100 protein-coding genes, 1 tRNA gene and 1 pseudogene (2 of these 102 running past the window's edge) are annotated in these 112466 nt (G+C 67.5%); 59 read left to right on the top strand and 43 right to left on the bottom strand.

The annotated features are described in order from the left end of the window. The 3 genes from KDK82_RS12665 to KDK82_RS12655 form a co-directional block, all read left to right on the top strand. Nucleotides 1-700, top strand: the 3' portion of a protein-coding gene (locus KDK82_RS12665) for an alpha/beta fold hydrolase (protein WP_088165082.1). It extends 257 nt beyond the left edge of the window; only the last 700 of its 957 coding nucleotides appear in the window; the start codon falls outside the window, past its left edge; it ends in the stop codon at nt 698-700. A 46-nt stretch (nt 701-746) separates the two neighbouring features. After that, nucleotides 747-1751 (top strand): tripartite tricarboxylate transporter substrate binding protein BugE, encoded by a 1005-nt coding sequence (locus KDK82_RS12660; protein WP_013802855.1) that lies wholly within the window; start codon nt 747-749, stop codon nt 1749-1751. 163 nt (nt 1752-1914) lie between these two features. Then, nucleotides 1915-2829, top strand: coding sequence for a LysR family transcriptional regulator (locus KDK82_RS12655; protein WP_088165081.1), 915 nt, complete (start codon nt 1915-1917; stop codon nt 2827-2829). A gap of 35 nt (nt 2830-2864) precedes the next feature. On the opposite strand, the gene KDK82_RS12650 is transcribed toward KDK82_RS12655, so the two are convergent. From KDK82_RS12650 to KDK82_RS12625, 6 genes are all read right to left on the bottom strand, one after another. Beyond that, nucleotides 2865-3842 (bottom strand): tripartite tricarboxylate transporter substrate binding protein, encoded by a 978-nt coding sequence (locus KDK82_RS12650; protein WP_088165080.1) that lies wholly within the window; start codon nt 3840-3842, stop codon nt 2865-2867. 33 nt (nt 3843-3875) lie between these two features. Beyond that, entirely contained in the window at nt 3876-5381 is a 1506-nt protein-coding gene (locus KDK82_RS12645; RefSeq protein ID WP_088165079.1) for an acyl-CoA synthetase, read from the bottom strand. Then, nucleotides 5378-6283: an SDR family oxidoreductase gene (locus KDK82_RS12640; RefSeq protein WP_043822631.1), complete on the bottom strand. Its 906-nt coding sequence runs from the start codon at nt 6281-6283 to the stop codon at nt 5378-5380. Before KDK82_RS12640 ends, KDK82_RS12645 begins: the two co-directional genes overlap by 4 nt. Nucleotides 6284-6751: 468 nt before the next feature. Then, nucleotides 6752-8212, bottom strand: coding sequence for a cytochrome c (locus tag KDK82_RS12635; RefSeq protein WP_088165512.1), 1461 nt, complete (start codon nt 8210-8212; stop codon nt 6752-6754). A 5-nt stretch (nt 8213-8217) separates the two neighbouring features. Continuing rightward, nucleotides 8218-8805, bottom strand: a complete 588-nt coding sequence (locus tag KDK82_RS12630) for a (2Fe-2S)-binding protein (RefSeq protein ID WP_088165078.1) — start codon at nt 8803-8805, stop codon at nt 8218-8220. Beyond that, nucleotides 8802-11723: a xanthine dehydrogenase family protein molybdopterin-binding subunit gene (locus KDK82_RS12625; RefSeq protein WP_088165077.1), complete on the bottom strand. Its 2922-nt coding sequence runs from the start codon at nt 11721-11723 to the stop codon at nt 8802-8804. Before KDK82_RS12625 ends, KDK82_RS12630 begins: the two co-directional genes overlap by 4 nt. A gap of 432 nt (nt 11724-12155) precedes the next feature. Here KDK82_RS12625 and KDK82_RS12620 point away from each other — a divergent pair, with 432 nt between their 5' ends. From KDK82_RS12620 to KDK82_RS12600, 5 genes are all read left to right on the top strand, one after another. Beyond that, complete coding sequence (locus KDK82_RS12620; RefSeq protein WP_012205010.1) at nt 12156-13202, top strand: methionine ABC transporter ATP-binding protein; 1047 nt, start codon at nt 12156-12158, stop codon at nt 13200-13202. 3 nt (nt 13203-13205) lie between these two features. Beyond that, a complete protein-coding gene (locus KDK82_RS12615; RefSeq protein ID WP_012205011.1) occupies nt 13206-13871 on the top strand; it encodes a methionine ABC transporter permease in 666 nt (221 codons plus the stop codon). A gap of 79 nt (nt 13872-13950) precedes the next feature. Continuing rightward, nucleotides 13951-14760, top strand: coding sequence for a MetQ/NlpA family ABC transporter substrate-binding protein (locus KDK82_RS12610; RefSeq protein WP_088165076.1), 810 nt, complete (start codon nt 13951-13953; stop codon nt 14758-14760). A gap of 4 nt (nt 14761-14764) precedes the next feature. Next, nucleotides 14765-15295 carry a cupin domain-containing protein gene (locus KDK82_RS12605; protein ID WP_088165075.1) on the top strand — a complete coding sequence of 177 codons (531 nt, stop codon included), beginning with the start codon at nt 14765-14767 and terminating at the stop codon, nt 15293-15295. Continuing rightward, complete coding sequence (locus KDK82_RS12600) at nt 15292-16392, top strand: DUF6817 domain-containing protein (protein WP_088165074.1); 1101 nt, start codon at nt 15292-15294, stop codon at nt 16390-16392. The genes KDK82_RS12605 and KDK82_RS12600 overlap by 4 nt, the downstream gene beginning before the upstream one ends. 59 nt (nt 16393-16451) lie before the next feature. Here KDK82_RS12600 and KDK82_RS12595 read toward each other — a convergent pair whose 3' ends face one another. Continuing rightward, entirely contained in the window at nt 16452-17480 is a 1029-nt protein-coding gene (locus tag KDK82_RS12595) for a bile acid:sodium symporter family protein (RefSeq protein ID WP_088165073.1), read from the bottom strand. Nucleotides 17481-17598: 118 nt separating this feature from the next. Here KDK82_RS12595 and KDK82_RS12590 point away from each other — a divergent pair, with 118 nt between their 5' ends. Next, a complete protein-coding gene (locus KDK82_RS12590) occupies nt 17599-18516 on the top strand; it encodes a LysR family transcriptional regulator (protein ID WP_074923633.1) in 918 nt (305 codons plus the stop codon). Here the strand turns inward: KDK82_RS12590 and KDK82_RS12585 are convergent. The 8 genes from KDK82_RS12585 to KDK82_RS12550 form a co-directional block, all read right to left on the bottom strand. After that, nucleotides 18491-19864 (bottom strand): D-tagatose-bisphosphate aldolase, class II, non-catalytic subunit, encoded by a 1374-nt coding sequence (locus KDK82_RS12585; protein WP_088165072.1) that lies wholly within the window; start codon nt 19862-19864, stop codon nt 18491-18493. The genes KDK82_RS12590 and KDK82_RS12585 overlap by 26 nt on opposite strands. A 4-nt stretch (nt 19865-19868) precedes the next feature. Further along, nucleotides 19869-20837, bottom strand: coding sequence for a sugar kinase (locus KDK82_RS12580; RefSeq protein WP_088165071.1), 969 nt, complete (start codon nt 20835-20837; stop codon nt 19869-19871). A gap of 60 nt (nt 20838-20897) precedes the next feature. After that, the gene (locus tag KDK82_RS12575; RefSeq protein WP_088165070.1) at nt 20898-21944 is read right to left on the bottom strand and encodes an ABC transporter permease; all 1047 of its coding nucleotides are present in this window, start codon (nt 21942-21944) and stop codon (nt 20898-20900) included. Next, nucleotides 21941-23497 carry a sugar ABC transporter ATP-binding protein gene (locus tag KDK82_RS12570; protein WP_088165069.1) on the bottom strand — a complete coding sequence of 519 codons (1557 nt, stop codon included), beginning with the start codon at nt 23495-23497 and terminating at the stop codon, nt 21941-21943. Before KDK82_RS12570 ends, KDK82_RS12575 begins: the two co-directional genes overlap by 4 nt. A gap of 20 nt (nt 23498-23517) precedes the next feature. After that, entirely contained in the window at nt 23518-24444 is a 927-nt protein-coding gene (locus KDK82_RS12565) for a substrate-binding domain-containing protein (protein ID WP_088165068.1), read from the bottom strand. Between the two features lie 34 nt (nt 24445-24478). Then, nucleotides 24479-25288, bottom strand: coding sequence for a DeoR family transcriptional regulator (locus KDK82_RS12560; RefSeq protein ID WP_088165067.1), 810 nt, complete (start codon nt 25286-25288; stop codon nt 24479-24481). Nucleotides 25289-25398: 110 nt separating this feature from the next. Beyond that, nucleotides 25399-26130 (bottom strand): type 1 glutamine amidotransferase, encoded by a 732-nt coding sequence (locus KDK82_RS12555; protein WP_088165066.1) that lies wholly within the window; start codon nt 26128-26130, stop codon nt 25399-25401. A gap of 182 nt (nt 26131-26312) precedes the next feature. Then, complete coding sequence (locus KDK82_RS12550; RefSeq protein ID WP_256974498.1) at nt 26313-27770, bottom strand: hypothetical protein; 1458 nt, start codon at nt 27768-27770, stop codon at nt 26313-26315. Here KDK82_RS12550 and KDK82_RS33185 point away from each other — a divergent pair. Further along, nucleotides 27699-28091, top strand: a complete 393-nt coding sequence (locus KDK82_RS33185; RefSeq protein WP_256974500.1) for a hypothetical protein — start codon at nt 27699-27701, stop codon at nt 28089-28091. The two genes, KDK82_RS12550 and KDK82_RS33185, sit on opposite strands and share 72 nt — an antisense overlap. Nucleotides 28092-28746: 655 nt before the next feature. On the opposite strand, the gene KDK82_RS12545 is transcribed toward KDK82_RS33185, so the two are convergent. Next, nucleotides 28747-29649 carry a DMT family transporter gene (locus KDK82_RS12545; RefSeq protein WP_088165064.1) on the bottom strand — a complete coding sequence of 301 codons (903 nt, stop codon included), beginning with the start codon at nt 29647-29649 and terminating at the stop codon, nt 28747-28749. A 14-nt stretch (nt 29650-29663) separates the two neighbouring features. On the opposite strand from KDK82_RS12545, the gene KDK82_RS12540 reads away from it, so the two are divergent. Next, nucleotides 29664-30233 (top strand): helix-turn-helix domain-containing protein, encoded by a 570-nt coding sequence (locus tag KDK82_RS12540; protein ID WP_026062195.1) that lies wholly within the window; start codon nt 29664-29666, stop codon nt 30231-30233. Nucleotides 30234-30278: 45 nt separating this feature from the next. On the opposite strand, the gene KDK82_RS32775 is transcribed toward KDK82_RS12540, so the two are convergent. The 4 genes from KDK82_RS32775 to cysC form a co-directional block, all read right to left on the bottom strand. Next, nucleotides 30279-30452, bottom strand: coding sequence for a hypothetical protein (locus tag KDK82_RS32775; protein WP_179217899.1), 174 nt, complete (start codon nt 30450-30452; stop codon nt 30279-30281). A gap of 249 nt (nt 30453-30701) precedes the next feature. Then, nucleotides 30702-31862: a sulfotransferase family protein gene (locus tag KDK82_RS12530; protein ID WP_088165062.1), complete on the bottom strand. Its 1161-nt coding sequence runs from the start codon at nt 31860-31862 to the stop codon at nt 30702-30704. Then, nucleotides 31855-32490, bottom strand: a complete 636-nt coding sequence (locus tag KDK82_RS12525; RefSeq protein ID WP_034392492.1) for an aspartyl/asparaginyl beta-hydroxylase domain-containing protein — start codon at nt 32488-32490, stop codon at nt 31855-31857. The genes KDK82_RS12530 and KDK82_RS12525 overlap by 8 nt, the downstream gene beginning before the upstream one ends. Next, the gene (cysC, locus tag KDK82_RS12520; protein WP_088165061.1) at nt 32487-33173 is read right to left on the bottom strand and encodes an adenylyl-sulfate kinase; all 687 of its coding nucleotides are present in this window, start codon (nt 33171-33173) and stop codon (nt 32487-32489) included. The genes KDK82_RS12525 and cysC overlap by 4 nt, the downstream gene beginning before the upstream one ends. A 720-nt stretch (nt 33174-33893) precedes the next feature. Between cysC and KDK82_RS12515 the strand changes: the two genes are divergently transcribed. The 24 genes and pseudogenes from KDK82_RS12515 (at nt 33894) to KDK82_RS12400 (ending at nt 55163) form a co-directional block, all read left to right on the top strand. Continuing rightward, on the top strand, nt 33894-34715 hold the full coding sequence (locus tag KDK82_RS12515; protein WP_306417376.1) for a beta-ketoacyl synthase chain length factor: 822 nt from the start codon (nt 33894-33896) through the stop codon (nt 34713-34715). After that, nucleotides 34708-35478, top strand: a complete 771-nt coding sequence (locus KDK82_RS12510) for a 1-acyl-sn-glycerol-3-phosphate acyltransferase (RefSeq protein ID WP_088165511.1) — start codon at nt 34708-34710, stop codon at nt 35476-35478. The genes KDK82_RS12515 and KDK82_RS12510 overlap by 8 nt, the downstream gene beginning before the upstream one ends. Beyond that, on the top strand, nt 35471-35731 hold the full coding sequence (locus KDK82_RS12505) for a phosphopantetheine-binding protein (RefSeq protein WP_088165059.1): 261 nt from the start codon (nt 35471-35473) through the stop codon (nt 35729-35731). Before KDK82_RS12510 ends, KDK82_RS12505 begins: the two co-directional genes overlap by 8 nt. A 38-nt stretch (nt 35732-35769) precedes the next feature. Continuing rightward, nucleotides 35770-36030: an acyl carrier protein gene (locus KDK82_RS12500; RefSeq protein WP_017406831.1), complete on the top strand. Its 261-nt coding sequence runs from the start codon at nt 35770-35772 to the stop codon at nt 36028-36030. Between the two features lie 14 nt (nt 36031-36044). Further along, the gene (locus tag KDK82_RS12495; protein ID WP_088165058.1) at nt 36045-36596 is read left to right on the top strand and encodes a hypothetical protein; all 552 of its coding nucleotides are present in this window, start codon (nt 36045-36047) and stop codon (nt 36594-36596) included. A 7-nt stretch (nt 36597-36603) separates the two neighbouring features. After that, nucleotides 36604-38370: an AMP-binding protein gene (locus tag KDK82_RS12490; protein ID WP_088165057.1), complete on the top strand. Its 1767-nt coding sequence runs from the start codon at nt 36604-36606 to the stop codon at nt 38368-38370. Next, the gene (locus KDK82_RS12485; RefSeq protein ID WP_088165056.1) at nt 38367-39131 is read left to right on the top strand and encodes a glycosyltransferase family 2 protein; all 765 of its coding nucleotides are present in this window, start codon (nt 38367-38369) and stop codon (nt 39129-39131) included. Before KDK82_RS12490 ends, KDK82_RS12485 begins: the two co-directional genes overlap by 4 nt. After that, a complete protein-coding gene (locus KDK82_RS12480) occupies nt 39128-40105 on the top strand; it encodes an acyltransferase (protein WP_088165055.1) in 978 nt (325 codons plus the stop codon). Before KDK82_RS12485 ends, KDK82_RS12480 begins: the two co-directional genes overlap by 4 nt. Nucleotides 40106-40128: 23 nt before the next feature. Then, nucleotides 40129-40569: a thioesterase family protein gene (locus KDK82_RS12475; RefSeq protein ID WP_017406826.1), complete on the top strand. Its 441-nt coding sequence runs from the start codon at nt 40129-40131 to the stop codon at nt 40567-40569. Continuing rightward, nucleotides 40566-41258, top strand: coding sequence for an outer membrane lipoprotein carrier protein LolA (locus KDK82_RS12470; protein WP_256974469.1), 693 nt, complete (start codon nt 40566-40568; stop codon nt 41256-41258). The genes KDK82_RS12475 and KDK82_RS12470 overlap by 4 nt, the downstream gene beginning before the upstream one ends. Before the next feature lie 9 nt (nt 41259-41267). Beyond that, nucleotides 41268-43643, top strand: coding sequence for an MMPL family transporter (locus KDK82_RS32770; RefSeq protein WP_218827074.1), 2376 nt, complete (start codon nt 41268-41270; stop codon nt 43641-43643). A gap of 14 nt (nt 43644-43657) precedes the next feature. Then, the gene (locus KDK82_RS12460; RefSeq protein ID WP_088165053.1) at nt 43658-44908 is read left to right on the top strand and encodes an NAD(P)/FAD-dependent oxidoreductase; all 1251 of its coding nucleotides are present in this window, start codon (nt 43658-43660) and stop codon (nt 44906-44908) included. After that, nucleotides 44905-45549 carry a DUF3261 domain-containing protein gene (locus KDK82_RS12455; protein ID WP_088165052.1) on the top strand — a complete coding sequence of 215 codons (645 nt, stop codon included), beginning with the start codon at nt 44905-44907 and terminating at the stop codon, nt 45547-45549. Before KDK82_RS12460 ends, KDK82_RS12455 begins: the two co-directional genes overlap by 4 nt. Beyond that, nucleotides 45546-46757: a beta-ketoacyl-ACP synthase gene (locus KDK82_RS12450; protein WP_256974468.1), complete on the top strand. Its 1212-nt coding sequence runs from the start codon at nt 45546-45548 to the stop codon at nt 46755-46757. Before KDK82_RS12455 ends, KDK82_RS12450 begins: the two co-directional genes overlap by 4 nt. Nucleotides 46758-46769: 12 nt before the next feature. After that, nucleotides 46770-47249 (top strand): hotdog family protein, encoded by a 480-nt coding sequence (locus KDK82_RS12445; protein WP_088165051.1) that lies wholly within the window; start codon nt 46770-46772, stop codon nt 47247-47249. Then, nucleotides 47246-47989, top strand: a complete 744-nt coding sequence (locus KDK82_RS12440; protein ID WP_088165050.1) for a 3-ketoacyl-ACP reductase FabG2 — start codon at nt 47246-47248, stop codon at nt 47987-47989. Before KDK82_RS12445 ends, KDK82_RS12440 begins: the two co-directional genes overlap by 4 nt. Continuing rightward, nucleotides 47986-49245 carry a beta-ketoacyl-ACP synthase gene (locus KDK82_RS12435; RefSeq protein WP_088165049.1) on the top strand — a complete coding sequence of 420 codons (1260 nt, stop codon included), beginning with the start codon at nt 47986-47988 and terminating at the stop codon, nt 49243-49245. Before KDK82_RS12440 ends, KDK82_RS12435 begins: the two co-directional genes overlap by 4 nt. Next, nucleotides 49242-49637 carry a hypothetical protein gene (locus KDK82_RS12430; RefSeq protein ID WP_071955351.1) on the top strand — a complete coding sequence of 132 codons (396 nt, stop codon included), beginning with the start codon at nt 49242-49244 and terminating at the stop codon, nt 49635-49637. The genes KDK82_RS12435 and KDK82_RS12430 overlap by 4 nt, the downstream gene beginning before the upstream one ends. Before the next feature lie 47 nt (nt 49638-49684). Next, nucleotides 49685-50119 carry a hypothetical protein gene (locus KDK82_RS12425; protein ID WP_047327587.1) on the top strand — a complete coding sequence of 145 codons (435 nt, stop codon included), beginning with the start codon at nt 49685-49687 and terminating at the stop codon, nt 50117-50119. Nucleotide 50120: 1 nt separating this feature from the next. After that, the gene (locus KDK82_RS12420; RefSeq protein WP_088165048.1) at nt 50121-50873 is read left to right on the top strand and encodes a 4'-phosphopantetheinyl transferase superfamily protein; all 753 of its coding nucleotides are present in this window, start codon (nt 50121-50123) and stop codon (nt 50871-50873) included. 109 nt (nt 50874-50982) lie between these two features. Beyond that, entirely contained in the window at nt 50983-52224 is a 1242-nt protein-coding gene (locus KDK82_RS12415) for an MFS transporter (protein ID WP_088165047.1), read from the top strand. A 121-nt stretch (nt 52225-52345) separates the two neighbouring features. Further along, nucleotides 52346-53890 (top strand): annotated as a pseudogene (locus tag KDK82_RS12410) (IS3 family transposase). Nucleotides 53891-54078: 188 nt separating this feature from the next. Next, nucleotides 54079-54597, top strand: coding sequence for a hypothetical protein (locus KDK82_RS12405; RefSeq protein ID WP_239970977.1), 519 nt, complete (start codon nt 54079-54081; stop codon nt 54595-54597). 242 nt (nt 54598-54839) lie between these two features. Next, nucleotides 54840-55163, top strand: a complete 324-nt coding sequence (locus KDK82_RS12400) for a bacteriocin (RefSeq protein ID WP_088165046.1) — start codon at nt 54840-54842, stop codon at nt 55161-55163. Between the two features lie 132 nt (nt 55164-55295). Here the strand turns inward: KDK82_RS12400 and KDK82_RS12395 are convergent, their stop codons facing one another. Next, entirely contained in the window at nt 55296-55664 is a 369-nt protein-coding gene (locus KDK82_RS12395) for a hypothetical protein (RefSeq protein WP_088165045.1), read from the bottom strand. 442 nt (nt 55665-56106) lie between these two features. Between KDK82_RS12395 and KDK82_RS12390 the strand changes: the two genes are divergently transcribed. Continuing rightward, nucleotides 56107-57290 (top strand): IS3 family transposase gene (locus tag KDK82_RS12390; RefSeq protein ID WP_088165044.1). Its coding sequence is split into 2 segments (ribosomal slippage): nt 56107-56398 and nt 56398-57290, totalling 1185 coding nucleotides; the frame shifts between segments, so codons are not numbered across the junction. A gap of 272 nt (nt 57291-57562) precedes the next feature. Here the strand turns inward: KDK82_RS12390 and KDK82_RS12385 are convergent. The 6 genes from KDK82_RS12385 to KDK82_RS12360 all read right to left on the bottom strand — a co-directional run bounded on the left by KDK82_RS12385 (nt 57563) and on the right by KDK82_RS12360 (nt 67638). Continuing rightward, nucleotides 57563-57638: transfer RNA gene (locus KDK82_RS12385), tRNA-Thr, on the bottom strand. Between the two features lie 26 nt (nt 57639-57664). Then, nucleotides 57665-58672, bottom strand: coding sequence for a class 1 fructose-bisphosphatase (locus tag KDK82_RS12380; protein ID WP_013802818.1), 1008 nt, complete (start codon nt 58670-58672; stop codon nt 57665-57667). A 50-nt stretch (nt 58673-58722) separates the two neighbouring features. Next, a complete protein-coding gene (pepN, locus tag KDK82_RS12375) occupies nt 58723-61449 on the bottom strand; it encodes an aminopeptidase N (RefSeq protein WP_088165043.1) in 2727 nt (908 codons plus the stop codon). Between the two features lie 77 nt (nt 61450-61526). Beyond that, nucleotides 61527-62631, bottom strand: a protein-coding gene (prfB, locus tag KDK82_RS12370; RefSeq protein ID WP_013802816.1) for a peptide chain release factor 2 whose coding sequence is annotated in 2 segments (ribosomal slippage) — nt 61527-62549 and nt 62551-62631 — 1104 coding nt in all. Because the reading frame shifts where the segments join, the coding sequence is not laid out codon by codon here. A gap of 315 nt (nt 62632-62946) precedes the next feature. Further along, nucleotides 62947-64806 carry a methyl-accepting chemotaxis protein gene (locus KDK82_RS12365; RefSeq protein WP_088165042.1) on the bottom strand — a complete coding sequence of 620 codons (1860 nt, stop codon included), beginning with the start codon at nt 64804-64806 and terminating at the stop codon, nt 62947-62949. Nucleotides 64807-65049: 243 nt separating this feature from the next. Further along, a complete protein-coding gene (locus KDK82_RS12360) occupies nt 65050-67638 on the bottom strand; it encodes an EAL domain-containing protein (RefSeq protein ID WP_088165041.1) in 2589 nt (862 codons plus the stop codon). Between the two features lie 228 nt (nt 67639-67866). On the opposite strand from KDK82_RS12360, the gene KDK82_RS12355 reads away from it, so the two are divergent. From KDK82_RS12355 to KDK82_RS12300, 13 genes are all read left to right on the top strand, one after another. Beyond that, entirely contained in the window at nt 67867-68397 is a 531-nt protein-coding gene (locus tag KDK82_RS12355; RefSeq protein WP_013802813.1) for a sigma-70 family RNA polymerase sigma factor, read from the top strand. Beyond that, nucleotides 68394-69092, top strand: coding sequence for a FecR domain-containing protein (locus tag KDK82_RS12350; protein WP_306417374.1), 699 nt, complete (start codon nt 68394-68396; stop codon nt 69090-69092). The genes KDK82_RS12355 and KDK82_RS12350 overlap by 4 nt, the downstream gene beginning before the upstream one ends. Then, nucleotides 69028-69399 (top strand): hypothetical protein, encoded by a 372-nt coding sequence (locus tag KDK82_RS33390; protein ID WP_306417373.1) that lies wholly within the window; start codon nt 69028-69030, stop codon nt 69397-69399. The genes KDK82_RS12350 and KDK82_RS33390 overlap by 65 nt, the downstream gene beginning before the upstream one ends. A gap of 95 nt (nt 69400-69494) precedes the next feature. After that, entirely contained in the window at nt 69495-71990 is a 2496-nt protein-coding gene (locus tag KDK82_RS12345; RefSeq protein WP_088165508.1) for a TonB-dependent siderophore receptor, read from the top strand. Nucleotides 71991-72109: 119 nt separating this feature from the next. After that, nucleotides 72110-72616 carry a sigma-70 family RNA polymerase sigma factor gene (locus KDK82_RS12340; protein WP_088165040.1) on the top strand — a complete coding sequence of 169 codons (507 nt, stop codon included), beginning with the start codon at nt 72110-72112 and terminating at the stop codon, nt 72614-72616. Then, a complete protein-coding gene (locus tag KDK82_RS12335; RefSeq protein ID WP_088165039.1) occupies nt 72595-73599 on the top strand; it encodes a FecR domain-containing protein in 1005 nt (334 codons plus the stop codon). The genes KDK82_RS12340 and KDK82_RS12335 overlap by 22 nt, the downstream gene beginning before the upstream one ends. Nucleotides 73600-73688: 89 nt before the next feature. After that, nucleotides 73689-76151 carry a TonB-dependent receptor gene (locus KDK82_RS12330; RefSeq protein WP_088165038.1) on the top strand — a complete coding sequence of 821 codons (2463 nt, stop codon included), beginning with the start codon at nt 73689-73691 and terminating at the stop codon, nt 76149-76151. Nucleotides 76152-76277: 126 nt separating this feature from the next. Further along, a complete protein-coding gene (locus KDK82_RS12325; RefSeq protein WP_043791465.1) occupies nt 76278-76760 on the top strand; it encodes a sigma-70 family RNA polymerase sigma factor in 483 nt (160 codons plus the stop codon). Between the two features lie 5 nt (nt 76761-76765). Next, nucleotides 76766-77749 (top strand): FecR domain-containing protein, encoded by a 984-nt coding sequence (locus tag KDK82_RS12320; RefSeq protein ID WP_088165037.1) that lies wholly within the window; start codon nt 76766-76768, stop codon nt 77747-77749. 141 nt (nt 77750-77890) lie between these two features. Further along, nucleotides 77891-80425, top strand: coding sequence for a ferric-rhodotorulic acid/ferric-coprogen receptor FhuE (fhuE, locus tag KDK82_RS12315; RefSeq protein WP_088165036.1), 2535 nt, complete (start codon nt 77891-77893; stop codon nt 80423-80425). 105 nt (nt 80426-80530) lie between these two features. Beyond that, complete coding sequence (locus KDK82_RS12310; protein ID WP_047470604.1) at nt 80531-81040, top strand: sigma-70 family RNA polymerase sigma factor; 510 nt, start codon at nt 80531-80533, stop codon at nt 81038-81040. After that, nucleotides 81037-82047, top strand: coding sequence for a FecR domain-containing protein (locus KDK82_RS12305; RefSeq protein ID WP_088165035.1), 1011 nt, complete (start codon nt 81037-81039; stop codon nt 82045-82047). The genes KDK82_RS12310 and KDK82_RS12305 overlap by 4 nt, the downstream gene beginning before the upstream one ends. A 164-nt stretch (nt 82048-82211) precedes the next feature. Continuing rightward, entirely contained in the window at nt 82212-84767 is a 2556-nt protein-coding gene (locus KDK82_RS12300; RefSeq protein WP_088165034.1) for a TonB-dependent receptor, read from the top strand. Between the two features lie 56 nt (nt 84768-84823). Here the strand turns inward: KDK82_RS12300 and KDK82_RS12295 are convergent, their stop codons facing one another. Both KDK82_RS12295 and KDK82_RS12290 read right to left on the bottom strand, forming a co-directional pair. Continuing rightward, nucleotides 84824-85081, bottom strand: coding sequence for a hypothetical protein (locus tag KDK82_RS12295; protein ID WP_088165033.1), 258 nt, complete (start codon nt 85079-85081; stop codon nt 84824-84826). Nucleotides 85082-85084: 3 nt separating this feature from the next. Continuing rightward, the gene (locus KDK82_RS12290) at nt 85085-85456 is read right to left on the bottom strand and encodes a hypothetical protein (RefSeq protein ID WP_088165032.1); all 372 of its coding nucleotides are present in this window, start codon (nt 85454-85456) and stop codon (nt 85085-85087) included. A gap of 714 nt (nt 85457-86170) precedes the next feature. On the opposite strand from KDK82_RS12290, the gene KDK82_RS12285 reads away from it, so the two are divergent. Genes KDK82_RS12285 through KDK82_RS12260 form a run of 6 tightly spaced genes read left to right on the top strand, consistent with a single transcriptional unit; the run spans nt 86171 to nt 93329 of the window. Continuing rightward, nucleotides 86171-86497 carry a DUF3649 domain-containing protein gene (locus KDK82_RS12285; RefSeq protein ID WP_088165031.1) on the top strand — a complete coding sequence of 109 codons (327 nt, stop codon included), beginning with the start codon at nt 86171-86173 and terminating at the stop codon, nt 86495-86497. A gap of 1 nt (nt 86498) precedes the next feature. Further along, entirely contained in the window at nt 86499-88214 is a 1716-nt protein-coding gene (locus tag KDK82_RS12280) for a PepSY domain-containing protein (protein WP_088165030.1), read from the top strand. Beyond that, a complete protein-coding gene (locus KDK82_RS12275; protein ID WP_071955411.1) occupies nt 88211-88588 on the top strand; it encodes a DUF3325 domain-containing protein in 378 nt (125 codons plus the stop codon). Before KDK82_RS12280 ends, KDK82_RS12275 begins: the two co-directional genes overlap by 4 nt. A 49-nt stretch (nt 88589-88637) precedes the next feature. Next, the gene (locus KDK82_RS12270) at nt 88638-89879 is read left to right on the top strand and encodes an efflux RND transporter periplasmic adaptor subunit (protein WP_088165029.1); all 1242 of its coding nucleotides are present in this window, start codon (nt 88638-88640) and stop codon (nt 89877-89879) included. Beyond that, a complete protein-coding gene (locus tag KDK82_RS12265) occupies nt 89879-91873 on the top strand; it encodes an ABC transporter permease (RefSeq protein ID WP_046986457.1) in 1995 nt (664 codons plus the stop codon). The genes KDK82_RS12270 and KDK82_RS12265 overlap by 1 nt, the downstream gene beginning before the upstream one ends. Before the next feature lies 1 nt (nt 91874). Next, nucleotides 91875-93329, top strand: a complete 1455-nt coding sequence (locus KDK82_RS12260) for an efflux transporter outer membrane subunit (protein WP_088165028.1) — start codon at nt 91875-91877, stop codon at nt 93327-93329. A gap of 70 nt (nt 93330-93399) precedes the next feature. On the opposite strand, the gene KDK82_RS12255 is transcribed toward KDK82_RS12260, so the two are convergent. The 4 genes from KDK82_RS12255 to KDK82_RS12240 form a co-directional block, all read right to left on the bottom strand. Then, nucleotides 93400-94674 (bottom strand): acyl-CoA dehydrogenase family protein, encoded by a 1275-nt coding sequence (locus tag KDK82_RS12255; RefSeq protein ID WP_013802791.1) that lies wholly within the window; start codon nt 94672-94674, stop codon nt 93400-93402. Between the two features lie 78 nt (nt 94675-94752). Then, nucleotides 94753-95838, bottom strand: a complete 1086-nt coding sequence (locus tag KDK82_RS12250) for a phosphotransferase (RefSeq protein WP_013802790.1) — start codon at nt 95836-95838, stop codon at nt 94753-94755. Nucleotides 95839-95989: 151 nt separating this feature from the next. Beyond that, a complete protein-coding gene (locus tag KDK82_RS12245) occupies nt 95990-96709 on the bottom strand; it encodes a Crp/Fnr family transcriptional regulator (protein WP_012205125.1) in 720 nt (239 codons plus the stop codon). A gap of 170 nt (nt 96710-96879) precedes the next feature. Continuing rightward, entirely contained in the window at nt 96880-98418 is a 1539-nt protein-coding gene (locus KDK82_RS12240; protein ID WP_088165027.1) for a 3-hydroxyacyl-CoA dehydrogenase, read from the bottom strand. Between the two features lie 100 nt (nt 98419-98518). Between KDK82_RS12240 and KDK82_RS12235 the strand changes: the two genes are divergently transcribed. Further along, nucleotides 98519-101203, top strand: coding sequence for a FimV family protein (locus tag KDK82_RS12235; RefSeq protein ID WP_088165026.1), 2685 nt, complete (start codon nt 98519-98521; stop codon nt 101201-101203). A gap of 58 nt (nt 101204-101261) precedes the next feature. On the opposite strand, the gene thiE is transcribed toward KDK82_RS12235, so the two are convergent. The 4 genes from thiE to KDK82_RS12215 all read right to left on the bottom strand — a co-directional run bounded on the left by thiE (nt 101262) and on the right by KDK82_RS12215 (nt 104474). Then, nucleotides 101262-102185, bottom strand: coding sequence for a thiamine phosphate synthase (gene thiE, locus KDK82_RS12230; protein ID WP_047219566.1), 924 nt, complete (start codon nt 102183-102185; stop codon nt 101262-101264). Between the two features lie 11 nt (nt 102186-102196). Beyond that, nucleotides 102197-103006: a thiazole synthase gene (locus tag KDK82_RS12225; protein ID WP_013802786.1), complete on the bottom strand. Its 810-nt coding sequence runs from the start codon at nt 103004-103006 to the stop codon at nt 102197-102199. 32 nt (nt 103007-103038) lie between these two features. Then, a complete protein-coding gene (gene thiS / locus KDK82_RS12220) occupies nt 103039-103236 on the bottom strand; it encodes a sulfur carrier protein ThiS (RefSeq protein WP_012205130.1) in 198 nt (65 codons plus the stop codon). A 119-nt stretch (nt 103237-103355) separates the two neighbouring features. Beyond that, a complete protein-coding gene (locus KDK82_RS12215; protein WP_088165507.1) occupies nt 103356-104474 on the bottom strand; it encodes an FAD-dependent oxidoreductase in 1119 nt (372 codons plus the stop codon). A gap of 354 nt (nt 104475-104828) precedes the next feature. On the opposite strand from KDK82_RS12215, the gene thiD reads away from it, so the two are divergent. Beyond that, nucleotides 104829-105710, top strand: coding sequence for a bifunctional hydroxymethylpyrimidine kinase/phosphomethylpyrimidine kinase (thiD, locus tag KDK82_RS12210; protein ID WP_034392653.1), 882 nt, complete (start codon nt 104829-104831; stop codon nt 105708-105710). A 21-nt stretch (nt 105711-105731) separates the two neighbouring features. Here the strand turns inward: thiD and KDK82_RS12205 are convergent, their stop codons facing one another. After that, nucleotides 105732-106208: an SH3 domain-containing protein gene (locus KDK82_RS12205; RefSeq protein ID WP_088165025.1), complete on the bottom strand. Its 477-nt coding sequence runs from the start codon at nt 106206-106208 to the stop codon at nt 105732-105734. 201 nt (nt 106209-106409) lie between these two features. Between KDK82_RS12205 and KDK82_RS12200 the strand changes: the two genes are divergently transcribed. Then, nucleotides 106410-107174 (top strand): ankyrin repeat domain-containing protein, encoded by a 765-nt coding sequence (locus KDK82_RS12200; protein WP_034392659.1) that lies wholly within the window; start codon nt 106410-106412, stop codon nt 107172-107174. 115 nt (nt 107175-107289) lie between these two features. Continuing rightward, complete coding sequence (locus KDK82_RS12195; protein WP_088165024.1) at nt 107290-109491, top strand: TonB-dependent siderophore receptor; 2202 nt, start codon at nt 107290-107292, stop codon at nt 109489-109491. Between the two features lie 176 nt (nt 109492-109667). Here KDK82_RS12195 and KDK82_RS12190 read toward each other — a convergent pair whose 3' ends face one another. The 5 genes from KDK82_RS12190 to KDK82_RS12170 form a co-directional block, all read right to left on the bottom strand. After that, a complete protein-coding gene (locus KDK82_RS12190) occupies nt 109668-110453 on the bottom strand; it encodes a peptidylprolyl isomerase (protein ID WP_088165023.1) in 786 nt (261 codons plus the stop codon). A gap of 81 nt (nt 110454-110534) precedes the next feature. Continuing rightward, nucleotides 110535-110816, bottom strand: coding sequence for a BolA family transcriptional regulator (locus KDK82_RS12185; protein WP_034392668.1), 282 nt, complete (start codon nt 110814-110816; stop codon nt 110535-110537). Further along, nucleotides 110813-111412 carry a septation protein A gene (locus tag KDK82_RS12180; protein ID WP_013802779.1) on the bottom strand — a complete coding sequence of 200 codons (600 nt, stop codon included), beginning with the start codon at nt 111410-111412 and terminating at the stop codon, nt 110813-110815. The genes KDK82_RS12185 and KDK82_RS12180 overlap by 4 nt, the downstream gene beginning before the upstream one ends. 126 nt (nt 111413-111538) lie before the next feature. Further along, nucleotides 111539-111952, bottom strand: coding sequence for a peptide-methionine (R)-S-oxide reductase MsrB (gene msrB, locus KDK82_RS12175; protein WP_012205139.1), 414 nt, complete (start codon nt 111950-111952; stop codon nt 111539-111541). Beyond that, nucleotides 111949-112466: the end of a YdiU family protein gene (locus tag KDK82_RS12170; RefSeq protein WP_088165022.1), read on the bottom strand. The gene runs 1021 nt beyond the window's last position; the window shows 518 of its 1539 coding nt (coding positions 1022-1539); the start codon falls outside the window, past its right edge; the stop codon is at nt 111949-111951. The genes msrB and KDK82_RS12170 overlap by 4 nt, the downstream gene beginning before the upstream one ends.

Genomic DNA, 112466 nt, shown 5'->3' with positions numbered 1-112466 from the left:
GCTGGAGGCCGGCCACGACGTGGTGGTCTGCGATGCCGTGGAGCGTGGCCGCGCGGGCTGGGCGATGTTCCCCGAGATCTATGCCGAGGCGCCCGTGTTCCGCAGTGCCGAGGAGGCGTGGCAGCTGTTTCGCATAGGCCATGCGACGCCTTCAGGTGTGGACCTTGGCCTGGGCGAGCCTTTCGCGGGACAGCGTTTTCCGCATGAGCATTTCTGTGCCCTGGTGCGGCAGATGGTGCCGCGCTGGCTGGGGCATGAGGCCATGGCCATGGCGGCCTATGACGCGCTTCTGGAGCAGTTCGGCCCCTGCGTGGTGATGGGCCACAGCCAGGGCGGTGGCTTTGCCGCGCATGCGGCCAGCCGCAAGCCGCACCTGGTGCGCGCCGTGGTGGGCGTGGAGCCTACGGGCATGCCGGTGGTGCAAGAAGGGCAGCAGGGGGCGGATGCTTTCACGCCTGCCTCGGCCATCCCGCACCTGGCGGTGTGGGGCGACCATTTCGCGCACAGCCCGCAGTGGCAGAAGTACCGCGCGCAGACCGATGTGTATTGGCAGCTGCTGCGCCGCCTGGGCGGCCGCGCCGAGGTGCTGGACCTGCCGGCCGCAGGCATCACCGGCAATTCGCATTTCTGCATGCTGGACACCAATGGCGACGAGGTGCTGGGCCGGGTGCTGGCCTGGCTGGAGCGCCTGGGCCGGTGACTGGAGAGTGCTGGTCCCGAAGAATTTCAACGAGGAGAAAAATCCTATGCAACGCCGCAATTTCATGATCCGCAGCCTGTCTGCAACCACGGCGGCCCTGGCCCTGGGCGCCCTGGCGCCCGCGCAGTCGGCCCTGGCGGCCGATGCAGGCTGGCCCACGGCCGAGCCCATCCGCCTGATCGTGCCGTTTCCGCCCGGCGGCACGGCCGATGTGGTGAACCGCCTGTTCGCGCAGCAGTTGGGCAAGGTGCTGGGCGCCTCGGTGATCGTGGAGAACAAGGCCGGTGCCGGTGGCTCGCTGGGCACGCGCTTCGTGGCCGACGCCAAGCCGGACGGCTATACGCTGCTGGGCGCCACGTCCAGCACGCACGGCACGAATCCGGCCGTCTACACCAAGCTGCCCTATGACGCGGTGAAGGATTTCACGCCCATCACCCAGGTGATCACGGTGCCGGGCGTGCTCAGCGTGCATCCCTCGGTCAAGGCGGCGAATCTGAAGGAGCTGATCGCGCTGGCCAAGGCGCAGCCGGGCCATCTGTCGTATGCGTCCTCGGGCGCGGGCGGTCTGGGCCATCTGGCCATGGAGCTGTTCAAGGCCAAGGCGGGCGTGCAGATCATGCATGTGCCCTACCGTGGCGCGGGCCCGGCCTTCACCGATCTGATCGGCGGCCAGGTGTCCATGCTGTGGGAGCCGCTGCCGGCTTCGCTGCCGCACATCAAGTCCGGCAAGATCCGCCCGCTGGCCGTGGCCACGGCCCAGCGCAGCAGCGAGCTGCCCGATGTGCCGACCTTTGCCGAGTCCGGCGTGCCCGGCTACGCCGTGCAGGCCTGGAACGGCCTGCTGGCGCCCAAGGGCCTGCCCAAGGACATCCGCGACAAGCTGCACAAGGCCAGCGTGCAGGCCCTGGCCGATCCGCAACTGCGCCAGCGCCTGGCGGAGCTGGGCGGCACGGTGGTGGCCAATACGCCGGAGCAGTTCGGCGCGGTGATCCTCAAGGATGTGACGACCTGGAAGCAGGTGGCCGCTTCGTCGCAGATCAGCCTGGACTGATGCGGCGGGCACCGGGGAAAGCCCTGTGTCCCGGCGCCCACGGGTGGCGGGGCCAGGCGTGGTGACGGTGCCATAGTCCGGGGGTGGCGGTCCGGGCGCGTTGCCTGCAGCCGCGCACAAGGCCGCACACAAGGCGGGCCGCCTGACCTGCCGCTCTCAAGCCATGGACATCAACCTCATCCGCAATTTCGTAGAGATCGTGGACGCGCGCAGCCTCAGCGCTGCGGCGCGCAAGCGCGACATCACGCGCTCCAAGGTAAGCAAGGAGCTCAAGGCGCTGGAGACGGCGCTGGGCGTGACCCTGCTGCACCGCACGACGCGCAGCTTTTTGCTGACGGCGGCGGGCGAGGTGCTGTACGAGCATGGGCGCAGCATCATCCAGGAGGTGGAGGCGGCGCAGGGCGCCATCGACGCGCTGCAGCATGTGGTGACCGGCTCGGTGCGGCTGAGCATTCCCACGGGCCTGGGCGAGCTGTACCTGGCCGACATGCTGCTGGCCTTCCAGAAGCGGCACCCGCAGGTGCGCATCCGCGTGCTGTTCTCCAACCGGGTGAGCGATCCCATGAGCGCCCAGGTGGATGTGGCCGTGCGCGTGGCGCGCGACGTGCAGGAGCACCTGGTGGCGCGCGACCTGGGGCCGGTGGGCTTTGGCCTGTATGCCAGCAGCGCCTATGTCAAGGCGCGGCCGTTCCACGACCCCGCCGAGATTCCCCACGGCGTGCTGCTGACGCCGCCCGGCGACGGCAAGACCTATGCCGTCTCGGTGAAAAAGGGGCAGCAGGAGATTGCGCTCAAGTGCGAGCCCTGCATCACCAGCGAGCATTTCCCCTTCCTCAAGCAGTCCATGCTCCGTGGAAGCGGCGTGGCTACCTTGCCCAACTACATGGTGATGGACGAGCTGCGATCGGGCGCGGTGCAGCGCGTGTGCCCGGACTGGACGGTGTCCGGCCTGGGCGACAGGCTGTACATCATCACGGCCGAGGACCGGCGGCCCTCGCATGCCGTCAAGGTGATGACCGAGTTCCTCAGGGCCAGCCTGCTGCGCTTCGTGGAGCAGGCCGAGGTGTCCGGCCCTTAGGTCCTTAGGCCCTTAGTTCATCACCTTTTCGGTCTTCAGTTCTCCAGCGCAATCGCGTTGTCCGCGATCACCTTGCGCCACATCTGGCCGTCAGCGGCCAGGAAGTCGTCGAGCTGGGCCTGGGTCTGGGGCTTCCTGGCGGCCAGGGTCTGGTTGCCCAGGGCACTGGCGAACTCGGGGTTGAGCATGACCTTGTTGACGGCGGCCTGCAGGGTGTTGCGCGCGTCCGCTGGCGTGCCTGCGGGCACGGCAATGCCGAACCAGGTGGAGGCCCTGAAGCCGGGCACGCCCGATTCGGCAATGGTGGGCGTCTGCGGCAGGAACTGCGAGCGCTCCGGCCCGGTGGTGGCAATGGCCACCAGCTTGCCGGCCTTGATGTGGGGCAGGGAGGTGCCGGCCACGTCCACCATGAGCTGGGTGTCGTTGGCCATGAGGGCGGTGAGGGCCGGGGCGCTGCCGTTGAAGGGGATGTGGGTGGCGGCCACGTCCAGGCGGGACTTGATCAGCTCGGTGGTCAGCTGCAGCGGGTTGCCCAGGCCGACCGAGCTGTAGTTGAGCTTGCCCGCGTGGGCCTTGGAGTAGGCCTTGAGGTCGGCCACGTTTTTGATGCCGGTCTGGCTGTTGGTGACCAGCACCAGCGGGGCCTCGGCCAGGATGTTGGTGAGCTTCAGCTCCCGGTCGGGGTTGTAGCTCAGCTTCTTGTAGAGCAGGGGGTTGAGCACCATGCTGGCATTGCTGGCCAGCAGCAGGGTGTAGCCGTCGGCCGGCGAGCGCGCCACGGCCGAGGCGGCAATCATGGTGTTGGCGCCCGGCCGGTTCTCCACGACCACGGACTGCTTGAGCTCCGTGGACAGGTGCGTGGCCAGGGTGCGGGCCAGCACGTCGACCGAGCCGCCCGGCGCATACGGGGCGATGAGCTTGATGGGCTTGCTGGGGTAGTCGGACTGGGCGAACCCGGGGGCTGCGGCTGCGGTGGCCGCAGCGGCAAGCAGCAATGTAATGGCCTTGTTCATGCGTTGTCTCCTTCTCTTTCGGTGTTGGCGGGTTCAGATCTTGCGCTGCGTCGCGCCCCAGTGGGCGTCGCGCAGCTTTCTTTTGGCGATCTTTCCGTTGTCGTCGCGGGGCAGGCGCTGGAAGACGAAGCTGCGCGGCAGCTTGTAGGCCGCCAGCCGGCCGCGCAGCCATTCTTTCAGTTCCGCCTCGGGCAGTGTGCCTGACTGGCCGGGCTCGACCAGGGCCAGCAGCCGTTCGCCGTACTCGGCATCGGGCACGCCGATGACGGCGCAGTCTGCTATGCCGGGGTGCCTGAGCAGCTCGTTCTCTATCTCGGCCGGGTAGATGTTCACGCCGCCGGAGATCACCATGTCCGAGTCGCGGTCGCAGACGTAGAGAAAGCCTTCCTCGTCCAGGTAGCCCATGTCGCCCAGGGTGATCAGGCCGCCCTGATCCATCTTGCGGCGGGCCTCTTCGTTGCCCTTGTAGGTGAAGTCGGCATAGGCGGGCTGGCGCACGTAGATCAGGCCGACCTCGCCCGTGGGCAGGGCCTGGCCCTGCCTGTCGAGGATGCGGACTTCGGCGTCCTGCAGCGGCAGGCCCGCGCTGCCCGGGTGGGTGAGGGCGTCGGCCGAGCCGATGAAGGTGACCAGGCCCGACTCGCTGGAGGCATAGGTCTCGTTGATGATGGGCCCCATCCACTCGATCATGGCCTTCTTGACCTCGGGCGCGCAGGGCGAGCCGGTGGAGGCGATGAAGCGCAGCGAGGAGATGTCGTAGCGCTCGCGCACCTCGCGCGGCAGCCGGAGCAGGCGCACGTACATGATGGGCACCATGTAGGCCGTGTCGATGCGGTGCTCCTGCACCAGTTGCAGGAAGCGCTCGGGGTCGAAGCGCGGCTCCAGCACCACCAGCTCGCTGAGCATGAGCGCGTTCTGGAAGTACAGGCTGGGCGCGCTGTGGTAGATGGGCGCGGTCAGCAGGGTGCGCGCGCCGGGCTGCAGGCCGTAGGCGGTGGCGATCAGCGCCTGGTTCACGGCCAGGCGCCGGGGCAGTTCTTCCACGGGAAACGCCTTGCGCAGCACGCCCTTGGGGCGGCCCGTGGTGCCAGATGTATAGGCCATGTGGCCGCGCGGCGCGACCAGCGGGCCGTCGTAGGGTGCCTGGGCGGCCAGCCAGGTTTCGTAGTCCTGCTCCGGCTCGCGTGCGTGGGCGACGCGCCGGGGCAGGTCCGCATAGAGTTCGCCCTTGAGGCCGTCGAGCAGGTCCTGGCTGGTGATGAGGGCGCGGGCGCCGCTGTCGGCCAGGATGTAGTCGATCTCCGTGGCCGTGAAATGCCAGTTGATGGGGCAGTAGTAGATGCCCGCAATGCGGCAGGCATGGACCACGTCGGCGTATTCGATGCCGTTGCGAAGGAAGACGGCCAGCACGTCGCCTTCGGCCAGGCCCAGGCTGCGCAGGCCCTGGGCCAGCTGGCGGCCGCGCTGCTGCTGGGTGGCGCCGGCCAGCGTGCGCTGTTCGAAGACCAGGGTGGAATGGGGCGTGGCGGCGGTGCTCATGTGGGCGTGGCCTCCTGCTCCCCATCGTTGACGTTGGGCTGGTTGGCGGCCTTGGCCATCTGCCGGGCGCGCGCCCAGTCGGCATCGTCCCAGGCCTGGTATTCGGTGAAGTAGGCGCCGTTGGCCAGGGCGTCGCCGCCGTCCAGCGTGATGGTCTGGCCGTTGAGCCAGGTGTTGCCCGGGGCCAGGATGAAGGCGGCCATGTTGCCGATGTCCTCGCCCGTGCCCAGGCGGCGCGTGGGGTTGTCCAGGCGGCGGCGGTCGGCCGAGTCCTCGTTGCCGTCGATCCTGGGGCGCAGGCGCTGGCTGGCTCCCTGGGTGGGAATCACGCCCGGTGCAATCGCGTTGAACCGTATGCGCTTGGGACCCCATTCCACGGCCAGCGATTTGGTCATGGCGTCCAGCCCGGCCTTGGACATGGCCGAGGGCACGACGAAGGGCGAACCCGTGTCCACCCAGGTGACGACGATGGACAGCACCGAGCCCGGCAGCCCTTCGGCGATCCAGCGGCGGCCCACGGCCTGGGTGACGTAGAAGGTGCCCCGGAAGACGATGTCCGATATGGCATGGAAGCCGTTGATGCTCAGGTCCTCGGTGCGGCTGACGAAGTTGCCGGCCGCGTTGTTGACCAGGCCCGTCAGCGGGCCGTGTTCGGCCCAGATGCGGTCGATGACGGTGTGCACGGCCTCGGGCTGGCGAATGTCGAGTTCATGTGCAAAGGCCTGCGCGCCCGTGTCGTTGTTCAGCATCTCGCAGGCCTGCTGCACCACGGAGCGCCGCCGGCCGCACAGGTGCAGCTCGGCACCCAGTTCCGCCAGCTTGGCGGCCATGGCCAGGCCCAGCCCCGTGCCGCCCCCGGTGATCAGGACGCGCTGGCCCTGGAATAGATTGGCTTCGAACATGCTTGTCTCCTTTTGCTTTCACTCTAGGGAGACAGGGGCGGCTGGCAAAGGACGGTGGTGGAACGCGGTTGGTTCCGTGGTGGAAACAATGGGCTTGTGTTTTGGGGCTGTGACCGCGGCTTGTCAGCGAGTGCAGGGGGGCTCATTTCCCCCTGCCGGGTGGTTGTTTTTCGAGGCCGGGTCTCGGCCCGGCAGCCGACTGCCCTTTCTTGATTCGCCAAGAAAGGTCAGGTCAAAGAAGGCGACCCGGATGTCTGCGACCCCTTCGCTTCGCTGCGGGGCAACCTGCGTCGTGGCGGTTGCGGGGTTCGCTGCGGAACTCGCTGCGTTCACTGCGTGAACTTCGCTCAGACAACCGCAGCGAGTCAGTTGACGAAGCAGTCCTGTCCTTCGGCAGGACTGCAACCCCGCAACCGCCACGCCGCAGGCGCAGGCATACGGGTTGGGCTCCGTAGAACAGCCGGTGTTTCACGGCGCAGCCTTGTGCCCGGCCTTTCCAGCTGCGCTGCGCAGGTCTGCCACCTGGGCGGCCGTCACGTCGGCGGGCTGGCCGCCCAGGGTGGCGCGGGTGTAGTTGGCCAGGGCGGCGACTTCGCCATCGGTCAGTTCCTGCATGAAGCCGGGCATGCCGGGCAGGGGCGTGGGGCCCTGCTGGGTGGCCGGGTGCTTGGGCAGGCCGACGAGGATGGCCAGCACCAGGTTGCGGGCGTCGGCCTGGCGCACGGTGCTGTTGCCCTTGAGCGGGGGCATGGTGAGGCTGCGGCCCAGGCCCTCGCTGCCGTGGCAGCTGGCGCACAGCGCCATGTAGTGGCCCCGGCCCGCGTCCAGCGTGCCCGCGCCATTGCCGGCGCCATTGCCCGCGCTGTTGCCGGTGCCGGAATCCGGGGGCGCGGCGGCCGGCAGGGGCTGGGGCGCGGGCGGGTTGTCGCCCAGCAGGAAGGTGGACAGCGCCGTCATGTCCTCGGCCGTGAGGTACCGGGTGCTGTTGGCGATGACCTCGTGCATTTCATCGAAGGCGCTGCCGTGGGCCGAAAAGCCCGTCTGCAGGAACTGGGCCATGCCCTCGCGCGTCCAGCCGCGTGCGGCCAGGGCTTCGGCGGTGATGCCGGGGGCCGTGAACAGCGACAGCGTGCCGCCCTGCAGCCAGCGGTCTTTCTGCATCTGGCCGAACATGCCGCGCGGCGTGTGGCATTCGGCGCAGTGGCCCATGACATTGCCCAGGTACTGCCCGCGCAGCCAGGCCGGGCTCTGGCCCTGCGAGCCCACGGGCAGCGGCGCGCTGGACAGGAACAGCGTCTTCCAGCCGAACATCAGCACGCGCAGGTTGAAGGGGAAAGGCAGGGCGGGCTTGGTGTTGGGCTGGGCCACGGGCCGGATGTTCATCAGGTAGCCGTAGATCAGGTCCGAGTCTTCGCGGCTCATCAGGTGGTAGGAGGCATAGGGCATGGCCGGGTAGAGCTGGCGCCCGCCCGGCGCCGTGCCGCGGGTGACGGCGGCGTGGAATTCCTCGGCCGTCCAGCGGCCTATGCCGTGGTCGGGGTCGGGGGTGATGTTGGTGCCGTAGAGGGTGCCGAAGGGCGTGGGCAGGGGCTTGCCGCCCGCAAAGGGCTGGCCTTCCCGGGCGCCACCTATGCCACCCACCCCGTCATGGCAGGCCATGCAGTCGGCGGCGCGCGCCAGGTACAGGCCCTGGGCCAGCTGCTGGGGGCTGCGGTGCACGGCCTGCGGCTCGCGCTGCGGCACATGGGGCCGGTTGCCCCAGACGGCGGCAATGGCAAACAGCACGGCCAGCAGCAGGAGGATGAGCAGCAGCCCGCGCCAGCGGCGCCTGGGCCTGCGCGGTGGCGGGGGGCGGGCACCGCTGTAGTCGGCAGGTGGCGCGGCGGTGGCGGCGGTGGGGGCGGCTGCGCTGGGGTCGGCGGCGGACATGGCGCTCATCCTTTCAAGGTCAGCCCGGGCGTGTTCAGGACCAGGTCCTTCACGGCCGCGTAGTAGCGCACATAGCCGGTGCAACGGCACAGGTGGGGCTGCAGCGCCTCGCCCACGACCTGTTCCACATCGGCCGCGCGGATGGGCGCCTTGGCCAGGCGCTCGACCAGCACCGTGGCCGCGATGACGAAGCCCGGCGTGCAGTAGCCGCACTGGAAGCTGAAATGCTCCAGGTACTTCTGCTGCACGGGGCTGATGGCGATGACCTTGCGCGGCTGGCCCGAGGCGCCGGGCGAGGGCGGGGGGGCGGTGTCCGCGCCGGCCGGGTCGGCAATGCCTTCGATGGTGCGGACCTTGCGGCCCTGGAAGTAGTGGGCGCTGGTGATGCAGGTGCGCATCTCGCGGCTGCCCTCGGGACCGTCCACGATGATGGTGCAGGCCCGGCATTCGCCGATGCCGCAGCCCAGGCGCGAGCCGGTGAGGTTCAGGTATTCGTGCAGGAAGTCGATCATGGGCATGCCTTCGGGCACGTCCATGGGGCCGACGCTCTGGCCGTTGACGGTCAGCGACAAGGGGCGCGGGACAAGGCTCATGGTGCGAGTGCCTCCCTGATCTTTTGCGGGGTCACGGGCAGGTCGTGGAAGCGCTTGCCTATGGCGTGGTGCAGTCCGTTGACGATGGCGGCGACGATGGGAATCATCACCACCTCGGCAATGCCCTTGGGCGGATCGGTGTCCGACAGCGGTGCCAGCAGCTCGGCCGTCTGCTTCCAGACCGCCACCTCGCTGCCGCGCGGCAGGTGGTAGCGGTGGAAGTTCCAGTTGCCGTCGCCGGGGCCGCCCTCGTACAGCGGCATGGTTTCGTACAGCGCATGGCCTATGCCCATGGCGATGCCGCCTTCGAGCTGGCCGTGCACCAGCTCGGGCACGATGGGCCGCCCGCACTCCATGATGGAGTGGTGGGCCAGCAGCTCGACCGCGCCCGTGCCCGTGTCCACCGCCAGTTCGACCAGGGCCGCATTGGCGCTGTAGTAGGTGACGCCCGCGTTGTTGCGCTGCATGGGCGGATAGAACAGGTTGCGCCGCGCAATCATGCGGTAGCCGGCGGCGCTGCGCCGCGCGGTGACAGAGGCCTCGACGGGTGTGGCCGCCTGCGGCGTGTCGGTGGTGTCAGGGGCCGGCGTGACGGCGCCGGCATCGGGCGCGCTGCCCAGGCGCACGGCCAGCGCGTCCAGCGGCCGGCGCGCGCTGGTGCCCAGGATGTCGAAGTCGGCCTCGGCCCATTGCCAGCGGTTGAAGGTATGGCCCACGGCGCCCGTGACCAGCTGCATGGCATGGGCCTTCTGGGCCAGGGCCTGCAGGGACAGCGGCTGCATGCCGTTGGCCGTGAGCATGCCGTTGACCCAGCGCGCGTCCTCGCGGCGCACCACGTAGGGCGCCTTCTGGCCGCCGCCCGTGCCCTGGCTCCAAATGGCGACGGCGGCCGACCACAGGCCGTGCTCGAAGACCACGCGCGCCGTCTCGCTGGTGGCGTGGCTGTAGTAGTAGGCCGAGTTGCTGGCGCTGGCCGGCGAGGCGTAGACCGGCGTCCACAGCGGCCGGGTGGCGAAGCGGTCCTGGTCGGCCTGGGGCATGGTGTAGTTGTCGCCCTCGGCCTTGAGCGGCAGCTCCGGCCAGTCCAGGCAGGCGGTCTGCAGCTCGTCGGCGGGCTTGCCGAACCATTGCACGCACAGCTGGGCCTGCGAGGTGCCCATGCCCGTGCCGATCTCGGTGCCCGAGTGGTGCAGCAGCACGCGGCCCTGGGGCGTTATCTCGATGCGGGCGAAGGCCGCCTCGCCGCCCGTGCCGAAGTCCTTTTGCACGCAGGCAAAGCCCACGCCGTAGCGCTGGCCCGGGTGGCTGGCCTCGTAGGCGGTCTTGCGCTTGGCGCGCTCGGTCCACAGCGGATGGCGGCGGGCGCGCTCCAGCACCTCGTCGGCGCGCAGGGCACCGGCGGCAATGGCGCCCTGGGTGTTCTTGGCGCCCGAGGTCAGCACGTTGCGCAGGCGCAGCTCGATGGGGTCGATCTGCAGCAGTTCGGCGATTTCGTCCACCATCATCTCGGTGGCCGCCATGCTCTGCAGCGTGCCGTAGCCGCGTGCCGAGCCCGCGTCCAGCGCGCGGCTGGCAAGAGCCACGGCGGTGATGTCGTTCTTGGGAAAGTAGTAGATGGACTGCGCCGCCGTGCCGCCGACCATGGCGACCGAGGGCGAGAAGTTGGCCCGGCCGCCGCCATTGGCCGTCATGTTGGCCACCAGGCTCTGGAAGAGGCCGGTCTTCCTGTCGATGGCCATGGTGTAGTCGATCTCGAAGGCATGGCGCTTGAGCGAGGACTGGAACTGCTCGAACCGGTCATTGGCCAGGCGCACGGGCTTGCCGTCCGCATACAGCGCGCAGACCAGGCCGTAGTAGGGCATGGGCGCGTGGTCCTTGGAGCCGTATCCCACCGTGTAGCAGGGGTGGACGAAGAGGTTCTTGAGCGGGAACCTGCTGGCCTGCACCATCTGCGCTGCCCATTCGGCCACCTCGTGCGGCGACTGCGTGGCCAGCACCATGTGCAGGCTTTGCGTGGCCGCGTCATACCAGCAGTTGGCGTTGTCGGGTTCCAGCGCGGCTGTGTCCACCGATTGCGTGGCGTAGTGGCGCTGCAGCACCAGCCAGTCGGCGGGCGGCGTGGCCAGCTCCTGGGCGATCTGCTCGGCCGCGCGCAGGCCGCGCGCCGTGACCGCGTCGGCCTTGGAGATCTGCGGCCAGACCAGCGGCTTGCGTTCGGCGGGGAACAGCGGGGCATCGCGCAGGCTGGAGAACACGTCGTCGTCAAAGGCCGTGGCGCCGCCCTGGCGCACATAGCGGAACACGCCCCAGGGCGGACGGTCCAGCGCGCCCGTGATGCGGCCGTAGCGGATGACGCCAGCCGTGGCCTGCAGCCTTTCCTTGGCAAAGCGAAAGCGCGCGAAGTCGTGGTAGATGAGGATGGCCACGGCCTGGCCAAGGTAGGCGGGGGTCTTGCCTGCGGGCAGCAGCATGTCCTCGCCATAGAACTCGGGAAAGGCCAGGCCATCGCGCGCCAGGTCCTCGGCGGTGACCACGCGGTCGGGCGCCAGTTCGCCGTCCAGGGAAGACAGGTCCATGCCGTCGAACAGCCGGTCGGCCAGCGTGGTGCGCACGATGAAGGCATGGGATTGCTGCTGGGGCCAGTGCGGCATGTCGCGTGCGCGGATGTCGCGGGCGAAGACCTTGGCGCCCATGACCTTGGAGCGGCCATCGAGCCGCATGCGCGGCAGCTGGGTGGCCGGCTCGCGGGCCACGCTGCCCAGGACGCGGTCTTCAAAGAGGGCTGCATAGGCCTGGCTGGCCAGCGGCGCCACCCAGACGCTGACGCCTGCGATGCTGGCGGCCTGCAGAAAGCCGCGCCGCGACAAGGGAGCCGCGCCGGCCTGGCTGCCGGCGCCGGAGTGTTGTTCTGGGCGCATGGCGCTCTTCTCCTGTGGGGTTGAGCCCACTGTAGGAGGGCGCATGCCGCGCGGCCTGTCAGCAAAGGCTGCTTCTGGCGTCAGCGCGGCGGCAGCGGCGGGTGCTTGCCATCGTCAAAAGCAGGAGCGGGACAGGGCCGCCAGGCCGCGACGGCAGCGTGCCGGCCGCACTGTCAATCAGACGCCGGCGCAAGAAGGGCCTTGCCGCAGTGCTCCGTGGCGCCGCGCATAGCCCGGCAGGGCCAGGGCGTGTCCACATTCAGGCATAGTTGAGGGTTGTGCAGAAAGTAGTGAAGTCCCGGCCATAATCGGAGCTTCTTATTACTTAATTTTTTATAGTTTGCGTTTTTATACGCGCAACCTATATTTGCTCCCACTTCCCAACAATGCGCAGCGGCGTCCCCAGGCCGTCCTGCGCCGCGGCGTTTTTTCATGATCGAGATTCGGGATCTTTCCCTGACCTACAAGGGCCCCACCGGGCCCGTCCATGCCTTGCGGGGCATCAACCTGCAGATCGAGTCGGGCGAGGTGTTCGGCATCATCGGCCGCAGCGGCGCGGGCAAAAGCTCGCTGGTGCGCTGCCTGAACCTGCTCAACCGCCCGACCTCGGGCCAGGTGCTGGTGGGCGGCCGTGACCTGATGCAGCTGAGCGATGCCGAGCTGCGCACGGCGCGCCGCGACATCGGCATGGTGTTCCAGCATTTCAACCTGCTGTCCTCGCGCACGGTGTTCGACAACGCCGCCCTGCCGCTGGAGATGGCGGGCATGTCGGCCGACGACATCAAGAAGCGCGTGGACCCGCTGCTGGACCTGGTGGGGCTGAGCGCGCTGCGCGACCGCTATCCGGCGCAGATCTCGGGCGGGCAAAAGCAGCGCGTGGGCATTGCGCGCGCGCTGGCCAGCCACCCCAAGGTGCTGCTGTCGGATGAAGCCACATCGGCCCTGGACCCCGAGACCACGCGCTCCATCCTGGACCTGCTGCGCAAGGTCAACCGCGAGCTGGGCCTGACCGTGGTGCTGATCACGCACCAGATGCAGGTGATCAAGCAGATCGCCGACCGCGTGGCCGTGATCGACGGCGGCGAGATTGCCGAGCTGGGTCCCGTGATCGACGTGTTCACGCGACCGCAGCAGGCCATCACGCGCAGCCTGATCGACGAGATCGTTCCCCAGCAACTGCCCGAGTCGGTGGCCGTGCGCGTGAATGCGCTGGCCGCCCAGCTGGCGCCGGGCCAGCAAGGCCGGCTGCTGCGCCTGTCGTATGCGGGCGAGAGCGCCTACCAGCCCATCCTGTCGCACCTGATCCGCGAGCTGGGGCTGGACCTGTCCATCCTGCATGGCCAGATCGACGAGATCCAGGAGCAGACCTTCGGCTCGCTGGCTGTCTTCGCCAGCGGCGACGCGGCAAAGATCGATGCCGCCGTGGACCATCTGCGCGCCACCGGCGTGCAGGTGCAGATCGTTTCCACCAGGGATTGAGCGATGTTTGAGAATTTTTCGGAAATGATGCTGGAGCTGTTCGTCAGCTCGCTGTGGGAGACCATCATCATGGTCGGCGTCTCGGGCCTGGTGGGCGGCCTGATCGGCATTCCCCTGGGCGTGTTCCTGCGCCTGACCGACCACGGCGGCGTGCTGCAGAACGGCCCGGCCAACAAGATCGTGGGCTGGATCGTCAATGCGCTGCGCTCCACGCCCTTCATCATCCTTTTGGTGGCCATCATCCCGCTGACGCGGCTGATCACGGGCTCGTCCATCGGCACCTGGGCGGCCGTGGTGCCGCTGACCATTGCGGCAGCGCCCTTCGTGGCGCGCCTGGTGGAGACCGCGCTGCGCGAAGTGGACAACGGCCTGGTGGAAGCGGCCCAGTCCATGGGCGCCACCACGGGCCAGATCGTCTGGAAGATCCTGCTGCCCGAGGCGCTGCCCGGCATCGTGGCGGGCCTGACCATCAGCTTCGTGAGCCTGACCGGCTATTCGGCCATGGCCGGCGCCATTGGCGGCGGCGGCCTGGGCGACCTGGGCATCCGCTACGGCTACCAGCGCTTTTTGCCCGATGTGATGCTGGCCGTGGTCATCATCCTGATCTTCTTCGTGCAGGCCATCCAGAGCCTGGGCGACTGGGCGGTGCGCAGGTTGAGCCACCGCTGATCCACACACCCCGGCGGCCGGTGCGGCTGGCGTGGCCGGGGCGGCAAGCTGCCGCGAGATTGTCTGAAAGAGGGATTCCATGAAAAAGCGCGCATTGCTTCAATCGCTGGCCCTGGCCGCCGTCCTGCCCCTGGCGGGAATAGCGGCGCTGCCGGCCCATGCGGCCGACGGCTCGGTCACCATCGGCGTGACCTCGGGCCCGCATGCCCAGATCGCCGAGGTGGCCAGGAAGGTGGCCGAGAAGAACGGCCTGAAGGTGAAGCTGGTCGAGTTCGGCGACTTCATCCAGCCCAACGCTGCCCTGTCGCAGGGCGAGCTGGATGCCAACATCTACCAGCACCAGCCCTTCATGGATGCCCAGAACAAGGACCGCGGCTACAAGCTCGTGCCCGTGGCCCGTGCGGTCAACCAGCAGATGGGCGTGTACTCCAAGAAGATCAAAAGCCTGGCCGACCTCAAGAGCGGTGCGCGCGTGGGCATCCCCAACGACCCCACCAATGGCTCGCGCGCACTGATGGTGCTGGCCGCGCAAAAACTGATCGAACTGAAGACCGGCGCGGGCGCCCGTGCCTCGGTGCTGGACATCACGGCCAATCCGCAGAAGCTGCGCTTCGTCGAGCTGGAGGCCGCCCAGCTGGCGCGCTCGCTGGATGACCTGGACGCCGCCGCCGTCAACAGCAGCTACGCCGTGGCCGCAGGCCTGTCGCCGCAAAAGGATTCGCTGGCGCTGGAAGCCACGGACACGCCCTATGTGACCGTGCTGATCGCCACGCGCGCCGGCCATGAAAAGGACGCGGGCCTGCAGGCCTTCGTCAAGGCCTACCAATCGCCCGAGGTGCGCCAGTTCATCGACACGCAGTTCAAGGGCGCCTACACGGCGGCCTGGTAAGACCATGGGCGCCCTCGCATCCCACCGGGTTTCCGACACGGACTTCGTGGCCGCCATCGGCGTGCAATGGCAGCACCGCCCGCTGGCGCCCGAGCCCGGCCTGGCCGCGCTGCTGGCACAGGCCCAGCTGGACGACGGCGGCAAGGCCACCGTGGTCCAGGCCGTGGGCATGCTGGTGGTCGACGAATGCGTGGCCCATGGCTACCACAGCATGGACCTGGTCGTGCTGCACCCGGGCACGCCGGGCCTGGACGAGGCGCTGGAGCGCTTTGACAAGCCCCACACCCATGCCGATGACGAGGTGCGCTACGTCCTCGAAGGCGAAGGCCTGTTCGGCTTCTTTGATGCCCACGGCCAAGAGCGCGTGCTGCGCGTGCAGCCCGGCGACTACCTGCGCATACCGGCCGGCGTGGAGCACCGCTTCACGCTGACCGCCACGCGGCGCATCAAGGCGCTGCGCCTGTTCGCCGATACGGCGGGTTGGGTGGCGCAATATACCCAGCGGCCCGCCGCTGCCATGGAGGTGCCTGCATGAGCCTGCCTGTCCCGACACTGTTCCAGACACTTGACGAGGCGCTGTTCACGCGCGCCCAGGACCTGCTCGACGAGGAATGGCTGGCCAAGGATGCCGACCTCGCTCCTGTGCTTCCCGTGGTGCTGGCGCGCGGCGTGGGCCAGGACTGGCACAAGGCCGGCACCTTCCGCCACCACCTGGCGGGCGTGGCCCGTTCGCTGGCGCTATGGCGCCAGCCGCGCGACGTGCGCCTGCTGGGCCTGCTGCACAGCGTCTACGGCAACGCCTTCGTGGACCTGGTCAAGTTCGACGCGGGCAGCGAGCGCGGCCGCCTGCGCGAGCTGGTGGGCGAGGGCGCCGAGCACCTGGTCTACCTGTTTTGCACCATGAGCCGCACGCAGTTCATGCAGAAGATACTGGCCGGCGACCTGGCCGAAGACGGCTCCATGGCGCTGGAATCCGCCGGCCGCAGCCAGCGCCTGAGCGCCTATGAGGTGGCGGCCTTCACCATCGTGAGCATGGCCGATGCCATGGAGCAGTGGTTCAGCTGGCAGGAAGACATCTACTCGCAGTTTCCGCAGGTGCAGAACCAGCGGCAGCAGGGCGTGCACTGGGCGGCCTCGCTGTGGCCCGGTCCCATGCGGCCGGCCAGCCGCATGCTCAGCCAGATCAGCGACCTGGGCTGTGCGCTGCAGCACCCGGCGCTGCGCGCCCAGCTGCCGCTGCCTCCGGTGTTCGACCATTGCAGCCGGCAGCTGTCGCCCGGCGACGAGGCCGCTGCCGTGTCGCTGTACTGGTCGGTGATCCAGCTGGACCAGCCGCTGGTGGACCTGGATGCCGCCACGGCCGTGCTGGAAAGCGCCGTGCGCCTGAACCCCTGGGTGGGCGAGCCGCAGATGGTGCTGGCCCAGCTCTACCTGTCTGCCGGCCGCGCCGACGACGCCGCGCGCGCAGCCACCAGCGCGCTGCAGTGCTTCAGCGGCTGGGGCAATGCCTGGGACAAGCGCGTGCAGTGGGACGCCTGGATCGCCTGGACGCGCATCCTGCTGCAGTCGGCGCAGCAGGGAACCTGGCCTGAACGGCTGGACAAGCTCAACAACTTGGCCCTGAAGGGCTGAGATGCAAAAAAGCCTGGCGCGAGAGCCAGGCTTTTTTGTTATGGGAGCGCGCCCGCGCCTTATTTGGCCGGCGCGGCCGGCGCAGCGCTGGCGGGCACGGCGCCATCCTCGATCGCCTCGGGATGCATGGGCCGGCGTGCATAGCGCTGGGCCAGCACGGCGCAGACCATGAGCTGCAGCTGGTGGAAGATCATCAGCGGCAGCACGATGGCGCCCACGGCGCTGGACTCGAACAGCACCTTGGCCATGGGCACGCCGCTGACCAGGCTCTTCTTGGAGCCGCAGAACACCAGGGTGATCTCGTCCTCCTTGGAAAAGCCCAGGCGGCGCGCCGTCCACGACGTGATGACCAGCACCAGGGCCAGCAGGACGGACGACAGCAGCAGCAGGCCCAGCAGCGCAGGCAGGGGCGTCTGCTGCCACAGGCCGCTGATGACGGCGGCGCTGAAGGCCGTGTACACCATCAGCAGGATGGAGCCCTGGTCCACGAACTTCACGCGCTTGGCATGGCGCGAGATGAAGCCGCCGATCACGGGCCGCAGCAGATGGCCCAGCACAAAGGGCAGCAGCAGCTGCAGCGCGATCTTGCCGATGGCCTGCAGCGCGTCGCCCCCTTCGGCGCTCTTGTGCAGCAGCATGCTGACCAGGATGGGCGTGATCACGATGCCCATCAGCGTGGAGGCCGATGCGCTGCACACGGCAGCGGGCATGTTGCCGCGCGCCATGGCCGTAAAGGCGATGGCTGACTGCACCGTGGCCGGCAGCGTGCACAGGAAGAGCACGCCCATGTACATCTCGGGCGTGACCAGCGGCTCGAGCACGGGGCGCAGCGCCCAGCCCAGCAGGGGAAAGAGCACGAAGGTGGCCGCGAAGATGGTCAGGTGCAGGCGCCAGTGGCCTATGCCGGCAAAGATGGCCTCGCGTGAGAGCTTGGCGCCGTGCAGGAAGAACAGCAGGCTGACCATGAGCGTGGTCGCCACCTCCAGCCATTGCGAGACGGTGCCCGAGGCGGGCAGGAAGCTGGCCAGTGCCACGGTGGACAGCAGCATCAGCGTGAAATTGTCAGGGGCGAAGCGGGGGCGTGCCATGGGAAAACTCTCTCCAACTAACTATCGGTTCGTGCAGCCAGGCTGCAAGGCCCCGATTGGACGCCACGGCCATTGAAAAGAGAAATGGATTTATCTGATGGTTTTATAATTTTTCCGTATGAATATCAGCCTGCGCCAGCTGCGCGCCTTCCTGGCCGTGGCGGAAAGCCGCAACTTCAGCCGCGCTGGCGAGCTGATGGCGCTCACCCAGCCCGCCGTCAGCCGCAATGTCACCGAGCTGGAGCAGGCCCTGGGCGTGCAGCTTTTGCACCGCACCACGCGCGAGGTGGAGCTGACCGACGCCGGCCGCCTGCTGCAGGGCCATGCCACGCGCGTGCTGGACGCGCTGGATGAGTGCCTGCTCGAAGTCAGCGGCCTGGCCACCCAGCGCCTGGGCAAGGTGCGCGTGGCCAGCAGCCCCACGCTGTCGGCGCATCTGATGCCGCGCTGCATTGCGCGCTGCCGCGAGCAGGCGCCGGGCATTGAGCTGCTGCTGCTGGACCGCATCCAGAGCGACGTGCTGCAAAGCGTGCGCAGCGGCGAGGTGGACTTCGGCGTGGTCATCGACCCGCAGGGCCGCGACGACCTGTACTGCGAAACCATACTCAGTGAACCGTTCTGCCTGGTCTGCCCGGCCACGCACCGGCTGGCCCGCAAGCGTCAGGTGGCCTGGAGCGACCTGGCCGGCCAGCCGCTGGTACTGCTGGACCACGCCTCGGGCAGCCGCCGCCTGATCGACGCCGCGCTGCAGGCCCACGACGCCGAGGCCGCCGTGGTGCAGGAAGTCGGCCACACCACCACCATCTTCTGCATGCTCCAGGCGGGCCTGGGCCTGAGCGTGGTGCCGGAACTGGCCGTGCCGCAGGCATGGCGAACTCCCGCGAGTGGCGCCACCACCCCCGACGCCCTCGCCAGCCGCCCCCTGCTGCCGCGCGTGCAGCGCGACATCATGCTGGTGCGCCGCCGCCAGCGCGAGCTGTCGCCGGTGGCGCAAAGCGTGTGGGATTTGATCAGGGGGGAGGCGGGGCAGCTGTGAGGCTCGCGTTGCAGGCCGCCGCATACGGCCGTATCGCCTCGCGCACGCGGTCCAGCACCAGCGCGTGGGGCGAGGGGGCCAGCCGCCCGGCGCGCACGGCCTGGTATTGGGCCGGGAGGAACTGGCTGAGCATGTTCTCGGGCAGGGTGCAGGTGGACAGGTTGTCCAGCAGCCGGGCCACGGCGGCGTTCACCGTGGGGTCGGCCCAGTAGTAGCGGATGCGGTCGCTGTAGCTGTAGATGCGCAGCAGCCTTTGTGCGCCGGGATCGGGCTGCTCGCCGCGGTAGTAGCGCTCCCAGCTGGCGGGGCGGCCCAGCATGGCGGACTCCAGCACGGCGGGCAGGTGGGAGCGCTGGTGCGCGTCGATGAGCTGCTCCTCGATGGCTGCCAGCGCGAACAGCACCTCGCGCAGCGCAAAGGTGGCGCCGGGGCCGACCTTGAGGATGGCAAAGCCGTCCTGCACCAGCTGGCGCAGGGCCTCGGGCCGCTGGTAGTCGGTGGAGTGGGCCTCGAAGACCAGTTGCGGGTGCTGGCGCAGCAACTGCTTGAGGTCGGCCGCTTCGCCGGGCGCGTAGTCCACCACGCGCGTGTGATCGAACTCCACGCCGGGCTGGACCACCATGGCAATGATGCGCGCCCAGACAGGGTCCAGCCCCTGTTGCGCGAAGACTTCACGGTGCACCTGCAGCGTGCGCTGGGCGTCGGCGCGGGCAGTGACTTGCACATGCTCCAGCGCATGCGCGGCGCCGCCGGGCACGGGCACTTCGGTGCCGATCACGTAGACGGGGCCGGGCGCCGGGCAGGTGCTGCCGCGCTCGGCCGCCTGGCAGAGCAGGGCAGCGCGGCGGGCCACGGTTTCGTCGTCCAGCGCCTGGGGGTCGTCTGCGCAGGCCATGCTGGCGTCCAGGTGCAGCTTCACGAAGCCGGCCGCCGCATAGGCGTGTACCAGGTCCTGCGCCAGTTCCATGGCCTCGGCGGCAGGCAGGTGCGTCCACGCCGTGGGGCCCAGGTGGTCGCCGCCCAGCAGCACGCGCTCCAGCGGCAGGCCGACGCGGTGGGCGATGGCCAGCACGAAGCGGCGGAAGTCGGCGGACTGCATGCCGGTGTAGCCGCCGAACTGGTTGACCTGGTTGGCGGTGGCTTCCACCAGCAGGGGCGTGCCATCGTCCAGCGCCTGGTGCATGGCGGCCTCGATGACCAGGGGATGGGCCGAGCAGATGGAGTAGATGCCGAGTGCGCTGCCTGTTGCGCGCGCATCGCCTGCGGCTGCTGGCGTTTGCCTGGAGCGTGACTGCGCCAGGCGGGTGAAGTGGGTGAGATGGGTGAGGTGGGTGAGATGGGCGGGCATGGTTTCAGCCCTCCATCACCGCATGCCGCAGGTGCTGCGGCTGTTGTGCCAGCAATGCGTCGAGCCCGGCAAAGCCGGATGTCCCCTCCATCGGCCCCTTGCTGGAGACGGCCAGCGCGCCGGCCGCATTGGCGTAGCGCAGCGATTGCAGCGCGGTCTTGCCCAGGCGCCGGCAGGCGATGAAGGTGGCGCCGAAGCAGTCGCCCGCGCCCGTGGGGTCGGCCACGTCCACGGCAAGGGCGTCGAGGTCGATGCGCTCGTCGGCACTGAAGTAGCTGCAGCCGTCGGCGCCGCGCTTGACCACGATTTCGCGCACGCCGCGCGCGAAGATCTCGGCAATGGCGCCGGCCTCGTCGGCCGAGCGGGCCAGCTGCGTGACCTCGTGGCCGCTGGGCAGGAAGATGTCGGTGAACTCCAGGATGTAGGCCAGGGCTTCGCGCATTTCGGGGATGCGCAGCATCTCCTTGCGCACGTTCGGGTCGAAGGACACGGTGCCGCCCTGGGCCTTGACGATTTCGATGGCCTTCTTCATGGCATCGATGATGCGAAACGAGAACAGCGACGAGCCCATGACATGGAAATGCGCGCAGTCCTTGAGCACGGCCTGGTTGACCTGCTCGGGCTGCAGCTGTGCCGAGGCGCTGTTGGTGATGTTGAAGATGAAGTCGCGCTCGCCGCTGTCGCGGTAGGTGACGAAGGCGCTGCCCGTGACGGCGCCCTTGCACACGGCGATGGCGCTGGTGTCCACGCCGTCGCGGCGCAGGCGGTCGATGTTGAGCCAGCCAAAGTCGTCATCGCCCACGCAGCCGATGATGGCGGCCGGATGCCCCAGCCGGGCCACCTGGTCGATGAAGATGGCGGGTGCCCCGCTGGCATAGGGCCCGGTCAGAGGCCCCGGCGCGCGAAAGCTCTGGCCTTTTCGCTCGGCCATGATTTCGACGAGGATCTCGCCCATGGTCATGATGGATTGCATGCTCTCCCTCCCTTTGGAATCAAACCCCGTGCGCTGTTCGCTGCACCGCCGGCCCATGCGTCAGCGCCTGCGCCTGCTGTGCACATCGATGCACACGGCCACCAGAATCACGCTGCCCTTGACGATGAGCTGATAGAAGTAGGGCACGCTCATCAGGTTCATGCCGTTGTTGATGACGCCGATCATCAGCGCCCCTATCAAGGTTCCCGCAACGCTGCCGTGGCCTCCGGCCAGGCGCGTGCCGCCCAGCACGGCGGCGGCAATGGCGTCCAGCTCCCAGCCCATGGCCGCGTTGGGCTGGGCCGAGTACAGGCGCGAGGTGAGCAGCAGGCCGCCCACGGCCGCCATCAGCCCCGACAGCATGAAGATGGCGATCTTGAGGCGCCCCACCCGTATGCCCGCATAGGTGGCCGCCTCGGCATTGCCGCCTGCCAGATAGGTCTTGCGGCCAAAGACGGTACGGGCCAGCACGAAGTGGTTGGTGGCCAGCAGTGCGGCCAGGATCCAGATGGGCACGGGCATGCCCAGCCATTCGCCGTTGCCGATCCACAGAAAGGCCTCGTTGTCCACCGGCGCCGGCATGCCGCCCGAGACGATATAGGCCAGACCCCGGAAGATGCCCATGGTCGCCACCGTCACGATGAAGGACGGCAGATTCAGCAGCGCCGACAGCGAGCCGTTGAGCGCGCCCAGCAGCAGGCCGCACAACAGCACGGCGGGCAGCACCAGGGCGGGCGCCAGGCCCTGGCCCAGCATCAGGCCGGCCGCGCTGCCGGCCAGGGCGACCACCGATCCCACCGAGAGGTCGATCTCGCCCAGCAGCAGTACATAGGTCATGCCGAAGGCCACGATGGCGATGATGGACACCTGCAGCAGCACGTTGCGCAGGTTGCCGCCCGTCAGAAAGGCCGGTGACAGCAGGGAGAACAGCAGCACCAGGGCGGCAAGGCCCATGAGGGTGCCGGCGTGGCGCCGCAGCGATCGCCGGCCACCTCGCAAGCCGTCGCGCCATGTTTCCTGGCTGTCCGGGATGCTTTCGGCGGCGTCGGCGGCGTCGGAGGCCTTGGAGGAGCCAGACGCGGTGATGCTCAGTTCGGAAGGGGTCATGGCAGTCCTGCTCCGGTGGCGTGCGCCATCACGGTCTCCTGGCGCAGATGAAGGGTGTCCAGGCTCTGGACGAGGCGCTTGTTGCGCATGACCAGCAGGCGGTCGCTCATGGCCAGTGCCTCGGGCAGTTCCGACGACACCAGGATGACGGCCGTGCCGGCTGCTGCCAGCTCGCGGATCAGGGCATAGATCTCGAACTTCGCGCCCACGTCGATGCCGCGCGTGGGCTCGTCCAGCACCAGCAGCCGGGGGCGCATGGCCAGCCACTTGGCGAACACGATCTTTTGCTGGTTGCCGCCCGACAGCTGGCGCACGGGCTGGTGCAGGCCGGCAACGCGTATCTTCAGCCCCTGCACGCAGGCGCGGGCCAGCGATTGCTCGGCCGCCTCGTCGGTCAGCAGTGCGCCGCCGCGCCCGCTGTGCACCTGCACCATGCAGATGTTGTGCTGCACGGACTGGTCCAGCACCAGGCCTTGCTCCTTGCGGTTCTCGGTCACGAAGGCCATGCCCTGGCCAATGGCGTCGGCCGGCGAGCGCAGGCGCAGCGGCCGGCCGTGCATGAGGATGCTGCCCGTGCAGCGGTGCATGCCGAACAGCGCATCCATGACATCGGACCGGCCCGAGCCGACCAGCCCGAAGAAGCCCACGATCTCGCCCGCGTGGACCTCGAAGTCAATGCCTTCGAAGCGCCCGGCCAGGCCCAGGCCGCGCACCTGGAGCAGGGCGCGCGTGCTGCGGTCAGGGGTGGGGCCGCGCGGCGGATAGATGTCCTGCATCTGGCGCCCCACCATGAGCGCGATCAGCGCCCCGATGTCGGTTTCGTCCCGCGCCAGGGTGCAGATGGAGCTGCCATCGCGCATGACGGTGATCTCGTCGGAGATGCGCATGATCTCGTCCATGCGGTGCGAGACATAGATGATGGCGCGCCCTTCGGCCTTGAGGCGGGCGATGAGGGTGAAGAGAATCTGCGCCTCGCTGTCGCTGAGCGAGGAGGTGGGCTCATCCATGATGACGATGCGCGCGGGCTGGCACAGCGCCTTGGCGATCTCCACCAGCTGGCGCTGGGCCAGCGACAGTTCGGCCACCTGCGCGTTGGGGTCCAGGTCCATGCCCAGTCGGGTCAGCAGCGCGGCGGCGTCGCGGCGCAGTGCGCGGCGGTCCACGCAGCCGGCCCGCTGCGGGAGCCGCGCGGCAAACAGGTTGTCCGCCACGCTGAGGTTGGGGGCCAGGCTCAGCTCCTGGTGAACGATGGCGATGCCGTGGCGCTGCGCATCGGCGGGGCTGGCCAGCTCGGTGCCGGTGCCCTCGATCAGTAGTTGGCCGCCATCGGGCCGGTGCACGCCGGCCAGGATTTTGAGCAGGGTGGATTTGCCGGCCCCGTTCTCGCCCAGCAGCGTGTGCACCGTGCCTGCGCGCAGGCGGAAGGACACGCTTTTGAGCGCCTGCACGGCGCCGAAGGATTTGGCCAGCGCCCGGGCCTCGAGCATGGGGGGCGGCGCAACGGCGTCGAGCATGGCACGGCCTGGGTGGCTGTGTGCAGTGGGGCCTGGCATGGCGGGCTCCGCAGGTCCATTTACCTGGTGGCAGCCGTGTACACGCCGGGCAGCACGGGGTGGAATTTCTCCACCGGCTTGCCCTGCAGCAGCTGCGCGGCAATGGCCACGGCTTGCAGTCCCAGCTGGTCGGGGTACTGGCGGATCACGCCCACGAAGGCCGGCTCCCGGTCCACGGCCGCGCGCGCCTCGGCCATGCCGTCAAAGCCGACGATCTTGACCTGCTCCAGCTTTCTTGCGCCCTTGACGCTGGCCAGTGCAGCCAGGGCCGCGTCGTCGCCAAACCCGAAGATGCCCGCGAGATCGGGGTGGGCCTGCAGCATGTTCTGCGAAGCGGCCAGGGCCTCGGCCCGCGTGATGCCCGGCTGCACGGAGACGATCTTCATGCCGGGAAAGGTGGCGATGGCGGCCTTGAAGCCCTCCACGCGATCGACCACGGACTGGATGGACGGGTAGTGCAGCACGCCGATCTGGCCCTTGCCGCCCGTGGCCCGACCCATGAGCTGGCCGGCCAGCACGCCGCCGGCGCGGTTGTCGGTGGCCACGTGCGATGCGACCTCGACCCCGCTGGCCGCAATGTCCACGGTGATCACGGGAATGCGGGCGGCGGCAGCCTTGAGCACGGCGGCCTTCACGCCCCGGGAATCGACGGGAGACAGGATGATGGCATCGACCTTCTTGCTGACGAAGTCCTCCACATCGGAGATCTGCTTGCCCAGGTCCTGGTTGGCAATGCTCAGGTCCAGCTTCAGCCCCTGCCGCGCGGCTTCCTGCTGCATGGCCTGGGCCAGCTCCAGGTAGAACGGGTGCTGCTGCGTAAGCAGGGACACGCCGATGGTGCGGGCAGGGCTGGGGCCGGGGCCCGGCTGTGCAAGCGCCGGGCTGGCCGGCAGGCCGAATGTGAATGCGCCGGCCAGCATGCGCCGGAGAAACGTGTTGCGGTCCATGGCTGTCTCCCTCCCTCTGTCGTTGTGGAAAAGCTCAGGTTCTGGCGAATTCGATGCGGCCCTCGGCCTTGCGGTTGGCCTGCAGCCGGTGGTGCGCCAGCAGATCGAAGGCGCCCGGCTCCATGTCCTGGTGGGCGCACAGGCCGTCGATCTGGGCGATATCGCAGACCGGGTGCCCGCCCGTGGTGCTGTCCAGATCCAGGGCCAGCGCCACGGCCTTGGTGCTGTGCTCCACGGCTGCCGAATACAGGCGAGCCGCGCCCGGGTCGCGGCACAGCACGCGGTTGCGGTCGTCGATGCCGCAGATCTCGAACAGGCAGATGTCCAGCGGCCGGGCCCGCAGGCCCGCTTCCGCCCCGGGGCCGATGAGGCCGTGCTCGTCGCCGGCCAGCGCGCCGCCCGTGACGTGAATGGCGCAATCGAGAAACTGCCGCGCCGTCGCCACCATGGCCAGGTCGTGCAGCGTCAGCGCAATGCCCTGGCGGCTGGCCAGCAACGGCAGCACGCGGTGGGTGATGCGGCCGCTGCCCAGGAAGACCGAGGCGTCGTCCTCGATCCAGCCCAGCGCGCCCTGGGCCACCTGGGCCTGCGCCGGGCCTTGCGCGGCGGCAGGGGCGCCGGGTATCTCGGCGGCCGTCTTGAGCAGGGCCGGGTTGTAGCGCGCCTTGCCGAAGGCGCGCACCACATAGCCTTGCTGCTCAAGGTAGTGCAGGTCGTTGCGGATGGTGACGGTGGAGACGCCGAAGAGCACGCTCAGCGCCTCCACCCGCACCTCGTCGGTCTTGCGCGCCAGCTCCACGATCTGCAGCCTGCGCTTGAGTGAACTGTTGCCTTGGTCCTGCATGGATTCTTTCGATTCGAAAGTTTTTTATTTCGTATCGAAAGTTTCCCTGCGTGCAAACGCCACGTCAAGCGCTCCCCGGGTATTCACCGGGGCGTCCGCTTCGGGGAGGGCTATCGGCTGGCCACGCCCAGACTCACGACCACCGGCCGCTGCAACTGTGCCGTCCAGGCCCGGTAGGTCCGGTGGGCCAGGGCGTTCAGCACGGGAATGCGCAGGTCCAGGTGGCGCAGGATCTCGCTCTCGGTCTGCGCCGCGGGGCCGCGTGCGCGCAGCAGCTCGTCATGGCCTTCGGTGCACCAGGCAGCCACGCTGGCGGCGGTCACTTCCATGTGGCCCTGGAAGGCCCAGTGCCGGCCGTGGCGAAAGCCCTTGTTCAGGCAGTGGCTGCCGTACATGGTGCGCACGGCGCCGCGCGGGATCTCGAAGGTGTCGTAGTGCCAATGGAAGATCGTCGCCTCGCGCGGCAGGTCCATGACCTGCTGGGCGGCGGCCGTCACCCAGATGCGGCTCCAGCCAATGTTGGGGCAGGGGTTGCGCCAGACCCTGGCGCCCATGGCACGCGCCAGCATCTGCGCGCCGAAGCAATGGCCGAGCACGGGGATGTCGCTGCGCAGCGCATCGGCCAGCAGGGCCTCTTCATCCTCCATCCACGGCAGGCCCTCGTTCACGCTGTGGTTGCTGCCCAGCACCACGATGCCGCTGTAGTCGGCGGCGTGCACAGGGGCTGTGCCATCGAGGGCGGGCTGCAACAGTCGGTAGGGAATGCACTGCTGCTCCAGGTGTTCACGCAGAACGCCGGGGCCCTGGGCGGATTCGTGCTGGAGGATGGCGACAGGTCTCATGGCGGCGCGGCTTCATCGGGAAGCCATTGGTTGTGAGGCCTTGACTCTAGGGACGGCTGCCTCAAGGGCGGATTGTGTTTGCGCACAACGCCATCAAGGCCGCATCAAGGCGCCCCATGCCTTGCGCAGGTCCAACGCAAAAAGGCGCCACGGCCGTGGCGCCTTTGATGGTGGCAACTACGTCAATCGTGGTGCCGCCCGGAGCGCTGCGGACCCGGCTGCCTGCCACGGCGGCGCAGTCCCAGCGCCGCCGCGCCCAGCAGGAGCAGGGAGGCCCAGGCCCCGCCCACGGGGATGGCTGCGACGGAGTCGCTGCCTGGGACATCGTCCGCGCCAGGCGTGGTCTTGGTGGTGGTCGCAGTGCTTGAGTCGACATCGCCCGTCGCCTGGGTCTGGGTGACCGTGATGGTCACCGATCCCTTGGGCAGGCCGCTCACGTCTGTGGCAGGAGTGGTCCAGTGGCCATTGCCATCGCAGGGCACGGTCACCACCACGGCCTTGGGTGCCGTGCCGATGGTCACCGTCACGCTGCCGCCGCCGGCCGTGCAGGTGCCAGAGAGGATGTAGCCGCCCTGGTTGCCCGCGTCTATCGGGGGAGGATTCACCACCGTGACCGAGGGCGTGGTGGGCGGCGTGGTATCGACCTTGGTGACCGTGACATCGGCCGTGCCCGAATTGCCGGCGGCATTGGTCTGAGCCACATGGATGCCCACCGTGCCCGCAGGCAGTGTGCTCACATCGGTGGCGGGGGTGGTCCAATGGCCATTGCTGTCGCAGGGCGCAGTGGCCACCACTGCGTTGGGCGCCGTGCCTATGGTCACCGTGACGTTGCCTGCGCCGACTGTGCAGGTGCCAGAGAGGATGTAGGCGCCCTGGTTGCCAGCATTGATCTGGGGCGCGGTGCCCACTGTGACCACAGGCAGCGTGGTGTCTGCCTTGGTGACGGAGACATTGGCGGTCCCTGTATTGCCAGCCGCATCGGTCTGGCTGGCCTGGATGGGCACCGTGCCCGCAGGCAGCCCGCCCAGGTCGGTGGCGGCAGTGGTCCATTGGCTGTTGCTGCCGCACGCTGCGATGGCTTCCACGGAGTTGGGCGCCGTGCCGATGCGCACCCTGACATCGCCATCGCCGGCCGTGCAGGTGCCCGAGACGGTGTAGCCGTGCTCATTTCCGGCATTTATCGCGGCTGCGTTCACCACCGCGACCACGGGCGCCGTCGTGTCCGTGGCTGCGGCCGTGGTCTTGGTGGTGATGACACTTCGCGTGCCGGTGTTGCCGGCCGCATCGGTCTGGGTGGCCGTGATGTCCACCGGACCCAGAGGCAGGCTGGCCACATTGGCAGCCGGTGCCGTCCAGGCTCCGGCTGCATTGCAGGCTGTCGTCATGGTCACGAACTTCGGGGCCGTGCCGATGGTCACCTTCACATTGCCATCGCCCGCGGTGCAACTGCCTGCGACGATGTAGGCGTCCTGGTTGTCTGCATTGATCACCGGGGACGTGGTGATGTCTACCGCAGGTGGCGTGGTATCTCCTTGCGCTGCGGTGCAGTCGGCAAGCGAGGCTTGCGAATGGCCCAAGACGAGGTTGACGTCGGCGAGGGTGGGTATTTTCGCGCCAATGCGCAGGGCATTGACTTCCATTCCCCCATCCACGGGAGTTTGCTCATTGAAAACGATTTCCAGGATTCCGGTATTCAGTCCGGTATTGGGGGATGGATTCAGTGGAATTGGGACAGGGATACCGAGCACGGAGATGCTCAGGTTCTCGATGGTCGCGGCCCCGGTGGGCTGGACGGCGCCATTGACGCAGGTTGCCTGCACTTGGGACTGCAGCACATCAGCCTTGATGGCCACGACGCCAGCGATGGACAGGTTGATGTCACTGATGCCTGCGGTTGTTTCGACGCGGTTTTGCGCCAGCGAGCTCTCGGTGCTTGCCGAGAGCACACCCGCCTTCAATGAAATCAAGCTGTCGGTGGCGCCCCCGATGTCTGCAGCAAGCATTTTCCCGGAGACATTGAACGCCGGCGGCGCACTCTGCAGTCCGGTATCTACCAGCGGGATATCCAGCCCGAGGTCTACCAATGAAACGCCGGCCTTCACTTCCAGCGCATAGCCGCGACCTTCCCCTGCCGAGGCGGCCCATGCGGTGCCACCTGTCCCAAAAACGATTGTGCAGCTGACTGCCATTGCTGCCGTAAAGCCGGCCAATTTCCGTTGATTTCCCGCGCCACGCTTTTGCATGCCATCGCCCTTTCATGAGTTCCTGAATTGAATGACCATCAAGCCGATGAATGGCTTGCCTGTTTTCAAAAGCGGAATCTAAAGGGTTGATTGCGTTTTGTAATGATCTTTTTGATGAAAATCGGATTTTCAGAGTCGTCCTAGGATTATTGAGGAAATGGGATTTATCCTAGGAATAGCTTATTTGATCTCGGATGTTTCTGATTGATTATGAAAATACCGTTTTTCAAGAGCTTCTGAGAAGTGTCCTGGCCGGGCTTTCAAGGCGCCTGGCATGCCCCCGCGATTTGTCCTGCGCAGCAATTCGCCTGTGGCCTTGCCGCAGGGTTGGACAGGTGCGGCCCAGCACGCCGGGGGCCGCAGCCGGGGCGCGTTACGGCTTGGGTGTTTGCCTGCCCAGGCGCAGCTCGCTGACCAGCACGCCGCCCACGATCAGCGCGGCCCCCAGAATTGCCAGCCCCGGCAGCCGGTCGCCGGCCATGCGTCCCACGATGCCGGCCCAGACCGGCTCGCTGGCATAGATCACGGTCGCACGCGTGGGCGACAGGGACTTCTGGGCCCAGTTCATGGTCAGCTGGATCAGGATGCTGGCGCAGGCCATGGTCACCGCGGCGGACAGCCAGACCCAGGAGAAATCGGGCACGGATTCGCCCGCCACCGGCATGGCCAGCAGCGCCATGACGCCGGCCGCCAGCAACTGCACCGTGGTCACGCGCCGCGCATCGACCTTGCCCGCGAAATGCCCGATCAGCAGCACCTCGGCCGCAATGGCCAGCGTGCTCAGCATGGTTGCCATCTCGCCCACGTTCAACTCCATGCCGCCGGACTCCGGTCCCGCCACCAGCATGAGTCCCGTGAAGGCCAGGCCAATGCCTATCCAGCTCATCAATCGCGGCGGCTTGCCCATCACCAGCCATTGCACAAGAGGCACCAGCGGCACATACAGCGCCGTCAGAAACGCCGACTTGCTGCTGCTGATGGTCTGCAGCCCGAAGGTCTGCAGGCCATAGCCCAGGAAGATGCTGGCGCCGATGGCGATGCCTGCCACCAGCTCGGTGCGCGTGAGCCCGGCCATGGCCTTGCGGAACACCAGCAGCCCGATCAAACCCGCCGTGACAAAGCGCAGGCCCACAAAGAACAGCGGCCCGCTGTACTGCATGGCCAGGTGGACTACGAGAAAGGTGCCGCCCCAGACCATGGTGACGGCGATCAAGGCCAGCTCCTGCCGGCTGAGCAGCGGCGTGCGCGAACTGTGAGAAGATGACGTGTGCAACATATTGCGCAGATCATATGAGAAATATATTGCACAGCGCTGGCGAGCGCTCCGATGTCCTGGCTTTCGTCAGCGAAAACCTGCGCCGCCTTCGCCAGCGTGCAGGACTGAGCCAGGCGGCCCTGGCCGAGGCCGCAGGCCTGAGCCGGCGCATGGTCGTGCAGCTGGAAGGCGGCGACACCAACATCAGCCTGTCCAGCCTGGATCGGCTGGCCGACGCGCTGGGCGCCAGCTTCATAGAAATCGTCAGCGACCCGGCCGCGCAGCGCCTGCGCATGGACGCCATGGCCTGGCGCGGCACCCGGCCCGAAAGCCAGGCCATGCTGCTGGGCAGCGTGCCCGCCACGCGCGAGGCTCAGCTGTGGTCCTGGTCCCTTGGGCCCGGCGAACGCTACCAGGCCGAACCTGACCCGGAAGGCTGGCACGAGATGATCGTCGTGGTCGAAGGCCGCCTGCTGGTGGACCTGAGCGAGGGTCCCATGACCATCGAGGCCGGCGACTACGCCATCTACGGCAGCGCCCAGGACTACGCCTATGTGAACCTGCACGAAGGCGTGACGCGGTTCATTCGCAATGTGATTTCCTGAGGGCGCTGCAGCGGTCTGTGCCGTGCTCTGTGCAAGGCACTGTCGTCAGTGAAATGCGGTGGCCTGCGGTGCCGCTTCAGACTGAAGCTGTGCATACACAGCGCGGACTACCAAAGGATCTGTGCTGCGCAAATCAAAGGAACGGGCAAAGCTGCAGATCGACTCGCCGTTGTGGGCAGCGGCAAGCGCCTGCAGTCTGTTTTTCTCGCGGTTGTTCAACCATGCTCCGCAACTGACCAAGGCAGTGACTGTGAGAGCTGTGGCAGCCGGATGCGCCACGGAAATGGTGCCTAGGGCGCACGCCAAGATTGCAATGAAGCTCCAGAAAGCCACACGCTGCCAAATGTGGGGCACAGGGCGGGCGGGTGAGCACACCGAGGAGGTGTACATGAGGCGAGACAGACTTTTCCGGGGCTGGTACATCGTGGGCGCGGTCCATGTGCTGCTGGCGCTGATCTTTGGCGCGGCCTATTCGTTCACGGGTTGTGCGCGCCGCAGCAGCTGTGCGTGCAGCGGACCCAGGCGCGATTCGATGTCCTGGCGTTCGCTTTCGCCAAAGACGGCCACCTTGTCCCGCCCGTCAGGCTCGAAGCGCTGGTTCAGCGCCTTGGCATGCTGGCGAAGGCGTGCGGCGATGCGCTGGCGCGCTGCCTCGCCTGCATGCAGGTCGAAGCGCCGGGCTATCTGCTCCATGGCTTCGGCATCCAGCTGGCGGTAGTGCAGCACAGGAACGCCCTGGCTTTCGTGCAGATCCCGCATCCGCTCCATCATTGCCTGCAGCACGCGCACGCGGTGGTCGAGCATGGAGACAACGGGCTGGCTGCCACTGCCGGAACAGAAAACCGGACCAGCGCCAGCCAGCGACGGGTCGCCCGACATGTGCCGGCCGGCCTGTTTGTGGTGTGAGGCCAGGATCTCCACAGGATCGCGGACCAGCATCAGGCTGGGCACCTCGGGGTAGAGATCGTGCAGCAGCTCCCACTGGAAAATGTCCCAGGCATTCCACTTGACCACCAGGTTACGGCGCCCCGGCACGGCCACGGTGATGGCCGACACCAGGCCGGCAATGCCATCGCGCTTTTGCGCCCGGTCCAGTGAGCTGTCCAGCAGCAGCTCGGTGAATACAGGTGGCTCCGACAGGACCAGCGTGCCGTCCAGTTCGGAAAGGCAGCCCGAGACCAGGGTGGAGCCGCAGCGCGAGAGGTGGAAGATGAAGCCGGCAGGCGGATGGCCCCCGGGCCTGGGAAGGGATTCCGCGCACAGGCCGGCCAGCGGCGTGCGCGGCCGGATGAACTGGTTCAGCAGCCTGCGCTGCAGGCAGCGGCTGATGTACTCGTCATGAAACGGCTCGGTGGCAGGGCCGTCCGGCAGGCACCAAAGGATGCTGCGCGTGCGTGCCTCATACCTGTGTGGCAGCCAGCCACCGGCCAGCAGTGCGGCAGTTGGCACGGCAGCCGCCTGGTTCAACTGCTGCAGCGCCTGCATGAGGCGACCATCGTTCCAGGCGGGAAGACACCACAGCAGGCGCAGCTGCACCAGTAGCGACTCCATGCTCCTGGCCTGCTGGAACAGGGTGTGCTGCCGGGGGCTTGCGATCAGTTCGGCAAAGGCCGCCTGCAGCTCATGCATGGGCGTGTCCCTTGCCGATGCTGTCTGCCAGCCAGGCGTTGGCAAGGCAGTCGATGACCAGGTGGGTGCGGTCCCGGGTGCCCCGGTTCACCACTTCATGCGTGGCATCGGCATTGAAATACCAGAGCTCCCCTGCGGCCATGGGGATCGTGCGGCCTTCCACGATGAACTGCACATCGGGATGTGTGTGCACGGGTACATGCAGCCGGGCCTGGCCATGCGCCAGGCCCAGCCCACGGTCGCGATGCGGCTTGATGGATGAGCCGGCCTTCAGCTGCATCAGGCGCACAGAGCGCAGCGGGCACTGCAGTTGCTCCAGCACCTGGCGTATGGCGGGGCAGTGCTGCAGCAGGGGCAGGTCCTCCCAATCCTCCTCGGGTTCCTCGATGGAGAAGCTCTGGAGAATGGGGTGGGCCGCCACATGCTGGCGCTGGCAGCGCAGCGGCATCACACGCCATACGCCTTCGTAGCCGCCGTGGTTCACGTGGTCGCACCATGGCGAGGACAGCAGCGCATCCACCTCCTCGCGCAGCGCCTGCAGCGCAACCCTGGCATCAAGCCGCGCAAACAGGGGCGTGCCGGCACAGGCGTCTTCATGCGCGCAGGGCAGGGCGGGCCTGGCATTCATTGCAGCGCCTTGGCCAGTGGCAGGGGACAGGCCATCAGCGGAGCCATGCCCTGGGTGGGCGTGCCCGGCGCAGTCGGCTGCCCGTGCAGCAGCAACGCCTGCAGGCGCGAAACACATGCGGCCACGCTGAGCTGGTCCGTGCGCAGGGTCAGCTCCGCTGCCACAGGGGGTTCATAGGGCGAGTCGATTCCGGTGAACTGACGCAGTTCGCCGCGGCGCGCTTTTCTGTACAGGCCCTTGGGGTCCCGCCGCTCGGCAACGGACAGGGGAACATCCACGAACACCTCCAGGAAGTCACCCTTGTCGAACAAGGCCCTGGCAGTGTCGCGCTCGCTACGGAATGGGGAAATGAAGGCCGCGATCACGATCGTGCCCGCATCCACGAAAAGCCGGGCAACCTCCGAGACCCTGCGTATGTTCTCCGCCCGGTCTTCTTCGGAAAAGCCCAGATCGCGGTTCAGTCGGCTGCGGATGTTGTCTCCGTCCAGCACATAGGTACGCCGGCCGGCCGCGTGCAGATGCGCCTGCAGCGCATTGGCGATGGTCGATTTGCCGGACCCCGAAAGTCCGGTCAACCATATCGCAACCGCTTTATGACCATGGAGTATCTCCCGGTCTTGCCTTGAAACGGAAGACAGTTGGTCATGTATGTCGGGCGGCGGATTCTGGCCGGAAAACAGCATGGATTCAATACGGGAAGGAAAGGCCTAGAGTGGATGCTGAGCGCATCAGGTAGGCGGGAATATCGATGGATTGTAAGAAGTTTTCAAGAAGAGATTGCTGAGGCGGTTTTTCGTTGTGTGACCGGATTCAAGCGCTTTCATTGGTCATTTATTTTCTTCTTCAGAGGAAGAAGACGGACAAGAGATGTGTTTTTGGTGATCATCAGTAAATGCTTATATTTTTCATGATTCTTGATAATTCATTTGCAATAGTCGTTGATTATATCGATTGAACATGCTGCTGTTGGTTTTTGGTGATTGATTGATTTCTTGTTATCAATAGCATTGTGCGAATCAAGAATATAAGACAGAAAAATATGCGTCTGATGCGAATGGTTGGAAAACCTGTTCAATGCATATGCGCGACATATTGCTGAAACCAGGTACTGACTGCAGATTCCAGATGTCCGGCGCCCGGCGCTGTCCCGCATGCCTGAAGGAGGGGAGGGGGGGGGCTGCTCGGGGCTGAATTTGAAAGTGAGAGGCTGCGCGGTTCCGGCGCAGAGGGAAGGCGCCGCCTCCAGGCGAAGCACCGATCAGCCTTTGGTGGCTATCATGGCGGCGTCACTGTTGTCAATATGCATCAAGTAACAAATTTAAATAACAGATACAAGAATTTTTTTACCCTCGATAGCTACAATGCATCGTTTTTTTAAAGCCAGCGGCCAGTAGCTACTGGGCGTGACATTCAAACATAGGCATCGGGGGGAGATTTTCGTGCGCCGCGTTTTTGCGATTCGGGCGTGGTCTGCGCTTGCGCCCGGACTGCAGGAACCTGTCCAGTGGCGGCAGTGGGCAAGGCAGCCCATCTTGCCACAGGGCGAGGTCCGCCCGGATCTTGCCCATATCCCCCCAATCGCCCGCAGGCGCCTCGGCCCATTGGCCAGATGTGCCGTTGTTCCCGCCGATACCGTTGCGGCGCACGCTGCATTGGCTGACCTGCCCGTGGTCTGGGCATCGCGCTATGGCGATGCTGAAAAGTCGCTTGCCCTGCTGCAGGCGCAGGCGCTGGGAGAGGCGGTGTCTCCCACGGCATTCGGCTTGGCGGTGCATAACGGCATTGGTGCCCAGCATTCCATTTTGCGAGGCATGCGTGCCAATGCACTGTGCGTGGCATCCACCGATTGCGCGCCGGAGGCGGGCATGGTGGAAGCATTGGGTCTGCTGCACGAAGGCGCGCCGCAAGTCATGCTGGTCTGTTACGACGCGCCACTGCCTGCTCCGTATGACGGCTTCCATACAGAGCCCCAGGTGGTATTCGCCTGGGCGGTCTTGCTGCAATGGGCAGCACCCGGAGAGTCCGGGTTCCTGTTGAGCAGGCAGCCCGGGATGGACGCCGCGCAGCCGGAGCCGGCCCGCGCGCCGCATTTGCAGCATTTACCGCACGGGTTGCAGGTGTTGCAGTTTCTGTTGCACGACGGCCAGGCATCCCTGGCAGGCCCGCAGCGCCCGGCACAGCGCCGTGGTGCTGGCGGATGGCGATGGGAGCGCGCTCATGGCTGAGTGGCTCAATCGCCAGTGGCGCCTGGCGGCCACCGGCCTGTGCTTTGCCGTGTTCGGCCTGGGTGGGCTGGTGGTGCGCTGCGTTGTCTATCCGGCCTTGCTGCTGGCCATCCGCCAGCCGCAGTCGCGCCAGCTGGCGGCCCAGTCGGTGATCCATCACAGCCTGCGCTGGTTCGTGGCCCTGATGACGGGCGTCGGCGTGCTGTCCTATGAAGTGCGCGGCCGTGAACGTCTGCAGCGGCGCGGCCTGCTGATTCTTGCCAATCACCCGTCGCTGATCGACGTGGTGTTCCTGATCTCCTTCGTTCGCCATGCCGATTGCATCGTCAAGGCGGCGCTGGCGGGCAACCCTTTCACGCGCGGCCCCATCCGGGCGGCCGGCTTCATTGCCAACAGCCGTGGCGAGGGCCTGCTGCAGGACTGCCTGCGCTCTCTGGCATCCGGCAACAACCTGATCATCTTTCCCGAAGGCACGCGCACACCCCTGCATGGCCAGGTCCGGCTGCAGCGCGGCGCAGCCCATGTGGCGGTGAAGGGCTGCGTCGATATCACGCCGGTGCATATCCACTGCAGCGTGCCCATGCTGACCAAGGGCGCGCCGTGGTGGCAGGTGCCGCCGCGCAAGCCCCACTTTTTCATCGAAGTTCGTGACGACATCGGTATCGAGGCCTTTTGCCAAGGGGCGGCCAGCGACTCCGTGGCGGCCCGACATGTCACGGACCACCTGTCCACACAACTATTCAAGGAACCGTCCCGTGCCTGAGCTTGAGCAAGAAATCAAAGAACTCATCATCGAGTCCCTGGCGCTGGAGGACATCACGCCGCAGCAGATCAATGCGGGCGAGCCCCTGTTTGTCGAGGGCCTGGGGCTGGACTCCATCGATGCGCTGGAGCTGGGCCTGGCGCTGCAAAAGCGTTTCGGCGTGAGCCTGTCCGGGGACTCGGAACAGACGCGCCAGCATTTCCGCAGCGTCCAGGCGCTTGCTGCCTTCGTGGCGGCCCAGCGCACGCACTGAGTGCGGCCCTCCGCGCAGACCGCAGCAAAGACATTTTCATGAACAAAGAAACCATCTACGAACGCATCGTCGAAATCCTGACGGAAACCTTCGATATCGAGGCGGAGCGCATCACGCCCGAAGCCCGGCTCCATGACGACCTGGACATCGACAGCATTGATGCCGTGGATCTGATCGTCCAACTGAAGCCTCTGGTCGGCAGGCGGCTCAATGCCGAGGCCTTCAAGTCGGTGCGCACCATCCAGGACGTGGTGGATGCGCTGCATCAGTTGATGCAAGAAGACAGCGCCGTCGCCTGAGGAACACGCCTGCCATGCGCAAAACCGCGACAGGCCTTGTGCTGCTGGCCACGGTGCTCTATCCGCTGGCCGTCTATGCCGCGCTGGGGCGTGTGGCTGCGCACTGGATTGCCGCCGCATTGGTGGTGCTGGCGCTGGCGCGTGCCTGCAGCAGCCGCGAAGGATTTTGGTGGGTGGTCGCTGCGGGGGCGGCGGCGCTGTCTGCCGTCTCGTGGTGGCAGGGCGATGGCCTGGCGCTCAAGTTCTATCCGGTGCTGGTCAATGCCGTGCTGCTGGCCGGCTTTGGCTGGAGCCTGTGGTTTCCGCCGTCGGTGGTGGAGCGCCTGGCCCGGCTGCGGCAGCCTGATCTGCCTGCGCCAGCCGTGCGCTACACCGCCCGGGTGACGGCCGTGTGGTGCGTCTTCTTTGTCTGCAATGGCGCGGTGGCGGCCTGTACGGCCCTGTATGGCAGCGACGAGGCCTGGGCCTTGTACAACGGTTTGATCGCCTATGGGGCCATGGGGCTGCTGATGGCGGTGGAGTGGCTGGTGCGCCAGCGTGTGCGCAGGCGCCATGGACATGTGTGAGGCAAGGATGACGGCCACAAAGAGCGAACAAGGTCTGGCACTGGCATGGGTGGCATTGGCGCAGGTGGCACTGCAGCAGTCCAGGGACGCAGGGCATGTGGTGGCAAGGCCGCAGGATGCGGCGGTCACGCATGCGCAATGGGTCGATGCTGTTCGGGCGTGGTGCGCGGCCTTCCAGCGTGTGCAGGGGACGGAAGTGGCCTTGTACTGCGGCAATCCGCTGACCTTTGCCGCTGCGCTATGGGGCGCCTGGCACGCGGGCAAGACGCCGGTGCTGGCCAGTGACCTGCATGCGCACACGCTGTCGGCGCTGCTGCCCCAGGTGGCGGCCTGCGCGGGCGAGTTGCCCCAGGCCCTGGTGCCTGATGCCGCTGGCGCGGACGGCGTGGTACTGCAGCCCCTGGACATGCACAAGGCGCGCGTCGTGCTGTTCACTTCCGGCTCCACGGGGGTGCCCGAGCGCATTGAAAAGCGGCTGTCGCAGCTGGATGCCGAAGTGCAGGCCCTGCAGGCCGTGTTCGGTGTCGGCATGGCGCAGGGGCCGCACGTGCAGGTGCTCTCCACCGTGGCGCACCATCACATCTACGGCCTGCTGTTTCGCATTCTGTGGCCGCTGGCGGCTGGCCGCGCCATGGGCACGCATCTGGCGCACTATCCCGAGGATCTGGTGCAGCCACTGCAGCAGGCGCCGCGCAGCCTGCTGGTATCGAGCCCCGCCTTGCTCGGCCGCTTGCCGACGCACCTGGACTGGTCGCAGGCGATGGAGCGGCTGGGCGGCGTGTTTTCCTCCGGCGGCCCACTGGCCGAGAGCGCCGCGCAGCACACGCTGCAACTGCTGGGCCATTCGCCCACCGAAGTCTTCGGCAGCTCTGAAACGGGCGGTATCGCCTGGCGCCGCCGCGCAGAACACGGCGAATCCTGGCAGGCCCTGCCTGGCGTGGAGCTGCGCCTGTCGGACAGCGGGCTTCTTGCCGTGCGCTCGCGCCATCTGCCTGATGCGCAGCTTTGGTGGGAGACGGCCGACCGTGCCTTGCCCGGCACCGACGGCCTGGGCTTCGTGCTGCAGGGGCGTGCAGACCGCATTGTGAAGATTGCCGAAAAAAGGGTGTCTCTGACCGCCATGGAGCGTGTTCTGGAAACCCATGGTGGAGTCCGGCAGGCCAGGGCCGTGGTGCTGGAGCAGCCGCCCGGCGCCAGCGGCATCGCTGGCGGCGCGCCGCAGCGCGTGGGCATGGTGGTGGAGCTGTGCGAAGCGGGCTGGCAGGCGTTGCAGCAGCAGGGCCGCCGCGGCATGGGTCAGGCGCTGCGCTCGCTGCTGCAACCCTGCGTGGACCGCGTGGCCTTGCCACGCCACTGGCGTTATGTGGAGCGCATGCCCATGAATGCGCAGGGAAAGACTACGCATCACAGCCTGCTGACCTTGTTCAATCCCGTGATTCCCTTGCCGGCATGGCAGGAGCGCAGCGCGCAGCGCGCTACGGCGCAACTGCTGGTGCAGCCCCGGCTGCGCGTGCTGGAAGGGCATTTTCCCGAGGCATCCCTGGTGCCCGGCGTGGCGCAACTGCATTGGGTGGTGAGCCTGGCGACCCAGGCCTTCGGTCTGGAGCACGGATTTGCCGACGCGCAACTGCTCAAATTCCAGCAGCCCATCCTGCCCGGCGATACGGTACAGATGCAGCTGGAGTGGCAGCCCGAGAAAGGCTGCCTGCAGTTCGAATTGAGTTCCGCGCGGGGCGTGCATGCCAGTGGCCGCCTGCTGGAGCGCAGGCCATGAGGGCGCCGGACTTTCGTCCCACGGCCCTGATCCCCGTCTACAACCACCCCGACACGGTGGGCGTGATGGTCCGGGGCTGCCTGCACGCCGGCCTGCCGTGCCTGCTGGTGGACGACGGCTCGGAGCCGCGCTGCGCCGCCGTGCTGGATGCGCTGGCAGCGCAGCACGCAGGGCAGGTCCAGGTGCTGCGCCTGGCAAGCAACCAAGGCAAGGGTGCCGCCGTGATGGCCGGCCTGCGCGCCGCGCTGGCCCAGGGCTGCACGCATGCGCTGCAGATCGATGCCGATGGCCAGCACGCCGTCAGTGACATTCCCGCCTTCCTGGCGCTGGCTCGTGCCCACCCGGGGAGCATGGTCTGCGGGGCACCCGCCTATGACGCCAGCGTGCCCAAGGCGCGTCTTTATGGCCGGTACCTCACCCATGTGTGGGTGTGGATCAACACCTTGTCGTTGGACATTCGCGATTCCATGTGCGGCTACCGCGTGTATCCGCTGAAGACCACGGTGGCGGTGCTGGACCGCTCCCGCATGGGCCGGCGCATGGAATTCGACACCGAAGTGCTGGTGCACCTGCACTGGCGCGGCGTGGCCTTCGTGACCTTGCCCACGCCCGTGACCTATCCCGCCGATGGGCTGTCGCACTTCAGGGTCTGGAGCGACAACCTTCGGATCTCCGGCATGCACGCGCGCCTGTTCGGCGGCATGCTGCTGCGCAGCCCGCAACTGTTGGCGCGCCGACTGCGAACGCGGGGGGCGTCATGAGCGGGCCTTCCACACGCAGCCCGCACCACTGGGCGCAGATCGGTGAAAGCACCTGCGTGGGCGGCATGTGGCTGCTCTACCAGCTTCACCGCTGGCTGGGCCGCTGGCCCTTTTTGCTGTGCCTGTATCCGGTCGTCGGCTACTACTGGCTCACGCGCCCGGTGGCGCGGCGCGCTTCCCTGCAGTACCTGCAGCGCCTGCAACAGGCGCATGGCCTGTGGCCGCGCGGGCCGGGCTGGGTGCACGGCCTGCGGCACTTTGGTGTCTTTGCCCAGGTGATCCTGGACAAGCTGCTTGCCGTAACGAACAGCTACCGCACCGAGCACGTGCGTTTGGAGGGGCAACAGCCCTTGCTGGACCTGATGGCCCGCGGGCAGGGGGCCGTGCTGGTGACCGCGCACATGGGCTGCGTCGAGCTGTGCCAGACCCTGGCCCGGCAATGCCCTGGCCTGCAACTGACCATCCTGGTGCATACCCGGCATGCCGAGCGCTTCAACCGCCTGCTGCGCCGCATGGCGCCGGACAGCGGGGTGCAGTTGCTGCAGGTCTTGGACTTCAACATGGCCACCGCCATGGCACTGGCCGACCGCGTGGCACGCGGGGAGTTCATCGCCATTGCCGGTGACCGCGTTCCGGTGCATGAGAGCAAGACCACGCAGGCCCTGTTTCTGGGCCATGAGGCCGCCTTCCCCTGCGGGCCCTACATCCTGTCTGGCCTGCTCAAGTGCCCGCTGTATTTCATGGGCTGCGTGCATGAGGGGCGGGGCTATGTCGTCGAGTTCGTGCCGCTTGCCGCCCAGGTTGAACTGCCGCGTGCGCGGCGCGCGCAGGCGCTGGCCGGCTATGCCCGGCTTTACGCCCAGCAGCTTGAACGCCTGCTGTGCAAGGCGCCTTATGACTGGTTCAACTTCTTCCCGTTCTGGGAGCAGGGCATGCCTGCACCTGCACCCACGCATCCTCTCAACCATGGGTAATTTGCCCTTCACGCGGAGCCTTCATGGCCACTGACCAGGAAATCGCCTCGCGCGAGCGGCTGAGCTACGAGATCGAAGTCACGCCGGCGTTCTACGACATCGACGTGATGGAAATCGTCTACCACGGCCACTACGTGCGCTATCTCGAACTGGCTCGCAGCGCCTTGCTGGCCCACTTCGACTACGACTATCCCCGCATGCGCGACTCCGGCTACGGCTGGCCCGTAGTGGACATGCGTCTCAAATACGTGCGCCCTGCGCTGTTCGGACAAAAGCTCCGGATCAAGGCCACCATCACCGAGTGGGAAAACCGCCTGCGCATCGACTACCTGATCAGCGATGCCGCCACGGGCGAGAAAGTGAACACGGCCCACACCACCCAGGTGGCCGTGGACATGCGCACGCGCGAGATGTGCTTTGTCTGCCCTCCCGTGCTGTGGGAACGGCTGGGGGTGCAGCCATGACTGCCCGAGGGACGCGCCTGGCTGCATGGGGCATGGCCTGCACCTTGTCTCTTCCGGCTGCCTTGCAGGCCGCGCCTGTTGCCGGTGTTTCCGGCGTTGGCGACGGTTCCCAGACCGCCCAGGCCTCCCAAGTGTCACAGCAGGCTCTGTTGGCCCAGGTGCGTGAGCGCGTGCAGAGCGCGCCTGTGGTGCGTGGTCAGTTCACGCAGCTCAAGACCGTGCAGGGCTTCAGGCAGCCGCTCAAATCCTCGGGCGACTTCGTCGTGGCACGTGGCAAGGGCATCGCCTGGCAGGTGCGCCAGCCCTTTGCCTCGACGCTGATCGTCAGGCCCGACAGTCTGTTGTCGCGCGGCGCCGATGGCAGCACGGCCGTGCAGATGCGCGCGCAGGACGAGCCCGTGCTGCGCACCATCAACGCCATGCTGTTTTCCGTGGTGTCGGCTGACCTGGCGCAGCTCACCCACTACTTCGAGGTCAGCGGCCAAGTGCAGGGTGCCCGCTGGAGGCTCCACCTGGTGCCGCGCGACCCGGTGCTGGCCCAGTGGCTGCAGGCTGTGGACCTGAGCGGCCAGCAGTTTGTGCAGTCCGTGCAATTGCAGGAGGCGCGCGGCGACCGCAGCCAGATCCAGATGGCGAACCCCGTTGCCGAGCAGGCGCTGCGTGCGCAGGATGCCGCACTGTTTGACTGAGCCCGCGCCATGAGCACCTGCCCATCCCCCGCGCACGACACCGGCAGCCAGGACCGTCCCGGCCTTCTGTGGCGTGCAGCCGCATTGGCCTGGCTGCTGGCCGTGCTGGTGGTGGCCGTGCACCAATGGCATTTCTGGCATGGCCAGCGCATGGACACCGATGTGCTGGCACTGCTGCCGGTCAATGGACAGGCGCCCGAGGTGACGCGCGCCACGCAGCAGCTGGCCGACCAGTTGTCGCGCCAGGTCACCGTGCTGCTGGGTACGCCCGACTGGGCCGGCAGCCGACAGGCCGCACAGCAGTTGCGGCAAAGTCTTTCACGTCAGGCGGCCGCGCCGCTGCGCGAGCAGCCGCTGGCGCAGCAGGTCTCCATGCAGGCCGCCCTGGATTTCTACCAGCCCTGGCGCCAGTCCCTGCTCACGCCGCAGCAGCGCGACCGGCTGCAGCACACGCCGGGCGAGGTTCTGGTGCAGCAGGTCCTGCAGGACCTGTACCAGCCCGGTCTGCAGGCGCGGTTGACCGACTGGATTCGTGATCCCCTGGGCCTGTGGACTCCCTGGTGGACGGCGCGCGCTGCGCAAAGCCATGCGCGTCCGCGCGACGGCGAGCTGTGGGTTGCCGGGCAGGGGCAGCAGTGGGTGCTGCTGCAGTACGCGCTGTCGGGCTCGGCGTTTCGCCTGTCGGGCGAACCCGTGCTGCAGGACGCGCTGCAGCAGGCCCTGGCCGATGTGCGCCGGCAGTGGCCCGATGCGCAACTGCTGATGGCCGGCGTACCGCTGCATGCCGAGGCAGCGGCCACGCAGGCGCATGGAGAGATCAACACCATCGGCTGGGGCTCCCTTGCGGCTGTCCTGCTGCTGGCGTGGCTGGCATTTCGCGCCGTGCGCCCGATGGCCCTGGTGGGCCTGTCCCTGCTGATCGGCACGGCGGTGGCGCTGAGCGTGACGGCGGCCCTTTTCGGCCAGGTGCATTTGCTGACCCTGGTGTTCGGCGCCAGCCTGGTGGGTGTGGCCGAGGACTATGGCATTCACTACTTTGCTGCCCGGCAGGGCGCCCCACGGCGCACGCCGCATGCGCTGATGCGTTCCCTGCTGCCGGCACTGTGGCTGGCGCTGGGCACCAGTGTGATTGCCTACCTGGCATTGGGCGTCGCGGCTTTCCCGGGACTGCGGCAGATGGCCGTTTTCTCCGTGGTGGGACTGGCCGCCGCCATGTTGACCGTAGTCTGCTGGTTCCCCTGGCTGGACCGGGGCCACATGCCCGCCAGCCCCGCTGCACGGCGCATAGGCCTGAGCCTGATGGCCTGGCCGCGCTGGCGCGCAGCGCTGCCGGGTTCGGTGGTGCTGTGCGCCGCCATGGCGGCCTGGCTGGCGTGGGGCGGGCGCCTGAACATCCAGGACGATGTGCGCCAGCTGCAAAACGGCGCGCCTGCCCTGGTTGCCCAGCAGCGCCAGGTGGGTGACATGCTGGGCCTGCCCAGCCCGGCCCAGTTCTACCTGCTCGACGGGGCCAGCGACCAGGAGCTGCTGCAGCGCGAGGAGCTGCTCAAGCAGCGGCTTGATGTGCTGGTGCAGCATGGTCAGCTTGCCGGTTACACGGCTGTGTCCGACTGGGTGCCTTCCGCCCGGCGCCAGAGCGAGGATCTGGCCCTGGTGCGCCGTGTCGAGGACCAGGCGCTGCAAGGGATCAATGCCCAATTGGGCGAGTCTTTCAGTGCGCCTGCCGCCGCACCGGTGCAGCCCCTGACCGTGCAGGCCTGGCTGGAGCAGTCCATCTCCGCGGCGGCCGGCCCCCTGTGGCTGGGCGAGCGCGATGGCCGTTGGCGCAGCATGCTCATGCTGCGCGGCGTGGCCGGTCAGGCCGCACTGCCAGGGCTGGCGCAGGCAGCGCAGGGGCTGGAGGGCGTGGTCTGGGTGGACAAGCCCGCCGAGATCTCCGGCCTGCTTCAGCGCTACCGCCTGTCGATGACGCAACTGCTGGTGCTGGGCCACGGCCTGGTGCTGGCCGCTCTGTGGCTGCGCTTTGGCCGCAAGGCCTGGCGAGCCTGGCTGCCCACCGTGCTGGCCAGCCTGGCGGTGGCGGTGGTCCTGTCCGTCTGGGGCCAGCCCTGGCAGCTTTTCAACGTGTTGGCACTGATGCTGTTGCTGGGCGTGGGCATCGACTACGGCATCTTCCTGCAGGAGCACGAGGACGATCCCCACGCCTGGCTGGCCGTGGTGATCGGCGCGGCCAGCACCTGGCTGTCGTTCGGCCTGCTGGGCCTGTCCCAGACGCCGGCCTTGCGGGCCTTTGGCGTCACGCTGATGCTGGGCCTGCCGCTGGTGCTGGTGCTGGCGCCGCTGTTTCGCGCGCCGCCGCAGGCGCCTGCCGGCACCCCTCTCTGAAAAAGGCACCGTACATGCAACGTACCGAACAGACTGAAATCCTGATCATTGGCGCCGGTCCCTCCGGCGCCGTGGCGGCGGGCCTGCTGCGCCGACAGGGGCGCCAGGTGCTCATCCTGGAGAAGGAAGAGTTCCCGCGCTTTTCCATTGGCGAGAGCCTGCTGCCGCAAAGCATGGCCTACATCGAGCAGGCCGGCATGCTGCAGGACGTGGTGGAGGCGGGCTTCCAGCACAAGAACGGCGCGGCCTTCGCCCGGGGCGATCTGCGCACGGCCTTCGACTTCCGTGACAAGTTCTCCTGCGGATGGGGCACGACGTACCAGGTGCAGCGCGCCCATTTCGACAAGGTGCTTGCCGATGCCGCCCAGAAGGCGGGCGCCGAGATCCGCTATCGCCATACGGTGACCGGCGTGGACGTGGCAGGCGCCCAGCCGCAGGTCACGGCCCGCACGCCGCAAGGCGAGGAATATGTGGTGCAGGCCCGCCATCTGCTGGATGCCAGCGGCTTTGCGCGCATCTTGCCGCGCATGCTGGGGCTGGAGCGGCCCTCCGGTTTTCCCGTGCGCGCGGCCCTGTTCACGCATGTCGAGGATCGCATCGCCGCACAGGACATGGACCGCGACAAGATCCTGATTTCCGTGCATCCCGAGCACCGGCATGTGTGGTTCTGGACCATTCCGTTTTCCAATGGCCGCAGCTCGCAGGGCGTTGTCGCCACGCCCGAATTTCTGGAGCGCTATGCGGGCTCCGAGGTCGAGCGCCTGCGCGCCATCATTGCCGAGACGCCCAGCCTCGCGCAGGTGCTGCGAAATGCCCGGTGGGACACGCCGGGTCGTTCGCTCACGGGCTACTCGGCCAATGTGACGGCGCTGTGGGGCCCGGGCTATGCCTTGCTGGGCAATGCGGGCGAGTTTCTGGACCCGGTGTTCTCCAGCGGCGTGACCATTGCCCTGAAGTCGGCCAGTCTGGCCGCCGACTGCATCGCCCGCAGCTGGCAGGGCGAGGCGGTGGACTGGCAACAGGACTATGCCCAGCCGCTGCAGGCAGGTGTCGATACCTTTCGTGCGTTCGTGCAGGGCTGGTACGACGGCAGCTTCCAGGATGTGATCTTCCACCCGTCGCATGCGCCGGACATCCGCCGCATGATCTCGTCCATACTCGCCGGCTACGCTTGGGATGGACGCAACCCCTATGTGGCCGAGCCAGAGCGCCGCTTGAACGTGCTGAGCCAGCTTTGCCAGCCTGCGCAGGGGGTGATGGCATGAGGCGGCTGCGTCTTTTCCCGGCCTTTGCGCGCCGGCGTGCGCCAGCTTTGTTTGCGGCGTGCGCTGTCATCATCACGGCCAGCACGCTGGCAGGCTGCTCCACCGAACCTGCGGCGCGTGCACCGCAGGGCGATGCCACGCCGCCGCGGCTGGCATTGCCGCCGGCTGCGCTGGGCTGCGAGCTGGCGCTGCAGCAGCATCTGGTGGTACAGGCGCCTGGCCAACCCGCGCAGGAACTGGACGCGCTGCTGGAGGTCGATGCGCAGACGGTGCGCCTGGCGCTGGTCCACCTGGGGCAGCGCGTGGGCGTAATCGTCTGGGATGGGCAGCAACTGCAGGCCGAGCTGTCACGCTGGTGGCCGGTGCAACTGGCGCCGGCGCAGGTGCTCGGAGACATGCAACTGGCGCTGTGGCCGGTGGACGCCATTGCGCGGGACTTGCCCGCGTCCTGGATGCTGCAAGAGGTCGGAACACCCAGCGGATCGGCCAGACGCCTGTCTCACCAAGGGCAGACGCGCGTCGAGATCCGGCCTGCCGGCAGCGATGGGTTCGAGATCGTGTATGCCGCAGGCGCCTGGCAACTGCGCGTTGCCTCGCCCGGCGGCATGCGTCCCTGTGCCAATGCAGGGGAGGGCGCATGACCTTGATCACCTCGATGGCACAGGCCGTGTTTGTGCAGACCCTTTCAGCCACCAGCGCCCTGGGCGCCGATGCGGCCAGCCTGCGCGCCGCATTGTTCGCCACCCAGGCCCCCGACAGCCTGCAGTGCAGCGACCGCTACAGCCCGGGCCGGCGCCTGCCGATGGGCTGCCTGCCGCCCCACGTGGTGCTTCCCACGCTGGACTGGGCACCGCCGCCGCAGCGATCGCGCAACAACGCCCTGGCATGGCACACCGCCCAGGGTGTGCGCGGCTCGGTGGAGCAGGCCCTGTCGCGCTGGGGCCCGGCGCGTGTGGGCGTGGTGGTGGGCACCAGCACGGCCGGCGTGCAGGAGGGCGAAGCCGCCGCCGCCCATTGGCAGGCACAGGGCCGGTTCCCGCAGGACTTTGACTACGCCTTGCAGGAAATGGGTAATGTGTCGGAGTTTCTGGCTCAGCACCTGGGCATCCAGGGGCCGGCGCACACCCTCTCCACCGCCTGCTCCTCCGGGGCCAAGGCGTTGGCATCTGCCGCGCGCTGGCTGCAGGCCGGCCTGGTCGATGCCGTGCTGGCCGGCGGGGTGGATGCGCTGTGCGCCTTCACCGTGGCCGGTTTCAGCGCGCTGCAGGCCGTGTCGGACAAGCGCTGCAACCCGCTGTCTGCCCGGCGCAGCGGCATCAACCTGGGCGAGGGTGCGGCGTTCTTCCTGCTGACGCGTGAACCGGGTCCCGTGCGCCTGGCCGGTTGGGGCGAGACGCAGGATGCCCACCACATGTCGGCCCCCGACCCATCCGGCCAGGGCGCCATCCAGGCCATGGAGCAGGCGCTGCGGCGTGCGGCCATGCGGCCCGGTGACGTGGACTACATCAACCTGCACGGCACGGCCACGGTGCACAACGACGCCATGGAAAGCCTGGCCATACACAGCGTGTTCGGCGAAGCAACGCCCGTGAGCTCCACCAAGCCGCTGACCGGCCACACCCTGGCGGCGGCCGGGGCGCTGGAAGCGGCCATGGCCTGGCACCTGCTGCACGACAACCCGCAGGGCCGGCTTCCTGCGCACTGGTGGGATGGCGAGCAGGCGCCCGAACTGCCCGCCCTGGCCGTGGTCCGCCCGGGTATGGCGCTGGGGCGTGCGCCCCGGGCCGTGCTCAGCAATTCCTTTGCCTTTGGCGGCAGCAACTGCGCCCTGCTGCTGGCCGCTGCCTGAGGAGCCATCGAGATGAACGCATTTCTACCGATTGAAAACTACGTGCCCCATCGCGGCGTGATGCTGCTGCTGGACTGCCTGCTCGATGCATCCGCCGACAGCGCCCATGCGCAGGTCACCGTGCCGCGTGATGGCCTGTTTCTGCAGGACGCCGGCATGCCTGCCTGGGTGGGGCTGGAGTACATGGCCCAGACCGTGGCCGCCTGGGCTGGCTGGCAGGCGGTGCAGGCCGGGCGACCCGTCAAGCTGGGTTTTTTGCTGGGCACGCGCAAGTTCCAGGCGGCCTGCGCACATTTTTCCCCGGGCAGCGTGCTGCGCGTGAGCGTGCTCTGCGAACTGGGGGGCACCAATGGCCTGGGCATGTTCGATTGCTGCATCCAGCCCCAGGGCGAGGACAGCGTGCTCGCCCAGGCCCGCATATCCGTTTACGAACCAGACAATGGCAGCGCATTCATACAGGCGCTGGAGCAAGAAGGAGTTGGACAAGCATGAGTGCAATCGCCCAGCCAGCCACGGTGCTGGTGACAGGGTCGAGCCGGGGCATAGGCCGGGCCATCGCCCTGCGCCTGGCGCGCGATGGTTTCGACATCGTGGTCCATTGCCGCAGCGGCCGCGAGCAGGCCCTGCAGACGGTGGCCGACATTGACGCGCTGGGCCGCCAGGCCCGCGTGCTGCAGTTCGATGTGGCAGACCGCTCTGCCTGCGCTCAGGCGCTTGAGGCCGACATGGAACAGCACGGCGCCTACTACGGCGTGGTCTGCAATGCCGGCATCGCCCGGGACAACGCCTTCCCTGCCATGACGGGCGAGGAGTGGGATGCCGTGGTGCATACCAACCTGGATGCGTTCTACAACGTGCTGCACCCGGTGGTCATGCCCATGGTGCGCCGCCGCAAGCCGGGACGCATCGTGACGCTTGCCTCGGTCTCCGCCCTGATGGGCAACCGGGGGCAGGCCAACTACAGCGCGGCCAAGGCCGGGGTGATCGCTGCGACCAAGTCCCTGGCCGTGGAGCTGGCCAAGCGCGAGATCACGGTCAATTGCGTGGCGCCCGGCCTGATCGACACGGAAATGGTCAGCGAGGAAGTGCTCGAACATGCCTTGGCGCTGATTCCCATGCGCCGCATGGGCACGGTGGACGAGGTGGCAGGTGCGGTCGCCTTCCTCATGGGGGGTGAGGCCTCGTACATCACGCGCCAGGTCATCTCCGTCAATGGAGGGATGGTGGGATGAGCGCAGCAAGCAAACGGCGTGTGGTCGTCACGGGCATGGGCGCCTTGAGTCCCCTGGGCCACGACTGGTCTGCGGTGCGGGAGCGACTGCGCACCGGGCGAACGGCCATCCGGGTGATGGAGGAATGGGCTGCCTATGAGGGCCTGAGCACCCGGCTGGGCAGCACCGTGCCATCCTTCGATCTGCCGGCGCACTACAACCGCAAGACCATGCGCAGCATGGGCCGCGTTGCCCTGATGGCCACGCGCGCCAGCGAGCTGGCACTGGCCGATGCCGGCCTGCTGGGCGATGCCTTCGTCAAAAGCGGGCACATGGGCGTGTCCTATGGGTCTTCTGCGGGGACGCCCTCGGCCATCGGCGACTTCGGCCGCATGATGGCCGACAAGAGCACCGAGGGCATCAACGCCAACACCTACATCAAGATGATGTCGCACACGGCGGCAGTGAACATCGGCGTGTTCTTCGGAACCACGGGCCGCGTCATCACGACGTCCAGCGCCTGCACCTCGGGCAGCCAGGGCCTGGGCTATGCCTTCGAGGCCATTCAGAGCGGCAAGCAGCTTGCCATGCTGGCCGGCGGGGCCGAGGAGCTGGATGCCACGCAGGCGGCGGTGTTCGACACCCTGTTTGCGACCAGCGTCAAGAACGACAGCCCCGAGTGCACGCCACGTCCATTCGACGCCCGGCGCGACGGCCTGGTGCTGGGTGAAGGAGCCTGTACCTTCGTGCTCGAAGAGCTGGAGCATGCACTGGCCCGGGGCGCATGCATCCGGGCCGAGTTGATCGGCTTCGCCAGCAACTCCGATGGCACCCATGTGACGCAGCCCAACGCCGCCACCATGGCCCAGGCCATGCGCATGGCGCTCGAAGACGCGGGGATCGAGCCCTCGGAGGTCGGCTACGTCAACGCCCACGGCACGGCCACGGACCAGGGGGACATTGCCGAATCGCAGGCCACCCGCGAAGTGCTCGGCAGCCAGGTGCCCATCAGCAGCCTCAAGGGTTACATGGGCCACACGCTGGGCGCCTGCGGCGCGCTGGAAGCCTGGATGAGCATCGAGATGATGCGTGAAGGCTGGTTTGCAGCCAATGCCAATCTGCAGCAACCCGATCCGCGCTGCGCCGATCTGGACTACGTCATGGGCGAGCCGCGTGCCTTGCACACCGATATCGTCATGAGCAACAACTTTGCCTTTGGCGGCATCAACACCTCATTGATTTTTCGACGTTGGAAGCAACAGGAGCCAGTGAAATGAAACAGACGAGAACCGCCGCCATTGTCCTGGTCCTTGCCCTGGCCGCAGGCAGCGCGGTGGCGCGAAGCACGGACATCTATGAACCCCCGGCGGTCATGTGGACCGCCTCGCCCGAGACCACGACGCAGCAGTTGCACGATCGCATCGTGGTGGCGGCAAAGTCGCTGGGCTGGATGGTGGTCGGCGACGAGCCGGGCCGCCTGGAGCTGCACTACGACAAGCAAGGCAAGCACCAGGTCAACATCGCGGTGCACTACAACACAGATACCTACCGGATCAGCTATCTGCACAGCGTGAATCTGAATTACTCGGAAGGCGATGGCAAGCGGGAGATCCATCCCAACTACAACCGCTGGGTCCGGAATCTGATGAAGAAAATCAGTACCCCGTAATCCATCGCTGTCCCTGTTCCAGGCTTTTTTACAGAGAGGGAGTTTCCATGAGAAAGATGATCTTGGCAGCCATGGCGCTGGTGGCCGCAACGGCGGTACATGCCCGCAACGAAGCAGTGATGCTGCCGCTGGCCGACGTGGTGAAGCTCGGCCTGGAGCAGGGCAAGCTCGACGGCAGCGTGAGCTTTCACCTGTCCGGTGCCAGCACGCCCGCCATCTCCGAAAAGCTGGGCGATGACGTGTCCAACAAGAAAACCAACGGCGTGGGCAAGGACGATGCCACGGCCTGCAACTGGGCAGCGCTGTCTGCCCTGATCGCCTTCGAGGCCAAGGCCAAGCAAAAGGGCGCCAACGCCGTGGTGGACCTGCACAGCTTCAACAAGAAGCAATCCACCCGGGATCCAGTCAATTTCGAATGCCGGGCAGGCAATGTGATGGCCGGCGTCACCTTCAAGGGCACCTATGCCCGCGTAGGCCGGTGATTTGAGCGCGCCGGCTGCCTGCGCCTTGCTGGTGGGGGCGCAGGCGCCCTTGTGGGCAAATGCGCAGTCGCTGGCTGCGGGCTGGCTGACGGACTCGGAGCGGGAGCGCCATGCCGGCATGCGCGAGGCGCGCCAGCGCGAATTCATCGCCTGCCGCTATGCCATGCGCCTGCTGCTGGCCGGCGGGCACGATGCCGCATCGACCTGGCGGCTGGCAGCGCCCCGCAATGCTGCACCCCACGTGGAGCAAGGCGGGAAGGTTGGCATTTTTGGAGCGCAGTCCCGTTTGAGCCTCTCGCACAGCGCCGGCTGGCTGGCCTGCGCCGCCGCACAAGGCCCGGTGGGCGTGGACATTGAGCGGCGGGCAGAGCGCCGCCAGCGCGACGTGCATGGCATGGCCGAGATGGTGTGCTCCCCGCCCGAACGCGCGTGGCTGCAGGCGCAGGACGGAGCCCGCCTGCAGCACAGCCTGGTGCAGCTGTGGAGCCTGAAGGAGGCCTATTTCAAGAGCCTGGGCCAGGGCCTGGACTTTGTCCGGATGCGGCAGCTTGCGTGGGCACCGGCCTCCGCTGCGCTCGACACGGCCCGGCAGCCCCTGGCCCACGGCCGCCTGTGGCAAGGCCGGGATTGCGATGCACAGGCCGTGTGCCTGGCGCTTTGCATGCCTGGGCCCCTGCCCGAGGTGGCTATGTACGTGCAGGGCGAGGTGGCTTGGCACGCTGTTTCGGATTGGCGGCTCGTTGAGCTTGCCTGACCTCTGACGGGCAACTGCCGGTGATCTCGCTTGCCTGTGATCTCCGGGTTGATACTTAATGTCTGAACATGTATAGACAACTACAGTCAGCCCTATCAAGGAGATGCATATGGACCGAGGCAGGCTGTTCCGGGGTTGGTACATCGTGGGCGCTGTCCATGTGCTGCTGGCGCTGATTTTTGGTGCCGCCTACTCGTTCGGGGCATTTTTCTTCAGCATCCAGGCACAGTTCGGCGCCAGCAGCTTCTCCACGGCTTCCATCTTTTCATTGACGGCACTGATCTACTACGCCGTCGGCGTGTTCTCGGGCGCCTGGAGCGACAGGACCTCGGTGCGCACCGTCACCTCGGCCGGCATTGTGTTGCTGTCGCTGGGCTTTGTGGCCAGCAGCCTGCTGACATCATCGCTGGCGGCTTTCCTGGGTGCCTTCTGTGCGCTGGTCGGGCTGGGAGTTGGTCTGGTCTACGTGCCTGCTGTCTCCACCATTCAGCGCTGGTTCGTGCTGCGGCGCAGTTCAGCTTCGGGTATTGCGCTTGCCGGCACCGGACTTGGAACCCTGCTCGGGCCCGTGGTGGCCGGCGCACTCATGGAGCATTTGTCCTGGCAACTGACCATGCAGGTCTATGCCGCAGCCATCGCACTGGCCGGCCTGGCTGCCGCAGCCGCCCTGCGCAGCAGGCCCGAGGAGCTGGGCCTGCATCCCGATGGCATCCCTCCCGGCAGCGCCAAGGCTGCGGGGCAGACCTGCCAAGGTGTGGTGGGTGTCGGCCTGGGGCAAGTGGCCCGGCAGGCGCGCTTTTGGTGGTATTTCGCCGCCATCTTCTTCGGCTCCATCGGCCTGTTCCTGGCGCTGATCCACATCAATCCGCTGGCACGTCAGCAGGGGCTGCCGGCCGCGCAGGCCAATCTGCTGATCGGGCTGATCGGCGTCGGCAATGTGCTCGGGCGTCTGGTGCTGGGGCGGCTGGGCGACAGGATGGGGCCGCTGCGCTTTCTGATGCTGCTGACCGCGAGTCTGGCCCTGCTGTGCGGGCTGTGGTCCATGGCGCAAGGCTTCACGGCCCTGGCGGGATTCGCGTTGGCATTCGGTGCAGTCAATGGCGGCTGCATCGCGCTGTACCCGGCCGTGGCTGCCACCTGGTTTGGCACGCGGAGCCTGGGCGCCATTCTGGGTGCGCTCTACGTGTCGGTCGGTATTGCTGCCGTGGCAGGGGGCAGCCTGGCGGGGCTGCTGTTCGATCTTTCGGGCAGCTACACATCGTCCATCCTGCTGGCGGGCGGCAGCGCCGTACTGTCGGCCCTCGCGGTGCGGATGGCGGCGCGCGCAGGAGGCGCGAAGCCACAAGCATGACCCAACGAAAAAGCCCCAGACTCTTGCGAATCTGGGGCTTCTTGTTTGGTGCCCCCTCTATGTCAGGATAGTTGTCGCCTCAGCTTCCCTTTGCAAAGCAGGCGGCACCATAGAGCGCAAGATGAAGCAGATCCGTTACACCCCCGAGCAAAAACTCTGGGCACTCGAGCAAATGAAGCCACCGCTGAACCGCACCGTGGTTGAGCTGGCCAAAGAAACCGGCATCACTGCCGTCACCCTGCGCACCTGGCGCGATGCGGCCCGCCAGGAAGGGCAATGCGTGCCCGCTGGCCAGCCCAGGGAGCGCTGGAGCAGCACCAAGAAATTCCAGGCTGTCCTGCAGACAGCGCCGCTCAGCGAAGAGGAGATCGCGACTTACTGCCGAACCAGGGGCATCCTGCCAGAGCAGCTGCAGCAATGGCGCCAAGCCTGCGAGCAGGCCAACGGCGGCGCAGGTCCTGTACATGAACAGGGCCGTGTGATCAGCGCTGATACGCAGCAGCAGTTACGCAATCTCGAGCGGGAACTGCAGCGCAAAACCGAGGCGTTGGCGGAGGCAGCAGCATTGCTGGTTCTCAGAAAAAAAGCGGATGCGATCTGGGGCAAGGACGAGGACGTCTGATCAACACCCAAGATCGCAAACAGGCCATGGAGTTGATCGACGAAGCCATTGGCAGTGGCGCCCGGCAAGGGCCGGCATGTGCTGTGCTGGGCCTGAGTCTTCGGACTATCCAGCGCTGGCGAACCCGGCCATCGGATGGACGCCCAGGTGCCCGGCACGAACAACCCGCCAACAAGCTCAGCGAAGCCGAGCGTCAGGCTGTGCTCGATGCCGCCAACCGTGGCGACTGCGCCAGTCTCACGCCGCACCAGATCGTGCCCAAGCTGGCTGACGAGGGCCTGTACTTGGCCAGCGAATCGACGTTCTACCGCGTGCTCAAGGCCGCTGGCATGAACCGGCGACGGGGACGCAGCAAAGCGCCGGTGGCGCGGCCCTTGACCACGCACAGAGCGGACGCACCCAACCAGTTGTGGTGCTGGGACATCACCTGGATGCCCAGCACCGTCAAAGGCCGCTTCTTCTACTGGTACATGGTCAAGGATGTCTACAGCAGGAAGCTCATTGCCAATGAAGTGCACGAAGCCGAGTCCTCGCAGCATGCATCCCAACTGCTGCACAAGGCCTGCCTGCGTGAGCAAACGGCAGGTAGCCCGTTGGTGCTGCGCTCAGACAATGGCTCGGTAATGAAGGGCTCGGACCTGCTGATGGCAATGCAGACACTGGGTGTGGTGCCGTCATACAGCCGGCCTCGGGTCAGCAACGACAACGCCTACGCCGAGGCCTTGTTCCGCACGGCCAAATACTGTCCGCTGTGGCCCGAGCGCCCGTTCGACAACGTGCGGCAGGCCAGGCAATGGGTGCTGCGCTTTGCAGATTGGTACAACGAAGAGCATCGCCACAGCGCGCTGAAGTATGTAACGCCAGGCCAGCGTCACAGAAGGCAGGATCGGCGGTTGCTGCAGCAACGCATGCAGCTGTACGCGCAGGCCAGAAAAGCGCAACCCGCAGCGTTGGAGCGCGGGGCCGCGCAACTGGCATCTGCCGGATGAGGTGTACCTCAATCCGGAGCGTGCGGAACATGAGATGAGCAGGCGAGTGGCCTGACGACTGACGTGACAACTACCTTGACACACGCCGTGCCGGAGAAAGGAATCGAATAGCTGTGTTGGTATGTGCTTGTCTTGCACAAAGTCATGCAAATCAACAAGTTTTGATTGTTCCAAAAAGCGGCATGTGCAGCGGAAATACATGTTTGCACAACGTTTGCCCCCAATTTTCGCCACTTTTCCCCCATGGCGAAGCCCAAGAAAACTGCCTCCGGTACCTACCGAATACAGATCGACGTAAAGGGGGTGACCGAGGAGCAGTTGCAGCGCGTGGCCGAGCAGCTGCCTCGCAAGAGCCGAGGCCGACTCGACATGGTTGGCGCCCGCTTTGCCGAGGGCCGGTGGCAGATGGAGCGCCGCATGCAGATCCTGCGCAGCCTGCCGCAGTACAGCCGCCTGGTGGACACGCACGCCGGCTTCATGCCCTGGGTGCTGGCGCAGGGCATGAAGAATGCCCGCGCCAAGCTGACCGACGTGCTGCTGTGGTGGTGCGACCGCAAGTGCCCAGGCTGTGGCGGCGTCAAGCTGGGCAAGATGGCGATCTGCGAGACCTGCAAGGGCTTTGGCGCCCGTGAAGTGCCGCACGAAGCCGAGGGCCTGCTGATCTCCGAGCACATTGGCGAGCATGTGGACCGCGCCCGCTGCGGCACCATCGCCGCGCTGAAGCTGATGAAGGGCCTGAAGGTGGTTGCAGCCCAGGGGTGAGTCTGGCAAGACATTGAAGCGATGGGGGGAAACATCACACGTCCCTAAAGATCACTAGCCCGCTGGCAATGCCTGCGGGCTTTGTTTTTCCGGGTACAGAGCGAATGAATGTTGCGAAGGCGGGAGAGCGCCTTCCCTTACGCCGCGCCGGCTGTCTGGACCACAGGTGCGAGTGAGCAGCAGGGAGTACAACGAAGGTGAGGCGAGGTGCTTCCATCTTCCTCATCTCTGGGGAGAGCGCTATGACTTCATCGATTTCGCTTAAGTACCTGCTGGGGCGGCCCGTTGACCCGGATCTTGCTGAGCAGGCCGTTCAGGGGCATGGTGTGCCCTCGCAAGATCCTGATCCCTCGGCGCAGATTCGGATGACCAAAGAGGAGTCAGTCCGGGAATCAAAGTCAACCATGGTGGCCGGCTTCATGATGCTTGGCGCAGTGATGGGTGCGGGAGTCGGCGCCGTAGCTGCTGGCCCTGTAGGCATTTTTGTTGGCGGCGCCCTGGGAGGCTTGATAGGCGCTGGAGCCGGAGAGGCAGCGGGTATGGCGACAGTAGCGCGTGAGGCCTGAAGGCGTCCTACCTGCCATAAATTCTTCTTGATACGCTTCGTATCCCTCCCCTGCTGGATCCGTCCAGCAGTTACCTACCCAGGCTTGCCTTGGTAGGTTTTTTTTTGCAGTGACCCCGCTGACACTGCGGGGTCAGTTGCGGTCAAGCTGCGCGAGGTAGTGGCAGATATCAACCCGCGCGTCATACACCGCAGACAACCAATTTCCCGCTATCGGATGAGAGCCGGAGGTTGGCTTCAGGTGCAGAGCTGCCTCATTGACTGCAGGGGAAAAAAATGCAGCAACTGCGCAAGCTGGGTCCTTCCCGGCGCGACGCGTGGCAGCGGCATCGGCCTTGAGATCTCTTTTGAGCGCGATGTATTGGTCCCTGATCTGCTCGACCCGTGCGGTGACCGTTTTGTTGTCGCCGATTGCGCGCAACAGTAGCGTGCAACGCTCCTCGTAGCTGCGTAGCCGCAGCCGGATGGCGTTTGTATCGGCGTGGTCGAATGGCTCGGTCATCGGACCAGTCTATAGAGAACGTTAAGTGACTCATCTCAGACCGGGGGAGTACACATGTTCGCACAGTGGTTGCGCCACTTTCGGGTGGCTTCGTTGTTTCCGCCGCCATCAGACGCATGCGGCGAAGAATGCATCGCGTCATGGGATGAAGGCCTGCGTGGTGGCGCCTAACAGGAGCATCGACTTGGCTCAAGTTGATGGAGAGGAAGATGTGGCCTTGCGCCATCTTGAAGACGATGGGCGCGCGTGGTTTTGCTCAGGCAGCGTTGAGGCACGTATACCTCGACACCACGTCGTAATCCGCTGGGCCGCTGTGGCTGCGACAAGCAGAATGAAGTCATAGCAACCAGCAGACTTCAGAGATGCAAGAGATGAGATGTGACCCTGCCTCGATTTCACGTACAGCAAGAAGTTGATAACTTCAGAGGTACGGAGAATCGAAATGAAAGAAGGCAAGCTGCCCAAGCGGCAGTACACACAGGAATTCAAGGCTGAGGCCGTCAGACTCGCGGCGTCAGTCGGCGGACACGAGGCAGCACGTCGCCTGGGCGTGCCGGTGGCAACGTTGGGCAACTGGTCCAGGCGAGGTGTCGCAGCGAGCGGCGGCAGTGGCGCGGCTGTGCCGCCCACCGAGGCGCCTGCGCGCCGCCCCGTGAGTGAACTGGAGGCGGAGAACAGCCGCCTGCGCAGAGAACTGGCCGACGCGAAGCTGGATGTGGAAGTCCTTCGAAAAGCGACGGCGTACTTCGCCAGGGGGTCGCGATGAAGTACGCCTGGATCGACGAGCATCGCGACCAATACACCGTCAGTCGGCTTTGCCGCGTGCTGCAGGTGTCTCGCAGCGGCTACTGCCAATGGCGCGTGCGCCCGCCCAGTCCCAACACGCTGGCCAACCAGGCTCTGGACGCCAAGGTGGCGGCCATCCACGATGCCAGCCGTCGAAGCTATGGCCGCCCTCGGATCGTTCACAAGCTGCGCCAGCAGGGAGAGGTCGTCAGCGCCGAGCGAGTGCGAAAGAGCCTGCGGCGCCAGGGCCTGCGCCCGGTGTACAGAAAGCCGTTCGTGACGACCACCGACTCGGCGCACCGTTTGCCGGTGGCGCCGAATCTGCTGGATCGGCGCTTTGATGGTTGGCAGAGCGACCAGGCGTGGGTGGCGGACATCACGTACGTGCCCACCTGCGAGGGCTGGCTGTACCTGGCCGCCGTGCTGGACCTGGCCAGTCGGCGCATCGTCGGCTGGTCGATGTCCGAGACCATCGACGCCACGCTGGTGTGCTCCGCTTTGAAGTCGGCATGGTGGCTGCGCAAACCTGCCAAGGGGCTGCTGGTCCACACCGACCGCGGGTCGCAGTATGCCGGCGGGCGCTACCGGGCACTGGCCGCCGAGCTGGGCATCACGATGTCCATGAGCAGGAAGGCCAATGCCTGGGACAACGCGCCGATGGAGAGCTTCTTCAAGACGCTGAAGGTCGAGCGCATCCATCAGGTACGCTACGACACGCGAGCGCAGGCCAGGCTGGACATAGTCGATTGGATCGAGGGCTGGTACAACCGCCAGCGCCTGCACTCGGCCAACGGCTTCCTGCCCCCAGTGACCTGGGAGAACGCTCGTTTGGCTGCATGACTTGGTGTACGTGGAAACGAGGCAGGGTCAGTCTTGGTCGGATCTGAAATCCGAGCAAGTTGAAGGCACTTGGTGTGCTGGTGAGGGTACGGAGAGGCCTGAGGAAGAAGCGCCGCTGCGAGCGAGCCAGCTGCAAGCGCCATGGGCTGAACATGCTGGCTTGAGCTGCCGAGGCTCAGGTATGCTTTGACCGTTGCAAAACAAAAAGGGAAATTGAGTTTCCCCAATTTCCCCTCAGAATCCTTGCGGAACCCGCATGGATGCTATGTTTTTGGTGCCGGAGAAAGGAATCGAACCCTCGACCTTCTCATTACGAATGAGCTGCTCTACCAACTGAGCTACACCGGCGACAGACAAAAATTATAACGGCAAATTCATGCCTCGGAATGGTACTGCGTCACTTTTTCGACTTCGTTCTTCGAGCCGAGGATGACGCTCACACGTTCGTGCAGTTGGGTGGGCTGGATGTCGAGGATGCGTTGCTTGCCGTTGGTGGCGGCGCCGCCGGCCTGCTCTATGAGCCAGGACATGGGGTTGGCTTCGTACATCAGGCGCAGCTTGCCGGGCTTGTTGGGCTCGCGGCGGTCCCAGGGGTACATGAAGATGCCGCCGCGGGTCATGATGCGGTGCACGTCGGCCACCATGGAGGCGATCCAGCGCATGTTGAAGTCCTTGCCGCGCGGGCCTTCCACGCCGGCCAGGCATTCGTCCACGTAGCGCTTGACGGGGGTGTCCCAGTGGCGCATGTTGGACATGTTGATGGCGAATTCCTTGGTGTCTTCGGGGATGCGGATGTTTTCCTGCACCAGCACGAAGGAGCCTTGCTCGCGGTCCAGCGTGAACATGGACACGCCGTCGCCCACGGTCAGCACGAGGGTGGTCTGCGGGCCGTAGATGCAGTAGCCGGCCGCGACCTGCTGGGTGCCGGGCTGCATGAAGTCCTGCTCGGTCACGCCGGGGTGGCCTTCGGGCTTCTTGAGCACGCTGAAGATGGTGCCGATGGAGACGTTGACGTCGATGTTGGATGAGCCGTCCAGCGGGTCGAACATCAGCAGGTATTCGCCGTGCGGGTAGCGGTTGGGCACCAGGTAGATGCCTTCCATTTCCTCGGAGGCCATGGCTGCCAGGTGGCCGCCCCATTCGTTGGCCTCGATCAGCACCTCGTTGGCGATGATGTCCAGCTTCTTCTGGACTTCGCCCTGCACGTTCTCGCTGCCGGCCGTGCCCAGCACGTCGCCGATGGCGCCCTTGTTGACGGATTGGCTGATGCGCTTGCAGGCACGGGCCACGACTTCCAGCAGCAGGCGCAACTGGCCGGGGATGAGGCCGTCCACGCGTTGCTGCTCGACCAGGTAGCGGGTCAGGCTGACGTTTTTCTTCATGGGTTCAACTCCTAAAAATCCGGGAGGCGCGGCCTGGGCCGCGCCTTGGGTCAATCCGCGAGGGCGCGGGTGACGACTTCACGCACGTCGTTGCTCAGTTCAGCGCGGGCCGCCACGCGGGCGACGGCCTCGCGTGCGGCCGTGCGGTAGGGCTCGGCCAGCTTGCTCCAGCGGTCCAGGGCGCGCGCCAGGCGGGCGGCGACCTGGGGGTTGATGGCGTCCAGCTCGATGACGCGCTCGCTCCAGAACACATAGCCCGCCGCGTCGGCGCGGTGGAAGGCGCCTGGGTTGGCGCTGCAGTAGCTGAAGATCAGGCTGCGCGCGCGGTTGGGGTTCTTGATCTGGAAGTCGGGGTGCTTCATCAGCTGCTTGACGGCCGGCAGCACGTTGCCGCCACGGTCGCAGGCGCCGCCCTGCAGCGCGAACCACTTGTCCAGCACCAATGCATCGTGCTGGAACAGCTTGTGGAAGCGCGCCAGGGCCTGGGCGGCCAGCGGGTGGCCGCTTTGCACCAGTGCCGTCAGGGCGCTCATGCGGTCGGTCATGTTGCCGGCGTCCTTGAAGCGCTGCAGCGCCTTGCCGGGCCAGACGCTGTCGCCCGAGGCGCGTGCGGCCAGGCACAGCATGGACAGGGCCAGGCCTGCCAGCGCACGGCGGCCGGAGCTTACGGGGTCGGGGCGGTAGGCGCCGGTGTCGCTGTGCTCTTGCCAGGCTTGCTGCCAGTCGGCCTGCAGCTCGGTCGCCAGTTGCTGGCGCATGGCTTCACGCACGGCGTGCACGCGCTGCGGATCGACCACGGCCAGTTGCTCGGCGATGTAGCTTTCGCCGGGCAGGGTCAGCATCAGCTCCTTGAAGGCCGCATCCAGCTGCGGATGGCGCAGCACGCCGCGCATGGCCTCGACGAAAGAGGCCGGCAGCAGGGCGGCCGTGATCTGGCCGCTGGCTTCTGCCGTGATGGAGGTGTCGCCAATGGCCTGCAGCGCGATGCGCAGGCCCAGGCGCTGGCCAGCTTCCCAGCGGTTGAAGGCATCGCTGTCATGGGCCAGCAGGGTCAGCAAGGCGGCATCGCTGTCGCTGTGCTGCAGCACCACGGGGGCGCTGAAGCCGCGCAGCAGCGAGGGCACGGGCTCCTGGTCCACGTCGGTGAAGACGAAGCTGTGGCTGGGCTCGGACAGCACGAGCAGGCGGCTGTCGCCCGCTGCCGCCTGATCCTCGCCCTGCAGGCGCAGGGTCAGCGCGCGGCCGTCCTGGCCCAGCAGGCCCATCTGCACGGGGATGACGAAGGGCAGCTTCTCGGCCTGCCCCGGCGTGGGCGCGCAGCTTTGGCTCAGCGTCAGCGTGTAGGTGCGTGCGGCGGCGTCATAGCTGCCTTCGGCGCGCAGTTGGGGCGTGCCCGCCTGGCTGTACCAGCGCTTGAACTGGTCCAGGCGCTGGGCCAGCTCGCTGCCAGGGTTGGCGTCGGCCATGGCCTGGGCGAAGTCGTCGCAGGTGACGGCGTGGCCGTCATGGCGCTCGAAGTACAGCTTCATGCCCTTGGCAAAGCCTTCGCGGCCCACCAGGTTGTGCTGCATGCGCACGACCTCGGCACCCTTTTCGTAGATGGTGACGGTGTAGAAGTTGTTGATCTCGATGTAGCTGTCGGGCCGCACCGGGTGGGCCATGGGGCCCGCATCTTCGGGGAACTGGGCGGTGCGCAGCACGCGCACGTCCTCGATGCGCTTGACGGCGCGCGCCGAGGGGCTGCCCGCCATGTCCATGCTGAATTCCTGGTCGCGGAAGACGGTCAGGCCTTCCTTGAGCGACAGCTGGAACCAGTCGCGGCAGGTGACGCGGTTGCCGGTCCAGTTGTGGAAGTACTCGTGGCCGACGACGGACTCGATGTTGGCGTAGTCGGTGTCGGTGGCCGTGGACTGGCTGGCCAGAACGTACTTGGTATTGAAGACGTTCAGGCCCTTGTTCTCCATGGCGCCCATGTTGAAGTCGCTGGTGGCGACGATCATGAAGCGGTCCAGGTCCAGGGACAGGCCGAAGCGGGCCTCGTCCCAGGCCACGCTGGCCATGAGGGAGTTCATGGCGTGCTCGGTCTTCTCCAGGTCGCCGGGGCGCACGAAGACCTGCAGCAGGTGGTCGCGGCCTGCGCGGCTCTTGATCTTTTGCTCGCGCGCAACCAGATTGCCGGCCACCAGGGCGAACAGGTAGCTGGGCTTTCTGTGCGGGTCGGCCCACTTGGCGAAGTGGCGGCCGTCTTCCAGCGCGCCTTGCTCGACCAGGTTGCCGTTGGACAGCAGCACCGGGTACGCGGTCTTGTCGGCGCGCAGCGTCACGGTATACATGGCCATCACGTCGGGACGGTCCAGGAAATAGGTGATGCGGCGGAAACCCTCGGCCTCGCACTGGGTGAAGAACGTGCCCTGGCTCACATACAGGCCCATGAGCTTGGTGTTCTTGGCGGGCGCGCAGGTGGTGAAGATTTCCAGATCGACGGGGTCGCCGCCCTCGGGCAGGTTCTCCAGCACGAGCTGGTCGCCGTCCATCTTGAACGAGGTGCCGCCGCCGTTGACCAGCACGCGCGCAAGGTTCAGTTCATCGCCGTCCAGGCGCAGCGGCTGCGCCGGCACCTCGGTGTTGCGGCGCACGCGCATCTTGTTGAGCACGCGGGTCTTGGCCGGATCGAGATCGAAGGTCAGGTCCACGGTGTCGATCCACCAGGCAGGAGCCTGGTAGTCGGCGCGGTGGATGGCGGTGGCAGGGGCCTGCCCGTCACGCAGTTGCAGCATACAGATTCCTTCCTATGCCAATATCAGGGGACAGAGTTCAAGCCCCTGTGCGGCCGGTGCCGCCCAGGGGCTTGAAATCAGAGGCCTTGCTTGAGCGAGGCTTCGATGAAAGCGTCGAGGTCGCCGTCCAGCACCTTCTGGGTGGCCGAGATTTCGACGTTGGTGCGCAAATCCTTGATGCGGCTGTTGTCCAGCACGTACGAGCGGATCTGGTGGCCCCAGCCCACATCGGTCTTGGTGTCCTCCAGCTTTTGCTGCTCCACCATGCGCTTTTGCATCTCGTGCTCATATAGCTTGGAGCGCAGGCGCTGCCAAGCCACGTCGCGGTTGCTGTGCTGGCTGCGGCCGTCCTGGCATTGCACGACGATACCGGTGGGCATGTGCGTCAGGCGCACGGCCGAGTCGGTCTTGTTGATGTGCTGGCCGCCCGCGCCCGATGCGCGGTAGGTGTCGGTGCGCACGTCCGAGGGGTTGATCTCGATCTGGATCGAGTCGTCGATCTCGGGGTAGACGAACAGCGAGGCAAAGCTGGTGTGGCGGCCGCCCGAGCTGTCGAAGGGCGACTTGCGCACCAGGCGGTGCACGCCGGTTTCGGTGCGCAGCAGGCCGTAGGCGTACTCGCCTTCGATGTGGATGGTCGCGCTCTTGATACCGGCGATGTCGCCCGGCGTCTCTTCCTCGACCGTGGCCTTGAAGCCCTTGCGCTCGGCGTACTTCAGGTACTGGCGCAGCAGCATGCCGGCCCAGTCGCAGGCTTCGGTGCCACCGGCGCCGGCCTGGATGTCCACGAAACAGTTCAGCGGATCGGCTTCCTTGCCGAACATGCGGCGGAACTCCAGCTCCTCGATCAGCGGCTGCAGCTTGGCGGTCTCGCCCTCGATGGTGAGCAGGCCGGTCTCATCGCCTTCTTCCTTGCTCATCTCGAACAGCTCGGCGTTGTCGGCCAGCTCGGTGGTCAGCTTTTGCAGCGTCAGCACGACGCCGTCGAGCAGCTTCTTTTCCTTGCCCAGTTCCTGGGCCTTCTTGGGGTCGTTCCAGACGCTGGGATCTTCCAGCGAGGCATTTACCGTGCGCAGTCGTTCGTACTTTGCATCGTAGTCAAAGATACCTCCGTAGATCTGCCGCACGCTGCGACAGATCTTCGAGGGTGTTGCCGATGAGGTTGATGCGTTCTGCTTCCATGATGTGTTCCGTTCTTCTGATGAATGTGTTCTTGGCCGAATCGCCGATTTTCTCATGCTGGGGCATCGTGCCGGGACAAGCGCCCGCCGCGCGGGCCTGGAGGCGCGCTGCCGTGTGACGATGGCTTTCAAAACAAGGGCTTGCAGCGGCCGATCATGGCAGATTTGAAGGGCTTGGCCATGGCAATGCGCAGGTTGCAGCGTGGACCCTGGCGTGATCTGGCTGCAGACCTCCCGGAAAAAAGGCCCGGCCAGCAGGAGCTGGTCGGGCCTTGGCAGGCATGTCCGCCCCCGGCGGGGCGGGCGAAAACCTGGTTCAGAAGGTTTCCCAATCGTCGTCGGAAGCCGTGCTGGCCGCCTTGGCCTTGGCTTTGGCCGATGCCGTCACGGCGGGCCGGGCCGGCTGTGCTGGCTGGGCCGGGCGCGCGGCGCCTGCCGGGGCAGGGGGTGCACCGGTCGCACCGGTTGCACCGGTTGCAGAAGGCAGGGCGGCCGAAGCACGTGCGGGCACCGTGCGTTTGGGAGCGGAAGGCGCCAGATGCGGACGGGGCGCCGTCGGCGCGTGGCGGGGCGCTGCCACGGCGGCAGCGTGGTTGACGCCACGGCTGTTGCCCAGCATGCCGGTGGACGGCGAGAGCTTGAACACGCTGACCACCTCGGCCAGCGCCTTGGCCTGGGCCTGCAGTGCGCCGGTGGCCGCCGCCGATTCCTCGACCAGTGCGGCGTTCTGCTGGGTCATCTGGTCCATCTGCGTGACGGCCTGGTTGACCTGCTCGATACCGGCCGTCTGCTCATGGCTGGCGGCCGAGATCTCGCCCATGATGTCGGTCACGCGGCGCACGCTGGCCACGATCTCCTCCATGGTCTTGCCGGCCGAGTCGACCTGGGCGCTGCCTTCCTCGACCTTGCCCACCGAGTCGTCGATGAGCTGCTTGATCTCCTTGGCGGCGGCGGCCGAGCGCTGGGCCAGGGTGCGCACTTCCGAGGCGACGACGGCAAAGCCGCGTCCCTGGTCGCCGGCGCGGGCCGCTTCCACGGCAGCATTCAGCGCCAGGATATTGGTCTGGAAGGCGATGGAGTCGATGACGCCGATGATGTCCACGATCTTGCGCGAGGCATCGTTGATGGCAGACATGGTCTGCACCACCTGGGCCACGGCCGAGCCGCCGCGCACGGCGACCTGGGAGGCGGCGGCGGCCAGCTGGTTGGCCTGCTGGGCGTTGGCGCCGTTTTGCTTGACGGTGGAGGTCAGCTCCTCCATGGAGGCGGCGGTCTGCTCCAGCGAGCTGGCCTGCTCCTCGGTGCGGGCCGACAGGTCCTGGTTGCCCGATGCGATCTGGCCGCTGGCCGTGGCGATGGAGTCCGTTCCCTGGCGCACCTGGCCGACGATGCGCTGCAGGCTCTCGTTCATGTGCTGCAGGGCCTGCAGCAGCTGGCCGGTCTCGTCCTTGCCATGCACCTCGATGCGGCTGCCCAGGTCGCCGGCGGCCACGGCCTGTGCCAGGCTCACGGCCTGCTGCAGGGGGCGTGCCACGCTGCGGGCGATCAGCAGCGCCATGCCCAGGCCGAAGAGGACGGCCCCCGCCAGCAGGGCGATCACCCACCAGCGCGCGGCGGTGAAGATGTCGTCGCCTGCCTGGTTGGCATCCTCGATGCCCTGGGCGTTGATCTTGAGCAGTTCGTCCAGCTTGGCGTTGATGGCACGGCTGGTCTTGACCGAATCGCCGCGCAGCACCTCGGACGCCTCGTCGGTGCGCAGGGCGTGGGACAGGTCCACGATCTTTGCCGTGTGCTGCGCGTACTGGCCCAGGTCGTCCTTGATGCCGGCCATCAGCTCGCGCTCACGCGCGGTGTTGGCATAGCGCTCGAAGGCCTGCTGGTTCTTGAGCAGCTCGGACCTCAGCGCCGGCATGCTCTTGTCGTAGATGGCCATTTCATCCATCGAGGTGGCCAGCACATGCTGCATGGTCTGCGAGCGGTAGCGCTGCAGCTGGTAGCGCATCTCCATGATCACGCGCTCGGCGGGCATCCAGTGGTGCGCCAAGTCGGTGGCCGTGCGGTTGACACGGTCCAGCTGGACCACGGAGAACAGGCCCAGGCCGGCGGTCAGCAGCAGCAGGGCGATGAAAGAGGCCAGCAGCTTGTGGGCCAGCTTCAGATTGCGGAAAAACATCATGGTGGGGAGTGCCGTACGGCGAGAAGCGAAAGCGGGTGAGCGGCGGTGGCTGCGAATCGAGGGGATGCAGTGGCGATCGGGGGCGATCGGCGGGACCGACACTCGGCCCCGCCATGCCGCAGTTATCGGTCACTTGCCGGCGAGGCTTAGGGAAAAATAGGTCCAGTCCGAATATTTATTGCGGATTGTTACTTTTTCCGGCCAAGGTCTCCGTGCACATGGCCTGGCCCGCTCACATGCCGTTCACACGTCCGTCGCCAGCCCGGCTTGCAGGCTCGATGCCTGCAGCCACCGCTCCAGATCCGCTGCCGGCAGCGGACGCGAGAACAGATAACCCTGCGCGACCGGATAGCCCTGTTCGCGCAGGATGGTGTTCTGCGCCGCCGTCTCCACTCCCTCGGCCACCACGGTCAGGTGCAGGCTGCGGCCTATGCCCAGGATGGCGTTGCTCAGGGCCTGGGCGGCTTCGTCGTTTTCCAGGTCCGCCACGAAGCTGCGGTCCAGCTTGAGCTCGCTGACGGGCAGGCGGCGCAGGTAGCTGAGGCTGGAGTAGCCGGTGCCGAAGTCGTCCATGGACACGCGCACGCCCTGGGAATGCACGGCCTGCAGCGTGCGCATGGTGCCCGGGTTGGTGTCCAGCAGCAGGCTTTCGGTGATCTCCAGCGTGAGGTCCTGCGGCTTGAGCGCGTTGTGCTCCAGCGTGTCGGCAATCATGCGCGGCAGGTCCAGGTTGTGAAAGCTGGTGGGCGAGAGGTTGACCGACATGGCCGGCACGTCAATGCCCCGGCTGCGCCACTCGCCCAGCTGGCGGCAGGCCTCGCGCAGTGCCCAGGTGCCCAGCTCGCCGATCAGGCCGCATTCCTCGGCCAGCGGAATGAAGCGTGCGGGCGAGATCTCGCCGAATTCCGCATGGCTCCAGCGCGCCAGGGCCTCCACGCCGTAGAGGCGCCCGTCCTTCAGGTCGAGCTGGGGCTGGTAGTGCAGTCGCAGGCCGCCGCTGCGCAGGGCGTCGCGCAGCGCCGTCTCCAGCACCAGCCGTTCCTGCGCCAGGCGGTTCATCTCGGGGCTGAAGAAGCTGTAGAGCCCGCGCCCGCCCGATTTGGCCTGGTACATGGCCATGTCGGCGCGGTGCAGCAGGGTCTCCATGTCGCGCCCGTCGGCGGGAAACACGGCAATGCCGCAACTGGCCGTGCTGGCCAGGGACACGTCGTCGATCATGCAGGGCTCGCCAAGTGCCGACTGCAGCCGCTCGATCACCTCGGCCGCCTGCGCACCGCCGCAGTGTGGCAGCACGATGACGAATTCATCGCCCGACAGGCGCCCGGCAATGTCGCCCGTGCGCAGCTCCGCCTGGATGCGCTGGGCCACGCTGCACAGCAGCCGGTCGCCGGCCGGGTGGCCCAGCGAGTCGTTGACCTGCTTGAAACGGTCCAGGTCGATGAAGACCACGGCCAGCTCGTGGCCCTCGTGCGAAGCCACGGACAGCGCCTGCTCGGCCTGGGCCAGCAGCAGACTGCGGTTGGGCAGGGTGGTCAGCCCGTCGTAGAAGGCCAGCTGCCGGATGCGGCGGCGTGCCTGCTCGCGCTCCAGCGCCAGCGCGCACAGGTCGGTGCAGGCCTCCACCAGCCGCTGGTGGAAGGGATCGGGGCCGGGCCGGTCGAAATGGCGGTAGTAGAAGGCAAAGGTGCCGGCCACGCCGCCCTGCAGCCCGCAGATGGGCGTGGACCAGCAGGCCGTATACCCCAGCGGCAGGATGAGCTGCTTGAATTCGGCCCACAGCGGGTCGGTGGCGATGTCGCGCACCAGCACGGGCCGGTTGTGGAAGGCGGCCGTGCCGCAGGAGCCGATATTGGGGCCGACGGGCACGCCGTCCAGCGCCGCCGAATAGGAGGCCGGCAGGCTGGGCGCGGCCAGCGGGCGCAGGCGGTTCTGGTCATCGACTTCCAGCACCGAGACCGCAATGTCGGGCGCAATGCGCTCGACCTCGCGGCACACCAGGTCCAGCACTTCGGTCAGCGGCTGGTCGCGCGCCATGGCCTCCAGGGCGCGCCGCTGCAGCACCTCGTGCATCTTGGCCTCGGTGATGTCGGTGATCACGGTCACCGTGGTGTGGAGGCGGCCGTCGGGGCCCATGACGGGATTGGCCTGGGCGCTGACCCAATACCGCTCGCCGTCCTTGCCGACGAGGATCTCCTCGCGGTACACCGGCTTGCCTGCGTCCAGTTCGGCGCGGTAGGCGGCCGTGAATTCGGGCGAGGCATGCGGCACCAGCAGGGCGATGGGCGCACGGCCCACGACCTCTTCGCTGCTCCAGCCGAACATGCGGGTGAAGCCTGCGTTGACATAGGAGATGGTCCAGTTGCCGTCGGCGATCACCACGGCCGCGTCGGTGGCATCGGCCACCAGGGACAGGCGCCGCAAATGCTCCTGCCGTCTGCGGTCGGCCTGCACCCGGGCCGTGATGTCGGTGGCAATGCACAGCACATGGCTGAGCGCGCCCTGGGTATCCAGCACGGGGGCATAGGTGGCCTCCAGCCAGCAGGTGCTGCCGTCGCGGCGCCGGTGTTCGCCCACGCGCGAAATCGTCTCGCCCCCGCCCCAGCGCTGGCGCCACCGGCCGTAGGCGTCGGGATCGGCATGTGCCTGGGTGCACAGGTCACTGTGCAACAGGCCCTCGGCGCCCGAGGTGGAGTAGCCAAGAATGGCTTCGTAATTGGCGTTGGCGCGCATCAGCCGGCCTTCGGGCGTGAACTCCGCCAGCGCCATGGCCTTGTCCAGCGTGCTCCACAGCGCCTGCTGCCCTGCCGTGCCTGCTACCCGCGTTTCGAACATGGTTCGCTCTCCTGATGGATGCTGAGCTGATGATTGATTGTTTCTAAATGATACCGATCCGGCGCAGCAGCTGGATGTCAGCCACACCTGATCGCACTTGCTTCCACTGTTCGCCCTTGGATGGTCCGCCTGATGGCACTCTTAGGCAAGTGCTTCCGCTGGTTACAATGATTTGAGAATGATTCTTGTTTGATGGTGCATCCCGCCTTCAAGCCATCGGGTCCTACCATGCCATCCGCCCCAGCCTCCAGCGCCGCCTCCAGCCCCTTGCACCGCGAAATCTCCGCCCTCTATGCCGGCCACCATGGCTGGCTGCAGGGCTGGCTGCGCCGCCGACTTGGCAATGCCTGCGACGCGGCCGACCTGGCGCAGGACACCTTCATCCGCCTGCTCACCGCGCCTGCAGGCGACTTGCCCGCCCTGCGCGAGCCACGCGCCTACCTGGCCACGGTTGCGCGGCGCCTGCTGATCAACCACCTGCGCCGCCAGTCGCTGGAGCAGGCCTGGTTGCAGGCCCTGGCCGCGCTGCCAGCACCGCAGGCGCCGTCGCCCGAGCAGCAATTGCTCATCCTGCAGGCGCTGCAGGAGGTCGATGCCATGCTCGACGGCCTGCCGCCCAAGGTGCGCGCGGTCTTCATCCTGTCCCAGGTCGAGGGGCTGACCTATGCGGCCATTGCCGAGCAACTGGGCATGGGCCTGCGGTCGGTCAAGCGCTACATGGCCCAGGCCATGGCCGAGTGCATCCTGCTGTCGGCATGAACGCCGTGGACTCCCAGGCCGCAGCGCCGCTGTCGCGCGAAATCGCCTTGCAGGCCGCCGAATGGTTTGTGCTGCTGCACTCGGGCGAGGCCAGCGAGGCCGACCACCGCGCCTTCGAGGCCTGGCGCACCCGTGCCGATGTCCATGCGCAGGCCTGGCTGCGCGCCCTGGCCGTGAGCCAGCGCGCGGGCAGCCTGCCGCCCGCACTGGGTGCACCGGCCCTGGGCCGCAAGCAGCGCCGCCTGGGCGCCATGGGCCGCCGCGATACCGTGCGTGCGCTGGCCCTGCTGATCACGGCCGCCCCCGTGGGCTGGCTGGCCTGGCGCGCCGCGCCCTGGATGCAGTGGGCCTCCACCCATGCCACGGCCACGGGCGAGCGCCGCGAATGGATGCTGGCCGATGGCAGCCGCATCGTGCTCGATACGGGCAGTGCCGTCGATGTGTTGTTTGACGAGGCGCTGCGCCGTGTCCACCTGAGTGAGGGCGCCGTCTTCATAGAGACTGCGCCCGACCCGCAGTCCCGGCATCGGCCCTTCGTGGTCACCACAGGGCAGGGTGCGCGCCCTAGGCACGCGCTTTGTCGTGCGCAGTGTCCGGGAGCGCAGCGAGGTGGCCGTGCTGCAGGGCGCCGTGCAGATCACCACCCGTGGCGGCGCCGCGCAGCAGCTGCAGGCAGGCCAGCAACTGTGGTTTGACGCCATGGGCATAGGCCGTGCCGAGCCTGCGGACGCCGGCGCCGCCCAATGGGCGCGGGGCCTGCTGGCCGCAGACAACATGCGGTTGGCCGACTTTGTGGCCGAGCTGTCGCGCTACCGCTCCGGCTGGCTGCACTGCGATCCGTCTGTGGCGGATTTGCGCGTCACCGGCGCCTTTCAACTGGGCGATGCCGATACCGGCACGGACGCCGTGCTCGCCAACCTCGTGCACCTGCTGCCCGTGCAGGTCCACTACCGCACGCGCTACTGGGTGACGGTGGCGGCGCGCGGTACACCACCGGCTTGAAATTTCTTTCGGAATCTGGCCCCTTTCTGCGGCAGGCCGTGTCCTGTTCGATGGCAACCGATTTCATCGAACGACTTCCGAAGGAAAAACAGACCATGGCTCTCCGGCCCGGCATGCGCAGCGTGGCGCGCACTCCCTCCCCCTTGCTCTTTCCGCTGTCCCGGACAGGCCTCGCCGTGCTCATGGCCGCGGGCCTGGCGGCAGGCGCCGCCTTGCCGCGCGCTGCGCGGGCCCAGGCCGGTGCGGCGGCGGCCAGCGCGGTGCAGCGTCCGTTCCAGGTGCCGGCAGGCCCGCTGGCCGCCGCGCTCACGGCGTTTGCCGCTGACGCAGGCGTGAGCATCAGTGCACCGCCCGCCCTGGTGCAGGGCCGGCGCACCCAGGGCGTGCAGGGCCGCCTCACGGTGCGCGAGGCGCTGGACCGGCTGCTGGCCGGCACCGACCTGCAGGCGCAGGCGGCGGGGGAGGGCGGTTTTGTGCTGCGTGCGGTGCCCGAGGCCACCCAGGCATCGACCGTGCTGGGTGAGGTCAGGGTGACCGCCGCGGCCCCGGCAGAAAGCCCCTGGGGCAGCACCAGCGGGTATGTGGCGCGCCGTGCCAGCACGGCCACCAAGACCGATGCGTCGATTCTGGAGGTGGCGCAATCGGTGTCCGTCATCACGCGCGACCGCATGGACGACCAGGGCGTGCGCACGCTCAACGACGCCGTGCAGTACACGGCCGGCGTGCGCACCAATACGGGTGGGGCAAATCCTGCGGATGACAGCCTGTCGGTGCGCGGCTTCAGCCAGTTCTCGGGCAATTTCTACCTGGACGGGCTGCGCCTCATGCCGCTGGGCACGCTGGGCTTTTTCGGCATGGAGCCTTACGGGGCCGAGCGCATGGAGGTCCTCAAGGGGCCGGCCTCGGTGCTGTATGGGCAGAACTCGCCGGGCGGCATCGTGAACTTCGTGTCCAAGCGGCCTTCGGCCGATGCGGTGCGCGGCATGGAGTTGTCCGTGGGCAGCCATGCTCGCCGGCAGGCGGCCTTCGACCTCGGAGGGTCGGTGGGTGACGATGGCACGGTGAGCTACCGCCTGGTGGGGCTGGCCAGGGCGGCCGACCAGCAGATCGACTTCATGCGTGATGACCGCGTCTACCTGGCGCCCAGCCTGACCTGGGCGCCGGACGCGCGCACCAGCGTCACGCTGCGCGGCTTCTACCAGAAGAACCACGCCATGATGTCCACCAACGTGCAGTGGGATGCGCTCAACGGGCGCAACCCCAATGGCCGGCTGCCCCTGAACCGCTTCCTGGGGGAGCCGGGCTTCGACCGCGAAGAGACCGAGGTCGCATCGCTGGGCTACGACGCACGCCATCAATTCGACAACGGCTGGACGCTGCGGCAGAACTTCCGCTACCTGCACGCACGCAACCACGAGCAGTACATGTTCCGCTACGGGCCGCTGATCGACGGCTCCATCACCAACCGGGAGATCGATTCGCGCGATGGCAAGGGCGGCGTCTACACCGTGGACACCAGCCTGTCGGGCCAATTCGCGGCGGCCGGCCTGCAGCATGAGCTCATCGTGGGGCTGGACTACAACCGCAGCCGCTCCAGTTTCGACTCCTATATTGCCGACGGTCCGCAGCTGGACATCTACCGGCCCGTCTATGGCAGCTTCATCGACACCTCGCTGCTGCAGCCCGATGCGCTGCGCGATGAGCGCGCCCAGCAGGTAGGCCTCTACGTGCAGGACCGCATCCGCAAGGACCGCTGGGTGCTGGCCCTGGGCGGGCGCCACGACTGGAGCCGCCTGGAGCAGACCAGCCGCCTGGCCGACCCCGTGTCCACCAGCGTGCGCAAGCCCAAATCCTTCACCGGCCGCGTGGGCCTGACCTATCTTGCAGACAACGGCGTGGCGCCCTATGTCAGCTACAGCGAGTCGTTTGTCCCTTTGATGGGCGCTGACCGCAACGACCGGCCCTTTGATCCGGAAACCGGCAAACAGGTCGAGGTCGGCGTCAAGTATTCGCCCGACGAGCGCAGCAGCTTCACGCTGGCCGCCTTCGAGCTGCGCCGGCAGAACGTACTCACCACCGACCCCGAGAACGTCCGCTATTCCATACAGCAGGGCGAAGTGCGTTCTCGCGGCATCGAGTTCGAGGCGGCAGTCCAGCCCACGCGAGGCCTCAAGCTCCTGGCCGCGCTGACCTACAACCCCGTCAAGGTGACCCGGGCCCAGCCAGACCAGTGGGGCGGCAACGTGCAGGGCAAGTCGCCTTACGAAGTGCCCCGCAAGATGGCGTCGGCCTGGGTGGACTATGCCTTTGGGGGCGACCTGCTGGGGCTGGGGGCGGGCGTGGGGGCACGCTACATCGGCTGGAGCTGGGGCGATGCGGACAACAGCTTCCGCGTGCCGTCGTTCACCCTGGTGGATGCCTCGCTGCGCTATGACCTGGGAAAGATGCGCAGTGACTGGCGCGGGGCCAGCGTGAGCCTGACGGTGAAGAACCTGTTCGACAAGTACCACACGGCGTCGTGCTTTTCCGCCAATGCCTGCAACTACGGCGAAGCGCGCAACATGGTGGTTCGGTTCGGGTACATCTGGTAGGCCCTGCGGCATCAGGCCGGTCGAAAGCGCTCTCGCACGCTCCCTGGCATGGATACAATCGAATAAGAATGATTCTTGTTTGATTGCGGGCCCCGCCCCCAAGGGAATCGGGACCTGCCATGCCATCCGCCTCCACCCCCCAGCACCGAGAAGCCGCCTCCCTGTACACCGCCCACCATGGCTGGCTGCAGGGCTGGCTGCGCCGCAGGCTGGGCAACGGGGCGGATGCGGCGGACCTGGCGCAGGACACCTTTGTGCGCATCCTGGGCGTGCGCGACCTGGCCGGTGTGCAGGAGCCGCGTGCCTACCTGACCACGGTGGCCAAGGGCGTGCTCGTCAACTGGTACAAGCGCCAGGCGCTGGAGCGCGCCTACCTCGAAGCCCTGGCCGCGCTGCCCGAGCCCGTGGCGCCGTCGCCCGAGCAGCGCGCCCTGGTGCTGGAGAGCCTGCACGAGATAGACGCCATGCTGGACGCGCTGCCGCCCATCGTGCGGCGCACGTTTTTGCTGTCCCAGCTGGACGGCATGAAGTACGAGGACATCGCGCAGCAGCTGGAGGTCTCGCTCACCAGCGTCAAGCGCTACATGGCCCAGGCGTTTCGCCAATGCCTGGTGGCAATGGCGTGATGGAGCCGCCCCTGCAAGCGCGCGTGCTCGACGAGGCCGCCGAATGGCTGATGCGCCTGCACGACAGCGGCGCCACCGACGCCGACCGCGCCGCCTGCGAACGCTGGCGCCAGGCCGACCCACAGCATGCCCTGGCCTGGGAGCGCGCCGAGCGGCTGCTGGGCAAGTTGGGCGGCCTGCCTGCAGCGCTGGCCATGCCGGCGCTGGACCGGCCCCGAAGCCACCGCGCCCAGCGCCGCGCCGCCGTGGCCCGGTTGGCCGCGCTGCTGGCCGTGGCGCCTGCAGGCTGGCTGATATGGAGTGCGGCGGACCAGCGCGGCTGGGGCGCCGACCTGCGCACCGCCACCGGCGAGCGCCGCACCGAGCATCTGGCCGATGGCAGCCGCCTCCTGCTGGACACGGCCAGCGCGGTGGACATCCGGTTTGATGGCGCACTGCGCCTGCTCACCCTGCGCCAGGGTGCGATTTCCATAGAAACGGCGGCAGATACCGCCACACCGCACCGCCCCTTTGTCGTGGACACCGCCCATGGCCGGCTGCGCGCCCTGGGCACCCGCTTCACCGTGCGGCAGGAGGGCGACAGGGCGGACGGCGGCCCCGTGCGCCTGGCCGTGACCGAGGGAGCCGTGGAAGTGACGCTGCGTGGCGCCGCCAGCCCGGCGCTGGTCGTTCAAGCCGGTCAGCAAACGGTATTGCGAGCGGGGGAGGTGACCTCGCCCCAGCCCCTGCAGCCCGAAGCCACGGCCTGGACCCACGGCATGCTGATGGCCGACGCCATGCCGCTGGCCGCGTTCTGCGCCGAACTGTCGCGCTACCGGCCCGGCCTGCTGCAGTGCGCGCCCGAGGTGCGCGCGCTGCGCGTGTCCGGCTCCTTTCCGCTGGGCGATACGGACCGGACGCTGACCATGCTGGCCTCCACCTATCCCGTCGACGTGCAGACGCGCATGCGCGGCTACTGGATCACCGTGGTCGCCAGGAACTAGAAAAATCGAGGCAGGGTGACACTTTTTCGGATCTCGGCTGGCAACGGGGAAAGAGCTTCTTTCTTCACCGTCTCCAAGGACCGATTTCCATGCCTGCCGTACCCATGCCGCATCCCGTCTTCCATCCCTTGGCGCATGCCGCCCGACTGGCCCTGCTGGGCATGGCATTGGCCGCAGGCGCCGTGCAGGCGGCCGAACCGGCCCCCGCAGCCCAGACCTACCAGATCGCGCCTGGGCCGCTGGGCCGCACGCTGGCCGGCGTGGCCACGGCGGCGGGTATTTCGCTGTCCTTCGATCCTGCGCTGACCGAAGGGCTGACCAGCCCGGCCCTGTCCGGCCACTATGCGCCGCAGCAGGCGCTGCAGCGCCTGCTGGCCGGCAGCGGGCTGGACATGGTGGCGCGCAGCGATGGCAGCTACACGCTGCGCAGGCAGGCCGCACCGGCCGGCGCTGGTGCCGGTTCCACCACGGTCCTGAACGAAGTGCAGGTGACGGCCCGCGCCGAGCGCAGCGCCACCAGCGAAGGCACGGGCAGCTACGTGGCCCGCGCGGTCACGGTGGGCAAGGGCGAGCAGGCGATCAAGGACATCCCCCAGTCCATCAGCGTGATCACGCGCCAGCGCATGGACGACCAGAACCTCAACACCGTGGACGACGTGCTGGCCAGCACCACGGGCATCACCATGTACGACAGCCCCATGGGCGGGCGCTATGTCTACTCGCGCGGCTTCCGCGTGGATACCTACCAGTTCGATGGCGTGAACCGCGCCTTCTACTACCCGCAGGCCGACAACTTCACCAGCAACGCCGCCACGCTGGACCGCGTGGAAGTGGTGCGCGGTGCCACGGGGCTGCTGCAGGGGGCGGGCTCTCCCAGCGCGGCCATCAACATGGTGCGCAAGCGCCCCCTGGCAGAGCGCCAGCTGGAAGTCTCGGCCAGTGTTGGCTCCTGGAACAACCTGCGTACCGAGATCGATGCCACGGGCCCGCTCAACGAGGCCGGCACGCTGCGCGGGCGCGTGGTCGCCAGCCTCAACAGCCGCGACTATTTCTACGACGTGGCCAGCAGCCGTACCGGCGTGCTCTACGGCGTGCTGGAGTACGACCTCAGCTCCCAGACCCGGCTGACGGTGGGCGCCACCCACGAGCGGCTGCGCTCCACGCCGTTCTTCCAGGGCCTGCCGCGCTATGCCGACGGGGCGGACCTGCGGCTGCCGCGCTCCACCTTCCTGGGCGCGGACTGGAACCGCTGGGACAGCGAGCAGACATCGCTGTTTGCCGAGCTGCAGCACCGCTTCAACGCGGACTGGACCGTCAAGGCCACGGCGGGCTACACCCGGGAAAAGCACGACATGAAGTACGCCTTTGCCCTGGGGGCGATCCATCCCGCCACGCTGGCGGGCAACGAGATGTATGCCGGCCTGTTCGATGTCACCACCGACAACAAGACCCTGGACGTGGCGGTGGACGGCAAATTCGACGCCTTCGGCCGCCGGCATTCGCTGAGCTTTGGCGCCAACACGGGCCGCATGGTCAACGACAGCGACTATTCGCTGATCCGCATGGGCCTGCCCAACAACGTGTTCGACCCGAGCGCCGCCATCCGCGAGCCGTCCCGCGCGGAATTCCTGGCCAACCGCTATCGCGGCGATGAAAGCCGCACCCGCATGACCCAGTCCGGCGCCTACGGCGTGGCGCGGCTGGGCCTCACCGATGCGCTGACCCTGATCGGCGGCGCCCGCGTCACCCGCTTCACGGGCAGCAGCAACTACCGCAACACGGGCGAGGCCTACAACGACCCGTACAAGGAAAGCGGCGTCATCACGCCCTATGGCGGCCTGGTCTATGCGCTCAATGACCAGTGGTCGGCCTATGCCAGCTACTCCGACATCTTCCAGGCCCAGAACGCCGTGACGGCGGCCGGCGACCTGCTGGCACCCATCAAGGGGCGCAATCTGGAAGTGGGCATGAAGGGCGAATTGCTGGACGGCAGGGTGAACGCTGCCGTGGCCCTGTTCCGCATCGACCAGAAGAACCGCGCCGAAGAGGACCTGGTCAACCCCTGCTCGGCCAGCACCTACTGCTATGTCTCCGTGGGCAAGGTCCGCAGCCAGGGGCTGGATGCCGAGATCAGCGGCGAGGTGGCGCGCGGCTGGCAGCTGTTTGCCGGCTACACCTTCAGCCATTTCAAATACCTGGACAACACCTCCAATGCCGGCGTGGAGTTCGCCAGCACCTATACGCCCAAGCACATGCTGCGGGTCTGGAGCGACTACCGCCTGCCGGGCGAATGGAGCGCCTGGAACGTGGGCGGCGGCGTCAACTTCCAGACCGCCAGCTCGCGCGCGGTGGGCGCCATCACCGACGTGCAGCCAGCCTATGCCGTGTGGTCTGCCCGCCTGGGCTACCGGATCGACCGCAACTGGTCCGTGGCACTGAGCGTGGCCAACCTGTTCGACAAGACCTACTACCAGACCATAGGCGCACCGGCCTGGGGCAATGTCTACGGCGCGCCGCGCAGCGCGACGCTCACCCTGCGCGGCAAGTTCTGAAACGCGGCCAGGAACAACGGACTGCAGCAGCAGGCGGCAGAGCAGGGCCGCAAGAGGGTCGTAGTTGCCTATAATTGAGAATTATTCTCAATCTCGGGTCGCCGCGTGTCCAGCCCATCGCCTTCCTTGTCCGCCCATGTCGAATCCCTGTACCTGGCCCACCACGGCTGGCTGCAGGGCTGGCTGCGCAAGAAGGTGGGCAATGCCTTCGACGCGGCCGATCTGGCGCAGAGCACCTTCCTCAAGGTGCTGGGCGCCAAGGGCCTGGACCAGCTCCAGGAACCGCGCGCCTACCTGACCACCATTGCGCGCAACCTGCTGATCAACCAGGTGCGCCGCCGCGCCATCGAGCAGGCCTATCTCGATGCCCTGGCCGCCATGCCCGAGCCCGTGGCGCCGCCGCCCGAGGTCCGGCTCATGGTGCTGGAGACCCTGGTGGAGATAGACCGCCGCCTGGGCCGTTTGCCCGCGCTGGCCAAGCAGGCCTTCCTGCTGGCCCAGCTCGAAGGGCTCGGCCATGGCGAGATCGCGGCCGAGCTGGGGATTTCCGTCTCCACCGTCAAGCGGCATCTGGCCAAGGCGGCCATGCGCTGCTTCTTCCCGGAGTAGGCGGCATGCAGGCGTTCCCTTCCGCTTCTTCCCCCATTTCTGCCGAAGTGGCCCGCCAGGCCGTGCAATGGTGGCTGCAACTGAACTCCGGCAAGGCCCAGGCCCGGCAGCACGATGGCCTGCGGCGCTGGCGTGCGGCCAGCCCCGAGCATGAGGCCGCCTGGCAGCGCATCGAATCCATGGGCAGCCAGATGGCCGGCATCCCCATGCCGCTGGCGCGGGCCGCATTGGCCGCGCCCGGCTCGGCCGGCAGGCGCCGTGCTGTGCAGGCGCTGGCCGTGCTGCTGGTCTCGGGCGCAGGCTCCGCGGCCGTCGTGCGCTCGCAGGCCTGGCGCGGCTGGACGGCCGACCAGGTGGCTGCCGTGGGCGAGCAGCGCCGGCTGCCGCTGCCCGACGGCGGCAGCGTGGTGCTCAACACCGGCAGCGCCCTCAACCTGCGCTACGGCGCGGCCGAGCGCGTGCTGGAGCTGGTGCGTGGCGAAATCCTCGTGCAGACCGCGCCGGACAGCCTGCACCGTCCCTTCATCGTGCAGACCGCCATGGGCGCCGTTCAGGCCCTGGGCACGCGCTTCACGGTGCGCGAGCGCGAGTCCGGCGTTGAAGTGGGCGTGCTGCAAGGCGCCGTGCAACTGCGGCCCGCGCATGCCCCGCATGCCGCGCAGCGCATCGATGCGGGAGAGCAGGGCACGTTCACGGCCCAGCAGGCCGTGCACTCCGGCGCGCTGGACACGGCGGCCAGCGCCTGGGCCGAAGGCATGCTGGTGGCCTCGCGCATGCGGCTGGAGGATTTCCTGGCCGAGCTGGGCCGCTACCGGCGCGGGCGCCTGGGCTGCGACCCGGCCGTGGCCGGCCTGCACGTCTCCGGCGCCTATCCGCTGGCCGACACCGACCGCGTGCTGGCCGCGCTGACTTCCTCGCTGCCCGTGGAAATCCACTCCTTCTCGCGCTACTGGGTGATGGTGCGGCCTGCCGGGGCGGGCAAGGCATGACCGGCACGGCCGGCATGAAGGCCTTCGCACTTTCCTGAAAAAAATTTGAGCTGATTTGCCGGCGATGGCTGTCAACAGAGACAGGAGCGCACCGCAGCGTGCGCCAACGCTTCTCTACAACCATTGCAACAAGGCCTTTCCATGCGCCCTCAGACCATGCGCCAGAACTCCATGCGGCAGACTGCCGCCTCCACCGTCCGCCCATCCCAGGCGGCCCCGGCATTACGTCCGGTGGCGCTGGCGCTGCAGGTGCTGTGCGCGGGCACGCTGGCGGGGCTGGCTGCCGCGGGCGCCCTGGCTCCGGCACAGGCCTGGGCGCAGCCGGCTGCCGGTGCTTCGCAGCAACGCCAGTACGACATTGCCGCCGGCCCGCTGGAAAGCGTGCTCAACCAACTCGGCCGCGAGGCCGGCGTGCTGGTCACCTTCGGCTCGGCCGTCACCGAAGGGCTGCGCAGCGGCGGCGTGAGCGGGCGCTTCACCGTGGAGCAGGCGCTGGACCGCGCCTTGCTGGGCACGCCGCTGGCGGCCGTGCGCTCGGCCGGTGGCGGCTACACCCTGCGCGAGATGCCTGTGGTGCCTGCCACCTCCGGCGCGGCGGGTGCTGCGGGTGCGGCAGGCGCGGGGTCCTCCCAGACGCTCAGGACCGTGCTGGTCACGGCCTCGGCCCAGGCCAGCCCCACCACTGAAGGCTCGGGCTCCTACACCACGCCGGCCACGGCGGCGGCCACGGGCCTGAGCCTGTCGCTGCGCGACACGCCGCAGTCCGTCAGCGTGCTCACGCGCCAGCAGATCGAGGACCAGGGCCTGCTCTCGCTCAACGACGCCATGCGCAGCGTCACCGGCATCCATGTCGTCAGCTCGGACAGCGACCGCTCGGACTTCTACTCGCGCGGCTTCTACGTGGACAACCTGCAGTACGACGGCGTGCCCACCTCCATCGGCCTGTCGTTCTACGGTGACTCGGGCACCGATACCACCATCTATGACCGCGTCGAAGTGGTGCGCGGCGCCACGGGCCTGCTCACGGGCGCGGGCAATCCGTCGGCCTCCATCAACATGGTGCGCAAGCACGCCAACAGCAAGGTGTTCACGGGCTCGGCCTCGGCCAGCGTGGGCTCGTGGAACCACCATCGCGGCACGGTGGACCTGTCCATGCCGCTGACGCAGGACGGCCGCATCCGCGCACGCGTCGCAGGCATGGCCGAAGAGCGCGACTCCCATGTGGATCTCTACCACGCGCGCAAGCAGGTCTTCTACGGCGTGATCGATGCCGACCTCACGCCCGACACCACGCTCAGCGTGGGCGCCGACTACCAGTCCAACCGGCCCACCGGCTCGACCTGGGGCGGCCTGCCGCTGGTCTTCACGAACGGCATGCCAGCCGACTGGAGCACCTCCAAGACCACGGCCGCGAACTGGACGCGCTGGAACAGCACCAACAAAAACATCTTCGCCAACCTGCAGCACCGTTTCGGCAACGACTGGAAGCTCAAGGCCAACTTCGTGCACCGCGACAGCGCCTACGACGCCAAACTGCTGTACCTCATGCGCCAGCCCGACATCACCACCGGCCTGGGCATGGCAGCCCTGCCCAACTACTCCGAATACAGCTTCCAGCAAAACAGCGCCGACCTGCAGGTGACGGGCGGCTGGGAACTGGGCGGGCGCCGCCATGAGGCCGTGGTGGGCCTGACCAGCAGCCGTGCCCGCGAGCACAAGGCCGGCCATGCGCGCACCAGCCCCCTGCAGGACGTGGGCAACTACTACCAATGGGACGGCTCCTATGCCGAGCCCACCTGGGGGCCGCTGACCACCAGCAGCCTGGACCACACGCGCCAGGACGCGCTGTACGGCGCGCTGCGCCTGTCGCTGGCCGATCCGGTCAAGCTCATCGTGGGCGGGCGCCAGAGCAGCTGGAAGGTGCGCAGCCTCAGCGAGGTGCGCGACCACAACGTCTTCATCCCCTACGCAGGCCTGGTGCTGGACCTGAGCGAAGGCTTCTCGGCCTATGCCAGCTACACCGACATCTTCCAGCCCCAGAACTACCGCGACCGTGGCGGCAGCTACCTGGACCCCGTGGCGGGCAAGAGCTTCGAGATCGGCATCAAGGGCGAGCACCTGGACGGCAGGCTCAACAGCTCGCTGTCCGTGTTCCGCATCCAGCAGGACAATGTGGCCCAGCTGGACGAAGGCCAGGTCGTGCCCGGCACCACCGACTTCGCCTACTACGGCGCCAAGGGCGTGACCAGCAAGGGCTTCGAGGCCCAGGTCTCGGGAGAGCTGGCCACGGGCTGGAACCTGTCGGCCGGCATTGCCCACACCGTCGCGCGTGACGCCCAGGGCCTGTCCATCAACGCCTGGGCGCCCAAGACCCAGACCCAGCTGTTCACTTCCTACCGCCTGCCCGGTGGGTGGAATCAGCTCACCGTGGGCGGCGGCCTGCAATGGCAAAGCCGCACCCGCGCCAGCGTCTTCGTGGCGGGCAATGACCTGGTCTTCGAGCAGAAATCCTTCGCCACCGCCAGCCTCATGGCGCGCTATGCCTTCAGCCCCAGGCTCTCGCTGCAGCTGAACCTGAACAACCTCTTCAACAAGAAGTACTACGTCAACATCGACGGCCAGGGCCAGTTCGGCACGCCGCGCCAGGCCATGGCGGTGCTGAACTACAAGTTCTGAGTGGACAGGGCGGCGGGGGCAACAGCGCAGGCCAACCGTTAGAATGCAAATGAGAATTGATCTCATATTTCGGGCCAGCCGCCCACGCATTCCTCCTCCCGCGCCATGCCTGCCGCCGAAACCTCCCTTCACCGCGAAGTCGCCACGCTCTACACCGACCACCACGGCTGGCTGCAGGGATGGCTGCGCAAGAAGCTGGGCGATGTGCACCAGGCGGCCGATCTGGCGCACGACACCTTTGTGCGCCTGCTGGCGCGCGACGAGCCTGTGCAGGCGCGGGAGCCACGCGCCTTTCTGACCACGGTGGCGCAGCGCGTGCTGGCCAACCACTACCGGCGCCAGCAACTGGAGCGCGCGTATCTGGAGGCGCTGGCACAGGCGCCGCAGTCCTTTGCCATCTCGCCCGAGGAGCGCGCGCTGCTGCTGGAGGCGCTGGACGAGATCGACCGCATGCTCGACGGCCTGCCTGCCCCCGTGCGGCGGGCCTTTCTGATGGCCCAGCTGGACGGCATGAAGCAGGCCGACATTGCGCGCGAGCTGGGCCTGTCGCTGACCACCGTCAAGCGCTACCTGGTGCAGGCAGGCATGCACTGCTATTTCGCGGTGGATGCATGACGGCGGCAGGAGCCGGCCTGCCGCCCGAGGTAGCGCGCAGCGCCATCGAGTGGTGGCTGAAGCACCAGGAGGGCGGCCTGTCCGATGAGTTGGCCCGCGAATGGCAAGCCTGGCAGGCCTGGCGCGCGGCCGATCCGCTGCACGAGCAGGCCTGGCAGCGCATCGCCGCCGTCAACCAGCGGCTGGCTGGGCTGGTGGCGCCGCCGCAATCACCGATAGCCCGGGCTGCGCTGGCCCCGCGTGGTTCCGCTCGCCGGCGCGTGATCCGGTCCCTGGCCGTTGCGGCCTTTGGGGCAGGCATTGCCTGGCAGCTGGAGCAGCGCCTGCCCTGGCAGGGCTGGGTGGCCGATGCACGCACGGCGCGGGGCGAGCGTCGGCAGATGGCGTTGCCGGACGGCACGCAGATCGTGCTCAACGGCGCCAGCGCGCTGGACATCGAATACAGCCGGCGGCACCGCCGCCTGCGCCTGTTGCAGGGCGAGGTGCTGGTCACCACGGCCAAGGACACCGAGCAGCCCGCCCGGCCCTTTGCCGTGCAGACCACTGCGGGCGAGGCGCTGGCCCTGGGTACGCGGTTTTCCGTGCGTGCGCTCGCGGATGGTGATTTCCAGGTGGGTGTGTTCGAGGGTGCCGTGCGCCTGACGCCTCGGCTGGCCGGCCAGGGTGTGCTGGTGCTCAAGGCGGGCGAGCAGGCCACGCTGCGGGCCGATGGCATTTCTGCCGCCACCTCCGTGCACGAAGAGAGCACCGCCTGGATCCAGGGCATGCTGGTGGCGCGCGGCATGCCGCTTGCCCGGATGCTGGAGGCGCTGCAGCCGTACAGCGATGCGGCCCTGGCCTGCGAGCCCGAAGTGGCCAACCTGCGCATCTCAGGCACCTATCCGCTGGCCGATGTGCCGCGCGTGCTGGCCGTGATCGGTGCGCTGCCGGGACTGGAGCTGCGCTCCATGACGCGCTGGTGGGGCCGGCGCGAGGTGGTTGTGGGCAAGAAGGTGTCAGGGGCTTGAGGGGGGTCTGCGCAGTTTTTTGAAGAAATCTGCGCCCGGGGTGGTCTGTTTCGAGAACTCGCGGGACATGGAGGAAGAGGGGGGGCTTGCCATGCCGGGCCCGCCCATCGATTCGTCCATCCATCCGTTTCTCTTTTCCTTCCAGGCCCAGTCCTTCGCACACCATGGCATATCCCTCAGCGCCCCGGCGCTTTCCCTGCGCCTTGCGCCCCTCCGTCGTCCCGTCCCGTGGCCTGTTGCTGGCATTGGCCTGCGCGGGGCTGGGCAGCAACCTGTGGGCGCAGGCGCCTTCGCCGTCCGTCAACACCACGGCCGCCACAGCAGCCACACGCAGCTACCAGATTCCGGCGGGCACGCTGGAGGACGCGCTCAACCGCTTCGGGCGCGACTCGGGTTTGCTGCTGTCCTTCACCCAGGACCAGGTCCAGGGCCTGCGCAGCCCGGGGCTGCAGGGCAGCCACACCGCGCAGGCCGGCCTGGCCGCGCTGCTGCAGGGCACGGGGCTGGAGGCGGCGGTGCAGCCGCAAGGCGGCTATGTGCTGCGCCCGCGCGTCGTGCCCGATGCCCGGGCGCCAGACGTTGCCCCGCGCGAGGTGTCGCTGGCCGAGGTGCGCGTGGCCGCGCGCCGCGCCGGTGACGGCACGACCGAAGGCACAGGCTCCTACACCAGCCGAGTGACCAGCATTGCCTCCAAGACGGACCAGTCGTTCCGCGAGATTGCGCAGTCGGTATCCGTGGTGACGCGTGAACAGCTCGATGACCAGCATTTGGTCAATGTCAATGAGGCTCTGGCGCTGACGCCGGGCATTACGGTCAATCGCGCGAATTTCAGCACGTTCGATTTCTATGCGCGCGGCTTCCAGATCACAAGCATGCAGATCGATGGAGGTGCCCCACTGGCGCTGGGCTCGTACACCTACGAGCCGCAGCAGGACATGGCTTTCTACGACCGGGTCGAAGTGATGCGTGGCGCCTCGGGTCTGTTGGGAGGTGCCGGAGACCCGGGAGGCATCGTCAATCTGGCACGCAAGAAGCCGTTGGCCGAGCGTAGGTTCACGCTGGAGCAGTCCGTGGGCCGCTGGGACAGCTCGCGCACCATGCTGGATGCCACAGGGTCGCTGGGCCTGGACGGCAGACTGCGCGGACGGGTCGTCGCCGTCTATGAAAATCGCAACTACCACCTGCGGGACCGCAGCCTCGAAAAGCCGGCGCTCTACGGCGTGCTCGAGATGGATCTCACGCCCGACAGCCTGCTGACCGTGGGCGGCAGCTACGGCAAGCGGCATGAGAACGGCTACGGTGATGGCATGCCGCGCTACAGCGACGGCCGGCCACTGAACTTGGCGCGCAGCGCCAGCTTGACCCAGCCCTGGGCATTCTGGGATACCGAAAGCAAGGAGCTGTTCGCGCAGCTGGCGCACCGCTTCTCCAATGGCTGGAAGCTCAAGGCGAATCTGACGCATGTGCTCGCGCGCTCCAAAGCTGCCACTGCCTTCGTCGATGGCGCCATAGATCCGTTGACCGGCACCGGGGCCTACTGGGGTGGCGGCCGCTATGACACGTCCAGCCAGCAGGATATCGTGGATGTCAGCCTGAGCGGCACCTTCGGGCTGCTGGGCCGCCGCCACGAATTCGTGGCGGGCATGGACTGGCAGCGGGCCCAGGGCACATGGGCCACGGGCAAGCCGTCGGACAACTGGGCGGTTCCTGCCGATGTGTTTTCCGGCAACCCTTGGAACCCCGACATGAACGTGCCACTCACCTCGATCTTCGATCCGTGGAACCAGGAGCAAAAGGGCGCCTATGGCATGCTGCGCCTGCATCCGACGGACCGTCTGCATGCCATCGTGGGCGCGCGGGCCAGCCGCTACGACTTCCTGCAGGGCATCTCCAGTGCCGATGCAGCAGGCCATCTGAGCCTGACTTCGCGCACGGCCTTTGGCGAGCCCACCAAGGTCACGCCCTACGGCGGCGTGATCTATGACCTCGACTCCCAGTGGTCGGTGTATGCCAGCTATGCCTCGATCTTCAAGCCCCAGGCTCTGCTCAAGGCCGGTCCACTGCCGGGCAGCTCACTGGCGCCGATCAAGGGCAAGAGCCTGGAGGCGGGCTTCAAGGGGGGACTGCTGGATGGAAAGCTCAATGCGACTTTTAGTGTGTTCAGCGTTGAGCGCACCGGCACGGGCGTCGTTGATGAGCGCTACCCCACGAACCGTGATCCCTGGGCCGGCAATTGCTGCTACCTGCCCCAAGGCAAGGTGACCAGCCGCGGCTTCGATGCCGAGATCGGCGGCGAGCTGAGGCTGGGCTGGCAACTGGCGGCCGGCTACACCTTCAACCAGACCCGGGACCGCAGCGCGCAAGGCAGTTACAGCACCATCACGCCGCGGCACCTGCTCAAGCTGTCCACGGCATACCAGTTGCCCGGCGCCTGGTCGCAGTGGCTGATAGGAGGCTCGGCCCATGTACAGAGCAGGACTTCGGTCAAGGGATCGCTGTACGACGCTGATTTCAATGCCACGCCCTATTCATTCAATCAGGGCGGCTACGCCGTGCTCAATGCCATGGCGCAGTACCGGATCGATCCGCGCTGGACGGTGGCCTTGAACATCAACAACCTGCTGGACAAGGTCTATTACGAGCGCGTGGGAACGGCGTCGGGCGGCAACTGGTATGGAACGCCGCGCAACGTCGTACTCACGCTGCGCGGCAGCTTCTGAGGACGGCGGCGCAGGCGTTCGGGCCGCCGTTGTGCAGTCAGCGGCCTTGCGGTAGATCACACCACGCGCCGGGCCTCCACCTTCACATGGCCGGCCAGCAGGTCGGCGCTGTCGCGGATGGCGCGCAGCGCATGGGCCAGGGCCTGCTGGCTGTGGTGCTCCTGCGGTGCATGCACTGCCGCCAGGGCCAGTTGCGCCAGGGCCGAGATGGCGGAGCAGTTTTCCTGCACGCTGCCGTGGATCTCGGTGATGGCGCTGGTCAACTGGTGCAGGCTGGGGGGCTGTGTCCTGGGGGTGTCCTTGTCCATGGCCATGCCTCAGCCCTGCGGGCGCACCGGCTCATGGGTGCGGCATTCGAGCAGTTGCGCCATGGCCTTGGCAGCCGCCTCGGCCGCTTCGGCGCGGCGCATCTCGGCCGCGTCTTCGAATCCGCAGCCCATGGCCTGGGCCTCGGTGCCGGCGTAGTCGGCCAGCGTCTCGGCGCTGTCGCGGATGCTTTGCAGGGCGCGGGCCACCACGTCCATGTGGCGATGGCCCTTGGGCGTCTCCAGCCATGCCAGGGCGAGCTGGGCGATGGAGGAGATCTCTGCACAACCTTGCTGCACGAGATGGTCCACCTGGGTGAGGGCATTGGACAGCTGCTGGGTGCTGTGGCTGTCCGTGGCGGGGGTGGGCTGGGCGGGGTTCATGCCTGGGCCCTCCGTGTGGAAAGGGCGACGCCAAAAGAGGGCGCGCAGGCGAGTGCCAGAGAAACGGCAGTCATGTTTCCGTGCTCCTTACTGAGACTGAAACCACCGACTCCGCGTTTTGAAGCACGAAACAGGTGGACGGGATGTTCAAAACACACAGCAAGATGTGCGGACGCCCTTACGGGTAGCCCCATCCCGCCCGAAACCGCAGGGGCGTGGACGAGCGTCCACAGCCCGGAATCCAGACGTGACAAGGCCTCGCTTTCGGGGAGGCAGCACCGCTTACTAAATTGGTGTTTTGAAGCACCGGCCCCGTGACAGGGGGCTGGTGCGGATGATAGCGCGTGCGGCGTGCGCAAAGTCGCTTCGCGGCCCGCTGCACCTTGCGATCGCGCCCTTTCAGGGATGGCCCAGGAACCGCTGAAAGAGCCCGGCATGCGTTGCGTTTATTGAGAATGATTCTTCTTTGCGCGGTTATGATCCAGCCCCATGGATTTGTCCGCCTCCTTCACCGCACTCCGCGTGCAGGGTGAGCGCCAGCCCCATGCCGGCCTGCGGGCGGGCGCAGCAACACCGGGCGTAGGCCGGCAACCACCTAGGCCGCTGTCCATTGCGGCTGGCCTTTTTTTCAATCTCGTTTGTCATGTATCAGGAGGGCCGTTACGGCCATTGCTTTCGGCATTTGCTTTGCCGCTTTTCTGAACAACCCACTACATGTCCCTTTCCCATTCCGGCCAATCCGGTCATTCCGCCAAACCCACCCATCCGGGCCTGCTTGTGGTTTCCCGCCTGCTGGCCGCCGTCTTCGGCGGCTATGCGCTGGCCAGCGCGCTGGCTGCCTTCCTGGCCGCTGCGCTGCCCGGCGCGCGTGTCGATGCCGTGATCGCCGGCATGCAGTGGAGCTTTGCGCTGCACGCGCTGGCGGTGATCTGGGCGTTCTCGCCGGTTTCGGCGGGCCGGGTCTGGCTGGGGTTGCTGGTGCCTGCGGCCCTGATGGGCGGCGCCGCGCTGCTGCTGGCGCGCAATGGCGCGGGAGGCTGAGATGGCCAAGGCGCAGATCAGCAAGGTCCCCGGCAGCGGCGCTGCCACGGGCGGTTTCCGCCAGGCGCAGGCCTGGCTGCATACCTGGTGCGGGCTGTGGTTTTCGTGGCTGCTGTTCGCGGTGTTCCTCACGGGTTCGCTGGCCGTGTTCCAGGAAGCCATCACGCACTGGATGACGCCCGAGCACCATGCCGAGGAGGCGGCCGAGGCGGCAGCGCGCGCCGCCGCGCCGGCCGGGCAGGGTGCGGACCTGGGCCAGCGCCTGGCCTGGGGCGCGGCCTACATGCAAAAGCACCACCAGGGCGCGCAGATGTGGGAGATCTGGCCGTCCGACGACAAGGGCGGCGGCGACCTGCGTGTCTACTGGTTCGACGCCAACCGCCAGTACGCCGATGCCGAACTGGACACCGCCACGGGCGAGGAAATGACGGCCGGCCACGGCCACGGCGCCGCGCGCGCCACCATGGGCGGCAACCATTTCGTGGATTTCCACTATGAACTGCATGCAGGGCAGGTGGGGCTGTGGGTGATCGGCATTGCCGCCATGGCCATGCTGGTGGCCCTGGTCAGCGGCGTGATCACGCACAAGCGCATCTTCAAGGACTTCTTCACCTTTCGCGCACGCAAGGGCCAGCGCAGCTGGCTGGACGCGCACAACGCCGTGGCGGTGCTGACGCTGCCCTTCCAGTTCATGATTGCCTATACCGGCATCGCCATCTCCAGCCTGAGCTTCATGCCCGTTGGCGTCTGGACGGTCTATGGCACGGACCAGGCCGCCCGCACGGCCTTCATCGCCGACATGAACGAGGCCGGGCCGCCCGCGCTGTCCGGCAAGCCCCTGGCGGTGCCCGATCTGGAGCCCTTTGCGCGGCGCGGCCAGGAGCTGATGGGCCAGGCGGTGCGCGCGGTGGTCGTCAACCATCCCGGCGATGCCTCGGCACGCATCGGCGTCTACGGCTGGAACAGCGATGACCGTGCGCATCAGCGCCTGAGCCCCAATTCGGGCATGGCGATGTTCTCGGCCGCCACGGGCGAGGTGCTGCAGGTACGCCTGCCCGGCGGCGCCGACGGCGGCACCCCCTCGCTGGCCCAGGCGGTCATGGGCGGGCTGCACATGGTCAAGTTCGGCGGGCTGGCCATGAAGTGGCTGTACTTTCTGTGCGGCCTGGCGGGCGCGGCCATGATGGCCACGGGCGCCATCCTCTTCATGGTCAAGCGCCGCAGCCGCCACCAGGGCGAGTTCGGCAGCGCCACGGCGCGCGTGTACCGGCTGATCGAGGGCCTGAACGTGGCGGCCATCGCCGGGCTGGGCCTGGGCTGCATCGGCTACCTGTGGGCCAACCGCCTGGTGCCCGTGGGCCTGGCGCACCGCGATGACTGGGAGCTGGCCGTGTTCTTCGGCCTGTGGGGCCTGGCGCTGGTGCATGCGCTGGCCTGCGCGCCAGCCACGGCCTGGCGCCAGCAGATGGGCCTGCTGGCCATGCTGTGCCTGCTGCTGCCGCTGCTCAACTGGATCACCGTGGGCGAGCCGTTGTCGGCCCACATGCTGGAGGGCGACTGGGAAAGCGCCGGGGTGGAGCTGTTCTGCCTGGCCACGGGGCTGGCGGCCGCCTGGGCCTGGCGCTGGCTGGCGCGGCGCGGCGCGGGTGCCGCCGCCAAGGCAAGGACGGCCAAGGGGCAGGCCGCCGTAGCCGGCCCCTCGGAGGTGCAGGCATGAGCACGTTGCACGCATCCCTGGCCGCACTGGCCCTGGCCTTTGCAGGCATGGCGGCCCTGGCCTTTGCCATGGACCGCCACTACGAACAATTGACCGGCGCGCGCGAGCTGCCGGCCCGCCGTGGCCCGCAGTTGCGCGGCCTGGGCACGGCGCTGCTGGCGCTGGCCCTTGTGCCCGTTGTCTCGGGCTGGGGCGGCACGGTGGGCACGGTGGCCTGGCTGGGCTTTGTGTCCGCCGGCGCGCTGATGGCCGTGGCCCTGATCAGCGCCCATGCGCGCTGGGCGGCGCGGCTGGCCTGGTTGGCTGGCGTGCTTGCCGTGGCGGATTTGGCGTGGATTGTTTTCAGTTTCGGTACTACGGGGTTTTTCAGATGAGTTTCCTGCTTTCGTTCCAGTTCGGGGTGTGTGTGGTCGGGAGGCAAGCATGACGCGCACGCAGCAACGCTGGAAAGCCATCGCCGTGGCGGTGGTCCTGTTGGCGGCGGCCGGGGGCGCGGCCGCCTGGTGGTCCAGCCGGCCTGCCGTGGCCTACCAGACCGAGACCGTGGCGCGCACCGATATCGAGTCCACCGTCACGGCCATCGGCACGCTGCAGCCGCGCCGCTATGTGGACGTGGGCGCCCAGGTGTCGGGCCAGGTCACCCGGCTGCGCGTGGAGCCCGGCGCCCAGGTGGAAAAGGGCGCACTGCTGGTGGAGATCGACCCCAGCGTGCAGCGCGCCACGGTGGATGCGGGGCGTGCCTCGCTGGCCGGCCTGCGCGCACAGCTGGCCGAGCAGCAGGCGCTGCGCAAGCTGGCCGAGCAGCAGCTCACGCGCCAGCGCCAGCTGGCCCGCGACGGGGCCACGCGCGAGGAAGACCTGCAGACCGCAGAAGCCAACCTGGCCGCAGCCGGTGCTCGCATGGAGCACCTGAAGGCCCAGATCGACCAGACCCAGGCCACGCTCAAGGCCGACGAGGCGCGCCTGGGCTATACGCGCATCTACGCGCCCATGGCCGGCACCGTGGTGTCGGTGGAGGCGCGCGAGGGCCAGACGCTGAACGCCACCTACCAGACGCCCAACATCCTGCGCATTGCCGACCTGTCGGCCATGACGGTGTGGACCGAAGTGTCCGAGGCCGACGTGCGCCGCGTGCGCGACGACATGCCGGTGTACTTCACCACGCTGGGCGGCGCCGACCAGGCCAGGCCCCGGCGCTGGTCCAGCAAGGTGCGCCAGGTGCTGCCTTCGCCCTCTACCAGCCAGGCGCCGGCCGGCGGCAATGCGGGCCAGGCGCCTGCGCCCGCCACCAAGGCCGTGGCCTATACCGTGCTGTTCGATGTGGACAACGAGGACGCCGAGCTGATGCCCCAGATGACGGCCCAGGTGGTCTTTGTCACCGGGCAGGCCGCGCAGGCGCTGACCGTGCCGCTGATGGCCGTGGCCGACAAGGCGGGAACGACTGACAAGGCGGAAAAGGCAGAGAACGCCGAGAAGGCCGAGAAGGCCGGCAGCACGCAGACCGTGCGCGTGCTGGACGCCAAGGGCCAGCCCGAGCAGCGCACCGTGCGCCTGGGCGTGCGTAGCCGCCACCAGGCCGAGGTGCTGGAGGGCCTGCAGGAAGGCGAGCGCGTCATCGTCGGCGAGACGCCTCTGGACCGTGGCCCGCGGTGGCTGCAATGGTGATGGCGCAGGGCATGCAGGCCGGCGCGCCGCTGACCGCACCGCTGATCGAGCTGCGCGGCATCACCAAGCACTACGGCGGCGGCGACAGCGGCCAGCCCGCCGTCACCGTGCTGCACGGCATCGATCTGGAGATACGCGCGGGCGAGTTCGTGGCCGTGGTGGGCAGCTCGGGTTCGGGCAAGTCCACGCTGATGAACATCCTGGGCTGCCTGGACCGGCCCAGCGAGGGCAGCTACCACTTCCAGGGCCAGGACGTGGCCACGCTGGACTCGGACGCGCTGGCCTGGCTGCGGCGCGAGGCCTTCGGCTTCGTCTTCCAGGGCTACCACCTGATAGCCAGCGAAAGCGCCAGCGAGAACGTGGAAATGCCCGCCATCTACGCGGGCCTGCCCAAGGAAGAGCGCGTGCGGCGCGCCCGAGCGCTGCTCGAGCGCCTGGGCCTGGGCTCGCGCCTGGGCAACCGGCCCAACCAGCTGTCGGGCGGGCAGCAGCAGCGCGTGTCGATTGCGCGCGCGCTGATGAACGGCGGCCAGATCATCCTGGCCGACGAACCCACGGGCGCGCTGGACTCGCACAGCGGCGCCGAAGTCATGGCCCTGCTGCGCGAGCTGGCCGATGCGGGCCACACCATCATCCTCATCACCCACGACCGCACTGTGGCCGCCCAGGCGCGCCGCGTGATCGAGATCAGCGACGGCCGCATCACCAGCGACAGCCAGCGCGACGATGCCGCAAATGGGGTGAATGCGGGCGCCGCTGCCCTGCCGCTCACGCCGCAGCGCGGCAGCGCCGGCGCGCCCTGGCTGGCGGAACTGTTCGAGGCCGCGCGCAGCGCCTGGCGCGGCATGCGCATGAACCGCGTGCGCACCAGCCTGACCTTGCTGGGCATCGTCATCGGCGTGGCATCGGTGATTGTCATGCTGGCGATTGGCGAGGGCGCGCGGCGCAAGGTGGTCGAGCAGATGGGGACCATGGGAACGGCCATCCTCTACATGGGCAGCAAGCCGCCGGCCACGGGCGGGCCGGCCGGGCAGATGACCGAGGAAGACCTGGCCGCCGTGCGCGAATTGCCCGAGATACGGCGCGTGATGCCCGTGATCGGCGACCCCATCACCGTGCGCTACGGCAAGGCCGACAAGCAGATCTACGTCTTCGCCGCCAGCGAGGAGATGCCCCTGGTGCACCACTGGAAGGTAGCCCAGGGCCGCTACTACACCGAGGCCGAGGACCGCGACCTGGCGCCCCTGGTGGTCCTGGGCCACAAGGCGCACCAGCACTTCTTCCCCGACACGCCCAACCCGCTGGGCCGCCAGCTGATCATCGGCACCTCGGCCTTCGAGGTCATCGGCGTGATGAGCGAGCGCGGCGCGGACTCGGGCGCGCAGAACTATGACGACATGGTCTTCATTCCCTACCGCTCGGGCCGGGCGCGCGTCTACCAGTCGCAGACCCAGCCCGACTATGTGGTGATCGAGGCCATGTCCTCCGACGTGGTGCACGAGGCGGAGGAGGCCATGCGCAAGCTGCTGCTGGCGCGCCACGGCGGGCGCGAGGACTTCGGCATCGGCAATGCGGCCGCGCGCATCCAGGCCGAGGCGGCCACGCGCCAGAGCATGGCGGTGATGCTGGGCCTGATTGCCGCCGTTTCCCTGGTGGTGGGCGGCATCGGCGTGATGAACGTGATGCTGATGACGGTGCGCGAGCGCACGCGCGAGATCGGCATCCGCATGGCCACGGGCGCGCGCCAGCGCGACATCCTGCGCCAGTTCCTGACCGAGGCCAGCCTGGTCACCTTCGTGGGCGGCACGGTGGGCCTGCTGGCCGGGCTGGCCGTGGGCGTGGTGCTCATCGTGGCGGGCGTGCCCGTGGTGTTTTCGGTGCGCGCCATGCTGGGCGCCTTTGCCTGCGCCGTGGTGACGGGCCTGGTGTTCGGCTACATGCCTGCCAAGACGGCGGCGCGGCTGGACCCGGTGCGCGCGCTGGCGGGAGAGTGAGATGAAAGACATGAACGACAAGACGATGCCGGCGCGCCTGGGCTGCATGGCCCTGGCCCTTGCGGCCCTGGGCGGCTGCGCCGCGCAGCAGACGATGCCGGACCGGGAGGCGCCTGCGCTGGCCGCTTCCTGGAAGCAGCAGGGCGAAGTCCTCCCTGCCTCCGTCTCACCCCAGTGGTGGCAGGCCTTTGGCAGCGCAGAACTGGGCGGCATGGTGCAGGCCGCCCAGGACCAGAGCCTGGACATGGCTGCCGCCATGGCCCGCGTGCGCCAGGCCGAGGCGGCCACGCGCCAGGCAGGCGCGGCGCTGCTGCCCTCGCTCAATGGCGAGCTGCGCACCCAGCGCATGAACCATGCACAGGTGGCGGGCGGGCAGGCCAGCGTCTACGGCGCCGCGCTGACGGCCTCGTATGAGGTGGACTTCTGGGGCCGCAACCGCGCCACGCGCGATGCGGCGGCGGCGGCCTGGCAGGCCAGCCGGTTCGACCAGGACACGGTGCGCCTCACGGTCACTGCCCAGGTGGCCCATGGCTGGCTGCAGGCCGTGGCGCTGCGCGAGCGCCAGGCCATTGCGGCGCGCAACGTGGCCAATGCCGAGCGGCTGCTGGGCCTGGTGGAGTCCCGCGCGCGCGCAGGCGCCGCCACCCAGCTGGAGCTGGCCCAGCAGCGCGGCCTGGTGGCCAGCCAGCGCCAGGTCCTGGCCACGCTGCGCCGCCAGGGCGAGGATACCGATGCCACGCTGGCCGTGCTGCTGGGCCAGGCCCGGCGCCCCGCGCTGGCCACGGATTCGCTGCAAGCCCTGCAGCTGCCCGAGATCGGCGCAGGCCTGCCCACGCAGCTGCTGCAGCGCCGGCCCGACATTGCCAATGCGGAAGCGCAGCTGGCCGCCGCCAGCGCCAACCTGCAGGCGGCCCGCGCAGCGCTGTGGCCCCGGCTGACCCTTACGGGCAGCGCGGGCACCAGCGCGGGCCGCGCCAGCGACTGGCTGCGCGAGCCCGTGTATTCGCTGCTGGCCGGCCTCGCCGGCCCCATCTTCGACGGCGGTCGGCTGGCGGCCGAACGCGATGGCGCCCAGGCCCGGCGCGAGGAGCTGCTGGCCGGCTATTACAAGTCCATCGTCGCGGCCTATGGCGATGTGGACCTGGCGCTCAATGCCGTCCACGGCCTGAAGGCCCAGGCCGAGGCCCAGGCCGAGGTGCTGGCCCAGGCCCGCCAGGCCGTGTCGCTGGCCGAGCTGCGCTACAAGGCCGGGGCGGAAAGCCTGCTGTCCCTGCTGCAGGCCCAGACCACGCTGTACGCGGCGCAGGACGATGCCGTGCTGCAGCGCCTGCTGCAGCTGCAGGCGCGCGTGGCGCTGTACCGGGCGCTGGGCGGGGGATGGGAGCCGCCTGCCATGGGCACTGAAATGCCGGAAAGGCAGGCGCAAAAAAGCCAGGAGGCATTGCCACCTGGCTGAGAGGGGTGGGGCAGGGCCGCCACCCGGTCCTGCCGGATGCGCGGCCTGAGGCCTCAGGCTTGAAGCCTGCTCAGCTGCCGCGCGTGATGGGCACGCCGGCATCCTTGCCGTAGGCGCCGTACTTGCCCAGCTCCCACTTGGCGATGGCGTTGCGGTGCACTTCGTCCGGGCCGTCGGCAAAGCGCAGCGTGCGCGCGTGGGCGTAGGCGCTGGCCAGCGGGAAGTCGTCGCTCATGCCGCCGCCGCCGTGCACCTGCATGGCCCAGTCGATGACCTGGCAGGCCATGCTGGGAGCCACGACCTTGATCATGGCGATCTCGCTGCGCGCCACCTTGTTGCCCGCAATGTCCATCAGCCAGGCGGCCTTGAGCGTGAGCAGGCGCGCCATGTCGATGCGGCAGCGCGCCTCGGCGATGCGCTCCTGCGTCACGGTCTGCTGGGCCACGCTCTTGCCGAAGGCGATGCGCGAGCTGGCGCGCTTGCACATCAGCTCCAGCGCGCGCTCGGCCAGGCCGATCAGGCGCATGCAGTGGTGGATGCGGCCGGGGCCAAGGCGGCCCTGGGCGATCTCGAAGCCACGGCCCTCGCCCAGCAGGATGTTGCCAGCGGGCACGCGCACGTTCTCGAAGTACATCTCCATGTGGCCGTGCGGCGCATCGTCATAGCCCATGACGTTGAGCGGACGCACGATGCGGATGCCGGGCGCGTCGCCGGGCACGATGATCATGCTTTGCTGCGAGTGCTTGGGCGCATCGGGGTCGGTCTTGCCCATGGTGATGAAGACCTGGCAGCGCGGATCGCCGGCACCCGAGATCCACCACTTGTGGCCGTTGATCACGTACTCGTCGCCCTGGCGCTCGATGCGGGTGCAGATGTTGGTGGCGTCGGAGGAGGCCACCTCGGGCTCGGTCATGGCGAAGGCCGAGCGGATCTTGCCCTCCAGCAGCGGCTTGAGCCAGCGCTCCTTGAGTTCGGTGCTGCCGTAGCGCGCAATGGTCTCCATGTTGCCGGTGTCGGGCGCAGAGCAGTTGAACACCTCGCTGGACCATGGCACGCGGCCCATGATCTCGGCCAGCGGCGCGTATTCCTGGTTGGTCAGGCCGCCGCCCTTGTAGCCTGCGGCCTCGGCGCTGTCCACGGGCAGGAACAGGTTCCACAGGCCTTGCTCCCGGGCCTTGACCTTGAGCTTCTCGATGGTCTGCAGCGGCGTCCAGCGCTTGCCTGCGGCGGTGTTGGCTTCCATCTCGGCGGCATAGTCCTTTTCGCCGGGATAGATGTGCTCGTCCATGAACTTCAGCAGGCGTTCCTGCAGGTCCTTGGTCTTGGGCGAATATTCAAAGTCCATGGATGCGCTCCTTCTCTTGGCTTGTCGCTTGTGGTGGAAACGGGGTGATCGGTGAGTGATGGGGGCGGTCTGGATGGCTCAGCTGCGCTGGGCAAAGGACCAGGCCAGCTCGGCCATGGGCCGGGCGGTGTCGCCCGAGGCCTTGGCCTGGGCGCTGGAGGCCGTGCCGGCTTCCACGCGCTTGGCAATGCCTTGCAGGATGGCCGCGATGCGGAACATGTTGTAGGCCATGTAGAAGTTCCAGTCGGCGCGCAGCGTGTCCACGTCCTTGAGGCCTGTGCGCTCGCAGTAGCGGCGGATGTATTCCTCTTCGCCGGGAATGCCCAGGGCCGCCAGGTCCTTGCCTGCGATGCCCCGGCCCAGCGTGGCGGGGATGTGCCAGCTCATGCAGTGGTAGCTGAAGTCGGCCAGCGGGTGGCCCAGGGTGGACAGCTCCCAGTCCAGCACGGCGATGACGCGCGGCTCGGTGGGGTGGAACATCAGGTTGTCCAGGCGGAAGTCGCCGTGCACGATGGACACGCGCGAGGCATCCAGCGCGCTGGCCGGCATGTGGGCAGGCAGCCACTGCATGAGCTGGTCCATCTCGGGGATGGGCTGGGTGACCGAGGCCACGTACTGCTTGCTCCAGCGGCCGATCTGGCGCTCGAAGTAGTTGCCGCTCTTGCCGTAGTCGGCCAGGCCCTGGGCCGCGAAGTCCACGGTGTGCAGGGCCGAGATCACGCGGTTCATCTCGTCGTAGATGGCGGCGCGCTGGGCCGGTTCCATGCCGGGCAGGGACTGGTCCCAGAGCACGCGGCCTTCCATGCACTCCATGATGTAGAAGGCGCGGCCGATGATGGACTCGTCCTCGCACAGCGCATACATGTGGGGCACGGGCACGTCGGTGCCGGCCAGGCCCTTCATCACGCGGAACTCGCGCTCTATGGCATGGGCCGAGGGCAGCAGCTTGGCCACGGGGCCGGGCTTGGAGCGCATCACGTAGCTGCGGCCCGGGGTGATCAGCTTGTAGGTGGGGTTGGACTGGCCGCCCTTGAACATCTCCACCTGCAGCGGGCCGGCAAAGCCCTGCACATGGCCCTGCATCCAGGCGGTGAGCGCGGGCACGTCGAATGCGTGCTGGTCGGAGACGGGGCGCGTGCCTACGAAATGGTCGAAAGTGCTCATGGGGCAGTCAGTCCTGTGATCGGTTCGGAAACCGGTTCTAGAAAGGGGTGCGGCCGCGCGGCACGGGCGCGGCAAGGCACCGGCCGGCGCGAACGTCCGGTCGGTGAAGGAAAGGGTTGTGTGTACGCGGCGCGGTGGGAGCCGCGCAGGTTCAGGCGTCGGGCGCGGCGATGCGCAGCAGCGTGTCGCGGTCGCAGACCACCAGGCCGCCCGGCTCGATGCGGATGGCGTTCTCGCGCTCCATGGCCTTGAGTTCCTGGTTCACGCGCTGGCGCGAGGCGCCCAGCAACTGGGCCAGTTCCTCCTGCGCCAGATGCAGGCCGATGCGGATCTCGCTGCCATCCGACAGGCTGGTCACGCCGTAGCTGCGCACCAGGTGCAGCAGCTGCTTGGCCAGGCGCGCGCGCAGCGGCAGGGTGTTGAGGTCCTCGACCAGGCCGTAGAGCTGGCGGATGCGCCGTGCATGCAGGCGCAGCATGGCTTCCGAGAACTCCACATGCATGGACAGGATTTTCTTGAAGTCGGTCTTGGACACGCACAGCAGCGTGGTCTCGCCGTGCGCATAGGCATCGTGCGTGCGCTTGTCCCCGTCCAGGATGGCCACGTCGCCGAACCAGATGCCCGGCTCCACGTAGTCCAGCGTGATCTGCTTGCCCGTGATCGAGGTCGAGCTCACGCGCACCGCACCCCGGGCGCAGGCGATCCATTCCTCGGGCGGTTCTCCGCGTGCGCAGATGAGCGTGCCATCTTTGAACCGTTTGACGTAAGCGCATCGAAGAATGTCGTGCCGAAGCGATGGAGAAAGTGATGAAAACCAGCGACCGGAATTGATCGCTTCACGTTCTTCGATGGTAAGAATCGGGTCGTCCATGGCCTGTCTTTTGCGTGACTGATGACGGTCACATTGTCGCGTGTGGGACCGCCGCGGCGCAGCATGCCGCCGGCGGGCCTGTCACTTCGGTGTCTGGGCCTGCCGAAAACGGGGCAGGGCGGCGAAAAAAAGGCGACCCGTCGTGCGTCGGGTCGCCGGCTTTGCAGGGCTTATGGCTCCTCGTGCGTGAGGCTCAGCCCCAGCGCGCCACGGCGGCGCAGCCAGGGGCTGGGGCGGTAGCGTGGGTCGCCGTAGACGGTCTGCAGGTTGAACAGGACCTCCAGCATGTTGGTGGGGCCCCAGCGGTCGCCCATGGCCAGCGGGCCCATGGGATAGCCCAGGCCCAGGGTCACGGCCTTTTCCAGGTCGGCCGGGCTGCCGATGCCCTGCTGGCAGATGTCGCTGGCGATGTTGACGATGGAGCCCACCACGCGCTGCGTGACGAAGCCGCCGCTGTCGCGGATCACGCTGACGGCCTTGCCGTCGCTGGCAAAAAGCGCATGGGCGGCATCGCGCATGTCGGTGCGCGTGGCCGGCGTGGTGGCCAGCACGCGGCGGCGCGTGTCGGCGTCGGCGATCAGCATGTCGATGCCCATGGTGCGCGTGCAGTCCAGCCGCTCCACGGCAGCCACCGTGGTCACGTCCAGGCCCAGCGGCGCCACCAGGATCAAGGCCTGCTCGGTCGGTGCCTGCGCGGTTTCAATGCGTGCGCCCAGGCTCTTGAGCAACTGGTAGATCTCGTTGCGCCGGGCCGCGCGTGCGGACACCCAGACCGGTGGCAGCGTCTGCACCTGCGGCACGGCAGGCTCGGCAGGCTGCTCGGCGCGGCCTTCGGCATAGCGGTAAAAGCCCCGGCCGGTCTTGCGGCCCAGCAGGCCGGCCGCCACGCGCTGCGCGGCAATGGGGCTGGGGCGGTAGCGCGGCTCCTGGTAGTACTGGTGGTAGATGTGCTCCATCACGGCATGGGTGACATCCAGGCCGGTGAGATCCATCAGCTCGAACGGGCCGAGCTTGAATCCCACCTGCTCGCGCAGGATGCGGTCGATGGTGGCGAAGTCGGCAATGCCTTCCTGCACGATGCGCAGCGCCTCGGTCACATAGCCTCGGCCCAGGTGGTTGACCAGGAAGCCCGGCGTGTCCTGCGCACGCACGGGCGTGTGGCCGAAGCTGCGCGCGAACTGTGCCAGCGTGGCGCAGGTGGCCTCGTCCGTGGCCAGGCCGCGCACGATCTCCACCACCTTCATCAGCGGCGCCGGGTTGAAGAAGTGAAAGCCGGCAAAGCGCTGCGGGTGCTTGAGCGCCGTGGCCAGCGTGGTGATGGACAGCGCCGAGGTGTTGCTGGCGATGAGGGTCCCGGGCGCAACGATGGCCTCCAGCTCGCGCAGCAGCGCCTGCTTGGCATCCATGCGCTCGACGATGGCCTCTATCACCAGATCGCAGTTCTTGAAGGCATCGAGACCGTCCGCCACCGTCAGCCGGGCCTTGCAATCTGCGGCCTGCTCACTTGTTATTTTTTGTTTCTTCTCAAGCATGTCCCACAGCGCAAGCAGCTGTTGCTGCGCTTGTACGGCAGCGCCGGGACGGGCATCCTGCAGCAGCACCCTGGCGCCTGCCTGGGCGGCCAACTGGGCAATGCCTTGACCCATGATGCCTACGCCTATCAATCCGACGTTTCTGATAGGAGAAATGTTGTTTTGGATCATATACATAGAGGAGGTGTCCTACAGGTGTCTATGCAAAAATGCAAGCGTTCAAAGAAAGGCTGATGTGAGAATTTGTAGCACCATTCTCGGCGTCGCCCTGTCCTCCATGGCCTGGAACGCGTCCGCATTGTCGTTGGGCAGTCCTCGGGGCAACGTGGTGCTGGGCGCTCCGTTCGACCTGGTGGTGGGCTTGCAGCCCGATAGCGGAAACGACGCCGGCAGCTCCTGTGTGCGCGCCGAGCTGCTGGCCGGTGACAGGCCCATCGAATCCTCGCGCGTCAGTGTCAGCCCGACCTCGTCGGGCAAGGCCGTGCGGGTGCAGGCCCGCTATACGGTGGACGAGCCCATCGTGACGCTCAAGCTGTGGGCGGGCTGCGAAGGTGGCGGCATCAGCCGCAGCTATACGCTGCTGGCGCAGCTGCCAGATTCGGTGGACGCCTCAGGCAACCAGCCCATCAATGTGCGTGAACTGGCAGCAGCGCAGCCTGCGCTGCCGACCGTGGGCGCCGCTGCAGCAGCTGGCGCTGCCGGTGTGGCTGGCACCGCTTCTGAATCTTCTTCGACACCCTCCCGCGCGGCCGCTGCCCGCAGTGCCCGGTCGGATGCCCGGCCTGCCACGGCGCCCGCTCCCAAGGAGGCGCAGCCCCAGCCCAAACCAAAACCCAGGCCGAAACCCAAGGCCGCGACCGAAAAGTCCAAGCCTCCCGTGGGCGTGACCGCCCAGGCCCAGGCCGGGCAGTTGCAGGCGGGCCTGCGCATCGAACCGCGCCTGCGCATGGAGCCGGTGGAGGAGTGGCTGGGATCGGGCGGCACCCCGGGCGCCGCTGGAGCAGCCGGAACACCCGGAACACCCGAAGGCGGCGTCGCATCTGCAGCTCCCATGTTCGATGCGGGCAGCGAGCAGCTGGCCGAGGCCAACAAGCGCGTGCAGGCGCTGGAGGCCGAGATGGCGGCCTTCAAGAAGCGCGACGGCGTGGACCGTGGGCAACTGGCCCAGTTGCGGGCCGAGCTGGACGCAATGCGCCAGGAGTCCGGCGGCTCATCCTGGCTGTTCAATGCGCTGCTGCTGGCCCTGATTGCCGCCGTGGCCGTGATCGGCTGGATGGCCTGGCGCATGCGCTCGGGTGCTTCGCTTTTCTCGCGCGAGCAGAACGCCTGGCGGGAATCGGTGGAGCGTTCGTCGCAGGACCCCGTGCCGTCGACCCCGCCCCATGTGCGCGATGACGAGATCCACACCCTGCCGCATTCCCTGGATCCCCATAGGCCCACGCGGCCCATGGCTCCCAGCCTGCGTGAGCACCGGCCTGCGGCACCGCAGCAGGACGACCGCCGGGGACCGGATACCCTGGCTTCGCCCTATGTGCAGCGCGGCGCCCAGATGCGCCCCGGCGTGACCTATGAGCTGCATGAGGATGTGGACCCTGGCGACTTCGGCCCGGCCACCATTCCCGTGCCTGTGTCCGTGCATGCCGAGCTGGAAACCGAGCCTGCGCCGCAGGCCCCGGCACCTGTGCGCACATCCGGGCCCGAGGCCATCAAGGCCAGGCGCATGGTGCAGCCCGGCGAACTGTTCGACGTGCAGCAGCAGGCGGAATTCTTCATCTCGGTGGGCGAGCACCAGCAGGCCATCGAGCTGCTGCGCTCGCATATCGACACGCATGAGGATTCCTCGCCGCTGGCCTATCTGGAGCTGCTGCACCTGTACTACACGCTGAGCCGCCGCGACGATTTTGACCAGCTGCGCGCGCGTTTTGCCAGGCATTTCAACGCCCGTGTGCCGGCCATGCCGGGCTTTACCGACAAGGGCAGCAGCCTGCTGCAGGGCTATCCCGAGCAACTGGCGCGCATCGAGGCCCTGTGGCCCGTGGACGAAGTCGAAACTTGCCTGGCGCACTACCTGTTCAAGCAGGACGGTGCACCCGACCCCGATGCGCCGGCCCCCTTCGACCTGGCGGCCTTCGACGACCTGCTGCTGCTGCTGTCCATTGCGCGCACCTCACCTGCCGGAACACGCGGCGAACCCGGCCCGCGCGAGCGCACCACGCCGCGCATGGTCACGGGCACGGCCGCAGCCGGCGCAACCACGGCTGGCGCGGCTGCCTTCACAGCGGCTGCAGAAGCCACGCCGGCGCATGCTCCTGCATCCGCGGCCACGGGCGTGGACTGGATGGCAGAGCTGCAGCCGCCGATAGAACCTGCACAGCCGCAGCCGGCCTCCTTGACGCCGCTGGAGCCGGGCCTGGAGTTCACCCCCATGGACACGCTGCCCCTGTCCACGGGTGCAGTCGGTGGCGGCGACAAGCCTGCGAGCAGCGCACCGGACTCGTTGTCCGCACCGCTGCACTTCGAGCTGCAGCCCCTGAACTTCGATCTGGATCAGGCCGGCCAACTGCCCGCAGGCCAGGTGCGCTCCGTGCCCCTGGGCGAGGCGCCTTCCTTCATCCACGATGAGTCGGCACCGCTGCTGGACATAGACCTCACGGACCTGGGCGAGAACGAGCTGCCGCATGTCGATGTGCCCTCGCGCTTTCCGCCCGTGACGCTGTCGATGCCCGGCTCGGGTGCCGTGGGTTTCAGCAGCCACAATCTCAAGGCGCCGCTGGACATGGACCTGGCGCTGGACAAGTGGGAGCTGGAGCCGCCCGACACCGTGCGTGAGCACCGTGGCCTGGACGAGCCGCTGAGCCGCTCGGTGGACATGCTGCTGTCGCGCGAGACCGACCCGGCCTTTCGTAGCTCACCACAGGCTCCGTCGCCGCAGGCAGACGACAAGGATCCGCCCAAGGGTTGAGGCAGTGCAAAAAAAGGGAGCAGATGCTCCCTTTTTTGTTGGAGTGCCCAGCAAGAACTCAGTCGGCAGCGTGCATGCTTGCGAGCAACTGCTGCGCCGCCGCTTCCGGATCCTCGGCATTGACCAGTGCCCGCACCACGGCCACCGAGCCCACGCCCGTGGCGCGCACGGCCGGGAACTGGTCGGCCGAGATTCCGCCGATGGCCACCAGCGGATAGCGCTGCATCAGGCGCACATAGGCGCCCAGGCGCGCCAGGCCCTGCGGAGCCGTGGCCATCTTCTTGAGCGTTGTGGGGAAGACGGCGCCCAGCGCGATGTAGCTGGGCTGCACCGCATGGGCGCGCACCATTTCGGCATAGCCATGCGTGCTCACGCCCAGGCGCAGGCCCGAGGCGTGGATGGCCTGCAGGTCGGCGCCGGCCAGCGCATCCAGGTCTTCCTGGCCCACATGCACGCCATAGGCGCCGGCATCGATGGCCTCGCGCCAGTGGTCGTTGATGAAGAGCAGGGCGCCCGTGCCTTCCACGGCGGCCACGGCGGCGCGCACTTCGCGGGCGATGGCGTCGCGGTCCTCGGACTTGAAGCGCAATTGCACGGTGGGCACACCGGCGCGGGCCATGCGTCCCACCCATTGCGCATCGGGCAGCACGCCGTACAGGCCCAGGGACCTTGGACAGTCCGGGAAGGCCAGTGCGGGATCGGCGCCCTCCAGGCCGAAGTCGCGCGGATCGTCGGGCCATAGCGTGGCCTCGAAGCGGCCCCTGCGCAGCGTCTGCGCCTGCCAGGCGCAGGCCAGCGTCTCGGCGTCGATGGCGATGAAGCCCAGGGCGCTGCAGGCCTGCAGCGCCGCAAGATAGGCCGGCTCCTGGCGCTGTGCCTGCGGCACGGGCTGGGAGGGCAGGGCGGAGCCTTCAGGGGCGAAGGTGGCGCCGTGCAGGCGCACGATGGCATCTGCCCAGGATTGGATGGAGTCGTTGCTCATGGCCGGTCTCCTCAGCCGTGGTGCCAGAACGGCGTGCCCAGCACGGGCGTGCTGGGCTGGGCGGCAGATTGCTCGGCCATGGCGCCGGCGCGGTGGGCGGCGTGGCCGGCGTTCACGGCGTCGGCAAAGGCGCCGGCCATGGCCACCGGGTCTTCGGACAGGGCCACGGCCGTGTTCAGCAGCACGGCGTCATAGCCCCATTCCATGACCTGGCAGGCATGGGACGGCCGGCCCAGGCCCGCATCCACGATCAGCGGCACCTTCAGGCGCTCGCGCAGCGTCTGCATGGCGTAGGGGTTGACGGGGCCGCGGCCCGTGCCGATGGGCGCCGCCCAGGGCATGACGGCCTGGCAGCCCACATCCACCAGGCGCTGGCACAGCACCAGGTCCTCGGTGGTGTAGGGCAGGACCTGGAAGCCATCCTTGATAAGGATGGAGGCGGCCTCGACCAGGTTCAGCGTGTCGGGCTGCAGGGTGTAGTCGTCGCCGATCAGCTCCAGTTTGATCCAGGGGGTCTCGAAGACTTCGCGCGCCATCTGGGCCGTGGTCACGGCTTCCTGCACGGTCATGCAGCCGGCGGTGTTGGGCAGCACGGGCACGTTGAGCTTTCTGAGCAGTTCCCAGAAGCTGGCGCCGGTCTCGGCGGCATTGCTGCCCTGGCGTCGCAGCGAGGCCGTGACCATGGCCGGGCGGGCACGCTGCACGGCAGCTTCCAGCACGGCGGGCGAGGGGTAGCGGGAGGTGCCCAGCAGCAGGCGGCTGTCAAAGCGCTGGCCGTACAGGACCAGGCTGTCGTCGGAGGAAGGGGCGGAAGTCGTCATGGCGTGAGGCAATGGGAGAGTCGGATGGGGCATCAGCCGCCGGTCACCGGCGAGATCACTTCGAGGCGGTCGCCGTCGTTCAGCGCCTGCTCGGCATAGCGGGCCTTGGGTACGAAGACGGTGTTGATGGCCACGGCAAAGGGCGGGCGCGGTGCAAGCTGGGCCAGCGCGTCGGCCACGGTGGCTCCGTCGCTCAGTTCGGTCGCTTGCTGGTTGATGGTGATGTTCATGGCGGCTGGGGGGAAACGAAAGGCGGGTACGGGGGCTTGTTCGATCTTAGGCAGGGCCGGGCCTGGCGACCCTGCATGCATGTCCGGTCTGTTGTGCGTGAAAGTGCCGTGCGTGCCGTTCAGGCGGCTGCCTTGTGCTGCGATGGCGCATGCTCGACGGCAACATCGAAGCGGCGTGCCAGTTCGGAATCACCGCTGTCGAGCAACTCCAGCACCACGTCCAGCATGGCCGGCGCGATCATGAAGCCATGGCGGTACAGGCCGTTGACCTCCATCACGCGCGGCGCGCTCCAGCGCACGGCCGGCAGATTGTCGGGCAGGGTGGGGCGGCACTGGGTGGCGATCTCGACGATGCGGCCCTCGGCAAAACCCGGATGCACGGTGTAGGCGGCGCTGAGCAGCTCCAGCGTGGAGCGCACGCTGGCCGGCGACATGTCGTCGGACTCGATCTCGGTGGCGCCGATGACGAAGAGGTGGTCCTCCTTGGGCGCAATGTAGATCGGGTAGCGCGGATGGATCAGGCGCGTGGGCCGATGCAGCGTGACCTCGGGCGCGTGGATGCGCACCACCTCGCCGCGCACGCCGCGCAGCGCGGGCCACTGGCCGCGTGCGCCCAGGCCCCTGCAATCCAGCACCCAGTCGGGCTGGCCCGGCGCGCCGGGTTGGAAGTCGGCCAGCTCGCGCGGCTGGTTCCAGTGCTGCTCCACGCCCAGGCGGGTGAGCGTGGCGTGGAGTGAGACCAGCAGCTGGCGGTTGTCCAATTGGCCCTCGCCCTGCAGGTACATGGCCTGGGCAAAGCGCCGCTCAAGCGCGGGCTCGCAGTCGTGCAGGGCCTGATCGGCCAGCGGCTGCAGCGCGGGAAGGCTGGGGTTGATGCGGCGGTTTTTCTCCAGCAGGCCGAAGAAGCGCTGGGCATCGCCCGCGTCCTGGCGGTGCCAGAGGATGAGGGTGCCGTTTTGCTGGAAGAACACGGGCGCATCGAGCTGGGCCAGCAGTTCGGGCCAGCGCGTCAGGCCGTGCTGGCCCATGCGCACCACGCCGGGCTCGGTGATGGCCGATTCGGCCAGGGGCGCGAGCATGGCGGCTGCCACGCGGGCCGCTGCGCCATCGCCTTCGGGGCCGTGGGCGTCGTATACGGCAATGCCGTGGCCGCGACGGGCCAGCGCCAATGCCAGCAGCCGGCCCATGAGGCCGCCGCCCAGAATGGCGATGCGGGAAGAAGCTTGTAGAACGGACATGTGCATCTGGTGGTCAAGTGCGCCCATGCCCGTGGGACTGCCGGCCGGCTGTCCGCGCACAGGGCATGTGCTGGACAAAACGCGGCGTACCACCCCGATTGATTGAAACTCCCCACGCCAGCATGACCTGGATCGGGTGCAGGGGCGCTGCGCGGCAAGGTGCCTGTGGTGCAGGCTTGTGCGGCAGGGGGCTGGTCGCCCCGGGGCCCCAGGGTGTTTCTCAGTCACGCATCGGTGAGGCGGGCCAGGCCCTGTTTCACCGACGGGACACCCCTGTTTCGTCCGTCAGCAGGCATTACAGCACATCCCGCAGCTGCCGGTATTGACCATGCGCATGGGTGATAATTTTCGCCCATGACTGCCGACCACTCCCCTTCGACCGCCGCATCCCCCGAACCGGCTCCCGCCGCGCGCAAGCGCTATGCCCGCGTGCTCATCATCGCGGGCTCCGACAGCGGTGGCGGCGCCGGCATACAGGCCGACCTCAAGACCTGCAGCGCCCTGGGCTGCTACGGCATGACGGCCATCACGGCCATCACCGTGCAGAACACGCTGGGCGTCAGCGGCATCCACGGCATTCCCGTGGACATACTGCGCGGCCAGATCGATGCGGTGGTCGAGGACATCGGCGCCGACGCCGTCAAGATCGGCATGCTGGCCACGCCCGAGGTGGTGCAGGTGGTGGCCGATGCCATCCGCCGCCACCAGCTGCGCAACGTGGTGCTGGACCCCGTGATGGTGGCCACCAGCGGCGACCGGCTGATCGCCCCGGAAACCGCCTCCGTGCTGGTGCGCGAACTGTTCCCCCTGGCCACCGTGGTCACGCCCAATCTGGACGAGGCGGCGCTGCTGCTGGGCCACTCCATTGATGGCATAGACGCACTGGACGGCGCCGTGCAGGAACTCCTGGCGCTGGGCGCGCCGGCCGCCTTGCTCAAGGGCGGGCACTTGTCGGGCGATCTGGTGGTGGACCTGCTGGGCCATGGCAACGGCCAGCGGCTGCGCCTGCAGTCGCAGCGCATTGCCACGCACAACGGCCATGGCACGGGCTGCACGCTGTCTTCGGCGATTGCCTCGCACCTGGCGCTGGGCCTGCCGCTGGAGGCGGCCGTGGCCCAGGCGCGCGAGTACATCCTGGGCGCGATTGCGGCCGGCGCCGATGTGTTCACGGGCGCCGGCCATGGCCCGCTGAACCACGGCTATGCGCCGCGCGCGCAGGTCGTGGTCAACGGCTGAACGTTCGGCGCAGCGCCTGGTTCACCAGCCCCAGGTCAGGCTGCGCGCCACCCAGTCCTTTTGGCCGTTGTCGCGCTGGACCTGGGCCCAGGAGCCCTGTTTCCTGAGCGTGCGCACCACTTCCATTTCAGCCAGCTTGCCCACCACGCGATGGTTCTGGCCCGGCCCGGCGCGCAGGTTGGCGGTGCGCCCGGTCACCACCATGTGCGGGGTCTTGCCGGTCAGCGGCGCATGCACCCAGCCCAGCGTGCTCTCGTTGTCCCTGACGCGCAGCCACTGGCCCTTGCGCTGCACCACCTGCAGCGGATAGCCCTTGCCCAGTTCCCACAGCGTGGCCGAGCGCGTGGTGGGCTGCTGCCGCACATTGACGCTGGTGCCCTTGACGCTGACGAACTCGCGCGCATGGGCGACGGCCGGGGCCAGGGTGGTGGTGAGGACGGCGAGGGCGGTGGCGGCTGCGGCCAGCCAGCGGGCGGCACGGCGTTGATTGCAAGGCACGGGAACGGGTCTCCTTTCGTTCGAGGTCGGCTGGCGCGCGGAGACTTTCCAGCGCGGGCCGAGCCCAGGGAAAGCGCGTGGGATCAGGCGATGCCGCTATAGTTCCTGAATGAAACTGACGGGCGGCACCCCGGGTTCGCGTGCAATCGCCCGGGCTTGCCGTACGCTTGCCGCACCACAGTGTTTTCCAGGAGGGCTTGTATGCACCATGCTGTTTCCCGATCCGGCGCGCAGGGCCGGCACGCGGCGATTCTGACGGCCTGCCTTGCGGCGGGACTGGCGGATGTCCAGGCGCAGGATGCCCAGGCCGTTGCCGCCGCCGCCGAGGGCCGCGACGCGGCCAAGGCGCAGGAGGGTGTGGTGAACCGCCCCGAATTCGGCCCCGCGCTGCTGGCGGCCGCCCAGGCGGGCGAAGCGCTGCAGGTACGCGACTGGCTCAAGCGCGGCGCACCTGTCGATGTGCGTGACCGGCAGGGCAACACTCCGCTGCTGCTGGCCGTGCGCGGCAACCATGTCGAGGTCGCGCGCTCCTTGCTGGTCCACGGGGCCAATCCCAATCTCAAGAACGACCTGCAGGACAGCGCCTATCTGCTGGCCGGTGCCCTGGGCCGGCTGGAAATCCTGCGCATGACACTGTCCTATGGTGCCGACCTGCAAAGCGTCAACCGCTACGGCGGCACGGCGCTGATCCCCGCCTGCGAGCGCGGCCACGTCGATACCGTGCAGGCCTTGCTGGCTGCCGGTGTGCGGGCCGACCATGTGAACCGGCTGGGCTGGACCTGCCTGCTCGAAGCCGTTTTGCTGGGCGATGGTGGCCCGCGCTACCAGGACATCGTGCGCCAGCTGATCACGGCGAAGGCGGACCTCAGCCTGCCCGACAAGGACGGCGTCACGGCCCTGGCCCACGCCCGCCAGCGCAGCCAGCATGAGGTGGAGCGGCTGCTGCAGGAGGCGGGAGCGCGCTGATCGACGCAAGCGAAAACGACTGAAATCCAGGTCTGAACGCCAGAATCAGACGGATCTGATTGCTTGGGAAAGGTCTTGTTGCAAATGATTTCCATTTTCAACAAAGGCCCTTGCCATGCGCACTTCAGATTGCCGTTCCCGACCTTTCGTCTCCGGCCCCCAGTCATGCCTTTATTCGGTCTTCGCTGCGGCGCTGGTCACACCCGCATACGCGCAGGAGGTGCCCCCTGAGGATCGCCAGGTCCAGCTGGCGCCGGTCACCGTTTCGGGACCGCGCACCACCGGCTCGCGCACCGAGGCATCCGACTCGGTCAAGTACGCCAAGCCGCTGCTGGACGTGCCCCAGACCATTACGGTGGTGCCGGGGCAGGTGCTCCAGGAACAGAACGCCCTGAGCCTGCAGCAGGCGCTGTCCAATGTGTCGGGCATCACCTTCAATGCGGGCGAGGGCGGTGCAGGCTCGGGCGACAGCATCAACATCCGCGGCTTCAGCGCCAACGCCAACCTGCAGATCGACGGGCTGCGCGACAGTGGGCAGAACAACCGCAGCGACCTCTTCAACACGGAGTCTGTCGAAGTGATCAAGGGCCCGAACTCGGTCTTTGGCGGGGCAGGCACCTCGGGCGGCAGCATCAACATGATCAGCAAGCAGCCCAAGGCCCATGACTTCACCGAGGCCGACGCAGGCCTGGGTACGGCCAGCTACCGGCGCCTCACGCTCGACACCAACCGGGTGCTGGCTGGCGGCAAGGCCGCCATGCGCCTGAATCTCATGGGCCATGACAGCGACGTGGCCGGGCGCGACACCATCTTCAAGCGGCGCTGGGGTGTGGCGCCCTCGCTGGCTCTGGGATTGAATTCGCCCACGCGCGTGACTCTCAGCTTCTTTCACCAGAACGATGACAATCTTCCCGACTTCGGCGTGCCGGCCTTTCGCGGCAAGATGCTCGATGGCGTCTCGCGCAATGCCTATTTCGGCTGGCGCAACCTTGACCGGGAAAAGATCAGCCAGGATGCCCTGACCGCGAAGATCGAGCATGACTTCGCCTCGGGCGCCAAGCTGCAGAACCTCTCGCGCTACTCGCGGCTGAGCCGCGATACCGTGATCTCTGCCTCGCATGTCGATCTCCGGGGCATGCAGCCTGGCTACTACCGGCCCGCAGGGCCCCAGGCCTATGGCCGCGATGCGGCCACCACCCTGTGGATCAACCAGACCAACCTGACCCAGCGCTTCGACACAGGCGTGCTGGGGCATACGCTGATCACGGGCTTCGAGATCGCGCGCGAGACCTATGACCGCACCACCTCTTCCTACAACATCAACCGGCAGTTCCCGGCCGGCGGCTATCCGCTGGCCCGTCCGCCCGGATACTGGACGGGCACGACGGACTTGCAAAACAGCGGAAGGAACGAGACCAGCCTGGACACCCGCGCGCTGTATGCCACCGACTCCATTGCGCTGGGTCCGCGCTGGGATCTGAACCTGGGCCTGCGCTATGACTGGATCGACGGGCGCTCCAACGCCACAACGGCCGCTGGCGTGCGCACCGCGGTGGACAGCTCCGACGGCCGGCTCAGCGGCCGCACGGCCCTGAGCTTCAAGCCCGCCGACAACGGCCGCATCTACCTAGCCTACGGCACGGCCTTCAATCCGTCTGCCGAATTCCTGGTCTCCAATGGTTCCGGCCTGGATGCGGCCACGGCCTCGCTGGCACCCGAGAAGAACACCAGCCTGGAACTGGGAACCAAGTGGGATGTGCTGGACCGCCAGCTGGCGCTGACCGGCGCCCTGTTCCAGGTGGACAAGACCAATGCCCGAGAGCAGATGGCCGATGGCAGCTATCTGCTGGCCGGAGAGCAGCGCGTGCGCGGGCTGGAGCTCGGTGCCGCAGGCAAGGTGACGCCGCAATGGGATGTCTTCGCCAACTACACCTTCATGGCCAGCAAGACCCTCAAGTCATTGAACGAGCCTGCGCGTGTGGGTCAGGCGCTGGGCAATACGCCGCGCCATTCGCTGAACCTGTGGACCACCTATGCATTGCCCCAAGGCTGGACGGTGGGCTATGGGGCGCGCTTCGTGGGCACGCGCAATGTCACCTCGGCAGGCGATGGGAAACTCTCTGCCTATTGGGTGCACAGCGCCATGGTCGGCTATGAACTCAACCGGCAATGGAAGCTCAGGCTCAATCTCGAAAACATCGGCAACAAGGCCTATGTGGCCGGCGTGCGCCAGCGCCTGGGCGAGCAGTCACGCTCCTCGGCCGTTGAATACGGCGAAGGCCGCACGGCCCGGGTGACGGCGCTCTATCAGTTCTGAAGTGCCTGATTGCCTGGGGCCGACGCTCAGCGTGTCGGCCCCAGGTAACAATGCGTGCAAGCTGCCCCCAGAGGGCAGCTTTTGTTTTTATAGGTTCGTTGGACAAAAAAAGAGCCCGCACAAGGCGGGCTGGTGATGGTCAGGCCGGCGGCAAAAACCGCCGACTCGTACGCATCTTACTGGATCTTGGCCTTTTCGCGCAGCGATTCCTGGAATTGCGCCAGCTTTTGCTGTTGCAGCTGCTGCACGATCTGGGGCTTGACTTCCTCGAACTTGGGCAGTTCAGCCTGACGTGCGTCGTCCAGGCGGATGATGTGGTAGCCGAACTGGGTCTTGACCGGCTCCTGGGTCATGCCACCCTTTTCGAGCTTGATCAGGGCTTCGGAGAACTCGGGCACGTAGTTGCCGGGGTTGGCCCAGTCGAGGTCACCGCCACGGGCGCCGGATCCGGGGTCCTTGGACTCCTTCTTGGCGATGTCTTCAAACTTCTTGCCGGCCTTGATCTCGGCAATGATGGCCTTGGCGCGGTCTTCCGACTCGACCAGGATGTGGCTGGCCTTGTATTCCTTGCCGCTGTTGGCAGCGACGGCCTTGTCGTACTCGGCCTTGGCTTCGGCGTCGGTCACGGGGTTCTTCTTCTGGAAGTCTTCGAACAGCGCGCGGATCAGGATGGTCTGGCGGGCCAGTTCCATCTGCTGCTTGTAGGCTTCGCTGTTGGCCAGGCTGCGCTTGTTGGCTTCCTGCATGAAGATCTCGCGGGCGATGACTTCTTCCTTGATCTGCCCTTCCATCTCGGGCGTCACGGGGCGGCCGCTTTGCTCGATCTGTTGCTTGAGCACTTCGGCGCGTGCCTTGGGCACAGCCTTGCCGTTGACGACGGCGATGTTCTGGGCCGAGGCGGACAGGGCCGCGGTGCTCAGCACGGCGGCAGTCACCAGGCTGGTCAGAAGCTGTTTTTTCATGCGAATTCCAGATATGAAGGAAAAATTGATTCTATAGCGCGGATACGCAACAGGCTCCGAATCGTCGGAGCCTGTAAAAGTTCAAAGAACCTCGATGGCGATGGCGTGTGCGCCCTGGTCAATGAATTCTTGCAGCGCATCATACACAAGGCGATGGCGTGCCACGCGTGGCTTGCCTTGAAACAAAGGTGACGCAATGCGCACGCGGAAATGCGTGCCGAAGCCGGTGCCGTTGGCGCCCACATGGCCGGCGTGCTGGTGGCTCTCGTCGATCACTTCCAGGTGATCGGGGGCGAGGCGCTCGCGCAGCACGGCCTGCATGGCTTCGGCGGTGATGGGCAGCGGATGGGCGGGCACGCTCATGGCTGCTTGTCCTGCTGCACGCCAGGCGGGGGCAGGGCGTCGGGCGTGGCGGCTGCTGCCTCGCCCTTGTCTTCCTGCATGAAGCGGCTCATGTAGATGGCCTGGCCGATCACGAAGACCAGCATCAGCCCCATTCCGCCGAACAGCTTGAAGTTGACCCAGGTGTCGGTGTCGAAGCGGTAGGCGATGACCAGGTTGAGCGCGCCCATGACCGCGAAGAACGCCGCCCAGCTCCAGTTCAGGGTGCGCCATGCGTTGTCGGGCAGTTGCAGCTGTGCGCCCATGACCGAGCGCAGCAGGTTCTTGCGGAACACCAGCTGGCCTATCAACAGGGCACTGCCCATGAGCCAGTACAGCACGGTGGGCTTCCACTTGATGAAGGTGTCGTTGTGGGCCAGCAAGGTGGCGCCGCCGAACAGCACGATCACGCCCAGGCTCACCCATTGCATGGGCTCGACCTTGCCGTGGCGCACGCGCAGGTAGGCGATCTGGGCAATGGTGGCGACGATGGCCACGGCCGTTGCCGTGTAGATGCCCCAGACCTTGAAGGCGACGAAGAACAGGATGATGGGGAAAAAGTCGATCAGTAACTTCATTGGAAGGTTTCGATGGGCTTGGAGTCAGGCATGGGGCCTGAGCTTGGCAGGCGCATTGTGGCGCAGCCGGCGCGGCCCGGCATCGGTGCAGGGCCGCGTGGCCTGGGGTTTTTGCGGGCCTGGAGCCTAGGCCTTGGGCGGCTCGAATTCCAGCGATGCGGAATTCATGCAGTAGCGCAGTCCTGTGTCGGAGGGGCCGTCGGGGAATACATGCCCCAGGTGGGCGCCGCACTGGCTGCAGACGGTTTCGGTGCGCACCATGCCGTGGCTGCGGTCCACGATTTCGGTGATGGCGCCGGGGATGGCGCGGTCGAAGCTGGGCCAGCCGCAGCCGGCATCGAACTTGGTGTCGGAGTCGAACAGCTTGCTGCCGCAGCAGATGCAGTGGTAGCTGCCATCGGCCCAGAACTGTTCATAGCGGCCGGTGAACGGGCGCTCGGTGGCTGCATGGCGTGTCACCTGGAAGGCGGCAGGTTCGGCGCCCTTGGCCTGCAGCTCGGCCTGCCATTCCTGTTCGGTCTTGTGGATGGGAAAGCTCATGATGAACAGCTGATCTCGATGGAGGAAGCCCAGTCGGGCGGGAAGCCTGCCCATTCGGCATGCTCGGCGTGGGGGTCGAACGGAGTCTGCAGCACGGCCAGCAATTTGCGCACGGGAGCGAAGTCACCGGCCTTTGCGGCGCGGATGGCCATCTCGCCCAGGTGGTTGCGCAGCACGAAGCGCGGATTCGATTCTTGCATCAAAGCGGCGGCCGCCGCGGCGTCCGTGCCTGCCAGGTGCCGCGCGTACAGGGCTGCCCAGCGATCGAAGGCCTCGCGGTCCAGCACCAGGTCGCGCACGGGCTCGAGGTCGAGGTCCGTGCCGGCACTGGCACCGGCAGCCACCGCATCGGTCAGGCGGCTGAAGAAGATGGTGTAGTCCACCGCGTTGTCGGCCATGAGCTGCAGCAGCGGGTTCACCAGGGCGGCAAAGCGCCCCTCGGCGGGCGGCGTGCCTGGCGCATCTTCGGGCAGGCCCAGCTTGCGCAGCATGAGGGCGCCATAGGCCTGCGGAA

Source organism: Delftia sp. K82, assembly GCF_002193035.1.
Classification (GTDB): Bacteria; Pseudomonadota; Gammaproteobacteria; order Burkholderiales; family Burkholderiaceae_C; genus Comamonas; species Comamonas acidovorans.
This window is presented reverse-complemented; position numbering and strand designations above follow the sequence as displayed.

Bases quoted from the DNA above. Each gene is read 5' to 3' on its own strand.
- KDK82_RS12525 (WP_034392492.1), bottom strand. From the start codon at position 32,490: ATGAATGCCAGGCCCGCCCTGCCCTGCGCGCATGAAGACGCCTGTGCC.
- KDK82_RS12490 (WP_088165057.1), top strand. From the start codon at position 36,604: ATGACGGCCACAAAGAGCGAACAAGGTCTGGCACTGGCATGGGTGGCA.
- KDK82_RS12630 (WP_088165078.1), bottom strand. From the start codon at position 8,805: ATGAGCCTTGTCCCGCGCCCCTTGTCGCTGACCGTCAACGGCCAGAGC.
- KDK82_RS12620 (WP_012205010.1), top strand. From the start codon at position 12,156: ATGATCGAGATTCGGGATCTTTCCCTGACCTACAAGGGCCCCACCGGG.
- KDK82_RS12350 (WP_306417374.1), top strand. From the start codon at position 68,394: ATGAACGCCGTGGACTCCCAGGCCGCAGCGCCGCTGTCGCGCGAAATC.
- KDK82_RS12225 (WP_013802786.1), bottom strand. From the start codon at position 103,006: ATGACGACTTCCGCCCCTTCCTCCGACGACAGCCTGGTCCTGTACGGC.
- KDK82_RS12550 (WP_256974498.1), bottom strand. From the start codon at position 27,770: ATGGAAGTCAATGCCCTGCGCATTGGCGCGAAAATACCCACCCTCGCC.
- thiS (WP_012205130.1), bottom strand. From the start codon at position 103,236: ATGAACATCACCATCAACCAGCAAGCGACCGAACTGAGCGACGGAGCC.
- KDK82_RS12240 (WP_088165027.1), bottom strand. From the start codon at position 98,418: ATGTATATGATCCAAAACAACATTTCTCCTATCAGAAACGTCGGATTG.
- KDK82_RS12335 (WP_088165039.1), top strand. From the start codon at position 72,595: ATGCCTGGTGGCAATGGCGTGATGGAGCCGCCCCTGCAAGCGCGCGTG.
- KDK82_RS12575 (WP_088165070.1), bottom strand. From the start codon at position 21,944: ATGACCCCTTCCGAACTGAGCATCACCGCGTCTGGCTCCTCCAAGGCC.
- KDK82_RS12270 (WP_088165029.1), top strand. From the start codon at position 88,638: ATGACGCGCACGCAGCAACGCTGGAAAGCCATCGCCGTGGCGGTGGTC.
- KDK82_RS12480 (WP_088165055.1), top strand. From the start codon at position 39,128: ATGAGCGGGCCTTCCACACGCAGCCCGCACCACTGGGCGCAGATCGGT.
- KDK82_RS12180 (WP_013802779.1), bottom strand. From the start codon at position 111,412: ATGAAGTTACTGATCGACTTTTTCCCCATCATCCTGTTCTTCGTCGCC.
- KDK82_RS12425 (WP_047327587.1), top strand. From the start codon at position 49,685: ATGAGAAAGATGATCTTGGCAGCCATGGCGCTGGTGGCCGCAACGGCG.
- KDK82_RS12275 (WP_071955411.1), top strand. From the start codon at position 88,211: ATGAGCACGTTGCACGCATCCCTGGCCGCACTGGCCCTGGCCTTTGCA.
- KDK82_RS12605 (WP_088165075.1), top strand. From the start codon at position 14,765: ATGGGCGCCCTCGCATCCCACCGGGTTTCCGACACGGACTTCGTGGCC.
- KDK82_RS12320 (WP_088165037.1), top strand. From the start codon at position 76,766: ATGCAGGCGTTCCCTTCCGCTTCTTCCCCCATTTCTGCCGAAGTGGCC.
- thiE (WP_047219566.1), bottom strand. From the start codon at position 102,185: ATGAGCAACGACTCCATCCAATCCTGGGCAGATGCCATCGTGCGCCTG.
- KDK82_RS12655 (WP_088165081.1), top strand. From the start codon at position 1,915: ATGGACATCAACCTCATCCGCAATTTCGTAGAGATCGTGGACGCGCGC.
- KDK82_RS12445 (WP_088165051.1), top strand. From the start codon at position 46,770: ATGAACGCATTTCTACCGATTGAAAACTACGTGCCCCATCGCGGCGTG.
- KDK82_RS12330 (WP_088165038.1), top strand. From the start codon at position 73,689: ATGCCTGCCGTACCCATGCCGCATCCCGTCTTCCATCCCTTGGCGCAT.
- KDK82_RS12405 (WP_239970977.1), top strand. From the start codon at position 54,079: ATGGCGAAGCCCAAGAAAACTGCCTCCGGTACCTACCGAATACAGATC.
- KDK82_RS12235 (WP_088165026.1), top strand. From the start codon at position 98,519: ATGGCCTGGAACGCGTCCGCATTGTCGTTGGGCAGTCCTCGGGGCAAC.
- KDK82_RS12260 (WP_088165028.1), top strand. From the start codon at position 91,875: ATGAAAGACATGAACGACAAGACGATGCCGGCGCGCCTGGGCTGCATG.
- KDK82_RS12600 (WP_088165074.1), top strand. From the start codon at position 15,292: ATGAGCCTGCCTGTCCCGACACTGTTCCAGACACTTGACGAGGCGCTG.
- KDK82_RS12265 (WP_046986457.1), top strand. From the start codon at position 89,879: ATGGCGCAGGGCATGCAGGCCGGCGCGCCGCTGACCGCACCGCTGATC.
- KDK82_RS12485 (WP_088165056.1), top strand. From the start codon at position 38,367: ATGAGGGCGCCGGACTTTCGTCCCACGGCCCTGATCCCCGTCTACAAC.
- KDK82_RS12395 (WP_088165045.1), bottom strand. From the start codon at position 55,664: ATGACCGAGCCATTCGACCACGCCGATACAAACGCCATCCGGCTGCGG.
- KDK82_RS12340 (WP_088165040.1), top strand. From the start codon at position 72,110: ATGCCATCCGCCTCCACCCCCCAGCACCGAGAAGCCGCCTCCCTGTAC.
- KDK82_RS12635 (WP_088165512.1), bottom strand. From the start codon at position 8,212: ATGTCCGCCGCCGACCCCAGCGCAGCCGCCCCCACCGCCGCCACCGCC.
- KDK82_RS12355 (WP_013802813.1), top strand. From the start codon at position 67,867: ATGCCATCCGCCCCAGCCTCCAGCGCCGCCTCCAGCCCCTTGCACCGC.
- KDK82_RS12295 (WP_088165033.1), bottom strand. From the start codon at position 85,081: ATGGCCATGGACAAGGACACCCCCAGGACACAGCCCCCCAGCCTGCAC.
- KDK82_RS12310 (WP_047470604.1), top strand. From the start codon at position 80,531: ATGCCTGCCGCCGAAACCTCCCTTCACCGCGAAGTCGCCACGCTCTAC.
- KDK82_RS12625 (WP_088165077.1), bottom strand. From the start codon at position 11,723: ATGCGCCCAGAACAACACTCCGGCGCCGGCAGCCAGGCCGGCGCGGCT.
- cysC (WP_088165061.1), bottom strand. From the start codon at position 33,173: ATGCTGTTTTCCGGCCAGAATCCGCCGCCCGACATACATGACCAACTG.
- KDK82_RS12495 (WP_088165058.1), top strand. From the start codon at position 36,045: ATGCGCAAAACCGCGACAGGCCTTGTGCTGCTGGCCACGGTGCTCTAT.
- KDK82_RS12215 (WP_088165507.1), bottom strand. From the start codon at position 104,474: ATGTCCGTTCTACAAGCTTCTTCCCGCATCGCCATTCTGGGCGGCGGC.
- KDK82_RS12645 (WP_088165079.1), bottom strand. From the start codon at position 5,381: ATGAGCACCGCCGCCACGCCCCATTCCACCCTGGTCTTCGAACAGCGC.
- KDK82_RS12290 (WP_088165032.1), bottom strand. From the start codon at position 85,456: ATGAACCCCGCCCAGCCCACCCCCGCCACGGACAGCCACAGCACCCAG.
- KDK82_RS33185 (WP_256974500.1), top strand. From the start codon at position 27,699: ATGGCCCAAGACGAGGTTGACGTCGGCGAGGGTGGGTATTTTCGCGCC.
- KDK82_RS12470 (WP_256974469.1), top strand. From the start codon at position 40,566: ATGACTGCCCGAGGGACGCGCCTGGCTGCATGGGGCATGGCCTGCACC.
- msrB (WP_012205139.1), bottom strand. From the start codon at position 111,952: ATGAGCTTTCCCATCCACAAGACCGAACAGGAATGGCAGGCCGAGCTG.
- KDK82_RS12365 (WP_088165042.1), bottom strand. From the start codon at position 64,806: ATGATGTTTTTCCGCAATCTGAAGCTGGCCCACAAGCTGCTGGCCTCT.
- KDK82_RS12455 (WP_088165052.1), top strand. From the start codon at position 44,905: ATGAGGCGGCTGCGTCTTTTCCCGGCCTTTGCGCGCCGGCGTGCGCCA.
- fhuE (WP_088165036.1), top strand. From the start codon at position 77,891: ATGCGCCCTCAGACCATGCGCCAGAACTCCATGCGGCAGACTGCCGCC.
- KDK82_RS12530 (WP_088165062.1), bottom strand. From the start codon at position 31,862: ATGCATGAGCTGCAGGCGGCCTTTGCCGAACTGATCGCAAGCCCCCGG.
- KDK82_RS12245 (WP_012205125.1), bottom strand. From the start codon at position 96,709: ATGGACGACCCGATTCTTACCATCGAAGAACGTGAAGCGATCAATTCC.
- KDK82_RS12300 (WP_088165034.1), top strand. From the start codon at position 82,212: ATGGCATATCCCTCAGCGCCCCGGCGCTTTCCCTGCGCCTTGCGCCCC.
- KDK82_RS12580 (WP_088165071.1), bottom strand. From the start codon at position 20,837: ATGCAATCCATCATGACCATGGGCGAGATCCTCGTCGAAATCATGGCC.
- KDK82_RS12650 (WP_088165080.1), bottom strand. From the start codon at position 3,842: ATGAACAAGGCCATTACATTGCTGCTTGCCGCTGCGGCCACCGCAGCC.
- KDK82_RS12190 (WP_088165023.1), bottom strand. From the start codon at position 110,453: ATGAAAAAACAGCTTCTGACCAGCCTGGTGACTGCCGCCGTGCTGAGC.
- KDK82_RS12285 (WP_088165031.1), top strand. From the start codon at position 86,171: ATGTCCCTTTCCCATTCCGGCCAATCCGGTCATTCCGCCAAACCCACC.
- KDK82_RS12555 (WP_088165066.1), bottom strand. From the start codon at position 26,130: ATGAGACCTGTCGCCATCCTCCAGCACGAATCCGCCCAGGGCCCCGGC.
- KDK82_RS12360 (WP_088165041.1), bottom strand. From the start codon at position 67,638: ATGTTCGAAACGCGGGTAGCAGGCACGGCAGGGCAGCAGGCGCTGTGG.
- KDK82_RS12640 (WP_043822631.1), bottom strand. From the start codon at position 6,283: ATGTTCGAAGCCAATCTATTCCAGGGCCAGCGCGTCCTGATCACCGGG.
- KDK82_RS12500 (WP_017406831.1), top strand. From the start codon at position 35,770: ATGAACAAAGAAACCATCTACGAACGCATCGTCGAAATCCTGACGGAA.
- KDK82_RS12595 (WP_088165073.1), bottom strand. From the start codon at position 17,480: ATGGCACGCCCCCGCTTCGCCCCTGACAATTTCACGCTGATGCTGCTG.
- KDK82_RS12440 (WP_088165050.1), top strand. From the start codon at position 47,246: ATGAGTGCAATCGCCCAGCCAGCCACGGTGCTGGTGACAGGGTCGAGC.
- KDK82_RS12545 (WP_088165064.1), bottom strand. From the start codon at position 29,649: ATGTTGCACACGTCATCTTCTCACAGTTCGCGCACGCCGCTGCTCAGC.
- KDK82_RS32770 (WP_218827074.1), top strand. From the start codon at position 41,268: ATGAGCACCTGCCCATCCCCCGCGCACGACACCGGCAGCCAGGACCGT.
- KDK82_RS12435 (WP_088165049.1), top strand. From the start codon at position 47,986: ATGAGCGCAGCAAGCAAACGGCGTGTGGTCGTCACGGGCATGGGCGCC.
- KDK82_RS12450 (WP_256974468.1), top strand. From the start codon at position 45,546: ATGACCTTGATCACCTCGATGGCACAGGCCGTGTTTGTGCAGACCCTT.
- KDK82_RS12570 (WP_088165069.1), bottom strand. From the start codon at position 23,497: ATGCCAGGCCCCACTGCACACAGCCACCCAGGCCGTGCCATGCTCGAC.
- KDK82_RS12460 (WP_088165053.1), top strand. From the start codon at position 43,658: ATGCAACGTACCGAACAGACTGAAATCCTGATCATTGGCGCCGGTCCC.
- KDK82_RS12510 (WP_088165511.1), top strand. From the start codon at position 34,708: ATGGCTGAGTGGCTCAATCGCCAGTGGCGCCTGGCGGCCACCGGCCTG.
- KDK82_RS12200 (WP_034392659.1), top strand. From the start codon at position 106,410: ATGCACCATGCTGTTTCCCGATCCGGCGCGCAGGGCCGGCACGCGGCG.
- KDK82_RS12615 (WP_012205011.1), top strand. From the start codon at position 13,206: ATGTTTGAGAATTTTTCGGAAATGATGCTGGAGCTGTTCGTCAGCTCG.
- KDK82_RS12660 (WP_013802855.1), top strand. From the start codon at position 747: ATGCAACGCCGCAATTTCATGATCCGCAGCCTGTCTGCAACCACGGCG.
- KDK82_RS12195 (WP_088165024.1), top strand. From the start codon at position 107,290: ATGCGCACTTCAGATTGCCGTTCCCGACCTTTCGTCTCCGGCCCCCAG.
- KDK82_RS12540 (WP_026062195.1), top strand. From the start codon at position 29,664: ATGAGAAATATATTGCACAGCGCTGGCGAGCGCTCCGATGTCCTGGCT.
- KDK82_RS12345 (WP_088165508.1), top strand. From the start codon at position 69,495: ATGGCTCTCCGGCCCGGCATGCGCAGCGTGGCGCGCACTCCCTCCCCC.
- KDK82_RS12415 (WP_088165047.1), top strand. From the start codon at position 50,983: ATGGACCGAGGCAGGCTGTTCCGGGGTTGGTACATCGTGGGCGCTGTC.
- KDK82_RS12585 (WP_088165072.1), bottom strand. From the start codon at position 19,864: ATGCCCGCCCATCTCACCCACCTCACCCATCTCACCCACTTCACCCGC.
- KDK82_RS12610 (WP_088165076.1), top strand. From the start codon at position 13,951: ATGAAAAAGCGCGCATTGCTTCAATCGCTGGCCCTGGCCGCCGTCCTG.
- KDK82_RS12185 (WP_034392668.1), bottom strand. From the start codon at position 110,816: ATGAGCGTGCCCGCCCATCCGCTGCCCATCACCGCCGAAGCCATGCAG.
- KDK82_RS12590 (WP_074923633.1), top strand. From the start codon at position 17,599: ATGAATATCAGCCTGCGCCAGCTGCGCGCCTTCCTGGCCGTGGCGGAA.
- thiD (WP_034392653.1), top strand. From the start codon at position 104,829: ATGACTGCCGACCACTCCCCTTCGACCGCCGCATCCCCCGAACCGGCT.
- pepN (WP_088165043.1), bottom strand. From the start codon at position 61,449: ATGCTGCAACTGCGTGACGGGCAGGCCCCTGCCACCGCCATCCACCGC.
- KDK82_RS12380 (WP_013802818.1), bottom strand. From the start codon at position 58,672: ATGAAGAAAAACGTCAGCCTGACCCGCTACCTGGTCGAGCAGCAACGC.
- KDK82_RS12565 (WP_088165068.1), bottom strand. From the start codon at position 24,444: ATGGACCGCAACACGTTTCTCCGGCGCATGCTGGCCGGCGCATTCACA.
- KDK82_RS12280 (WP_088165030.1), top strand. From the start codon at position 86,499: ATGGCCAAGGCGCAGATCAGCAAGGTCCCCGGCAGCGGCGCTGCCACG.
- KDK82_RS12475 (WP_017406826.1), top strand. From the start codon at position 40,129: ATGGCCACTGACCAGGAAATCGCCTCGCGCGAGCGGCTGAGCTACGAG.
- KDK82_RS12305 (WP_088165035.1), top strand. From the start codon at position 81,037: ATGACGGCGGCAGGAGCCGGCCTGCCGCCCGAGGTAGCGCGCAGCGCC.
- KDK82_RS12250 (WP_013802790.1), bottom strand. From the start codon at position 95,838: ATGAGCACTTTCGACCATTTCGTAGGCACGCGCCCCGTCTCCGACCAG.
- KDK82_RS12430 (WP_071955351.1), top strand. From the start codon at position 49,242: ATGAAACAGACGAGAACCGCCGCCATTGTCCTGGTCCTTGCCCTGGCC.
- KDK82_RS12255 (WP_013802791.1), bottom strand. From the start codon at position 94,674: ATGGACTTTGAATATTCGCCCAAGACCAAGGACCTGCAGGAACGCCTG.
- KDK82_RS12400 (WP_088165046.1), top strand. From the start codon at position 54,840: ATGACTTCATCGATTTCGCTTAAGTACCTGCTGGGGCGGCCCGTTGAC.
- KDK82_RS12560 (WP_088165067.1), bottom strand. From the start codon at position 25,288: ATGCAGGACCAAGGCAACAGTTCACTCAAGCGCAGGCTGCAGATCGTG.